The following is a 115,343-nucleotide window of genomic DNA, read 5'->3' as shown; positions in this document are numbered from 1 at the left end:
TCTGCATGCCGGTGCAGGACTCGACAACGAGTTCGGCGAGTTCGCGCGGCTCCACACCGGGCTGCAGCTCGCCCTTGTCCCGGGCCACCCGCAGGCAGTCCTCCATGATGCGCACCCACTCCCGGTAGGGGTTGGCGTCCCGCATGCCGAACGACTCCTGTTCACCGGTCAGCCGTACCCCGGCCCGCAGAAGCACGTCGACCTGCAACTGCTGCGCCCAGACCATGGTGATGTCGACCAGTCGCTGCATCCCCTCCGATGCGAGCAGCGGCAGGATCGTGTCCGGCTGCGCGTTCATCACGGCCCGCGCCAGTTCCTTCTTGGAGCTGAAGTGGAAGTAGAGCGCCCCCGCCGTCACCCCGGCCGCTCCGAGGATCTGGTTGATGCTCGAACCGGCGTAGCCGTGCTGGTCGAACGCCTCGGCCGCAGCCCGCAGGAGCGCTTCGCGCGTCCGCACGGCCCGCTCTTGTCGTGGCCGACCCATCGGCCACCCCTCTCCACTTCAAATGAAACGTCCCTTCTTATCCTAACCTCAATACCGGTAACTTAAGGACGATTTGGTCGCTGCTGTTGGCATGCCAAGAGCGGGTCAGCTGAAGTCATCTGGTGAGCGGCTGTCGGATCGGGTCGCGGTCGGGGTGTTGACGCAGACGTTTCCTCAGTCGCTTGTGGATGAGGTGTTGGCGGAGACGGGCCGGGTGCAGCAGCGGACCCGGCTGTTGCCGGCCCGGTTGGTGGTCTACTTCGTGTTGGCGATGTGCCTGTTCTCGGGGCAGGGCCATGAGGAGGTCGCCCGGCTGCCGACCGCGGGTTTGCGGGGTGCGCGGCGCTGGCGTGCGTCGTGGGTGGTGCCGAGTTCGGCGGCGGTCTGGAAGGCCAGGTCCCGGTTGGGTGTGGCGCCGCTGCGGCTGTTGTTCGCGCGGGTGTGCTGTCCGGTTGCCACACCGGCCACTCAGGGCGCCTTCTACCGCGGCTGGCGGCTGGCCGCGATCGACGGCACCACGTTCGACCTGCCTGACACGAAGGCGAACGTGGACGCCTTCGGCCGTCCGCCTCGCTCCGGCAGGGGTGAACAGAACGTCGGCTGCCCGCAGTTGCGCATGGCCGGTCTGGTGGAGTGCGGCATCCACGCCGTCTTCGGCGCTGCGATCGATGCTCTGCGCGCCGGAGAGCAGACCCTGGCCCGGACGGTCCTGGTGTCTCTGCGGCCGGGGCTGATGAAGGTGTTCTGCGGGATCGACTGGGCCAGCGACCACCACGACGTCGCCGTGGTCGACAGTGACGGCAAGCTCCTCGGGCGGGCCCGGATCGGCGACGACGCGGCCGGCCTGCAGCAGCCGCTCGACCTGCTGGCCGAGCACGGCGACAGCCCCGACGAGCAGATACCGCTGGCGATCGAGACCTCCCGCGGCCTGTTGGTCGCCTGCCTGCGGTCCACCGGCCGCCCCGTCTACGCTGTCAACCCGACGGCCGCCACCCGCTACCGCGAGCGCCACACAGTGGCACGGAAGAAGTCCCACCACCTCGACGCGATGGTGCCGGCGAACATCCTGCGCACCGATGCCGACGCCCACCGCGCGCTGCCGGCCGACAGCGAGCTCGCCCGGGCCGTCGCTGTCCTGGCCCGCGCCCAGCAGGACGCCGTCCGGGACCGCCCCCGGGCCGGCAACAAGCTCCGTTCCCACCTGCGCGAGTACTTCGCCGGCTACCTCGCCGCCGCCCAGCCGATCACCGGCAGCCTCACCGCGCCGCCGGCCCGCACCCTGCTGACCACCGCACCGTCCCCGGACCAGGCCGCCCGACTCACCCGCGCCCAGCTGAAGGCGGTGCTCAAGCGCGCCGGCCGCCAGCGCTGTATCGACGCCGAGGTAGAGCGCCCGCACGCGACCCTCCGCCTTGGGCAGATGCGTCAACTCCCGCTCGTCGAGCAGGCGATGGGTCGCCAGGACCTGGCCCTGGTGGGCATGCCCACGGCCGGACCAGGGACGGCAGAACCCTGCACGACAAGCGGCTGCCCAACACCGAACCAAGACTGATGGAGCTGTTCACCGGGCTGGTGGCGAAGTTCGGCACCGTCCTTGTGGTCGTGGACCAGGTCGCCAACATCGGCGCACTGCCGCCGACGGTGGCCCGCGCGGCGGGCTGCCGGGTCGCTTACCTGCCCGGACTGTCGATGCGACGGGCCGCCGACCTGCACCCGGGTGGGCCAAGACCGACGCCCGCGACGCGTTCGTGATCGCCGAAACCGCCCGGTCCATGCCGCACACCCTGCGCGCGGTGGACCGCGACGACGAGACGCTGGCCGAACTGGCCATGCTCACCGGCTACGACAACGACCTGGCCGGCGAGGTCAACCGCACCACCAACAGGCTGCGCGGCCTGCCCTCCCAGATTCATCCCTCCCTCGAGCGTGTGCTCGGCCCGCGCCTGGCCTGCCCCTACGTCCAGACCTCCTGTCCCGGCACGGTTCCCCGGCCGGACTGAGAGGACTCGGCCGGGCCCGCTGCGAGGCCCTGCTCAAGGCGCACGGCTCGCGCAAGGCGCACCACCTCACCGCCGAGATCTTCGACGCACTCGCCGAGCAGACCCTCGTCGTTCCCGGCACCGAGGCGTCCGCGCTGATCGTGCCCGGTCCCACCACGCCCGCGCACCGGCACGGCCACCCCGCCCTGCCGGCCACCGGGCTGCCCATCAGGCACCCGATCCGCCGGGAACATCCCGCTTCGCGGGACGTTCCCGAAAACCATGCCCAACCCCCATGAACCACCCCGCCGGGGTTGACGAAACATAGGGGCACCCCCCTTGCGTCCTGGCACGTCCTTTGAACGCACCCTGCCGACTTCGATCGCACCATGCCGACCCTTCGGCCCGGCCGTCGGAGCAATATGCTGGTTCCGTGTGGCGCGTCCGCCCGGCCCTCGGCCGACCTCACTCGGCGGAGACGACAACGGGCGAGCACAGGGTTCGCGCTGCCGGGTCCGGAGCGGAGAGGTGCTCGGCAACCGGACACTCTGCCGTGCCGCGGTCTCGTCGAGAGGGGATGAGCCTCGATGAATCGTCCCTCCGCCACCCCCGGCGATAAGCCCGATGACCTCGGCGGCGTCTTCACCGCTACGGCCACGATCGATGATCGCGGCATCGTGACGGGGTGGAGCGAAGGTGCTCTGCTCCTGCTCGGTTACCGGTCCGACGAGGTCGTGGGGCGACCTGCGGCGGGGCTGCTGGCGGAGGACGTCAGCGGTGCGGTTCAGCGGTGCGGAGCCGACGGGCCCGGCCGGAACGCAGACGGGTCCGGCTGGAACGGAAGGGTGGCGCTGCGGCACCGCGACGGTGACCGCGTCGAGGTGGGACTGCTCGCGCACCGCGGAATGACTGACGGCGGGGCTGTCGAGTGGTTCGTGGTCTGCGCCCCAGCGCGCGAGGCGTGCACCTTCGGGGAGCACGTGCTGTTGGAGCGGGTGTTCGTCCAGTCCCCGTACATTCTGGCGATCTACGACACCGACTTGCGGTCGGTGCGTGCGAACGCGGAAATGGAGCGCGCGGTCGCCATGACAGACGACGAGATGCGCGGGCTGCGCCTGTCGGAGATCGTTCCGCACCCGGACGCGGAGAAGAACGAGAGGGCCATGCGCCGTGTGCTGGAGACCGGCCGACGGGTCTATCTGGAAAACTACCTGCGCGTACCAGGAGAGAGCCGTGAGCACGCCTGGTCGATCTGCGTCGCCCCGGTGGTGGACAGTTCCCATCGGATGAACGGGGTGTGTTTCACCGCGCGTGACATGACCAAGCGGTACTGGGCCCGGCAGCGGCTGCTGTTGATCAATGAGGCCGGCACCCGCATCGGCAGGACCCTGGACGTGGCCCGCACCGCCCAGGAGCTGGTCGACGTGGCCGTTCCCCGGCTCGCGGACTGCGCGACGGTCGACCTGCTCCCGTTCCTCCACGGCGGCGGCGAGCCGCGCCCGGGCCCGCTGACCGGCCCTGTCAGCATGCGCCGCACCGCCGTGCAGTGCGCCGGGGCCGTCAAAGCCCTGGCACGGAGGGAGTACATGGTCACCTACCCGGATTTCTCGCCTCCGGCCCAGTGCCTCTCCACGGGCCGGCCCTCCGCGTACGACACGACCGACCCGCTCATGGCCCGGTGGGCCGCCTATGACCCCGCGTGGGCGGCGATGATGCGCGAACGGGGGGTGCACTCGGTGATGGTCGCGCCGATTCGTGCCCGCGGCATCACGCTCGGTGTGGCATTCTTCAGCCGCCACCGGCACCCGGAGCCCTTCGAGCAGGACGACATACTGCTGGCCGAGGAGATCACGGCGAGGGCGGCCGTCTGTATCGACAACGCGCGCCGCTTCACACGGGAGCGCACGACCTCCGTCACTCTGCAACGCAGCCTGCTGCCGCGCGAGCCCCCCGAGCACGCGGCTGTCGATGTCGCCTTCCGCTACCTGCCTGCCGGGGGCTCGGTCGGAGTGGGCGGAGATTGGTTCGACGTGATCCCGCTCTCCGGCGCCCGGGTGGCCCTGGTCGTCGGAGACGTCGTGGGCCACGGTCTCCATGCGTCCGTGACCATGGGCCGGCTGCGTACCGCGGTGCGGACCCTGGCCGACATCGACCTGCCGCCCGACGAACTGCTCACCCACCTCGACGACCTCGTCGTCCGGCTGAGCGCGGAGGACGACGCCGAAACCGTCGGGGACGTCGGCGCCACCTGCATGTACGCGGTCTACGATCCGGTCTCGCGCCGGTGCACCCTGTCCAGCGCGGGCCACCCCATGCCCGTCGTCGTACCGCCGGGCGGCACAGCGGAACTCCTTGAGATGCCCATCGGCCCGCCACTGGGCCTGGGCAGCCTGCCGTTCGAGACCGCCGAGGTCGAACTGCCCGAAGGCAGCCTCCTCGCCTTCTACACCGACGGCCTCGTCGAGTCCCGCAACCACGACATCGACGAGCGGATCGACACCCTGCGCGCGGCCGTCTCCCGGACGGCTCCTTCGCTGGACGAGGTCTGCGACACCGTTCTCGACGCGCTGCTGCCGCCCCAGTCCGACGACGACATCGCCCTGCTCCTCGCCCGTACCCGTGCCCTGGGACCGGGCCAGGTCGCCGGCTGGGACATCCCCGCCGAGCCCTCCGCCGTCGCCTCGGCCCGGCAGCACGCCGCGGACCAGCTGGCCGCCTGGGGACTGGACGAGGCCGTCTTCACCACCGAGCTGGTGGTCAGCGAACTCGTCACCAACGCCATCCGCTACGGGCACCCTCCCATCCAGCTGAGGCTGCTGTTCCACGACCACACCCTCATCTGCGAAGTCTCCGACGCCAGCAGCACCGCCCCCCACATGCGCCGCGCCCGGGCCCTCGACGAGAACGGCCGCGGCCTCCTCCTGGTCGCACAGCTCACCGGACACTGGGGTACTCGCCCCACCCCGCACGGCAAGACCATCTGGGCCGAACAGAACGTAGCAATGGCCTCAGGGCCGTCGGTCTGACCGCCGGTCTCTCACACGGTGGCGAACCGCCCGTGACCACGGCCGTCGATCCGCCCGCCGCGATGCACCACCCGAGCCCCCGCGCCACCACCGGCGCCGAAGCCGCCGAACGGATCACCGCTCTTGAGAACGTCCTCGACCTTCCGCAGCACAGGCCCGGCGCTCCGACCCGGCGTCCTCGGCATGCGCTGGCAGGGGGCGGGGCAGCGTCAACAGGCCATGCGGCTGCGCGCGGTCAGCCCGCGCCGGTTTCCGCCCGATTTCGGGACTGGTGCAACTGGTGCGAAGCACGCGCCGACCTCCCCGTCACCCCGGCCGAGGACGCCAAGAACGGCCAGGGCACGAGGACGCCGCCGCGCCGAGCCCCGGGAGTCGGCGCTGGCCTACCTGCGTGGGCTGGTGTCGTCGCTGGAGCGGAAGAACGCGTGGAAGGTTGCCGAGCGTGCGGGGCACGACCGGCCGGACCGCTTGCAGCGATTACTCAATACGTGCGACTGGGATGCGGACGAAGTCCGTGACGACGTGCGGGAGTTCGTTGTCGAGCGTCTCGGCGACCGGCAGGCCGTTCTGGTCGTGGACGACACAGGGTTTTTGAAGAAGGGCGTTCGCTCGGCCGGGGTCCAGCGCCAGTACACCGGTACGGCGGGCCGGGTCGAGAACAGTCAGGTCGGCACGTTTCTGGCCCATGCCTGCGATGCCGGACACACGCTGATCGACCGGGAGCTGTATCTGCCCGCGTCCTGGACCGACGACCGTGAACGCTGCCGCGCCGCCGCAATCCCCGACGAGGTCGCCTTCGCCACGAAGATCGAACATGCCAAGGCGATGATCGAGCGGGCGCGCGCTGCCCGGGTGCCGTTCGCGTGGCTGACCGCCGACGAGGCATATGGGCAGGTCAAGGGGCTGCGGTACTGGCTGGAGCAGCGTGGGGTGTTCCATGTGCTGGCGACCCGCCGCACCGACACCGTCGTCACCGCCTCACGCATGGACCAACCCGTGGACGAACTGATCGCCGGCCTGCCACGGCAGGCGTGGAAGCGGCGTTCGTGCGGGCGGGGAGCCCATGGCGAGCGCGTCTACGACTGGGCCCGGGCCCCGATCCGTCCATGGCGCGAGGAAGGTGTGGAGCACTGGGTCCTGACCCGCCGCAGCATCACCGACCCCACCGAGACCGCCTACTACGTGTGCTTCGCACCCGAAGACACGACCCTGAACACCCTCCTGGCCGTGGCCGGCCGCCGGTGGACGATCGAAGAAGGGCCGTGCCTCGGCGGGCGTGCGGCGCCAGTACACGGGCACCGCCGGGCGCATCGAAAACTCCCAGGTCGGCGCCTTCCTCGCCTACGCCTCCAGCCGGGGACGGGCCCTGATCGACCGCCGCCTCTACCTGCCGAGCAGTCCTGGTGCGGCTATCCCGAACGCCGCCGGGCGGCCGGGATACCCGCCATCTGCTCGCAGCCGTCTTCAACCCACCAGCCCTGCCGGCAGCCAGGCTGCTGCACTGGTCCAACTGGCGCCGACGCCACCGGGCAACAGCCCAACGCAGCCACTACCAAAGGCGGTTTGCCACCGAACCTGCTGGATGGCTCACGAAACCACACTGGAGCACCAAGAGCGGTGCACAAGGAGGAATCCGGGCTGCCGCAGGGCGTTCGCGGCACCGGGTTCTTGACCGAACTCACGGCGCGGCAGAGCGAGTTGTCTATAGGTTGCGCCCATGACATCGAGCCACTTCACGCCCGGCAAGGTCAGACCCGCGCCCGCCTCGGGGAGGTCCATGTGAGCAACGACGCTCCGGTGGTCGACGGCCCGGGCCGGGCACCCGGCCCCGTCGACCGCGTACCGGGTGTCTACGTGCACAAGACCGACGAGTCCGAAGTCCTGCTCGCCGCCTACCGGCGCTCGGGCCCCGACACCTTCCGTGTCGTCGCCCGCTGGCCGACGCGCCATCGCTTCTACCGCCCGGTGCACGGCGGCTACGATCCGCTGCTGGTCGCCGAGTCCGTACGGCAGGCGGTGCCGCTGCTCAGCCACGCCGCGTACGACGTGCCCTTCGGGCACAGGCAGTCCTGGGACTACTTCCGCTGCACTGCCGACATGGCCGCCCTGGCGGCGACCGCCGACCGTCCCGAGGTGGAACTCCGCATCAACTGCGGGGACATCGTCCGGCGCGCCGGACGACTGGTGTCGCTGTCCATGCGGGTACGAATGGTCCGCGGCGGGCGGACGATCGGCCGCGCCGAACTGGGCTTCCACAACCACCCTCCGGCCGTCTACGCCCGGCTGCGCGGCCGTTACGGGAACCTGGACGCCGCACTCGCCGGCGCCGTTCCCCCCGCCCCGCCCATGGCCCCCGCCGACGTCGCCCGCGACAGGCCCGCCGATGTCGTCCTGTCCCCGGCCGGCTCCCCGGCCCGCAGCCGGCTGCGCGTGGACCTGACCCATCCGGTGCTCTTCGACCACCCCGTCGACCACATCCCCGGGATGCTGCTGCTGGAGGGCGCCCGCCAGGCGGCGCACGCCGCCCTCGCCCCGACGCCGATGGTCGTGGTCGGCCTGGACGCCTCGTTCCACCGCTATGCCGAGCTGGACGCGCCTTGCTGGATCGAGTCCGAGTCCGGTGCCGGGACGGCGGACGGCGCGGCGGCCCGACGTGCGGTCCGGGTGACCGCCCGGCAGGGAGCCGTACGCCGGTTCACGTGCACCGTCCTGCTCGATCCTCCCTGACGGCCGCCCGGCTCCGAGGCGGACCCGACGCGTTCCGCGGCCCGGCGGGATCACCCCGGCCCGCGTCGGGAGCGGGACCCCGCCGCCGCATCGGCGCAGGGGCGCGGGACGGACCGCGGGAGCCGGCGGGCCGTACCCGGTGCCCACCGCGACCGGTCCACCGGTCGGCGGACGGGCGGCCCCCGCCCCTGTCACCCACTGCCTGATCGCGGTCGCGCTCCGCCCCCGGACGCCGCCGCACGGCTCCCGCCCCTGTCGGCGCCGGCACTGGTGGGCGTGCTCCCCTCGGCCGTCGCCGACGTCCGAGGGGACGGACACCCGCCGCGCCCCGTGCGCGAGGCGGCCCGCCCCCCGTCGACGAGCCCGGCTCATGGAAGCACCGAGCCCTCGGAAAGGCTCGCGCCCAGCCGGGCGCCGGCCTCGTACACGGCTCACGGGAATCACACACGTCGGCCGGTCGGGCCCGGCGGCACGGACGTGCCCCGACGGCTGGTCAGCGCCCGATGTCGCGGGCGAGGTCCAGGCCGAGGACGCGGTCGAGATGGGCGAAGGTCTCGAACTTGGCGCCGGACCGCACGTCGCCCCGGGCCGCCGCGTCGGCCAGCAGGTCAAGGACGGCGTGGACACCGAGGTCGTCGACGAGCGCCTCGTGCGAGCGGCGCAGCAGTTCGGCGGGGATCGGCGCGGACGGCTCGCGTGCCCAGCCGGCCACCTGTCGGCGCCACTCGCTCAGGGTATGCCGGGCGGTGGCCAGGGCCTCGCCGGTGACCGTCACCGGCGAGGCGTAGGGGAACCCGAGCAGGAGCAGGCGCAGGGCGAGCGGATCGGCCGCGTCCGGTGCGCCCGCGGTGGCCGTGCCCGGCACGGTGGGGTCATCGGGCGTGGTCGGCGCGGCGGCCTCGGCTCCGGCCGGGGCCGGGCCGTCCGGGGAACGGGGGCCGTCCGGCGGGGTGTCCTCGCCCGACGGGACCGTGGTGACCGGCCCCACCTCGATCCGGACCCCGCTCGTGGCATCGGCCGGACCCTCGCCCCGGGCGGTCACGTGGACATCGGCGGGTCCGCCGAGCGCGGCGTCCGGATGACGTGCTCCCACGACGACGGGCGGATGGATGCCCAGCACATCCATGACCCGGTCGAGCGCCCGGGACCGGTCGTCGGCCGGAGGCGCGGTGGTGGTGAGGGCCGTGACGACCTGCAGGCCCTGGAGCTCCGCCACGCGCGCGAGTACGTCGCCGATCAGCAGCACGCGCAGATGGACCGGCCGGATTCCGGTGCCGTCGTCCGTCGCCGCGTCGAGGGCGGGCAGGTGGACGCGGCTGCGCAGCAGCCGTCGCGGTGGGGCGGGTACCTCCACGAGGCGCCCGGTGCGGGTGTCGGTGACGCGCAGCATGATCAGTTCCCCTCGGTCAGTTGCTCGTCGAGTTCGTCGAAGAGCAGCTCGCTGTGGTCGATCTGGCCGGTACGGTAGGCCGCCCGCGCCACCAGGTGCGCCGCGACCGGTCCGGTCATCAGCTGGAAGAACGCGATCAGCGCCAGGGTGGCGAGATCCACGCCGCTGCGCAGTCGCAGGGCGACTCCGAGGAGGACCAGGATCATGCCGAGGGTCTGCGGTTTGGTGGCGGCGTGGCTGCGGGAGAGCACGTCGGGCAGCCGCAGCATGCCGATCACGCCGAGCAGGCAGATCGCCGCGCCGGTGAACACCAGTGCCGCACCGGCCGTGTCGAGGACCTGGACCCAGACGTTCACCGCCTCTCCCCCTCGACGCCGTCGCGTCCGCCGCCGTGCGAGGCCGTGCCGGTTCCGTTCCGCGGCACCGGGCGGTCGCGGGCGGCGATGAAGCGGGCGATGCCGACCGATCCCGTGAATCCCAGGAAGGCCAGGACCAGCATGATCGGGAAGTAGAACGGGTCGCGCGCGAAGGCCGATTTCGCACCGAGGCCCGCGATGATGAGCGCGGCGGCCACGTCCAGCGAGATGGCCCGGTCCAGCATGGAAGGACCTCGCCGGATGCGGGCGAGCAGCAGCGCGCCGGCGATGACGATCACGACCACGGCGGCGGTGAGCAGCACCCGGTCGGGGGTCTCCGGAACACTCATGCGCCGTGCCTCCTCCTCATACGCCGTACCTCCTCCTGCGCCGCCCCCTGTTCGTACCCCTGTTCGTACGAGGTGTTGCTCACGCCTCGTGTCTCCCCCGGTGGGCGACGGGTGGCGGTGGTCCGGCCACCCGGGCGATCTCGTCGGGGGTGCCGAAGGCCCGTACGACCAGCCGCTCCAGGCGCCACACGGATCGCCGGGCCGCGTCCAGCGCGGCGGGCCGGTCCGCGTCGAGGACGTGCAGGAAGACGGTGGCGGTGGCGCGGCGCACCTCGACGATCGATCCGCCGGGCACGTTCGACACGGCGACCGCGGTGGCCGCGAGCATCAGGTCGGAACGGCAGCGCAGCGGCACGGCGATGACCGCGGCCCGGTGCGGATGGCCGACGAAGATCTGCCGGGTGACCCGCACGCCCGAGGTGTACATGTCGTGGAGCAGAAAGCCGGTGAGCACCAGGATGCCCCAGGGGTGCAGGCGGAGCCCGAGGTCGACCCGGGGCAGCGGGAAGGCCAGGCACACGGCGATCGCGACGACCGCGCCGGTGACCACGTTGGCCCAGTTCGGCCCGGACCAGAGCAGCACCCAGATCAGGGTGAGCCAGGCGATCAGCGGGAGGTCCAGCACGCGTCGCCGCGCGTACCAACCCCGGTAGGGCGGCGGTCCCTTGTGCCGGAAGGACAGGGCGATGACGCGTTTCACCGGCCGAACACCGCCTCCGTGTAGGGGGAACGGTCGAGGAGTTCGACGGCCGAGCGGTCGGCGTACGAGGTCAGCGGCCCGGCGAACACGGTGAAGGCGAGTCCGAGGGCGACGGCCGCGGCGGTGGCCGCCGTCATCGGGCGCGGCAGCTGTGTGGTGGTGGTGACGGCGTGTCCGTGCAGGGTGGCGGCGACCGCGCGCCCGGCGGGCTCGTGGCGGTGCGGGACCGGTTCGTCGCCGCTGCCGGGGATGTGGTCGGGACCCGGACCGATGTCGATGTCGCCCTCGTCGGAGCCGGACTCCAGGATGGTTCCGTACGCCGCCTGTCCCGGGGGCGCCGCCCGCCAGAACGCCAGGTTCCAGACCTTGGCCACCACGTACAGCGTGAGCAGGCTGGTCACGGCCGACCCGATGACGAGGAGCCAGGCCCAGGCGCCGCCGTCCTCGACACCGGCCCGCATCAGTCCGAGCTTGCCGATGAACCCGGACAGCGGCGGAATACCGGCGAGGTTCATGGCGGGGACGAAGAAGAGCACGGCGAGCAGGGGCGCGGCCGCGGCCAGTCCCCCGATGCGGGTGAGTTCGGTGGTACCGCCCCGGCGTTCGATCAGCCCGGTCGCCAGGAACAGCGTGGTCTGGACGGTGATGTGGTGGGCGACGTAGACGATCGCGCCGCCGTACGCGTCACGGGTGGCGAGGCCGATGCCGAAGACCATGTACCCGATGTGGCTGATGAGCGTGAAGGAGAGGAGCCGCTTCAGGTCGGTCTGGGCGACGGCCCCGAGGATGCCCACGGTCATCGAGGCCAGGGCGACGGCCATCAGCAGGTCCCCGAGCCGGTTGCCGGGGAAGAGCAGCGTCTCCGTACGGAGCATGCAGTAGACGCCGACCTTGGTCAGCAGCCCGGCGAAGACCGCGGTGACGGGGGCGGGCGCGGTCGGATAGGAGTCGGGGAGCCATGCGGCGAGCGGGAAGGCGGCGGCCTTGAGGGCGAAGACGGTGAGCAGCATCGCCTGGATCAGGGTCTGGACGCCGGTCGGCAGTTCGGCGATCCTGCCCGCCAGCTGGGCGAAGTTGGCGGTGCCGGTCGCCGCGTAGGTCATCGCGATGGCGGTGAGGAACAGCATCGACGAGAGCAGCGAGACGATCACGTAGGTGGAGCCCGCGCGGACGCGGGGGCCGGTGCCGCCGAGGGTGAGCAGGACGAAGCTCGCGACGAGCATGATCTCGAAGCCGACGAAGAGATTGACGAGGTCACCGGCGAGGAACGTGTCGGAGACCCCGGCGACCAGGATCAGATAGGCGGGGTGGAAGACCGCCACGGGCGTCTGCTCGTCCCGGTCGGCCATGCCCTGGCCGATGGAGTAGACGAGCACGCAGAGCGTGATGGCGGAGGAGACGGTCAGCATCAGCCCGGACAGCCGGTCGGCCACCAGGGTGATGCCGATCGGCGGTGCGAAGTCGCCGAGATGGACGGCCAGCGGGCCGTGCAGATCGGTGACGATCATCAGGGCGACGGAGAGCGCCAGCACGACGGTGAGCACGGCGACGCTGACGAGGCGCTGGACCTGTTTGAGCCGGGTACCGAACGCGAGGCTCAGGCCGGTGGCGCAGAGCGGCAGCAGCACCGGCAGGGGGACGAGTGCGTTCATCAGCGGGACGAGGACGTTCATCCGGTGGCTCCCGGGTCGGTGTCGTCGGGGCGGGGCGGCTGCGGAGGGCCCTCGGGGCGCGACGGTGGTTCCGTACGGTCCGGCGGGCCGGACGCGCCCGGCGGACCGTGGCGCGGGCCGGGCGCGCTCGGTGCGTGGTTCTGGGGGCGGGCCCGGCCTTCCGCGTAGTCCTCGGGGTCCGCGCCCAGGACGTCGTGCCAGAGGTCCCCGGTGGCGTACCGGCCCCGGGCCTGGAGCGCGCGATCGGCGCGCAGCCGGGCGCGCAGCCGGCGGCGCTCCTCGCGGTACCGCTCGCGGTCCTCGGCCGTGACGTCGGCGGCGGCCCGGTAGCGTTCACGCAGTTCGTCCCGCTCCCCCAGCACCTCGGCGCGCAGGGCGATCCGCCGGTCCTCGTCGTCGTCATGGACCTCGTCCGTGCCGTTCAACTGGTGGCTGCGGTAGGCCATGGCCAGGAGGAACGCCGTGGTGGCGAGGGTGATGACGATGGCGGTGAGCGCGATGGCCTGCGGCAGCGGGTCGGTGACGAGTCCCAGGGGGACGCCGTAGAGGAGCGGTTCCCGGCCGGCCGGTCCGCCCGCGGCGAGGACGAGCAGGTTGATGCCGTTGCTCGCGATCACCGCGCCGAGCAGGATGCGGGTCAGGGGCCGGGTGAGCATGAGGATGCCGCCGACCGCGCACAGCACCGCGGCGGTGGCCAGGAGCGAGGCGCTCACCCTCATGCGGGGGCACCTCCCGTCCCGGGCTCCCGCCCGCCTCCCGGTCCGGGTCCGGCGCCGGATCCCGGCCCGGGGCGCGGCCCCTGCTCCGGTCCCCCCGTGACCGCTTCGGCGGCCGCCGCCCGCTCGATCTGCCGGTCGATCTTGGCGCCGAGCGCGCGCACGATGTCCAGCACCACGCCCAGGACCAGCAGATAGACCCCGAAGTCGAAGAGGACGGGGGTGGCGAGGTGGTACTCGCCGAACAGGGGCAGCCGCCCGTGGTGGGACCAGGAGTGCAGGACCGTTCCGTCGATGAGTCCGAGCAGGGCGACACCGGTGGAGACGAACAGCCCGAGGCCGGTGAAGAGTCCGGGTTGCAGCGGGGCGGCCTCGGCGAGTTCGAAGCGGCCGCCCGCCAGATAGCGGGTGATCAGGGCGAGTCCCGCGACGAGACCGGCGACGAAACCGCCCCCCGGCATGTTCTCGGCGCAGAACAGCAGGTACACCGAGAGCACCAGGACCGGATGGAACAGCAGCCGCGTCACGACCTCGAAGACGATCGAGCGGTGCTCGGGGGCGAGCGTCGAGCCGGCCGCGAGCCAGCCGCGTTCCGGTGCGCCCTCGTCGCCGCGCGGCAGACCCGTCATCGCGGGCGCGGACAACGACCAGGCGGTACGCCCCCGTACCTCCTCCCTCAGCCACGGCTCCTCCGTACGGCGGTGCAGATAGATCAGGCTCGTCACCCCGATCGCCGCCGCGGCGAGCACGGCGGACTCCCCCATCGTGTCCCAGGCGCGCAGGTCCACCAGGATGGTCGCCACCACGTCCTTGAGCCCGTGGTGGGCGGTCTCCTCGACCATGGCCGCACCCGCCGGGGCGGCGCTCCGGGCAGCCGCCGCGACCCACACCACCACGCTGAGCGTCGCCGCCGCGGCCAGCGCCACCGGGATGCGCACGGCCCGCCGTCGGCTGCTGACCGACTCCTGGAAGCGCACCGGCATCCGGCGGAGCACCAGCACGAACACGATCATCGCCACGGTCTCGACGCAGAACTGGGTGAGTGCCAGGTCCGGCCCGCCCTCGACGACGAACAGCAGCGCCGCGCCGTATCCCGTCAGCCCGGCCAGGACCACGGCCTTCATCCGGCGTCCGACGGTGAGGCAGAGGAGCGCCGCCGCGCAGGTCAGCACGGCGACGGCGCCCTGCAGCGGGGCGTCCCAGAGGCGCGGGGCCGCGGCCCCGCGCCAGGGCTGGTCGAACACCAGGACGGCGAGCTGGCCGGCCAGCATCACCAGCAGGGTGGTGGCGAGGTAGACGGAGAGCGAGCCGCGCTGGACGAAGCCGGTGAGCTGGAGGGAGAGCCGTTCCAGGCCGAGCAGCAGATGGCCGAAGACGCTGTCGGCGGTCGGCCAGGCGATCCGCCGGGAGAGCCGGGTGACGGTGGCACGTCCCGCGAAGAGCAGCACTCCGCCCGCCGTGGCGAGGGTCGAGAGCAGCACGGCGGTCCCCATCCCGTGCCAGAGCGCGAGGTGGTACGGGTGCGCGGGCGCGGGGAACGCGTCCGCGTACGCGCCGAGCAGCCGGTCGACCCGTCCGGCACCGGGCCCGAGCAGCAGCCCGCACACCGCGAGGAGCGCGGGCGCCGCGAGGAACGCCGGACCGACCCGGTGCACGGGCGTGTCCTCGACCCCGGGTTTGCGGGCGAAGGCACCCCGGACGAACCGCAGGGTGTACGCGACGGTCAGGGCGGAACCGACGACCAGGGCGGCCAGGACCCAGCGTTGCCCGGTGTCGCCGTGCGGCAGCGTGTCGAACGCGGCCTCCTTGGCGGCGAAGCCGAGCAGCGGGGGCAGGGCGGCCATGGAGGCGGCGGCCGCCACCGCGACCGCGCACACCTGTGGCAGCGCCCGGCCGACGCCGGACAGGGCGCGCAGGTCACGGGTGCCGGCCGCGTGGTCGACGATGCCGGTGATCAGGAACAGCGGGGCCTTGAACAGGGCGTGGGCCAGGATCATCGCGGCGGCGGCCAGAGCCGTGTCGCGGCTGCCGGATCCGGCGAGCACGGTGAGGAAGCCGAGCTGGCTGACGGTGCCGTAGGCGAGGACGAGCTTGAGATCGTTCAGGCGCAACGCCCGCCAGCCGCCGAGCAGCATGGTCGCGGTGCCGAGCACCAGCACCACCGGCCGCCAGACCGGGACGTCGGCGAAGGCGGGGGCCAGTCGCGCGATCAGGTAGACACCGGCCTTCACCATCGCGGCGGCGTGCAGATAGGCGCTGACGGGGGTGGGCGCGGCCATGGCGTTGGGCAGCCAGAGGCTGAACGGCCAGACCGCCGACTTCGACAGGGCCCCGCACAGGATCAGCACCACCGCGGTCGAGACGGCGGCGTCGGCCGGGGGCGGGTCGGCGAGGATGGCGGAGATCCGGTAGGTGCCGGTCACCTGACCGAGGATCAGGAAACCTACGAACATCGCGAGGCCGCCGAGCGTGGTCACCACCAGCGCCTGGAGCGCGGAGCGGCGGCTGTGCTTGCGCTCGCTGTCGTACCCGATCAGCAGGTACGAGAAGACCGTGGTCAGTTCCCAGAAGACGTAGAGCGTCATCAGGTCGTCGGCGAGGACCAGTCCGAGCATGGCGCCCGCGAACGCCAGCAGGTTTCCCGCGAAGCCCGCCAGGCCCGGGGTCGAGTCGGTGAAGTACGAGGCGCAGTAGAGCAGGACGAGCGTGCCGATTCCGGCCGCGAGCAGCACCATCAGCTCGGCGAGCGCGTCGAGCCGCAGATCGGCGCCGACGCCGTACGCGGGCATCCACGGCCATGTCCAGGTGAGCGCGTCGCCCGACGCGGTGGCGTTCCACCGCGTGGCCGCCCACACGGTGGCGGCGGCCGGTGCCGCCGCGAGCACGACGAAGGCACGCCTGCCCAGGAGTCGTACCAGCGGGCGTGCGCAGCCGGCGAGCACGAAGTGACAGACGATGAGCGCGGTCATACGGCCCCGGAAGGCGCCGCGCGCCCACCACGGCCGGAGGTCCGGAAACCGGACGATGCATCAAGGACAAAAGCCACTCAATACAGATATATCCCTGACTGCATCTCACCCCTACGGCGCGCCGCACCCGTCCCGGCCCACCGCGTCCGCCGCCGCCGGGCCCGGTCCGGGTACGCCGCCGGAGCGCTGCCGGCCCGACGCGCACGGATACCGCCGCACCCACTCCCGACCGACCGCCCTGCCGCCCGAACCGGTATGGAACGGGCACTTCCGGACCATGTGGTGACACTGTGCGTGATCAGTAATGCACCTGTGAGACCACTTTCTTTTCATTTTTTGCGATGTGACTACTATCTATCTGTCGAAGTTCTCAACGGATTTGACCAGTCCTGAGGCTGGCACCATCGTCAAGGAGCACGCCCTGCGCACGCGCGCCTCACGGCGGACCAAATCGACCACCATGTCGCTGCGGACGGCCCTTCTCGTACTGGCCATCGTTCCGGGAGTCGCACTGGCCGCCCTCTGGGCCGTCACCAGTGGCCAGACCCTGTGGGACTTCCAGCGGCAGGCGGCCCAGGGCCGGTTGGCCGAGAAGGCGGGTCAGCCGTCCAACATCGTGTATTACAACCTCCAGGAGGAGCGGCGGCTCAGCGCCGACGTGCTGGACGGCCGCAAGGGCGCCGAGGACGAGCTGCGACGGCAGCGCGAGCTGACCGACGCGGCCACCAAGAGCTTTCAGGCACTCTCCGACGTGGCGGCCGACGACGCCCCCGCGGAAGTCCGTGACGCCGTGCGCGCCGCACGCACCGCGATCGGTCAACTGCCCGCCCAGCGTGCCCTCGTCGACGACGGCGGCGCCGGGCAGCAGAAGGCCGTGTACGCCTACTACTCGGACCTGATCGCAGTGGACCTCAAGCTGTTCGCGGCGCTCAGTCACGTCGACAACGGCCGGATCACCACGATCTCCCAGCCGCTCGTCGACCTCTTCTGGACCAAGGAGATGATCTCCCGCTCGGACGCCCTGCTGGCGCGCGGCTGGTCGAAGGGGAAGCTCAGCGACGAGGACCTCGCCCAGGTGCGGGAGGTCGTCACGGGCCAGCCGCTGCTGTACTCCACCCACGTCGTGCCCTACCTGTCGAAGGACGAGCGGGCCGCGTGGGAGAAGCTCACCCACACCCCGGCATGGAAGACCAAGACGCGGGTGGAGAACCAGGTACTGAGCGCGGCCGGCACGGGTGACTCCGGCCTCGTCGCCGTCGACGCCGACGAGAAGACCTGGCGCGGCGCGATGGACGAGGTGAACGAGCAGCTCGTGGACCTGCTGGAGAAGCGCACCGCCTCCGTGATCGACGAGGGCAAGAACAGTGTGCTGTCCCTGCTGTTCAGGATGGTGCTGACCACGTCCGTCGGCCTGCTCGCCGTGATCGCGGTCATCTGGACCACCTGGCGCCTGACCCGTAACCTCCGCCGCCGGATCGGCGGCCTCCAGGAACGGGCCGAGGAACTGGAGAAGGCGCTGCCCGACGTGGTCGAGCGGCTGGCCGGCGGCGAGCGCATCGACGTCGAGGCCGAGGCCCGGGCCATCGAGCAGGACGCCGGGAGCGGCGAGGGCGACGAACTGGCCCGGCTCGGCCACGCCCTCAACCTGGCCCGCACCAGTGCGCTGACGGCGGCCGTCAAGCAGGCCGACCAGCACCGCGGGTTCGAGAAGCTGCTCCAGCGGATCGCCCGCCGTACCCAGCAGTTGATCGGCCAGCAGCTCAGGAAGCTGGACGACCTGGAACGCAAGCACGAGGACCCCGAGATCCTGGAGGGTCTCTTCGACCTCGACCACCTCACCGCACGTCTGCGCCGGTACGAGGAGAACCTCGTGATCCTCGCGGGCGGCACCCCGCACCGGCGCTGGCGCAAGCCGGTCCCGCTGCTGGACGTGATGCGTTCCGCCCAGGGCGAGGTGCAGGACTACCGGCGGGTGGTGCTGGACCTGGAAGACAGCCCCTGGCTGTCGGAGCGGGCCGTCGGCCCGGTCACGCACGTGCTGGCCGAACTCATCGAGAACGCGCTCACCTTCTCCCGGCCGCCGAGCCCGGTCGAGGTCCGCGCGGCCAAGGTGAGCCGCGGTCTCGCCATCGAGGTCGAGGACCGGGGCCTGGGCATGGACGACGGGCAGCTGGCCGCGGCCAACGAGCTGATGGTCCGGCCTCCCCGGATGGACGTGCTGGCCCACTCCGACGACATCCGGCTCGGTCTGTACGTGATCGCACGGCTCGCCGACCAGCACGGGCTGCGGGTGGAGTTCCGCTCGTCGGCGTACGGCGGCACCCGTGTGGTCCTGCTCGTCCCCGACGAGCTCACCGTCCCCGGACCGAACTCCGGTCCGGTGGGCGTGCCGTCCCCGGCCGCCGCGCCCACGCCGGCACCGGCCCCCGCGTCCGCACCGGCACCGGCGCCGGAGACGGCCGCCGGGGATCCGCTGCCCACCCGCGTCCAGGGCCGTGCGCTGGCCGACGTCACCGCGCTCAACGCGGCGGGCGCCCCCTACGCCCAGCAGCCGTACCGGGACGACGACCAGCCCGAGCAGCCGTACCGGACCGGCGAACAGCCCCGACAGCCGTCCGGGTCCGCGCACCCCGGCGGCGCCCAGGAGCACCCCTACGCGGCGGCGGACCAACCGCTGTACACGGCCCCGGAGAGCACCGGTACCGGATCGCCGAACCCGGCACCGGGCGTCCCCGCGCCTGAGGGGTACGGGGCGGCGCCCGCACCCACCGGGGGCGCGTACACCGCCGCGCCCGCCGGTCCGTTCGCCCCGCCCCCGTCCCCCTACGGCGCGGACGAGCAGCCCTACATGACGGCCGCCGGGCAGTACCCGGTGGACCTGCCGCCGCCCTACCCCGCACCCGCGGGGACCTACCGGGGACCGGAGCAGCCGTACGTCGCCCCGTACTCCGCCGGTACCGAGTCCGGTCACCCGGATCCCATGGGCCCCGCGGAGGCCGTCGGCCTGTCGACCCCCGGGCCCCGTCCGTCCGGGCCGGGTGACGACCGTCCGGCGCGACTGTCGGTGTCCGAGCCGGACCACCCGGCACCGCCGGACCCGGACGCCGCCCGCGCGGAGAACGGCTCCGGCCTGCCCGCGCTGCCCGCCGGGGGCGCCCTGCCCGCGCCCGGTACGGAACCGCCGCTGCCGCGCCGCGTGCGACAGGCCAGCCTGGTGGACGAGCTGCGGGTCACCCCGGCCGCCCGGAACACCGTGCCCCGGCCCCCGGGCCCGGACGAGAACCCGCAGGCGCGACCGGCCCCGCACCGGGCCGGAGCGGCGATCGGCGCCTTCCAGCGCCGCTCGCGCGCGGCCCGCGCGACCGCGGAGGCGACACCGCCGCCCGCGCCGCCCGCCACCCCGCATCCCACGAGAGAAGAACGGTCATGACACGCACAACCGCCACACATCAGGACCTCGACTGGCTGCTCGACGGCCTGGTGGACTCGGTGGCCGAGACCCGCAACGCCGTCCTGCTCTCCGACGACGGTCTCGTGGTGAGCCATTCGCGCACCATCGAACGCGCCGACGCCGAGCGGCTGGCCGCCATCTGCACCGGTCAGCAGAGCCTGGCCCGCGGTGTCGGCCAGCTCTTCGACGGCGGCGGCGTCCACCAGGTGATCGTCGAACTCGCGGACCTGTGGCTGTTCATCATCTCCGCCGCGCAGGGCACCCACCTGGCCGTGATCGCCTCCCAGGAGGTGGACGCCGAGATCATGTCCCTCGCCATGCACAACCTCGTCCAGCAGGTCGGCCAGAAGCTCTCCACCCCGGCCCGCAGCGAGTTCGACGCCTTCGGTACCGGGGACGGGCAGCGCGCGTGACCCCGTACTGGGATGAGGACGCCGGGGAGGACGGGGCGGGCACGATGGTGCGCCCGTACACCATCACCCGGGGCCGGACCGCTCCCGAGCGCGACGACTTCAGCCTCATCACCGTGCTGACGACCACGCAGGACCCGAGGGACGAGCACGGTGCGCCGGTCCTGCCGGGGCGGCTCCAGCCGGAGCACCGGCTGATCCTGGAGCGCTGCCGTCGGCCGTCCGCGGTCGCCGAGGTCTCGTCCGGCCTCGGCCTCCCGGTCTCGGTGACCAAGATCCTGCTGGCCGACCTCGTCGCCCAGGGCCTGCTGACGGCCCGCGCGCCGCTCTCGGTGGCGCGGGCGGCCGGCGGCGCCGACATGGGCCTGCTGGCCGCCGTTCGTGACGGACTCCGGAGACTCTGAACCAACATGACAAGCAGTCAGGCGGCCCCCGCCGCCGTCAAGATCCTCATCGCCGGAGGCTTCGGCGTCGGCAAGACCACCATGGTCGGTGCCGTCAGCGAGGTCACCCCGCTGAGCACGGAGGAGTATCTGACCCAGGCCAGCGTCGGCGTCGACGACCTGGCCGGCGTCGGCGAGAAGAACACCACCACCGTGGCCCTGGACTTCGGCCGGATCACGGTCAGTCCCGAGCTGGTGGTCTACCTCTTCGGCACCCCCGGCCAGGAACGCTTCTGGTTCATGTGGAACGACCTGGTCAACGGGGCGCTGGGCGGCGTGGTGATCGCCGACACCCGCAGGCTGGACACGAGTTTCGCCTCGATCGACTTCTACGAGAGCCGGAACATCCCGTTCGTCGTGGCGATCAACTGCTTCCACGGCCACAACACCCGTACCCCGGACGAGATCAGGGCCGCACTCGACCTCGATCCGCAGGTGCCGCTGCTGATCGGCGACGTCCGCCGGCGGCCGTTCTCCCGGGACGTGCTGCTGGCGCTGGTGGACCATCTGATGGGTCTGTCCGCGGCGACCGGCTGACGTTCCGCCCCTCCCTCCCCCTTCGTTCCGCCCTTCCCCGTTCTGGAGAGCTCTGAGATGGCATCACCCCTGCGTGTCCTGATTCACGGTGGCGGCATAGGCGGGCTCGCACTCGCCACGGCACTGGGCCGACGCGGCCACACCGTCGAGGTCGCCGAGATCCGCGACGAACTGGACGCGCTGGGCGTCGGCATCATCCAGCCGTCCAACGCCCTCCACGTGATGCGCGAGATCGGGGTCCTCGACGACTGCCTCGAAGTGGGCTTCGAGTGGGAGATCCTGACCATCGTCGACCCGACGGGCAAGCCGCTCGCCGAGATTCCGCAGCCGAGGATGGACGGCGCCCCCTCCAACAACGGCATCCCGCGCCCCGCCCTGGCACAGGTGCTGAACGCCGCCGCGGTCGCCGCCGGCGCCACGGTCCGCTTCGGCAGCACCATCACCGGGCTGACCGACGACGGCAGCGGCGTGGACGTCACCCTCTCCGACGGCTCCACCGGTCGCTGGGACCTGGTCGTCGGATTCGACGGCATCGGTTCGCCGTTGCGCACCCGGCTGTACGGGGACCGTTACGTGCCCGAGTACACCGGTTTCGCCAACTGGCGGGTGACGGTCCCCCGGCAGCCCGGGGTCCGGGGTGTGGTGATGGGCACCGCGGGCAAGGACACCAAGGCCCTGCTGACCCCGATCACCGACGAACTGATGTATCTGGCGGCGGTGTTCGCGGAGCCCGAGGACTTCCGTCCGGATCCGGAGCGCGCGCACGAGCAGTTCGCGGAGCGGCTGACGATGTTCTCCGGTCCGGTCGCCGAGGCGCTCGCCGCGGTCACCGACCCGGCCGCGGTGGTGTATTCGCGGATCTCCCAGGTCACGGTCGAGGAGCCGTGGCACGTCGGCCGGGTGGTGCTGGCCGGTGACGCCGCGCACGCCTCCACCCCGCACATCGCGCAGGGCGCGGCCATGGCCGTGGAGGACGCGCTGGTGCTCGCGCAGTCGCTGGACGCCGAGGACGATGTGGCCGTCGCCCTCGCCGCGTGGGAGGCCCGCCGCCGCCCCCGGGCCATGTGGGTACAGGCCATGTCGCGTGCCGTGCTCAAGCAGGAGACGGGCCTGGAGACCACTCCCGAGGAGGACGAACTGCTGAAGATCGGGATACCGGGCGCGGCCCACGCACTGGTGAAGCCCTACTGACCGACAGGCTTTCAGGGCAGGACCGCCACCCCGTCGAGTTCGACGAGCGCCTGCTCGTCCCAGAGTCTCGCCACCCCGATGACCGCCATCGCCGGGTAGTCGCGGCCCGCCAACCGGCGCCAGATCCGACCCAGTTCACCGGCCCGGGCCCGGTAGTCGGCCACATCGGTGGCGTACACCGTGACCCGGGCCAGGTCCGCCGGGGCACCGCCCGCCGCACGCAGGGCGGTGAGCAGGTTGGCGAGCGCCGTCGCGAACTGCTCGGGCAGCGTGGCGCCGACGATCGCGCCGTCCACGTCGAGCGCGGTCTGCCCGGCCAGGAAGACCAGTTGGCCGCCGACGGCCGTCGTGGCGTGCGAGAACCCCGCCGGGGGTGACAGTTCGGCGGGGTTGATCCGGTGCACCGGACTCATGCGGACGCCTCCCTGTTCGCGTACGACTCCCGGGCGATGATGGTGCGCTGCACCTCGCTGGCGCCCTCGTAGATCCGCGGGGCGCGGACCTCCCGGTAGAGGTGTTCGAGGAGGTGACCGCGGCGCAGGGCGCGGGCGCCGTGCAGTTGGACGGCGGTGTCGACGACGTACTGCGCGGTCTCGGTGGCGTACAGCTTCGCCATGGCCGCGCGGCGCGGCACGCCCGGTTCGCCCGCGTCGTGCGCGGCGGCCGCCGCGTACACCAGGAGCCGGGCGGCCTCGGTACGGGTGGCCATCTCGGCGACCTGGTGGGAGACGGCCTGGAGGTCCTTCAACGGGCCGCCGAAAGCGGTGCGTCCGGCGGTGTGGGCGAGCGTGGCGTCCAGGGCGGCGCGGGCCATGCCCACGGCGAACGCGCCCACGCTGGGGCGGAACAGGTTCAGGGTGTCCATGGCGACCCGGAAGCCGCGGTCCGGTTCGCCGAGCACGTCCTCGACGGTGACGGGGACACCGTCGAAGCGCAGGGTTCCGATGGGGTGCGGCGAGAGCATGTCCAGTGCGGAGCCGGTGAGTCCGGGACGGTCGGCGGGCACCAGGAACGCGGTGACGCCGCGTGATCCGGCGCCCCGGGTCGTACGGGCGAAGACGGTGTAGAAGTCGGCCTCCGGGGCGTTGGAGATCCAGCACTTCTCACCGGTGAGCCGCCAGCAGCGGCCCGCACCGGAACCGGATCCGGGACCGCGGCCCCCGTCGGGGGCCGCGTCCAGGGCCAGGGCCGCCGCGTCGGAGCCGGCACCCGGCTCGCTGAGCGCGAAGGCTGCCACCGCACGCCCCGCCCGCACCTCGGGCAGCCAGCGCGCCCGCTGGGCGGGCGTACCGGCCCGGTGCACCGGGTGGCTGCCGAGACCCTGGAGGGCCAGGGCGGTCTCCGCCCCGGTACAGCCACGGGCCAGGGACTCGCGGAGCAGACAGAGGTCGAGCGCTCCGGAGTCCAGCATCCGGTCGAGCAGACCCGACGCGCCGAGCGCGGCGATCAAGGGGCGGTTCACGTGGCCAGGTTCGCCCTTTTCGGCGAGGGGGCGCAGTCGCTGTTCGGCGAGGACTCTCAACTCCTCGCACCACGAGGTCTGTGCCGGATCGAGCGAGAATGCCGTCATCGCGGCGTCTCTCCTGTCGCGTCTCGTCTGAGTCGTCCTTCTCGTTCTGTCGTCTTCCCCGTTCCTGCGTCTCCTGTCCGCCGGACTTCCGTCCCCCGCCCATCGGACCTCTCGGTACGTCATGTTCCGTACCCGGTCCGCAGGCCGGTCCTCCGACGGTCTCGCGCCCGTTCGTCTGTCGCGGACCGTTGACTACCGTCACCCGAACGATACGCTCCAGAGGCGACAAGGGGGCGATCCTTCATGGACCCGAAGACCTCAGCGCACCTCGACACCTTCGCCCGGGAGCACCTCCCTCCCCCGGACCAGTGGCCGGACCTGCTCTTCGATCTCCCCGAACTGCGCTATCCGGCCCGGCTCAACTGCGCGGCGGAACTGCTGGACCGGACCGTCGACCGGCTGGGCCCGGACCGCCCCGCCTTCCGCACCCCCGACGGCGGGATGTGGAGCTACGGGGAGCTGCGGGAGCGGGTGGACCGGATCGCCCACGTCCTGACCTCCGATCTGGGGGTCGTCCCCGGCAACCGGGTGCTGCTGCGGGGTCCCACCACCCCCCGTCTGGCCGCCTGTTGGCTCGCGGTGCTGAAGGCGGGCGCCATAGCCGTCACGGTCCTGGACCGGCAGCGGGCGGCCGAACTCGCCACCATCTGCTCGATCGCCCGGGTGAGCCACGCCCTGTGCGACGTCCGGTCGGTCGACGACCTGGTGCGGGCGGAGGTGCCGGGGCTGCGGATCACGGTGTACGGAGGTGGCGCACCGGACGATCCGCTCCGCCCGACCGGGGCGGGGACCGGGGCCGGGGCCGGGGCCGTCGCCGAGAACGGAGCCGAGGACGGGAGAGGACCGTACGTCCCGGTGGACACGGCGGCGGACGACGTCGCGCTGATCGCGTTCACCTCGGGCACCACCGGGCGTCCCAAGGGCTGCATGCACTTCCACCGGGACGTGCTCGCCATCGCGGACACGTTCTCGCGCCATGTGCTGCGCCCCACGCCCGACGACGTGTTCGCGGGAAGTCCCCCGCTCGGCTTCACCTTCGGACTCGGCGGTCTGGTGGTCTTCCCGCTCCGGGCCGGTGCCAGTGCGCTGCTGCTCGAACAGTCCGGTCCGGAGCGGCTGCTGTCCGCGCTCGCCGCCCACCGGGTCTCGGTCCTGTTCACCGCTCCGACCGCCTACCGCCTGATGCTCGACCAGGTGGACGCACACGACCTGAGCGCGCTGCGGCGCTGCGTCTCCGCCGGGGAGAACCTTCCGGCCGCCACCTGGCGGTCCTGGTACGAGCGGACGGGGCTGCGCATCATCAACGGCATCGGCGCCACCGAGCTGCTGCACATCTTCGTCTCCGCCGCCGACGACGCGGTCCGCCCCGGCACCACCGGGGTTCCCGTGCCCGGCTGGCAGGCGCGGGTGCTGGACCGCGAGGGGCGACAGGTGCCGGACGGGGAACCCGGTCTCCTCGCGGTGCGCGGTCCGATCGGCTGCCGCTACCTCGCCGACGAACGCCAGCGGGAGTACGTGGCGCACGGCTGGAACATCACCGGCGACACCTATGTGCGCGACGCGGACGGCTACTTCCGTTACGTCGCCCGCGCGGACGACATGATCATTTCCTCCGGCTACAACATCGCGGGCCCCGAGGTCGAGGACGTCCTCCTGCACCATCCCTCGGTCGCGGAGGCGGCGGTGGTGGGCAGGGCGGACGAGCTGCGCGGCCGGATCGTGGTGGCGTACGTGGTGCTGCGCGCGGGCGCGGAGCTGTCGGCCGAGGCGTTGCGTACGTATGTGAAGGGCGAGCTGTCCCCGTACAAGTGTCCGCGCGTCATCGAGTTCCTGCCCGCTCTCCCCCGCACGGCGACCGGGAAGCTGCAGCGTTTCCGTCTCCGCGAGGAGCGTCCCGGAGGGGCCTGAGGGAAATGCGGGTGCCCCGTCCCCGGCGCTCCCGGCAGGATGAGGCATGACCTGGACCCTCACGCATGACGTCGAGGTGTTCCTCGACGCGGCCGGGGCCTCGCTGACCACCCGGCCCGCCGAGAACACCCTGGTTCTGACCGTCACCGCCGCCCTGCGGCTGGGCGGCCCCCATGCCTTCGGTGACGCCGATCCGCTGCTGGGGTGGTGGCGCGGCGCGGACGGGTCGCAGGGACGCTGGTGCAGACCCCGCCCCGAGCGGCTGGCGGACGAACGGACGGCGTCCGGCGGGCTGACGCTCTGGGAGGACGGCGGTGTCCCGGTGTCGATGGCGGGCGTCTCGCCGCGCATCGCCGGCATGGTGCGGATCGCCGCGGTCTGCACACCTCCCGAGCACGGCCGCCGCGGATACGCGTCCGCGGTGACGGCGCGGGCGAGCCGGGCGGCGCGGAAGGCCGGCGCGGCGGAGGTGCTCCTCTTCACCGATCTCGCCAATCCGACGAGCAACGGCGTGTACCGCCGCATCGGCTACCGCCCGGTCTCGGACCGCCTGCTGCTCGCCGCGGCGGACCGATGAGCGGGCCCCGGACGCCCGTCACGGGGCGCCGCGCCCCGATCCGTGCCTCTGCCACGGGTGCCGGCCCGTCACCCCAGGGTGAGCCGGGGTCTCGGGGCGTCGGTGCGGCCGGTCGGCGGGGTGCGACTGCCCGCGCGGTACGGGGGCGGCCAGGGCGCGCCGGGGCCGCCGTAGTCCTGTTCGGCCGCGGCGTGCAGCGTCCAGTGCGGGTCGTAGAGGTGTGGCCGGGCCAGGGCGCAGAGGTCGGCCCGGCCCGCGAGCAGCAGGGAGTTGACGTCGTCCCAGGAGGAGATCGCGCCGACCGCGACGACGGGCACGCACACCGTGTTGCGGATCCGGTCGGCGTACGGGGTCTGGTAGGAGCGGCCGAACTCGGGGCGTTCCTCGGCGACGACCTGCCCCGTCGACACGTCGATGGCGTCGGCCCCGCGGGCGACGAAGGCGCGGGCGATCTCGACGGCGTCCTCGGCCGTGGTGCCGCCCTCGGCCCAGTCCGTGGCGGAGATGCGGACGATCACCGGGCGGTCGTCGGGCCATGCGGCACGGACCGTGTCGAAGACCTCGAGGGGGTAGCGGAGCCGGTTCCTCAGCGGCCCGCCGTACGCGTCGGTGCGGTGGTTGGTGAGCGGCGAGAGGAAGCCGGACAGCAGATAGCCGTGCCCGCAGTGGAGTTCGAGCAGGTCGAATCCCGCGTGGTCGGCGCGCCGGGCCGCCGCCGCGAACTGTTCGCGCACGGCGGCGAGCCCGGCCCGGTCCAGGGCGTGCGGAATCTGGCTGACACCGGCCGTGTACGGGACCGGGGAGGCGGCGGCCACGGGCCAGTTGCCGTGGTCGAGGGGCTGGTCGATGCCCTCCCACATGAGCTTGGTGGAGCCCTTGCGCCCGGCGTGGCCGAGCTGGACGCCGATGGCCGTCCCGGGTGAGCTCGCGTGGACGAAGTCGGTGATCCGGGCCCAGGCGGCGGCCTGTTCGGCGGTGTAGAGCCCGGCGCAGCCAGGAGTGATGCGGCCTGCGGCGCTCACGCACACCATTTCCGTCATGACGAGTCCGGCCCCGCCGAGCGCCCTGGCGCCCAGGTGGACGAGGTGGAAGTCGCCGGGAACGCCGTCGACGGCCGAGTACATGTCCATCGGTGAGACGACGACGCGGTTGCGGAGCGCGAGACCGCGCAGCCGCAGCGGGGTGAACATGGGCGGAGTGCCGGGGACGGTGCCGAACTCCTCCTCGACGGCGGCGGTGAAGGAGGCGTCACGCATCCGCAGGTTGTCGTGGGTGACGCGGCGGCTGCGAGTGAGGAGGTTGAACGCGAACTGGCGGGGCGGCTGGTCGACGTAGGTGCCCAGTTCCTCGAACCAGCGCAGGCTGGCCGTCGCGGCCCGCTGGGTCGACTCGACGACCGGCCGGCGTTCGGCCTCGTACGCGGCCAGCGCGGCGGGCAGGCCGGGCTGTTCCTCGACGCAGGCGGCGAGCGCGAGGGCGTCCTCGACGGCGAGTTTGGTGCCGGAGCCGATGGAGAAGTGCGCGGTGTGGGCGGCGTCGCCGATGAGCACCGTGTTGCCGTGCGACCAGCGGGCGTTGACGACGGTACGGAACGTGAGCCAGGCGGAGTTGTTGGACCGCAGCGGCCGGCCGCCGAGCGTCTCGCGGAAGACGTCGGCACAGCGTGCGATCGAGTGCGTCACGTCGGCGGTGTCGAATCCGGCGTCCCGCCACACCTCCTCGCGCATCTCGACGATGACCGTGGAGGCGTCGGCGGAAAAGGGGTAGCCGTGGAGCTGCATCACCCCGTGTGCGGTCTCGGCGATCTCGAAGCGGAACGCGTCGAGGGCGAAGTCCGCGGCGAGCCAGATGTAACGGCAGCGGTGCGGGGTGAGACGGGGGACGAGGACATCGGCGTGGGCGGCGCGGGTGAGGCTGTGCACCCCGTCGGCGGCGATCACCAGATCGTGCGCGGCCGCCAGTTCGGCGGCGGGCGGGGCCTCGGTGCGGAAGCGGAGCCGTACGCCGAGGGAGTCGCAGCGCGCGTGCAGGATCTCCAGCAGCCTGCGTCTGCCCAGCGCCGCGAAGCCGTGACCGCCGGAGGTCTGGGTCACCCCACGGTGGACGATGTCGATGGCGTCCCAGCGGACGAACTCGTCCTGGAGGGCGGCGTGGACGACGGGGTCGGCGTGCTCGATGCCGCCGAGGGTCTCGTCGGAGAGGACGACACCGAAGCCGAAGGTGTCGTCGGGGGCGTTGCGTTCCCAGACCGTGATGTCGCGCTCCGGGCCGAGCCGCTTGAGCAGGGCGGCGGCGTAGAGGCCGCCGGGCCCGCCGCCGATGACCGCGATCCGCTGCACGCCGGTCCGTCGCCCGTCGGCCGGCTTCGCACCGGCCGTCGCCGAGCCGAGGGGCGTCGCCCCGCACACCGCCGCCCCGCGCACCGCCGCATCGGACGCCGCCGCATCGGGCACCCTCGCATCGGGAGGCACGGCGCTACCGCCCCTGCCACTTCGGCGGCCGTTTTTCGGTGAAGGCCGCATGGAATTCCGCGTAGTCCTCGCCGTTCATCAGGAGGGCCTGGGTCGCGGCGTCCATCTCCACCGCGGCGGCGAGGGGCATGTCGAGTTCCGCGGTCAGCAGCGCCTTGGTCTGGGCGAGGGCGAGCGCCGGTCCGTCGGCGAGGCGGCGGGCCAGCGCGGCCGCCCGCGCGTTCGCGCCGCCCTCCTCGGTCAGCTCGCTGATCAGCCCGATCCGCTCCGCCTCCGGAGCGCGAACCGGTTCGCCGAGCATCAGCAGCCGGGTGGCGTGTCCGAGGCCGACGACGCGCGGGAGCAGATAGGCGGCGCCCATGTCGCCGCCGGAGAGGCCGACCCTGGTGAAGAGGAAGGCGAAACGGGCGGAGGGGTCGGCGACCCGGAAGTCCGCCGCCAGTGCGAGAACCGCCCCGGCACCGGCGGCCACGCCGTGCACGGCGGCGACGACGGGGAACGGCGCTTCGCGCAGGGCCCGCACCACCTGACCGGTCATGCGGTTGAAGTCGAGCAGTTGGGCGGTGTCCATGGCGAGGGTGGCGCCGATGATGTCGTCGACGTCCCCGCCGGAGCAGAATCCACGTCCCTCCCCCGCGAGGACCAGAGCGCGTACGGCGCGCTCGCGGGACAGCTCGGCGAGCAGGTCGCGCAGATCGGCGTAGGCGCCGAAGGTGAGCGCGTTGAGTCTCTCGGGGCGGGCGAGGGTGACGGTGGCGACCCCGTCGTCCATCGTCAGCCGCAGATGACGCCAGTCATCCGTTCGGGGGGCGGAGCTGGGAAACGGACTCATGGAGGGGACTCCCCTTCAGCCGTCGGGCCGCTGCCTGCACACGAACGTATCACTCGCATGTGACTACCGTCACGGAAACGAGATAAGCGGGGGCGTGAGAACGTAGTGCCGAACGTCCCCCTTCGTACCGGTCGGCGGACCCTTGTCCGTGTTATTGCGCTTCGTAAGGTTGAAGTTCAGAAGTTATTGACCTCAAGAGAGTCCCCGACTCCGGAACGGAAACGCTGCCGTGCCCTCCGATGCCCCCTTTCCCGCCTCCTGGCGGATCGCCCTGCCGCACTCGACGGTGGCCGTACCGGTCGCCCGCGCGCTGATCCGTACGGCACTGGCGGACATCGGGGAGGCGGCCGGCTCCGAGACCGCCGAGCTCCTCACCGCGGAGCTGGTCGCGAACGCGGTGGAGCACACGCGCGGCGACGAACCCATCGAGCTGGTGGTGGAGCTCTGTCCGAGCGGCTGGCAGGTGGAGGTGCACGACCGCGACCCCACACCGCCCGGCGACCTGTCCCGTCCCGCGCCCGGCGGCGAACCGGACCCCTGGCAGGAGCACGGCCGGGGCCTGCTGCTCATCCGTACGCTCAGCGCCTCCTGCGGTCACCGCACGACGGAACAGGGCAAGGCCGTGTGGTTCACCCTGCCGTCCCAGGCGTCGCCCCGGGACTGACCCCGGCGCGACGGCCGCCGCCCGGCGAACCGGGGTCCGTCCGGGGAACGGGGAGCCGCCCGGGCCCTATCGGGGCTCCGCCGCGGCCAGCCGGGAGCGGCTGCGGCCGTAACAGGCGTACACCCCCGCGCCCACCAGCAGGAACACGGCGAACTGCACCCAGGTCGCCCAACCCGTCCCGTACATGAGGTACAAGCAGAAGACGACGCCCAGGAGCGGGCTCAGCGGATACAGCGGCACCCGGAACGAGCCCCGCACCTCGGGGTTGCGGCGGCGCAGCACGATCACCGCGAGGTTCACCACGACCATGGTGCCGAGGGTGCCGATGGTGGTCAGGTTCACCACCACGTCGAGCGACGAGAAGGCCGCCGGAACGGCGAAGACGACCGCCACGATCCAGGTGTTGGCGACCGGCGTCGACGTGCGCGGCGAGACCCGTTCGAAGACGCGCGGGATCAGGCCGTCGCGGGACATCGACATCAGGATGCGGGTCTGCCCGTACATCACCGCGAGCACGACGGAGGCGATCGCGACGACCGCCCCGAAGGCGATGACCGCGCCGCCGACGGCCGAGCCGGTCACCTGGTCGACGACGATCGAGAGCGCGGCGGGCTTGTCGGCGACGTCCCGCGGGCCGAGCGCTCCGATGGCGGCGAGCGCGACGGCGCAGTAGAGCAGGGTGACCAGGCCGATGCAGACCATGATCGCGATCGGGATGTTCCGGCGCGGGTTCCTGACCTCCTCGCCCGCGGTGGTGATGGCGTCGAAGCCGATGTAGGAGAAGAACGCCAGCGACGCGCCCGCGGTGATTCCGCCCGCCCCGTGCGCGACGAAGGGCGTGAGGTTCTCGTGCTGGTAGGCGGTGAAGGCGATGGCGCAGAACAGGGCCAGAATGCCGATCTTGAGCACGGCCATCGCGGCGGTGGCCCCGGCGCTGTCCCGGACGCCGCGCACCAGCAGGACGGCGGCCATCATGATCACCAGCACCGCGGGCAGATTGATCACCCCGCCGTCACCGGGCCCCGCCGAGAGGACGGCGGGCAGCTGCCCGCCGAACAGGCTGTCCAGGAGTTCGTTGACGTACTGGCTCCAGCCGACGGCGACCGCGGAGACCGAGACCCCGTACTCCAGCAGCAGGCACCAGCCGACGAGGAACGCGACGCGCTCGCCGAAGGTCGCGTAGGCGAAGGAGTACGAGCTGCCGGACACCGGGATCGCGCTGCCCAGCTCGGCGAAGGAGAAGGCGGTGAAGACACAGGTGATCGCGGCCAGCACGAAGGAGAGCACCACGGCGGGGCCCGCCTCGGCGACGCTGTCGGAGAGGCCGACGAAGATACCGGTGCCCACGACGGCGCCGACACCGAAGCACACGAGCTGGAAGAGGCCCATGGTGCGCTTGAGGCCGTGCCCCTCCAGGTCCGCGCCGGATTCGGCGATCAGCTGGTGGGGGTTCTTGACGCGCGGACCGGACGGGATCGAGCGGTTCGGCGGGCGCAGCGCACTCACGGGGGATCTCTTCTCTGGTGGAGCATGTGGGGGGGCGGCACGCGGGGCCTGTGGGGGACCTCGGTGCCGGTGGGGCTTCGCAGCCGCCGGGGGTTCGGAGCCGGACGGGAGTACGGCGGCCGGTTCGGGACGAGGCTGCCGGAGGGGGTCGCGATGCCGTGTGGGCGGCGCTCACGCAAGCGGGGTCCGAGCGTCCGGGCCCGAACCCCACCAAGAAGCACGATATTAATCGCTTCTGTGCATGTTCACCCAATCGGGTGCATGATCATGCAGTCAGTCGCCTTCGGCCGGGGCTGCGGCACCGGCTGCCGGGCCGGCGAGGGTGGCCACCAGGACGGCCTTGATCGTGTGCATCCGGTTCTCCGCCTCGTCGAAGACGATCGAGTGCGCGGACTCGAAGACCTCGTCGGTCACCTCCAGCTCCGTCAGACCGTGGGCCGCGGCGACGTCCCGTCCGACCGCGGTGCCGAGGTCGTGGAAGGCGGGGAGGCAGTGCAGAAACTTCACGTCCGCGTTGCCGGTGGCCCGCAGGACGTCCATCGTCACGGCGTACGGGGCGAGAGCCTCGATCCGCTCGGCCCAGACCTCCTTGGGCTCTCCCATGGAGACCCAGACGTCGGTGGCGACGAAGTCCGCACCCCTGACACCCTCGGCGATGTCCTCGGTGAGCGTGACGGTCGCGCCGCTCGCACCGGCCAGCCTGCGGGCCTCGGCGACGACCTCGTCGTTCGGCCAGTACGGCTTCGGCGCGACGATCCGCACGTCCATGCCCAGCAGCGCACCGGTGACCAGGTACGAGTTGCCCATGTTGAAGCGGGCGTCGCCGAGGTAGGCGAAGGCGATCCGGTCCAGCGGCTTCTCGCAGTGCTCGGTCATGGTGAGGACGTCCGCGAGCATCTGCGTCGGGTGCCAGTCGTCGGTGAGGCCGTTGAACACCGGAACGCCGCCGTGGGCGGCCAGCTCCTCGACGGCCGCCTGACTGTCGCCGCGGTACTCGATGCCGTCGAACATGCGGCCGAGGACGCGAGCCGTGTCCTTCACCGATTCCTTGTGCCCCATCTGGGAGCCCGAGGGATCGAGATACGTCGTGGAGGCCCCCTGGTCCGCGGCGGCCACCTCGAAGGCGCAACGGGTGCGGGTCGAGGTCTTCTCGAAGATCAGCGCGATGTTCCTGCCGCGCAGCCGCTGCACTTCGGTCCCCGACTTCTTCGCGGCCTTGAGCTCGGCCGCGAGGTCGATCAGACCGCGGAACTCCTCGGCCGTGAAGTCCAGCTCCTTGAGGAAGTGGCGGCCTGCGAGGTCTATGGCCATGGGACAGCTCCTGGGTGGGGCGGTGATCGAACGTACAGCGACTCTGGAAGTCTATACGACACCATGCATCGCTATACGGCCCCTCCCGGGAAGCCCACGGGGAGCGACTCCGCAGGCCGGCGCGGAGAGGCGTGAAGGCAGTCGTCGCTCACCGGGAGCGCTCACCGGGACGCACCAGGTCACCGTACGGCGTCGCGTTCCACGGGGCAGCTCATGCAACGGGGTCCGCCCCTGCCCCGGCCCAGTTCGCTGCCGCGGATCTCGATGACCTCGATGCCTTCCTTGCGCAAATAGGTGTTGGTGGTGGCGTTGCGCTCGTAGGCGACGACGACGCCCGGCTCGACGGCGAGCACGTTGCAGCCGTCGTCCCACTGCTCGCGCTGGGCGGCGTGCACGCCCTGAACGGCCGTCAGCACCCGGATCGAGTCCAGCCCCAGGGCGTGCGCGATCGCCTGGTGCATGTGCTCGGGCGGATGATCGGTGACCTTCAGGTCCCTCGGTCCGTCGCCCGGCTCGATGGTGTACGAGCGCAGCATGCCCAGACCCGCGTACTTCGTGAAGGTGTCGCCGTCGACCATCGTCATGACCGTGTCCAGATGCATGAACGCCCGGCGCTTGGGCATGTCGAGCGCCACGATCGTACGCGCCGACCCCGCGTCGAACAGCCCGCGGGCCAGCATCTCGACCGCCTGCGGGGTGGTGCGCTCGCTCATCCCGATGAGCACGGCGCCGTGCCCGATGACCAGGACGTCACCGCCCTCGATGGTGGAGGGGTAGTCGTCCTGCCCCTCGGACCAGTGGTGGAAGGCACCCGCGTCGGGGCCCGTGAAGAGGGGGTGGTGGCGGTAGATCGCCTCGAAGTGGACGGTCTCGCGCTGCCGGGCGGGCCAGCGCATCGCGTTGATGGACACCCCGTCGTATATCCAGGCGGAGGTGTCCCGGGTGAAGAGATGGTTCGGCAGCGGGTCGAGCAGGAAGTCGTCGAGGTCCATGACGTGGAAGCGGACGGAGGTCGGCTCGCTGTGCCGGTCCAGGAACTCCCGCTTGGTCATCCCGCCGACCAGTGCCTCGGTCAGCTCGGAGGCGGGCAACTCCTCGAAGGCGGCCCGCAGGTGCTCGGTGGCGAGCGGCCCGTACTCCTTCTCGTCGAAGACCCGGTCCAGGACGAGCCGTCTGGCCACCGGGATCTCCAGCGACTCGCGCAGCAGTTCACCAAAGAGGTGCACCTCCACCCCGCGGTCGCGCAGCACGTCCGCGAAGCCGTCGTGCTCCTGCCGGGCCCGGCGGACCCAGAGCACGTCGTCGAACAGGAGCGCGTCCTTGTTGTCGGGTGTGAGCCGCTTCAGTTCCAGATCCGGGCGGTGCAGAATGACGCGGCGCAGTCGCCCGGTCTCGGAGTCGACGTGGAATCCCATGTATCCATCCTCACCGTGCGGAGCGCCGTTCACCCGGCGAATCGCCAGCGGGTTTCCGCACTGCGCGGCGCGCACGCCATCCATGCCGGCCGCCGCGGGCGGGTACGGACGGCGTGCGCGCCGTGTCCCGGCGCGACGTGCCGGGCGGGGCCGGGTGGCCGTGACCGGCGGGTCGCCCCCTCATGGTCCCACCGCCGGACGGGGCCTCGGAGGCGGGCGTCAGAGACGGGGGTCGACCGGCTCCGACTCCAGGGCCAGCACCGCGAACACCGCTTCGTGCACCCGCCACAGCGGCTCCCCTCCCGCCAGCCGCTCCAGCGCTTCGAGCCCGAGCGCGTACTCCCGCAGCGCCAGCAAGCGCTTGTGGCCGAGGAACCGGCCGCGCAGCCGCTCCAGGTTCTCCGGGCGGGTGTACTCGGGTCCGTAGATGATCCGGAGGTACTCCCGGCCTCGCACCTTGAGACCGGGCTGGACGAGCCGTCCCCGGGCGTCCCGCACGAGCGCGGCGAGCGGTTTGACGACCATGCCCTCGCCGCCGCTCCGCGTCAGCTCCAGCCACCAGTCGATCCCCGAGCGCACGGATGCCTCGTCCCCCGTGTCGACGACGAGCCGACGGGTGACCTGGAGCAGTCCGGTCGGATCGTGCTCGACCAGCCGGTCGATCCAGGCGAGCTGCTCGTCGTGCGGTACCGGGGCCAGCGAGCGACCCGCCACGGCGAGGACCTGGAACGGCGCGAGCCGGACCCCGTCCAGGCCCCGGGTGCTCCAGCAGTAACGGCGGTACGCCTCGGTGAACGCGGCCGCGTCCTCGGCGCGCCCGCGCCGACGGTCCGCGAGAGCGGTCACGTCCACACCGCGCGCCGCCGCTGCCGCGAGGGCGTCGCCCGCAGCGGGAAGGGCCGCCCCCGCAGCGGCGCCGACGGCGGCGTACTGCGAGCGCAGCAGGCCGGACGCCTTGAGGGACCACGGCATCAGCTCGGCGTCGAGCAGCACCCAGTCGGTGCCCCACTCCTCCCAGAGCCCGGCTGCGGTGACGGCGGTGCGCAGCCGGTCGAGGACCGCCTCGGTGAGCGCGGCGTCGTCGAAGAACGGGCGTCCGGTACGGGTGTACAGCGCGCCGGTCGGGCCGTCCGCACCGCCGGGGACGCGGCGGGTGTCCCCCACGCCGAAGCGCTCGCGGGCGGTCTCCGCGTCCCGGCAGACCAGGACCACCGCACGGGAGCCCATGTGCTTCTCCTCGCACACGACCCGGGCGACGCCGTCCGCCCGGTACTGGTCGAACGCCTCGGCCGGGTGCTCCAGATACCCGTCCTCGCGCGAGGTGGCCGTGGGCGCCATGGTCGGGGGCAGATAGCCGAGCAGCCGGGGATCGGCGGCGAACCGGCTCATCACTTCGAGCGCCGCCGCCGCGTTCTCCTCGCGGACCGCGACACGGCCCATGTGCCGGGTCTCCACGATCCGGTGCCCCTGCACGTCGGCGAGGTCCAGCGGCCGTCCCTCCCGGCCCCCGGGCGCCTCGGTGGCCAACGGTCCGACCGGCTCGTACCAGACCCGCTCGGCCGGTACGTCGACGATCTCGCGCTCCGGCCACCGCAGCGCGGTCATCCTCCCGCCGAAGACCGCGCCCGTGTCCAGGCAGAGGGTGTTGTTGATCCAGGAGGTGCGGGGCACCGGGGTGTGGCCGTAGATCACGGCGGCACTGCCGCGGTACTCCTCCGCCCACGGGTAGCGCACGGGCAGGCCGAACTCGTCGGTCTCTCCGGTGGTCTCCCCGTACAGCGCGTGCGAGCGGACCCGGCCGGAGGTGCGGCCGTGGTACTTCTCGGGCAGCCCGGCGTGGCAGACGACGAGCGCTCCCCCGTCGAGCACGTAGTGACTGACGAGTCCGTCGATGAACTCCCGCACCCGTTCCCGGAAGGCCGGGTCCTTCTCGTCCTCCCGGTCCAACTGCTCGATGGTCTCGGCCAGTCCGTGGGTGTGCTGGACCTTGCGGCCCTTGAGGTACCGGCCGAGCTTGTTCTCGTGGTTGCCCGGCACGCACAGGGCGTTGCCCGCCGACACCATGGACATGACGCGGCGCAGCACGCCGGGGCTGTCCGGGCCCCGGTCCACCAGGTCACCGACGAAGACGGCCGTGCGCCCGTCGGGGTGCGCGCCGTCGACGTATCCGAGCTTGCCGAGCAGTGTCTCCAGTTCGGAACTGCAGCCGTGGACGTCGCCGATGATGTCGAAGGGGCCGGTGAGGTGGCGCAGGTCGTTGTAGCGGCGCTCCAGTACGACCTCGGCGTGCTCGACCTCCTCCTCGGTGCGCAGGACGTGCACCTTGCGGAAGCCCTCGCGCTCCAGACCGCGCAGCGAGCGCCGCAGTTCGCGGCGGTGGCGCTGGACGACATGACGCGGCATGCCGGCGCGGTCGGGGCGGGTCGCGTTGCGGGCGAGGCAGACCTCCTCGGGCAGGTCGAGGACGATCGCGACGGGCAGCACGTCGTGACTGCGGGCCAGCTGGACCAGCTGTCTGCGGCCCTCGGCCTGGACGTTGGTGGCGTCCACCACGGTCAGCCGGCCGGCGGCGAGCCGCTTGCCGACGATGGTGTGCAGGACGTCGAAGGCATCGCGGCTGGCGCTCTGGTCGTTCTCGTCGTCGGCGACGAGCCCTCGGCAGAAGTCCGAGGAGACCACCTGTGTCGGCTTGAAGTGCCGGTGGGCGAACGTGGACTTTCCGGAACCACTGGCCCCGATGAGCACCACGAGGGAGAGGTCGGTCACGGGCAGGGTGCGGGACGTACTGGTCATGCGGCTTCTCCCTCCTTCTCGGCCCGGCACTCGGCCGGGTACTCGGTCCCGTTGTCGGATCCGTCCCCGGATCCGTTCCGGGGCCCATTGCCACGGTTGTCCCGGGGCGCGTTCCCGGGGGTGTCCCCGGCCCGGTCTCCGGACCGGTGCGTGGTGCCGTCGTCGGCGGCGGTCATCGTGAACACGGCCATCTGCGTCGGCGGCCCGACCTCCGGGGCGTCGGGCCCCACGGGGCGGAACTCGACGCCGTATCCGTGCCGCTCCGCCACGTCCCCGGCCCAGTCGCGGAACTCCGCCCTGGTCCACTCGAACCGGTGGTCGCCGTGGCGCACCTGTCCGGCCGGGAGCGTCTCCCAGCGAACGTTGTACTCGACGTTCGGCGTCGTCACGAGCACGGTCCGGGGGCGGGCCGAACCGAACACCGCGTACTCCAGCGCGGGCAGCCTCGGCAGGTCGAGGTGTTCGACGACCTCGCTGAGAACGGCGGCGTCGTAGCCCTTCAACCGCTTGTCGGTGTAGGTGAGCGAACCCTGCTGGAGCGTGACCCGCGCGGCCTGCCGCTCGCCCATCCGGTCCAGCTTCAGCCGCCGCGCGGCGATGGTGAGGGCGCGCATGGAGACATCGACGCCCACGATCTCCGTGAACGCGGCGTCCTTGAGCAGTGCCTGCACCAACTGGCCCTGGCCGCAGCCGAGGTCGAGCACCCGGCACGCACCGGCCGTACGCAGCGCCTCCAGAATCGCGGTACGCCGCTGCTCGGCCAGCGGCACCGGCCTCTCCTCGGTGTCCTTGGTCTCGTCCACCGCGTTGTCGACGTTCTCGACGTCGAGGTCGTCCGACTCGGCGAGCCGCACCAGTTCGAGCCGCTGTGCCGCCTGCCGGGTCAGGCCCCACCGCCAGGACAGATAGCGGCTGGTGATCAGCTTCTGCTCGGGGTGCGTGGCCAGCCAGCCCTCCCCCGCCCGCAGCAGCTTGTCCACCTCGTCCGGCGCGACCCAGTAGTGCTTGGCGTCGTCGAGCACCGGCAGCAGCACGTACAACTGCCGCAACGCGTCGGCGAGTCTCGACTCGCCCTCCAGCACCAGCCGTACGTACCGCGAGTCCCCCCACTCCGGGAACCGCTCGTCCAGCGGTACGGCCACGGCGTCCACGCTCGTCCAGCCGAGCGGCCCGAACAGCCTGCGCACCAGCTCCGGCCCACCGCGCGCCGGCAGCGCCGGTACCTCGATCCGCAACGGGAGCGGCGTCCCGGCGCGCTCGGGAAGCGCCTGGCACACCCCTCTCAGCGCGGACTTGAAGACGGTGCTCATCGCCACGGAGAGCAGCGAGGACGCCGCGTACGGACGGTCGTTGACGTACTGCGCGAGCGCCGCGTCGGGGGCTTGGCCCTTCCGCTTGCCCCGACGTACCAGTGCCACCGGATCCACCTCCAGCAGAAGCGCCGCGGTGCACCGCTCGGCGGACGCCTCGGGGTAGAAGACGTGGGCCGTGCCGTGGGAGGTGGAGAACGCCTGCGCCTTGTCGGGGTGCTTGTGCAGCAGAAAGCCGAGGTCGGTCGCCGGACGTTCCGGATCGCCGGTGGTACTGATCGTCAGGAACACGCGTACGAGTATGGTCCGGTCCACTCGCCCACCACCAAGCATTTTCAGGTGCCTCGACGCTGCCGTCCTTCCTGGTCGTTCCTCCCTTCCGCACGCTCGGCGTCGGCGTCGGCGTCGAGCATTCCGGCCAGTTCCGCGACGGTCGCCGGTCCGACCCGGCAGCACCCGCCCACCAGCCGGGCCCCGTCGTCCCGCCAGCACCGCGCCCTCCCCGGGTCGAACGTGGCACCGCCCGTCCATCCCCGGCTCCGGACGTCCCACCGCTCGCCGCTGTTGGGATAGACGACGACCGGCTTCCCGGCCGTCTCCGCCGCCACCCGCACCGCCCGGTCCGCGTCCGCCGGCTCGCAGCAGTTCACCCCCACGGCAAGGACCTGGTCGCGCCCCTCGGCCAGGGCGAAGGCCGTCTCCAGCCGCTGCCCCGCCCTGGTGCGGCCCCCCGCCACGCTGTACGAGAGCCAGACGGGCAGGCCGCACCCCTCCACCGCGCGCAGCATCGCCTCGGCCTCGTCGACGTCCGGCACCGTCTCCAGCGCCAGCACATCGGGCCCGGACTCGACGAGTGCCTCGACCCGGGGCCGGTGGAACCGCTCCAGCTCCCGGACCGAAAGCCCGTAACGGCCCCGGTACTCACTGCCGTCCGCCAGCATCGCCCCGTACGGGCCGACCGAGGCGGCGACCCAGATCTGCCGATCGGCCCCGGCCGCGGCCCGCCGCGCGAGGCGAACACTGCGGGCGAAGAGCTCCTCCGCCCCGGCCCGTGCGATCCCTCGCCGCTCGAAACCCTCGAAGGTCGCCTGGTAGCTCGCCGTGATGAGCACCTGCGCACCCGCCCGCACATAGGCCGTGTGCGCGGCCACGATCTGCTCCGGCCCGTCCGACAGCAGCCGGGCCGACCACAGGGCGTCGGACAGGTCGCAGCCCTGGGCCTCCAGTTGGTTGGAGAGACCGCCGTCGAGCAGGACCGTCCCCCGGGAGAGCGCGTCTCCGAGTCCGCGGGCGGGCGCCCCCTCGACCGGTCGTCGGACGGATTGCACGGTGACCTCCTTCATCGACCGGGCCTCACCTCGGCCTCTTCCCACCACCGGCCTCGACGACCGGGCCTCGACGGTGCCCGCCGGCCTGCCGGGCCCGAACCGTCCGCTCCGCGTCAGCGCCGGGGCCGCTGTCCGGCCGGGCGGTACGAGCCGGAGGCCGTCTCAGCCGAGCTGTGGCTGGATCCGGGAGGAGATCAGCTCCAGGTGCTCCAGGTCCTCCAGGTCCAGGACCTGGAGGTAGATACGGGACGACCCGATCGCCGCGTACCGGCCGATCTTGTCGACCACCTCGGCGGGCGAGCCCGCGAGCCCGTTCGCCTTCAGCTCCGCCACCTCGCGGCCGATGGCGGAGGCACGGCGCGCCACTTCCGCGTCGCTCTTGCCGACGCAGACGACCAGGGCGTTGGGATGTTGAACTCGTCCGCGTACCGAGCAGCCAGCCTCGGCGTACGCCTCGCGCCGTGGCCGCCGACCAGGATGGGCACCTTGGCCTGCGCGGGCTTGGGCAGCGCGGGCGAGTCGGTCAGTTGGTAGTAGGTGCCGTCGAAGCTGAACGTCTGGCCGATCCCGGTCGCCCAGAGTCCGGTGACGATCTCCAGTTGCTCCTCCAGCCTGCCGAACTTCTCCTTGGGAAACGGAATGCCATAGGCCCTGTGCTCCTCCTCGAACCAGCCCGCGCCGAGTCCGAGCTCGACACGCCCGCCCGACATCTGGTCGACCTGCGCGACCTGGACGGCGAGCACGCCGGGAAGCCGGAAGGTCCCGGCCGTCATGAGCGTGCCGAGGCGGATCCGGCTGGTCTCGCGCGCCAGCCCGGCCAGGGTGATCCACGCGTCGGTCGGCCCGGGCAGCCCGTCACCCGGCCCCATGCGGAGGTAGTGGTCGGAGCGGTAGAAGGCGTCGAAGCCGAGGTCCTCGGCCGCCTTGGCCACGGCGAGCAGGGTGTCGTAGCTCGCCCCTTGCTGGGGCTCGGTGAAGATTCGAAGATCCATGCATCCATCCTGCACCTCGGGGTGCCGGTCGTGGACGTCGACGACCGCGTCGCTCACGGTCGGCCCTTCACCGATGCGGCCGGCCCGCCCACCGCCCCGTACGGGCCGTCCCGCTCCCGGCCGCGCTCCAGATCCTGTTGTCGTTCACGCTCGTGCTCGTCGAGGCGTCGCAGCATTCCGTGCACCCGGTCCATCGACTCGTCGGCCGCGTCGATCGCCTCCATGCACTGCCAGTAGAGCGCCTGCTCGTCGGTCTCGCACGCCACCCCGACCAGGGCCATCCCCACCTCCCCGAGCAGCGCGCCCAATCCCGTCAACGTCGCCCGGGGATCGGCCAGTTCGCACAACTGGGCCGCCCTGGCCACCTGCGCCCGAGCCGCCGGATGGTCCAGTGGTCCCCCGCTCCTGCCACCGATCTCGCTGAGCCCGCGCGCCTCGCCCCGTAACTCCTTCGGACCTTCCGCAGCCAGTCGGCTGCCGATCGCCTGGGCGAGCGCCTGGGCCTGCCACGCCTCGGCGATGATGTCCGGCGTGCCCCGGCTCTGCGCCAGCGCACGCCGGCTGACTCCCACAAGCCGCTCCGCTTCCATGTGTTACCCCCGTCCGTACGAAAAGCCGCTCAACTCATCCATTACCCACAGTGAGGGCACCAGCACCGAATGGCCAGAGGAATTCGGAAATCTGTGGACACGAATTCAACTGTGGATAAGTCGATCACTCCGAAGAGTGACGATCCTGGGATTCGGCGGCCTCGTGGCGCTCCGGAACCGGAAATCTGATCTCATTCCGGTCGATCTTCTCCGACAGTGCCGCCAGCACGTCGACCCCCAGCACCTCGCACAACTGCAGCAGATACGCGAGGACGTCCGCGATCTCGTCCCTCACCCGGTGCGCCGTGCCGGGGCTCTCCATCACCCGCGCCGACTCCTCCGGCGTCAGCCACTGGAAGATCTCCACCAGTTCGGACGCCTCGACGCTCAGGGCGATCGCCAGGTTCTTCGGGGTGTGGTACTGCTCCCAGTCCCGCGCGGCCGCGAACGCGGCAAGTCGTCGCTGCAGGGCACGTACATCAAGTTCTGTCACCGTTACAGGTCTACCACCGTCACCCCGGCCGTCCCCCTGGCCCCGGCCGCCCCCCGTTCCGTGACCGTGCCCACCAGCCCGATGTGCCCGGTCACGCCGACCGACACCGCGAGATCCAGCAGTCCGCGCAACTGCCGTCCGTCCAGGTCGCGGTCGAATCCGTCGGCCAGCACGGTGAGTGTCTGCATCGCCGACGGCACTTCCCCGACGGCGTCCACTGCCAGCGCCCCGGGGCCGATGAGCAGTACCAGCGCGTGCGCGAGGTACCTCAGCTCGCTGTCGCCGAGTCGGCCGAGCGGTGTGGTGCCCCCGCCGTCACGGCCGAGCGTGGCGCGCACCAGCCCGTCCGCCGACCGTTCGACATCCAGCGCGGTGACCGGCCGCGCGCAGCCGGCGCGAGCCGCCGCGACCAGGCGGGCGTGGCGGCGGACGCACCGCGTGTGCGTGCGCTCCAGCACCGCCGCGAGGTTGTCGCAGCCCCGGCGCAGCCGGTCGTCGCCCGCCGGGACCGGGGCGCGCATCCGCGACGGCCGCGGTTCGCAGGAGAAGACGGACCGGAGGGCCACGATCGTCTGTTCCGCGGCGGCCAGGACCTGTAACTGTCCCTCGGTCCTGCCCGCCACGCGCAAGGGCAGCAGGGCCGTTGCGAGCCGGTCGTCGGGCAGCGGTGCCCGGGTGACCGGGACCGTGCCCGCCGTGTGCCAGGCCGCCTGGACCATCGAACGGCCCGGATCGCGCAACGCGGTGGTGAGCAGCGTCTCACCGCCACCCGTGAGACGTTCGCCGACGATGCGGAGGGCGGGTTCCGCCTGGACGGCGACATCGAGCCGCACCGGCCCCGCCGGGCCGTCCGTCGTGCAGCCGATCCGGAACCCTCGCCGCCCCTGCGCATCAGCCGCGGCGCCCTCCGGCACACAGCCCGCCGGATCCGGGAACACCTCGCCGAGCGCATCCCCTCCGGCCAGCCGGGCCAGTGCCTCGTACGCCCGCAGAACGCTCGACTTGCCGCTGCCTCCGGGGCCGGTGAAGAGCGTGACCGGGCCGATGGGAAACGTGGCGCCCCGGTGCGCGGCGAACGCGGAAAGGCGCAGTTCGGTCACCACCGGCCCGGCGGCCCGGACGGAACCGTCGGAACGGCGGGTTCCGGCGTGGCGGAGGGACTCGGTGGTGGAATCCGGCTCGCCCGTGACGGCCCGCACGACGGTCCCGGCGTCCCCGGCGGGCCGCACGACCGGGCCGGTACGGACGCGGACGCCCTCGTCGCCGGGCACCCCCGCGCTGGCGACGGCACCGGGCCCCGACGTACCGGGAACGGGCGGCGGGGTGGTGACACCCGGGCGGAGTGCAGTCATGGGCGGACCGTATGCAGACCACACAGAGCAGAATCGTTCCGCCGGACGGACCTTCCTACGATCGGGCTACGTCTGCCGCGGCAATCCTGCACAGCCGCTATTCCCTCGATCGAGGGACCTGCCCCCACCGGAGCCACCCCGCCCCGAACCACCCCCGCACACCCGACGCCCCACCCCGAACCCGCCCCGCCCCGCCCCGGCACAACCACACTCCACCCGCCACGCGACCGTCGCACACCCGGTCGACCGGCGCCCGCGCACCGCTGCCGCCCACCCTCCACGAACCCGGGGGCCGGCCCTCCCTACGAACCCGGAAGGCCCGCCGCCGCGGCTCCCTCGACCTCCATACCCTCGGGCGACAGCAGGAAGACGTTCCGGTCGACCCGGTGCATCCCGCTGCCCAGTCCGAAGACGACCCCGCTGGTGAAGTCCAGGATGCGCTTGGCCACATCCGTCTCGGCGCTGGTCAGGTCGAGCAGCACCGGAACCTGCGCGACCAGGTATTCCGCGACCTCGCGCGCGTCCGCGAAGACCTGGACCCGGATCACGACGAGGCGCCGTTGTTCGGCTTCCGGGATCTCGTCCGGGACCGTGCGGTGATCGACCCTGGACGGCCACTCGTTGCGGCTGCGCAGAGGCACGACCTGGGCAAGCCCCTCCCACTGCTCGTCCGTGACGTCGTACCTGTCATACCTGCTCACCGGACCACCCCGTCTGTACTTCGATCGGCGTTGCGCCCGCTGCGCCCGCTGTTCATCGGGCAATTCTCTCGCCCCTCACCCGTTCGGCGTACTACCGACACGGTTCACGGACCGAGCGACGCCGCCGGCGGGCGTTCCCGCGTGAGGTCGTGCGCGGCACCTCGTGCGAGGTCGTGCGCGATGTCGGCTGCGTCGTCCGGCGCCGTGGCCGCGTCCGTCGGCTCCATGGCCGCGTTCATCTCGACAGGAGTGAAACGTACCGGAAGCCTCACAAGGGCACGGTGGAAGGGTCCCGGACGCCACTTCAGACCGTCGACCGGAATGTTCAATTCCACATCGCACAGCTGACTGGTGAGTTGCTCGATCGCGGTCATCGCGATGAGCAGCGCCGGCTGTTTCGCCGGGCACCGGTGCGGACCGGCCGACCAGGCCAGGTGGGCGCCGGATCCGGAGCGGGTGCCCGGGGCAGGGAAGCCGGGCCCGGACAGGGTGTTGGCCGCGGCGTAGGAGACCAGGACCAGTTGTCCGGCGCGCAGCCGGACACCGTGGAACTCCGTGTCGTGGCGCGGGTAGTGGGCCGAGAGATTGGCCAGCGGCGGGTCCTGCCAGAGGACCTCGTCGATCGCCTCGTGCGCCGTCATGGCACCGCCGTGCAGCGAACCCGCGTAGCGCGTGTCGGTGAGCATGTGCAGCAGCGCGTTGCCGATCAGATTCGTCGTCGGATCGTGACCGGCGCTCATGAGCAGGGTGATCTGACGTACCGTCTCGTCGTTGTCCAGGCCCGCCGGATGGGCGAGGAGGTACGAGGTCAGGTCGCGGCGCGGCCGCGCACGCCGGGCGGCGACCAGATCGGTGACGACGCGTACGAGATCGGCGTACGCGGTGGCGGCGTTCTCGGCGGAGTTGAACATCCCGGCGATGCCGTCGACGACGCGCTCGGCATCGCCGGGGGCCACGCCGAACCAGGTGACGAAGACGTGCAGCGGGAGCCGTCGGGCGTACTGGGCGATCAGGTCCCCGCTGCCGGTGGCGGAGAACTCGCCGATCAGGCGGCGGGCGACCCCGGCGACCTCGGCCCGCAGGACGTGCGGCTCGATCAGGGCGAGGCCGTCGTTGATGGCCTCGCGGTAGCGGGCGTGCACCTGGCCGTCGCTGAACAGCGCGGTGGGTCGGTATCCGAGCATCGGCAGGACCGGTGAGTCCTCGGGGACGGTGGCCTGCCAGGCGCGCGGGTCCTTGGTGAAGGTGTGGGTGTCGCGCAGCAGGTCGACGGCGGCCTGGTAGTCGATGACCAGGAGCGCGTCGATGCCGGGGGCGAGCCGGACGGGGGCGAGCGGGCCGTGCTCGCGCAGCCGCCGGTAGTGCCCCTGCGGATCGGCGGCGAAGTCCGGGCCGTACAGCGCGAGGGGCTGCGGAGGCTGTACGAACGGTGTCATGACGCGTCCTCGGGGCGGGGCAGTCGGGTCAGCACGTGCTCGGCCAGTGCGATCAGCGCGTCGATGCTGCCGCGGCGTTCGCGTGCGTCGCACTGCACCAGCGGGGTCTCGGGGGCGAGGTCGAGGTGCTTGCGGAGGACCTCGTCGCTGTGGGCGGGGGCGTCGGGGAAGCGATTGACGGCCACGGCGTACGGCAGCCCCTGCTCCTCGACCATGTCCATGACCGCGAAGGAGTCGGCGAGCCTGCGGGTGTCGACCAGGACGAGTGCGCCGAGCGCGCCACGCGCGATGTCCTCCCAGAGCGGGAAGAACCGTTGCTGGCCCGGGGTGCCGAACAGGTAGAGCACCAGGTCGTCGAGGACGGTGAGCCGGCCGAAGTCGACGGCCACGGTGGTCGTGGTCTTGTCCGGCAGACCCGCGGTGTCGTCGAACCGGGTGCTGGACTGGGTCATCGCCTCTTCGGTGTGGAGCGTGGCGATCTCCGAGAGCGTACGGATCAGCGTGGTCTTGCCCACGCCGAACGGACCCGTGACGACGATCTTCATCAGGTTTCGGGCGGCGGACGGCAGATAGCCGACGCCCGCGCGGTCAGTGGAGGGAGCGGAGTCCAACGAGCAGCCTCTCGACGAGCGACCGGTCGATCTCCCCTGCGCTGGGGATGGGCGGTCGGGTGTGCAGATGTCCGGCGGCCGCGAGGTCCGTGGCCAGGAAGACGGTTGCGCTGACCGGCAGATCCAGGTGGGCGGCGCACTCGACGACGGTGAGCGCGCCCGGTTCCAGCAGTTCGCACAGTCTGCGCTGCTCGGAACCGGTGTCCGGGGGCAGTGCCGTGTCGGTGCGTACGAGTACGGCGAGCCGGTCGAGCGAGGGCCCGGCGGGCCGGGACCGGCCGCCGGTGACCAGATAGGCGGGGATCAGGCGGCGTCCTCGGCCGACGGTCATGGCCGGTCGGCGGTGTCCGGTCGGCGGGCGGGCGCGTTCATCGCCCGGATCAGGGCGCTGACCTGAACCTGCATCTGGTACGCGATGTCGCCGAGCTTGGCCCCGGGCTCCGCGAACAGCGCGAGTGTGGTGTTGTTCCCGGCCGGTACGACGATGGCGAAGCCCTGGTCGGACTCGACGACCGTCTGCGCCAGGTGCGGCGACTGGACGTCGGTGAAGGCGGTGGTGAACGCGCGGGCCGCGGCGTGCAACGTGGCGGTCATGGCGGCGACCCGCTCGCCGGAGGCCTGGTCGAGGCCGGGCGACGCGCCCTCGACGAGGCCATCACCGGTGGCGACCACGGCGTGCTGGACCCCGGGGAGTTCCAGCAGGGGGGTCAGCACCCAGGCGAGGTCACCAGTGGTGGGGGTGGGGGCGCTCACGTCTCGTCTCCTTGGTCGTCCTGGCCGTCGTGGTGGTGCTCGTGGTCGTGGTGGCTGTGCTCGTCGTCGGGGCTGTGGCGCGCACGGCCGTCCGGTGCGGGCGCGGCGGCCGCCCGTCCGGTCGAACTCCTGCCGTTGAGGGTGCCTTGTTGGAGTGCCGCCCAGGAAGCCCCCGCCTGCTCCGGTGTACGGGGCACGCTTTCGCGGTCCCGGGTGGCCGCCGTGGCGGAACGGGCCGGGGCCGGTCTCGGGGAGCGTCGGCGGCGGGTGGGGAGCCCGGTGGGCTGCCCGGCGGAGGCGGACACCTGCCCGGAGGCGGAGTCGGGGGCGGAGGACTCGGTGGAGGCGGAGGTGGTGGGCGAAGCCGTGGCCGCGGCGACGGGCGTGTGCCCGGTCGCGGAACCGGAGGATCCGGAGGACACCGCGGACCCGGGGGGCGCCGTGGGGCCCTGCGCCGTCCCGGACGCCGGTGACGGGCCGGACGCCGGGCCGTGGGACCGGATCGGTGCCGGCGTGAGCGCGGACAGGCTGTGGTCGTCCTCCAGCACGGTCAGCAGGTGGGCGGGGACGCGCAACATCGTCCGCATGCCGCCGAACGGCGACGCCTCGATGTGGCAGTCGAAGCCGTACTGCGCCACGAGCCGTCCGACGACGGCGAAGCCGGTCCTGGGCGGGTCGCCCAGCTCGGTCAGGAGCACCTCGGACCGGCCGGCCAGCAGGCCGCGGGCCCGTTCCAGCTGGTCGTCGTCCATGCCGATGCCGCCGTCGTCGACGACCAGGAACGCCCCGCGTCCCCCGCTCTGCTGGACGGTCACCTGCACGTCGGTGTCGGGATGCGAGTACGCCGTGGCGTTGGCCAGCAGTTCGGCGAGCGCGATGGCGAGGGGTTCGGCGGCGCGGGCGACCAGCGCGAGCCGTTCGTCGCGCAGATGGTTGGCGACCTTGATCCGTTCGTAGCCCGCGACGCGGGACTGGGCGCCGAGCACGATCTCGACGAGCGGCGAGTTCTGGCGGGCGAGCCCTGGCCAGGCGTCGCACAGCACGGCGGTGGCCTGGGTGCGCCGCAACGCCAGTTCGTTGCGGAAGTCGAGCTGCAGGATCCGCGGGTCGTCGTATTCGTGCTGGAGCTCGTGGAGCAGTTGCTGCGACTGGTTGAGCAGGGACTGGATCTTCGCGGAGGTGCCGCGCATCGCCGCGCGGGCGGCGGCGTCGACCCGTCCGCGCTCCTCGACGATCGCCGCGCGGGCGGCCTGCACGGCCTCGGTGAGCAGCCGGGCGGCCTCGCCGTCGATCTCGGCCGGCTCCCTCAGCCCGGGGACCGGCGCGGTGGGGTGGGAGAGGGCGAGCGCGGCGGCGGGTATGCGACGGCGGGCCAGTTGCCGGATCTCGTCGGCGAGGGCGGCGGTACGGGCCTCGGCGGCCTTCGCCTGTCGTTCGGCCATCTCGGCGCGGGCCAGCGCCAGGTGCTCCGAACGCGTCACGTCCCGGACGCGGACGCCCGCCGCCGCGGCCACGAAGGCAGCGATCAGCGCCACGATCCATCCCATGCCGTCACCACATCCCTGTCGTCGGACCGGTCGTCGGCCACGTGGGTCTTCGGCCGGACCGGGCCTCCGGCTGCCCGGACCGGTGTCCGGCGGAAACGGCCGCGGAGACTCTGCTCACTGCTCGGCCGTACCCACCTGCTCGCGGGACTGCTCCAGTTCCCTGGCGACGACGGCGACATCGCTCATCACCTGGAGCACTCCGGGCAGTTCGGAGCCGTCCAGTTGCCGGTACTCGCTGCCGATGGTCACCACCAGCCGTTCGGGGAGCCCGAGTTCCGGATAGCGGCCCTCGCCGATGACCCGGCGGGCCGCCTCCAGGGCGGGGACGCCCGCGGTGTGGAAGGCGTGGGCGCGCTCGCGCACGTACTCCAGGTACACGATGTGCTCGCGCACCCCGGCGCGGTCGAGCACCGGTCCGTGCCCCGGAACGATGGTCCCGGCGCCCGTGGCGAGGACCTGTTCGCAGGCCGCGATCACGTTGTCGAGCGGGCCAGCCCAGTGCACCGCGTGGTCACCGGGCCGGGCCGCGGTGGAGGAGAAGATGATGTCCCCGCTGAACACGGCCTTCTGCTCGGGCAGATGGACCATCAGGTCGCCGGTGGTGTGGGCGGGGGGCAGGGCGGTGAGCCGGACCGGGTACTCGCCCAGGGTCAGTTCGAGCTCGCCGGTGAAGTACGTCGTCGGGTGCACGGGCTCGGTCCTCGACCAGTCGAACGGGCCGAAGTGGCGCGCGAGATAGTCCCCGAGCGGGGACTTCCGGTCGCCGCCGGTGACGAGCGCGTGCTGCTGCTGCGGCGTGGGTTCGTAATGGATGTGCTCGCGGGCCTCGCGGGTCGCGATGATCTCCGCGTCCGGGAGCACACCCGCGCCCCAGAAGTGGTCACCGTTCGCGTGGGTCACGATCACCCGGTCGATGGAGACGCCGTGGGGCAGGAGCGCGGTCGACTCGGCCAGGAACCGGCCGGCCAGCGTTCTGTCGTACGGGGTGTCGATCCAGAGCGCGCCGCGGGGTGAGACGAGCAGACCGCAGTTCGCCAGCCCCCAGCCCCGTTTCGGCGGGAGCCATGCGTACAGGCCCCGCCCCAGATCAACGACGTCTCCACCCGTGATCGACATGGACGCGATTATGCCGACCGTGATCCGGCCACGCGTTCGAAGTCGGCCACCAATGCGTCACATTGGCGTGAAATCGATCACATCGAACTCTCACGGTGGCGACCTGGTGACCCTGAGAAACCGACACCTCGAATCCCGGCATGGGACTTACCGGGTGAATAGCATCAACTCCCCCGGAGCCATCACGCATCACAGCGAAGCATCTCCGGGCGGTCGTCAAACCCGCCGACGCCGATTACCCACCGAGCATGACCAAAAACTGACGCTGCGACTCCTTCGGCAAAGGGCGCGGCGCGCAGGGAGCGCACGAGCACACCGGCGGCCACGCTCATCCGGGCGGCGACCGACGAGGTGTCGGTGACGCCGCCGTCGCGCACAAAGCGACAGAACCTCGCCTGATCCGGGTGTCGCCACCACCACGCGAGCCACCGGCCTCCGGCACCCGGTAGGCGATGTCGGCGTCACGGCGGTTTCCGGCAGGTCCGGAGTTCCACACCACCGCATCCCTTCGCGGCGACAGGCCCAGTGGTTCACGACGGTGCACCTGAATGGCAAGAGTTGCTCATTTCTCTGGTTACCGAGCATCTACCAACACGGCGGCCTCCATACAGGCTCACGGGCGCGACGCACGACGGAACTGCGGATGGATGCTGGGGACGTCAGACGGCCACGACGGTCACCCCGGCCTCCGCGAACCGGGCGGTGGCCTCGGCCGTGATCCCCTTGTCGGTGACGAGGAAGTCGATCTGCCCGAGGTCGCACACCCTGGCGAAGGCGCGCTTGCCGATCTTCGAGGAGTCGGCCGCCACGACGACCCGCTGCGCCTGCTGGGCGAGCAGCCGGTTGATGCTGGCCTCGCCCTCGTGGTGGACGTAGGCACCGCCCTCGGTGTCGATCGCGTTGACCCCCAGCACGGCGACGTCCAGGGTGATCTCGCCCAGCACGCCGCTGGCCAGCGGGCCCGTCAGCTCGTACGACTGCGGCCTGGCCACGCCACCGGTCACCACGATCTTGATCTGCGGACGGATCACCAGCTCATTGGCGATGTTGAGGGCGTTGGTGACGACGGTGAGGGCCGGCTGGCCGCCCGGCCCGGCCGCGGTGTCGCCGACGACGTCGGAACGCACCGCCAGCGAGCGGGCCACCTCGGTCAGCGTCGTGCCGCCGGTCAGCCCCACCACCTCGCCCACCGCCACCAGTCCGGAGACGGCCCGGCCGATGGCCTGCTTCTCGGGGGCGTGCCGGCCGGTCTTGTACCGCAGGGCCAGTTCGTAGCCCACGCCGTGCGCGACCGCGCCGCCACGGGTGCGCGTCAGCAGCTGCTGCTCGGCGAGCTGGTCCAGGTCGCGACGGATGGTCGCGGCCGAGACGTCCAGCGCGGCGGCGGCGTCCTCGACCTCCACCCGGCCGTTCTCGCCGACGAGTTCCAGCAGCGCGTTCCACCGGGCTTCTCTGGACAAGAGAGTTCTCCTCACGATCCCGGGCTTCGGGCCCCCATCCCCGTGGGTACGGTCACCGGACATGCGCAAGCGTCGCACAAGGGCCTGTCCGGTCAGGCATTCCACACAACGGATGCTTGATAATGCTCGCATCGCGCGTATAGCGTGCATGAACGAGCATCGTTCTACGACTTCGGAGTGCATGAAGTGTCTTTTGTCGAGATCGAGACGGCCAGCCAGCCGGAGTGCTGGCGCCGCGCCGCCGAACTGGCCGGGTCCCAGGCGGGCGTCCTGCCCGTGGCCGGTGAGCGCGTCGCGATCGTCGGCTGCGGCACCTCGTTCTACATGGCCCAGGCGTACGCCGCGCTCCGCGAGGGGGCCGGGCAGGGCGAGTCCGACGCCTTCGCCGCCTCGGAGTTCCCCTTCGGGCGCGCGTACGACCGCGTCGTCGCGCTCACGCGCTCGGGCACCACGACCGAGGTCATGGACCTGCTCGACCGCCTCCGCGGCGTCACCCGCACCGTGGCCGTCACCGCCGATCCCGACACCCCGGTCATGACCGCCACCGACGACGTCGTCGTCCTGGACTTCGCGGACGAGAAGTCGGTGGTGCAGACCCGGTTCGCCACCACCGCGCTCACCCTGTTCCGCGCCCACCTCGGCCTGCACACCGACGACGTGGTGCGCGACGCCGAGACCGCGCTGGCGGAGCCGCTGCCCGAGGGCCTGCTGGACTGCACCCAGTTCACGTTCCTCGGCCGGGGCTGGACGGTGGGGCTCGCCAACGAGGCCGCGCTCAAGATGAAGGAGGCGTCGCTCTCCTGGACCGAGTCCTACCCGGCGATGGAGTACCGTCACGGTCCCATCAGCATCGCCACCGACACCACCGCGACCTGGATGTTCGGCACCGCGCCCGAGGGCCTGTCGGAGCAGCTGCTCGCGACGGGTGCTCGCTGGGTGGAGAGCGACCTCGACCCGCTGGCGGATCTGGTGCGCGTACAGCGCCTGGCGGTCGCCCGCGCCACGGCCCGCGGCCTGGACCCGGACAGCCCGCGCCACCTGACCCGCTCGGTCGTGCTCACGGACGACTGACGGCCAGTGGACATCGTCGAGCGCGCCTTCGGCGTTCCGGACCCGGGCGCGCGAGAGGCCGTCGACGGAGCCCCTCACGTCCCGCCCCGTCCGGGCGTCCGCGAGGGGTTCCTCGCCATGCCCGCGAACCGGCCCCCGGACGGGGGAACGGACGGACGAACGGACGGTGCCGACGCCGGCGTCGGCGTGCTCGTGCTCTCCGGGTCCAGCGGGCGGATCGAGACCGAGCGGTGCCGCCTCCTGGCCCGGGAGGGCATGACCGCGCTGTCCTTCCGCTGGTTCGGCGGAGTGGGACAGCCGCCCGGCATCTGCGAGATCCCGCTGGAGACCTTCGCTGCCGCGATCGAGGTGCTCCGCGCGTACGGCGCCCGGCGGATCGGCGTCCTCGGTACGTCCAAGGGCGCCGAGGCCGCCCTGCACCTGTCCGTGCTGCTGCCCGGCATCGACGCCGTGGTGGCGGTCTCGCCCACCTCGCTGACCTGGGCCAACGTCGGGCCCGGCAGCGACGGCCGGGAGCGGCCGTACCGCTCCTCGTGGACCTGGCGGGGAGAGCCGCTGCCGTTCGTCCCCTACGACGGCTCCTGGGCCCCGGACCCCGCCCCGCCGGAGGGTGCCCCCGTCGCCGTACGCGGTTTGTACGAGCGCAGCCGCCGCACGTTCGCCGACCGGGCCGGGGCGGCGGCGATCACGGTGGAGGATTCCCCGGCCGACCTCGTGCTCGTCGCTGGCGGGGACGACGCGATGTGGCCTTCCCTCCCCCACGCGGAGGAACTGGCGGCCCGCCGCAGGGCAGCGGGGCGGCCCGCCGCAGGGCAGCGGGGCTGCCCGTGCGGTTGATCGGCGCCCCCGACGCCGGTCACCGCCCGCGCTTCCCCGGCGAGGGACCGGCACCCACGTCCGCGCATTTCCTGTACGGGGGCTCAGCGGCCGCGGATGCGGCGCTCGGGGCTCGCGCGTGGCCGCATCTGCTCGATGTGCTGCGCGGGACGCGCGGGCATCGGGACGGTCCACGACCTCGCCCGGTGCGTCGAGTGCCGCGGCGGTGACGGACGGGTTCCGTGGCCGTGGGGGGCCGGCGTGCGTTCCGGCCCCCCACGGGGCACCGTCCGGTCTCAGGACTCCTCGAAGTAGGCGTCGAGCGCCGCGTCGAGCTGCTCCGCCCACTGCTTGAGGTCGCTCCTGGCAGACGCCTCGACCTCGGCGTTGAACCACCGGCGGGTCGCCAGGTGGACCGTGACGGTGAACCGGCGCCCGAACCGAGGGATCTTCACCTCGACCGCCCCGATCTCGTCCCAGTCGAAGTCGGCCTGCTGGTCGTCCAGCCGGAACCGGACGCCCTCGTGGTTCACGGTGATCGCCCCGCGGCGGTCGCTCACCTCGAACACCGGCCCGTCCTCGGCCCGTCGGCCCTTCTTCTCCTTCCTGTCGGCTTCCGGCGCCGCGCCGTCGGCCTCGGACTCGTCCTCGGACTTGGCCTCGGACTCGGACTCGGCGGGGGCGTCGTCGACGGCGATCGCGGCGGGCGCCGGTTCCTCCGCCTGTTCCTGTTCCTGTTCCTGCCGTCCTCGGACCGGCGCCGGCTTTCCGGCGGTGACGGGGGCCGTGAGGCCGGGGATGTACGCCGGGTCTGTCCCCGCTGCGTACCCGGGCTGGGTGTTCGGATCTATGCGCTGCTCCACGGCGGGCAGTATGGCCGACGAACCTGTACGAGACCAGCGACCCCCGGACCGGGCGCCCGTACGCCCCGACAACTCCCCCGAACGCCGGGCCGGTACCGGCCCGGCGTGCCGCGTCAGCGCGTCCGGTCCGCCACCAGTCCGGTCACCTCGTCCAGCGGAAGCGCCGACACGTGGTGGCCGGCCCGTCCGGTCATCGAGTGCGCACCGGTGAGCGCGTTGAGCACCGCCTCCTCCACCGACTCGACCACCGCTCCGTAGAACGGGTCCATCCGCCCCCACGGCACGAAGCGCATCGACTCGTACGGTGCGCTGCCGTCGTCCTCGGGGAACGTACTGGTCAGCGCGGTCGGGTTGGCCGTGGAGAAGGCCAGGAAGAGATCCCCGGAGAAATGGCTGCCGGTGGTTCCGGTACGGCCCAGCCCCAGCGTCGCCCGTCGCGCCAGCGCCTTGCACTGCCCAGGCAGCAGCGGCGCGTCGGTCGCCACCACCACGATCACCGAGCCCGCCCCGGGCGGCACCGGGCGCTCCTCGCCGGTCCCCGGAACCGGCTCGGACGCCGTGACCGCGGCGGGCAGTTCGCGCCCCACCGGCACACCCGCCACCACCAGTTCGCGGCGAGCGCCGAAGTTCGCCTGCACGAACGCGCCCACGGTGTAGCGGTCGGCACCGTAGCGGACCACCCGCGACGCCGTCCCCGAGCCGCCCTTGAAGCCGTAGCAGCGCATGCCCGTGCCGCCGCCGACACACCCCTCCTCGACGGGACCGGAGGCCGCCGCCTCGATCGCGGCTCCCGCGTGGTGTTCCCGCACCGCCGTGCCGTGGATGTCGTTCAGATGGCCGTCCCACGTCTCCGTCACCACCGGCAGCAGCCACTCCGGTGCCATCCCCCGGCAGTTGGCTCGCACCCACTCGACGACGCCCCGGTGCACCGGGCCCACCGCGTACGTGTTGGTGATGAGCACCGGGACGGCGAGCGAGCCGCTCTCCTCGATCCAGGCCGTGCCGGTCATCTCGCCGTTGCCGTTGAACGAGTGCCAGCCCGCCGCGCAAGGGGTCCCCACGCCGTCCCGGCCGCGCGGCAGGAGCGCCGTCACTCCGGTGCGTACGTCGTCGCCCTCGACGAGCGTGACGTAGCCGACTTCGACGCCCGGAACGTCGGTGATCGCGTTCCACCGCCCCGGCTCACCCGTCAGTGGGATGCCCGCCTCACGCGCGCGCTTGCGTCCTTCGTTCGTGTGAACATCGCTCATGCGCGCAGAGACTACGGGTGGCCCCGGGCCCGGCACGAGGGGGCGACGACGACCGCGCACTCGCTGCAGACCACGTCCCGGCCGCCGGTCGCGTCCCCGGCCGCGGGTAGTGCGACGGGTCTCGGGCTCGCTACTGGCCATGCGGGGAGCTACGGGGTGTCCGGCACGTTCTCGACGACGATCGCGGTCGCCAGCAGGCCGTCCGCGACCAGCCACCGTCCCCGCAGCTCCCTGGGGACCGACGGCGGCGCGGCGGACGTCCGCAGCTGTGTGCCGGAGGCCGTTCCCGGTACGGCATCCGGCACGGCTCCTGTCATGGCATCGGCCGTCGCCACCAATTCCTCGGCGGGCACCAGCAGTTCCGCGGTGAAGGAGCCGTCCGGGCGGAGCACGATGTCGGCCTGCTCGAAGCCCAGCCAGCGATGGGTGAGCGGGAACCACGTCTTGTAGACGCTCTCCTTCGCGCTGAACAGCAGCCGGTCCCAGTGGATCCCGGGGTTCCGGCCGCGCAGTTCGCGCTCGCGCCGCTGCTCCGTCGCGAGCGCGATGCTGTCGTGCACGTCGTCGGGCAGGGGTGCGTGCGGTTCGGCGTCTATGCCGAGGGTGCGGACATCAGCCCGGTACGCCACCGCGGCGGCTCGGTAGCCGGTGCAGTGGGTCATGCTCCCGACGGTCCCACGCGGCCAGACCGGGGCACCGCGTTCGCCCTTGAGTATCGGCGCCGGAGCGACACCGAGCGCGCCGAGCGCGCGACGGGCGCAGTGGCGCACCGTCGTGAACTCCCTGCGCCGCACCTCCACACTGTTGCGGACCAGCTCCTCCTCGGCGGGGAAGAGGGTGGCGTGGGGCGGATCCGAGAACGCTTCCTCCACGACCACCCGCGACGGCAGGATTCTCTCGATCACGGTCTCCCCCTCATTCGTCCGCTGCGCCGCCTCGGCGGTGCGGCACCGTCCGTCCGGTGCCGTACCCAGCATTCCCCTCGCACGAACACTAGTGCCGCATCAGGCAACGTTTGCCCCGTCGCGACGTCGGGCACGCACTCTCGCTGCACCAGCCGAAAGCCCAAGTACGTCCAGTACAAGGACTTCCGGCCGGCACACCGAGAGCACGCACCCCACGCCGCTCCTTGACGGGCAAACGTAGCCTGCCGCGGCACTAGTTGCAGCGGGGCCGAAGGTTCATCGCATCGTGCCTGATACGTGATGCGTGCCACGCGCGCACCACGTGCCGCGTGACACGCGGTGCCCGGATGCGCGCAGGAGACCTCCCGACCACGCACCGGAACGGGAACGGGACGGGGTGGACGGAGCCTGGTCGGGCCGACCGGACCGCCCCGGACCGGTCAGGCCCGGCTCGGGTTCGGTTCGGTCTCCGCGAGCCCGGGCCGGCGGATCCGGGTCGCGCACACCGACCCACACGATCCGGCCGGCGTCCACAGATAAATCTACAGTGCTGTAGATTTCAGTTGCTGTCACAGAGCGCGCGGACGGTGACTGTCCGGCGCCGACTTCGGGAAGAACCGGGAAGAGGAGAATCGCTGTGGGTGTGAGCCTCGCCAAGGGCGGAAACGTCTCGCTGACCAAGGAGGCTCCGGGTCTCACCGCCGTACTGGTGGGCCTGGGCTGGGACGTCCGCACGACCACCGGCGCGGACTACGACCTGGACGCCAGCGCGCTGCTGTGCGACGGGGCGGGCAAGGTGCTCTCCAACGCGCACTTCGTCTTCTACAACAACCTCCGGAGCCCGGACGGTTCGGTCGAGCACACGGGTGACAACCTCACCGGCGAGGGTGCGGGGGACGACGAGATCGTCAAGGTCGACCTGGCCGCCGTGCCCGCCGACGTGGCGAAGATCGTGTTCCCCGTGTCGATCCATGAGGCGGAGGGCCGGGGCCAGAGTTTCGGCCAGGTCCGCAACGCGTACATCCGGGTGGTCAACCAGTCGGGCGGGGCCGAGATCGCCCGCTACGACCTCAGCGAGGACGCGTCCACCGAGACGGCGATGGTCTTCGGCGAGCTGTACCGCAACGGCGCCGAGTGGAAGTTCCGTGCCGTCGGTCAGGGGTACGCCTCCGGTCTGAGCGGCATCGTCGCCGACTACGGCGTCCTTCTCTGACCCCCGCTCCCCCACCCGACGACCGGCACGTCCGAGAGGAGAACGGACCATGAGCGTCGACCTGACCAAGGGCCAGCGCATCAGCCTCACCAAGTCCGGAGGCGGCGAACTCACCGTCGTACGCATGGGACTCGGCTGGAAGGCCGCGCCCCGCAAGGGGTTCCTCGCCCGCCTGACCGCACGAGAGATCGACCTGGACGCCTCGGCGATCCTGTTCGCCGGGGCACAGCCCCAGGACGTGGTCTTCTTCCAGCACCTGACGAGCGACGACGGATCGGTGCGGCACACCGGCGACAACCTCGTCGGCGGGGCCGGCCAAGGGGGCGACGACGAGTCGATCCTCGTCGATCTGCAGCGTGTACCCGCCCACATCGACCAGATCGTGTTCACCGTCAACTCGTTCACCGGCCAGACCTTCGAGGAGGTCGACAACGCCTTCTGCCGGCTGATCGACGAGACCACGGGGCAGGAGCTGGCGCGCTACACGCTGAGCGGCGGCGGACGTCACACCGCGCAGATCATGGCCAAGGTGGCGCGCTCCGGGGCTGGTTGGCAGATGACCGCCATCGGCGCCGCCACCCACGGTCGCACCTTCCAGGACCTGCTGCCGGTCGTCGCCGGACATCTGTAGGTCGCGCACGCCGTGCCCGCCACCGGGCCGGAACATCGGATCACACATCGGGGGAACGCAATGGACCGGTCGTTCCGGCTGCGGGACGAGGACACGGCGGACTACGCGGCGGTCCTGGACGAGGTCATCGAGTCGGCGGAGATACGGCGCCTGCTGGCCCGATCTCCGCTGGGCGCCGGGGAGCTGCGCGTCCAGGGCTTGGCGGCGGCTCCCCGTGTCGCCGCGGCCGCCGAGGCCGAGTACCGGTCGTACGCCGAGCTGCGGCAACGGTCGCACGGCAGCGACGACGTACGGACCGACCGGACCACGTCCCCGTCCGGGCCGGGGCGCCAGGAACGCACCGGAGCGGGCCTGGTGCCCGTGCTGGCGGTCCTCACCCCGGTTCTGGCCGCCGTCGCCGCGGCCACGTTCCTGCTGCTGGGATACGGACTGCGGCTCGCCGACAGCCTGCCCGCCACGGCGGACACCCTGGTCCACGCGGGCTGGATCAGCCTCGGTACGGCCGCGTCGACCGCCGTCATCGGCCTCATCGCCCTCTACCGGACCGCCGCGGAGCACAAGGAATCCACTGCGAGCGGCCGTGCGGCCCCCTCCGCCGACCTCGACCGGGCCAGGGAGGCATGGCTCGAAGCGCTGCGCGACGTCGGCATCAGGCCGTTCCTCGTCGCCCGGTTCCAGGAAGCACACGCGGATCCCGATCCCGGCCCCCGCGCAGGCTCCGGCCACCGGCCGCGATTCAGCAGCCCGGACTTCGGCCGGCCCGGCTTCGGCAGCCCGGACTTCGGCCGACCGGACTTCAGCAGCCCCGACTTCGCCGGACCGGGTGGCGGTGATCCGGATCGCGAAGGCCCGACGCCGGACGGCCGGGGGCCCGACAGTCAGGACTTCGTCCGACCGGAGTTCAGCCGACCGGAGTTCGGCCGGCCCGACTTCAGCGGGCCCGACTTCAGCGGGCCGGACTTCAGTGGTCCCGACTTCAGTGGGCCGGGCCTCCCCGACACGCGCCGCTGACAGCGACACGCTCGCCGATGACAACGACAGGTGCGCCGCCGTCGGGCAGGACGTCGTCAGACGATGTCCACGCCGTAGTCGACCGCGATACCGGCCAGGCCGGACGCGTACCCCTGCCCGATGGCCCGGAACTTCCATTCCCCGCCCCTGCGGTACAGGGCGCCGAAGACCATCGCCGTCTCACCGGCGGCGTCGTAGGAGAGTTCGTAGCGGCACATCTCGCGACCGGTGAGGTTGTCGACCACACGGATGTAGGCGTCCTCGACCTGTCCGAAGTTCTGCCCGCGGTTCTGCGCGTCGTGGATGGAGACGATGAAGACGATCTGTCCGGTGTTCTCGTCGAGCCGGTCGAGGTCCACGAGAATCTGCTCGTCGTCGCCCTCGCCCTCGCCGGTCGTGTTGTCGCCGGTGTGCCGCACCGCCCCGCCCGGGGCGACGAGATTGTTGTAGAAGACGAAATGCTGGTCGGAGACGGCCTTCTGGTCCGGTCCGCAGATGATCGCGGACGCGTCGAGATCGAAGTCCGCGCCGTCGGCCGGACGCGCGTCCCAGCCCAGGCCGACGGTGACATCGGCGAGCGGCGTGCCGTCCTGGTTCAGGACGACGTTCTGACCCTTGGCGAGACTGACGCCCAACACTTCTACTCTCCTTCGAGGCGCGCCGACAATGTGTCCGCCGGAGCGCCGGAGCTCCGCCGGGTGCGTGTCGAACTCACCATAGTTCAAAAGTTACGCAATTTTTGAAATGCCTGTACGACGGGGACGCGGCCACGATCACCACACGCCGGCTCCGCGCGGGAGCACCCCGGACGAAGCCCCCTCGGATCGCAGCCCCCTCGGGCGCAGACCCCGCACGGACTTCGGCACCCGCGCGCCGACGGAGCCGGACGCCGCGCACCTCAACGGGACTCGGCGCCGTTCTCCACGACCGGACGCGCCGAGGCGGCGTCGCCCGGAGCCGAGCGGATGGTCCGGGACGCGGGCCCCCCGGCAGCGCCCGCCCCGTCCGGAGCCGACGCACCTGCCGCATCCCCGGCCCCGGACGGGGCGGGCGAGGGCGCGCACTCCTCCTTCATGGCCCTGGTCTCGCTCTTCAGAATGCGCAGCGACTTGCCCAGCGCCCGCGCACTCTCGGGCAGCTTCTTCGACCCGAACACAACGATGATCACAAGCACCACGATCAGCAGATGCCAGGGCTCCAACGCGTTGCGGAACACTCCGCCACCCCACTCTCTTCCCGATGGCCCACGCGAGGAGCCATCCACCGGACACGCTTGCTACATTGCGCAACTGTACAACCATTGAGGTGGGGTCGGTCGCCCCCTTCCTGTGGCCGGAACCGATGGGGTGGACGCATGACAGACAGCCGCCAGGCTTCCCGGCGCCGTGCGCGCGCAGCGGCGGAACGCGGACGACGACGCAGGCGGAGCACGGGCCGCACGGCCCTCGCCGCCGCCGTCTCCCTGCTCGTCCTGGGAGCGGCCGGTGCCGGGTGGGTCTACACGCGGCTCAACGGCAACATCAGCACCTTCAGCGCGGACGGCGTGTCCGGCGACCGGCCGCCGGCCTCCACCAAGGGGTCGAACGTCCTGGTGATCGGCTCGGACGCCCGGACCGGCGGCAACATCGCACTGGGCGGCGGGGACGCGGACGACATCGGCCGGTCCGACACCGCGTTCCTGCTGCACACGTACGCGGATCAGAAGCACGCCGTCGCCGTCTCGATCCCCCGTGACACCCTGGTCGACATCCCGCCCTGCAAACTGCCGGACGGATCCTGGTCCGCCCCGCAGTCCGGCGCCATGTTCAACGCGGCCTATTCGGTGGGCGAGACGCCCGAGGGCAACCCCGCCTGCACCCAGAACACCGTGGAGAAACTCACCGGGCTGCGCGTCGATCACACCGTCGTCGTCGACTTCAAGGGCTTCGCTGCGATGACGGAGGCCGTGGGGGGCGTCCAGGTCTGCCTGCCGCAGGACGTCTACCAGCGCGACCTCGACCCCCATCGCCCCACCCGCGGCAAACGGATCTTCGCCAAGGGGCCGCAGACGGTCTCCGGTCAGCGGGCGCTCGACTACGTACGCATCCGGCACGGCATCGGGGACGGTTCCGACATAGGTCGCATAAAGCGCCAACAAGCCTTTGTCGCCAGCCTGTTGAAACAGATCAAGAGCGATGGACCGACCCCGTCCAAACTGCTGCCGATCGCGGACGCGGCCACCAAATCGATGACCGTCGACCCCGGGCTCGGCACCGCCGACAAACTCGTCGCCTTCGCGATGTCGATGAAGGACATCGATCTCCACAACACCAAGTTCGTGACCGTGCCCTGGAAGTACCAGGGGGCACGCGTGGCGATCGTCCATCCGGACGCCGACGCCCTGTGGGCGGCACTGCGGGCCGATCGCACCCTCGACGGCCAGGACGCCGGAGGGAGCGGGAGGAACGGATCGGCCGCCTCTCCCTCGCCGGGCGCCGACGCACCCGCCTCCGGCGCGGATACGCCCGTCTCCGGCGCCGGTGTCTCGGTGGCCGTGCACAACGGCACCACCGTGACCGGCCTCGCCGCCCGTGCCGCCGAGATGCTCGAAGGACACGGCTTCACCGTCACCGAGGCCACGACCGCCACCGTCCGCGACCAGGCGACGACTGTGATCGAGTACGGCCCCGGTCAGGAGCAACAGGCCGGAAAGGCGGCCCGGGTCTTCCCCGGCGCGCGACTCGCCCCGGTGACGGCGCCGGGCATCACCGTCCTGCTCGGCCGCACCTACGCGGACGAGCCGGAAGCCCCTGCCTCACCGCCGCCGGCGCACGTCCCCGCCCAGGTCTCCGAGGGCGCCCGCTCCGCCGACGACAACCCCTGTTCCGACCTCTCGTACGGCTGACCGATCGTCAGCGGCCGACTGGCCCGGTACCGGACAGCCGGACCCTGGTACGAGGGAATGGGGCCCCGGCACGAGGAAGCCGGACCCCGGTATCGGACAGCCGGTCCCCCGGCGCGGGAAAGGCCCACCCGGTCATGGCCGTGCGTGGCCGCCCGGCGAGTCGGCCGTGAGGATCACCCGGTGCGGCTCCCCGGTGGTGTTCATGCTGAACTCCTCCACGATCTCGTGCGCGGCCCGCTCCGCAGTCTCGCCCGGCAGTCGCCCGTACTCGTACACCCGTGAGATCGGAGCCCGGCGGCCGGCACGTCATCGCGGACGCCGCGGCTCCACATGCCGGCCGCCCTGGCGTAGGTGGCGGCGGTCGGTCCCAGGCCGTTCCGCCAGGGCCAGCAGGGACGTGTGCACCGTCCGGCGCGCCTCGCCGTACGTCAGCCCACCCGTTCCGATGGCCGCCGACCCGTAACCGGCCCGGTCCCGGGTCGGCGGGTGAGTGTGATCTGCATCCAGTTCCAGGGCATGGCCGAAAGCGTGGAAGCAACCGGCGCCCGGCACGGGCCCGATCACCCGCCCGAGTGATTGTTCCGTACCGGGCCGCGACCGGGGCGTCGGCATCCGGGACCACCCGGCCGACAACCGCGACCGTAGCCCTCGACCGCCGTCGACGCCGATGCGGGGCATGGGCCCGGAGACGACCGGAACCGAGAACGACCCGACGCGCTCCGGCGTCCCCGGGACCCGCTTCAAAGCCCTCCCCCACGCCCGGAAGGAACCCGGTATGACCACCCGGACCGATATCGAACGAACCGTCACGACCTTGGAGGAGCGCACCTTCGGGAGCCTCGTCGGTGCCGCCGTGGGCGACGCGCTCGGCGGCGCGGTCGAGGGCTGGGCCCCCGAGGCCATCGTCGAACGGCACGGCGGCCGGGTGCGCGGCATCGTGGAACCGTTCCACAAGGACGAGTGGCGGACCGCTCGCCCCCTCGCGCCGTTCCACAAGGGCGACGGCCATGTCACCGACGACACGTTGATGACGCACGCCCTGATCCGCGTCTACGAGAAGGTCCGCGACCACCTCGACGCCTACGCCGTCGCCGACCACCTGGTCCCCGACCTGATCAGCCGCACCCGCTGGATCCCGGAGCTGGAGGCGGAGGCGCTGCCGCTCCAGCGGATCTTCCTCGCGGAGAAGTGGATCGTCGCACGCATCCACTACGGGCACGTCGACCCGCGCGAGGCGGGCGTCGGCAACATCGTCAACTGCGGTGCGGCGATGTACATGGCGCCCGTCGGCGTGGTCAACGCGGGCGACCCGCTCGCCGCGTACCAGGAGGCGCTGGACGTGGCGGGGGCGCACCAGTCGTCCTACGGGCGCGAGGCGGCGGGGGTCCTCGCGGCCGCGGTGGCCGCCGCGTTCAAGCCGGACGCCACCCCCGTCTCCGTCGTCGAGGGCGCCCTCGGACTGGCGAAGGACGGCACGAGGGCGGCCATCGAGGCGGTGTGCGAAGTCGCCGTCCGGTACGACGACTTCGAGGATGCCCTGGTACCGCTGAGGCAGGCGGTGGCCCCCTTCGACACGGTCGGTCCGGACTACCGCAGGCCCTCGCTGGGGGCCCGTCGTCCGTCGCGGCTGCACTCCATCGAGGAACTCCCCGTCGCCCTGGGGATGGTGCTGGTGGGCGGCGGTGACTTCCGGCACACGGTGCTCGGATCGGTCAACTACGGCCGCGACTGCGATTCGATCGCCACGATGAGCGGTGCGATCGTCGGCGCCCTGTGCGGTGAACAGGCGGTGCCCCGCGAATGGAGCACCGAGGTCGCCCGGGCCAGCCGACTGGATCTGCGCGCCCCCGCGGCGTCCCTGGCCCGGGTCGCCCGCGAGGTGCACGCGCTCGACCTGGAACGGCGCCGCGCCCACGAGGCGGCCTTCTCGGCGATCACGGGCTCCTGATGCTGCGTCTGACCTGGGTCCAGCCCGAGGACCTGATCGGGCACGAGCTGCGCCAGGCCGCACAGGACGGCCGGGACGCGACCGGGATCGCACACCGCTGGGTCGCGGCGGGCGGCCGTCCGGCGCCCGACCGGGACGGCGCCTCCGCCCGGCCGGTCGCACCCGGACTGCGCGCGCTCGCCGAGGAGTTGCTCGATGAACTGGCACGGCTTCCGGCCCCTCTGGCAGCGGTGGAACCCACACCCGGCCCGCCGCCCACCGTCCCCCTGGGCCCGGACACGCCGCGGCGTACGGAACCGGCCCCGCGCGGGGCTACCGGCACACGCGGGGTTGTCGTCGCACGCGCGGAGCTCGACCGGCTGCACGCGGCCTGGCTGGGCAGGGCGATCGGCTGCCTGCTGGGCAAACCCGTGGAGAAGATCCCGCTTCCCGGCATCCGCGCCATCGGCAGGTCCACCGGCAACTGGCCCCTGCGCACGTGGTTCACCGAGCGGGGCCTGGATCCGCGGATCGCGGCGGCCCACCCGTGGAACCGCAGGTCCCGCCCCACCTCCCTGGCCGAGAACATCGACGGCATGCCGGAGGACGACGACCTCGACTACCCGCTTCTCAACCTCCTGCTGCTCCGGCGTCATGGCCACGGCTTCGGCACGGTCGACGTGGCACGCCTGTGGCTGGAGGAACTGCCCGCCGGCCGCACGTTCACCGCGGAGCGCGTCGCCTACCGCAACCTGCTGGCCGGGCTGGAGCCGCCGCTGACGGCCACGTACCGCAACCCGTTCCGCGAGTGGATCGGCGCGCAGATCAGGGCGGACGTCTTCGGCTGGACGAACCCGGGCGATCCCGCGCGGGCCGCCGAACTCGCCCGCAGGGACGCGACGCTGTCCCACACGGCGAACGGTGTCTACGGCGAGATGTTCGTGGCGGCGGCCATCGCGCACGCGGCCGGCCCCAATCCCACCACGGTCCACGACACGCTCACCGCCGCCCTTGCCCACATCCCGCCGGACTCCCGTTACGCACAGGCGATCCGCTTCGGCATCGAGACCGCGCGGGCCGAGCCCACCGGCACCCCGGCCGGCTTCGAGCGGGTCGTCGACGCACTGCACACCCGCTACGCCCCCGACCACCACTGGGTGCACGTACTGCCGAACGCGGCCCTGCTGGCAGCCGCTCTCACCCACGCGGACGGGAACTTCGCGGGTGCCGTCTGCCGCGTTGTGTCCGGCGGTTGGGACACGGACTCCAACGGCGCCACGGCCGGTTCGATCACCGGCCTGCTGGCGGGCGGCCCGGACGCACTCGGTGAACACTGGACCGCCCCGCTGAAGAACCGCCTCGCCACCGGCATCGGCGACTTCGACGGCATCGGCTTCGACGAACTCGCCCGACTCACCCTGGAGGCCCGCGAATCCGAGGAGAGGGCCTGAGAACGCCCACGAGATGATCTATGAGGGGGTCGGGCCGCTCCCCGCTCGGATGGGCGCGGGGCGGCCCGTACTCGGAGACGGTCGCCGTCCTGCTCGCCGCCGGGGCCACTCCTCACGAGGGCTCCCTCCCGTAGCCCGTGGACGGGCAGCCGAGAGGGAACCGTCCTCGCGCGTCACATCCCTCAGGAGGTTTCCAACGGCCTCACGGTGAGTATCTGCTGGGCCTGTCCGACGGGTCCGTGGACGTCGTGGAGGACGGTACTGGTGAGGCCGTGCCCCTCGGCGCCGAAGACGACGGAGGTGTCCAGACCGACCCAGCCGCCCCGTGGCCGACGATGCAGATGAATGGTCAGGTCGACGTTCGGGAACATCCACTTCCCGGGCGGCTGACGTACCGCGACACCATTGGCGGTGTCGACGAGGCCCACGTAGGACGCCAGCGGACTCGCCTCCTCACCGGTCACGAGGGGCCTGCCGGTCGACACCCAGGTCCTGGCACGGCCGGGCTGCGGCGGGTCGACGGCCCGCACGTCGAGCGACGCGATGAACCCGCCGGGCCAGACCGAGGCCATCGGCCACGGCTCCACCCCGTCGGGATGGGGCAGGGCCTCGGTCTCGCCCCCGGCGACGGAGGCGGTGTCGCCCGCCGCGAGCAGCCAGGCACGGGCGCGCACCGTGGACCGCCCCGCGATGACCACGGTGGCCTCGACCAGCTCGATGGTGCGGCCGGGGCGGATCGTCTCGACATGGATCTCGGTGTCGTCGACGGCGATGCGGCCGAGGATGTCGTAGCTGATGCGGCTCAGGTGCAGCTCCGGCCCCGTACGCCCGCGGGTGGCCAGAAACCGCTCGATGGCGTGGACGACCAGCCCGCCGAGCGGACTGAAGTGCTGCTCGTCCGACTGCCAGGCGCCACCGGCGTGCACGGTGGGCCGGTAGGTCCGTTCGTCGATGCGCTCGAAGTAGCCGGCCGGGGGAACGTCCGAGGGGTGCAACTGGCCTCCTGCGTCCGGTGACGGATGATCGCTTGCAGGGTACGACCACGTCGTCGGGCAGCGAAAAGGGAGGGTGCCGAAGGGGCGACGGCCCATAGGGTTTCCGCATGACGGATGAGAACGAGCGGTTCGTTCAAGCGGCCATCGCCGGGGAGATACTGCTTCTCGACCCTGCGGTACGCGCGGTCCCCGACCGGGTCCTGGAGCTGTTGGACCCGGAGTTCACCGAGATCGGCGCTTCCGGGCGACGATGGGACGTGGAGTCGATCCTCGCGGTCACCAGTGGCGACACCGTGTCCCCGAAGTCCCCTGTCGAGGTCAGCGAAATGTCGGGAGTCGTCCTTGCCCCGGGCATCGTCCACCTGACGTACTTCGCCGACGACCAGGGTCGGCGGGCCCGGCGAAGCTCCCTGTGGCGCCTGACGGAGACGGGCTGGCGGATGTACTTCCACCAGGGGACCCTCGTCGACTGAACAGGGAAGCCTCGTCGGTTGAACGCGGCCGACACCCGAAACGCCTGCGCCCGAAACGGCTGCGCCCGGAACGCCGGCGGGCGACTCGTCGGCGGACCGGCACATCGGACCGGAACGCCGACGAGTCGGCCCGTGTGCACATCTCGCCGGGCGGTCTTTTCGGCCTCCGACTTTCTCTTTCCCTTTCCGGCGCCCTTGAGCTGCTTCTTTCCGTGGTCGCCGCTTCCGATCCTCTCGACACCACAGACGGCTGCGGAGTACCACGTCTCGGGCTCGGCCATGGTGGCTTCGGCGGTTCCGGCGAGGGCGAGCAGGGCGCATACCGCCGCTGTGGTCCAGCAGGCGATGGACTTCCGTCACCGGATCTCATGACGGTGGCAGCGGTTTCACCATTCCCCGCAGGCCGCTGCGACGGCGCCTCACCCCACTGCCACGTTCGTCGTCACCCGCGGCGGCGAGTACTGCTTCCTGCCGAGCAACACCGCCCTGCGCCGGCTCGGCGAACTCCAGGACCGACGCGAGGGTCTCAGCGGCATCCCAGCTGCTCGACGACGATCTCCCGCTTGAGGATCTTGCCGGTTGCTCCCTTGGGGAGTTCGTCGGTGAAGGTGACGATCCGCGGATACTTGTACGCCGCCACGCGCTGTTTGACATGGTCGCGTATCTCATCGGCCGTGATCTGCGCACCGTCCCGGAGGGTCACGACGGCGGCTACCTCCTCGCCGTAGGACTCGTGCGGCACGCCGACCACCGCGGCCTCGGCGACGGCCGGGTGTTCGTAGAGCACCTCCTCGATCTCACGCGGGTAGACGTTGTATCCGCCACGGATGATGAGGTCCTTCTTCCGGTCGACGATGAAGTAGTAGCCGTCCTCGTCGACGCGGGCCAGATCGCCGCTGTGGAACCACCCGTCCCGGATGGCATCCGCGGTCGCGTCCGGACGATTCCAGTAGCCCTTCATCACGTTGTCGCCGCGGATCGCGATCTCACCCACCTCACCGGGTCTCACCGAGGTGCCGTCGTCCGCCACGACCTTGAGCTCGACCCCGCGGATCGGGAGACCGATCGAGCCGGCCTTGCGGGGCCTGTCCGGAGGGTTGAACGCCGCGACGGGCGACGTCTCCGACAGCCCATAGCCCTCCAGCACCGTGACGCCGAATGTCCGTTCGAAGTCGTGCAGTACCTCGACCGGCAAGGAAGCACCGCCGGAAACGGCCAGGCGCAGTCGTGAGAGGTCGGAGCCCTCGGGGATCCCGGTGTGAAGCAGGGCGGTGTACATCGTGGGCACGCCCAGGAAGACGGTGGCCCCGTCGTGTTGCATGATCTCCAACGCCTTGGCCGGTTCGAACCGCGGCAGCAGGGTCAGGGTGGCGCCCGCGGCGACGGCGGTGTTGAGGGCGCAGGTCTGCCCGAAGGCGTGGAACAGCGGAAGGCCCCCGAACAGCACGTCGCCCGGCCCGACGTGGAGCAGCGTCTCGGCCGCAGTAGCCGCGTTGGTCATCAGGTTGCGGTGGGTCAGCTCGGAGCCCTTCGGGGTTCCTGTCGTGCCCGACGTGTAGAGAATCACGGCAGTGTCGTCGTCCGCCCGGTCGACGATGTGCGGCATCGGTTCGGTCGCCGTCACCGCGATGTCGAACGCGGTCGAGCCGGTGACCAGGCATTCGGCCCCGGTCTCCGCCGCAGCCTTTGCGACCTCGTCCGCGCAGGGCGGGAACGTCACCACGGTCCGCGATCCGGAATCCCGGAGAGCGAAGCCTATTTCACGGGCCTTCAACAGTGGATTCATCGGTACCACCACGCCACCGCACCGGAGGATGCCGTAATACGCGACCGGGAAGCAGGTGACGTTGGGCATGACCAACGCGACGCGATCGCCCGGCCGTACGCCCCTGGTCTGCAACAGTGAGGCGAACCGGGCGCTCTTGTCGTCGAGTTGGGCATAGGTGAGAACGAGCTCATCCTGCCGCACGGCGACATGGTCGCCGTCGGCCCTCGCGGATTCGGCCAGGAGCGTGGCGAGGTTGTTCATTCGGTTTCCTCTTCCGTCCGGGTTGGTGGCGGTCACCGTTGGCGTCGGCAGCGGCCGAGGCCCGATGGTGCTCTCCGCTGGACTTCCGATCGGCCGGAAGACCGTATCCAGGGGAGAACCCAACCGCAGTGGTGCCACGCTAGGTCACGACGTGGCCGATGACTTGACGTGACGTGACGTCTCACTTATCACTTGGGGACAAAGCCCCTTGGAGCGCGCTCATGAAGCCTCTTGTCCGCAATGCAGCGCTGAACAACTATGTCGAGGTCAGTCAGTCACTGGGCATCGATGCGAGGGCCCTGATGAAGCGCGTGGGCCTGGACCCCGTCGGCCTCGCGGTCCAGGACAGATGGATCCCCGGCACGGCGGTCACCCAGCTGCTCGAACTCTCGGCGGAGGCCTCGCGGCGAGGCGACTTCGGCCTGCTCCTCGCCGAGCGGCGCAGCTTCTCCAACCTCGGCCCCATCAGTCTGGTCCTGCGCGACGAGCCCGATGTCCGCAGCGTCCTCGAACTGCTCGTCCGCCACGAGCACATGTACAACGAGATGCTCCGCAGCCGGCTCTCCGGGGCCAACGGCCTGGCCACCCTCAAGGTCAGCCTCGAACTGGGTGAGGCCATGGCCGCCCGCCAGGCCACGGAGCTTGCCGTGGGCGCCTTCCACGGGGTCCTCCGCAGCTTTCTCGGTGCCCGATGGCAGCCGCTGTCCGTGTGCTTCACGCACGAGGCGCCGCCGGATCCCGGTACCCACCGGCGTCTCTTCGGCCCCGTGGTGGAATTCAACCGGGAGTTCAACGGGATCGTCTTCTACGCCGGCGATCTCGAGGCTCCCAACCCCATGTCGGACCCGCTGCTGCGCACCTACGCGCGGCAGTACGTCGAGTCCATCGCGGTCGCGAAGGACACCACCGTGCTGGACCGCGTACGTGAGCTGATCGAAGTCCTGCTGCCCACCGGGCGCTGTTCGATCGAGCAGGTCGCAGACAGTCTCGGCATCGACCGCAGGACGATCCACCGGCACCTCGCGGCCTCGGGCGAGACGTTCTCCGCCGTTCTCAACGCCACCCGTGCCCAGCTCGCGGAGCAACTCGTGGCGAACCCGCGCCGCTCGTTCACGGAGATCTCCGGGCTCCTGGGATTCTCGGCACCGAGTGCCTTCTCGCGCTGGTTCCGCGAGCGGTTCGGCTGCAGCCCGAGGCAGTGGCGGGCCCGCGGGACCGGGCAGTAGCCGTCCGGCGAGGAGTGATCCCAAGGTTTCCGCACAGGGGGCATGGGAGGGCCGTTCACGCCATGTCCCGGCATTTCCCGTCCGGGTCCGGACATGACGCCCGCGAGGGCGAGGCATGTCCCCAAGCGGTAAGTCTTCTGTCACCTTCGGTCAAGCGCACGCCCTGGACCGCCTTTAACGTTGCTTCACCGCAAGGGACATGGCCGATCACACGAGGACGGGCAGAACCCCGCCCGCAGCCGAAGGCCCTCTCCCGGGTCCGCTGATCGTATCCGAGACCCCGGCGAGCCCCGGAACCCCGTCCGCATTCCCGCGTCCGCTCCTCGCAAGCCCTCCAGGCCTCGCATCGAAGGCAGTGATGCGTGCGGCGAGTGAAGACCATCCGACAAAGGAGATGGAGCATGCACTTCTTCGACGACTCCCTGTATCCGGAGAACCAGGAGAAGCTGGTCATCCAGGCCGCGCCCTACGGGCCGGAGTGGTTGCCCGGTGACGCCGACGACCTGCCGCTCACCATGGACGAGCACGTGCAGGCGGCCGTCGACTGCTACAACGCCGGCGCCACGGTGCTGCACATCCACGTGCGCGAGCTGGACGGCCACGGATCCAAGCGCATCTCCATGTTCAACGAGCTGATGGCCCGCCTGCGCGAGGCCGTGCCGGACATGGTCCTGCAGATCGGCGGGTCGATCTCCTTCGCCCCCGAGGACGAGGGCGGCGACGCCAAGTGGCTCAGCTACGACACTCGCCACATGCTGGCCGAGATCACTCCCAGGCCCGATCAGGTGACGATCGCGATCAATACCAACCAGATGAACATCGTCGAGCTCTTCGACGACGAGGACATCGAGGGCACTTCGATCGCCAAGCCGGCTTACTACAAGGCCTATCGGGACATGGTGGTCGAGGCCGGGCCGGACTTCTACCTCGAACATCTCGAACGGCTCCGTGCCAACGGCATCCAGCCGCACTTCCAACTCGCCGACATGGCCCAGCTGGAGACCGTGGAGCGGCTGATCCGCAGGGGCATCTACAGCGGGCCGCTGGTGCTCAACTACGTTGCCATCGGAGGCGGGTTCGCGGGCCGGCACCCGGCCGACCTGATCGAGTTCATCCGCCGTGTCCCGGACGGCGCCGTACTCACCATCGAGGCATCCATGCGCGCGGTGGCACCGATGAATGCCATCGGCATCGCCCTCGGCACGCACGTGCGGGTGGGTAACGAGGACAACCTGTGGCGGCACAAGGGCGAGCGGATGTCCTCCGTGGAGCAGGTCGAGCAGATGGTCACCATCGCCCGGGCGCTCGGGCGTGAGATCGCCACCGGGCAGGAGGCGAAGAAGGTCTACCGGATCGGCGAGTGGTACTCGGACGCCGACGAGACCCTGGACCGGCTCGGCATGGTGCCCAACCGCCGCCCCGGCCGGCGCGGTTCCATGCTGCGCGACCCCAAGAACTGACCCGACCCCATCGGCGGCGGACCGGGTCGTCGTCCCGCCGCCGCCCGCACAGCCCCCATCACCAGCGAACGGAGCACGCCTTGGTACACGCCATTCGATTCCACGAAACCGGTGGCCCTGATGTCATGCGGTGGGAACGGGTCACCGTCGGCGACCCGGGTCCGGGCGAGGTACGGATCCGGCACGTCGCCGTCGGACTCAACTTCGCGGACACCTATTTCCGCACGGGCCTGTACCCGGCCCCGCTGCCTGCGGGGCTCGGTGTGGAAGCCTCGGGTGTGATCGAGGCCGTGGGCGCGGGCGTGTCGCATGTCGCCGAGGGCGACCGTGTGACCTACACCGGCAGCCCGCTGGGTGCGTACAGCACGGAGCGGGTCATGCCCGCGGATTCACTGATCAAGCTGCCGGACGAGATCGACTGCGAGACCGCCGCGGCGATGACCATGCGAGGACTCACCTCGGCATACCTGCTGCGCCGGATCCACCCACTGAATCCCGGCGATACCGTGCTGCTCCACGCCGCGGCCGGCGGCGTCGGCCTGATCGTCTCCCAGTGGGCGAAGCTGCTCGGCATCACGGTGATCGGCACGGTCTCCAGCGAGGAGAAGGCCGAGGTCGCCCGTGCCCACGGCTGCGAGCACATCATCTTCTACCGGCGCGAGAACGTCGCCGAGCGGGTGCGTGAACTGACCGACGGCAAGGGAGTCCCGGTCGTCTTCGACAGCATCGGCAAGGACACCGTCGCCGGATCCATGGCCTCGCTGCAACGCCGCGGCCTGCTGGTGTGTTTCGGCACGGCGTCCGGGGTCCCGCCGCTCGACGCCATGCAACTGGCCATCCACGGCTCGCTGTTCGTGACCCGTCCCGCGCTGGCCGACTACATCGCCGAGCCGGCGGAGCGGGACGCGCTGGCCGGTGAGCTGTTCGGACACGTCGCGGCCGGTCGCATCAAGATCGAGATCAACCAGCGCTACGCACTTCAGGACGCCGTACAGGCCCATCGTGATCTGGAAGCGGGACGGACCACGGGATCCTCCGTCTTCGTCCTCTGAGTTCGCCGTGCCCCGCACGCCACCCCGAGGAGTGAGCACATGCCCCAGACCGTCCGTCCGAAGGAAGAGACGCCCGCCCTGGTGCGTCCGGGCGTCCTCCGTACCTCGATCGAGGTTGAGCCGCTGACCTGCACCATCGGCGCCGAACTGTCCGGTGTGAACCTCGGCGACGCCGCGCGCGACGGCGATCTGTTCGCCGAGATCAAGGCGCTGCTGCTGCGGTACAAGGTCCTGTTCCTGCGTGACCAGGACATCACGCGCGCCGAACACGTCGCCTTCGCCGCGCGCTTCGGCCCGCTGGAGGACCATCCGGTGGTCGGCAGCGATCCGGACCACCCCGGGCTGGTCCGCATCTACAAGGATCTGGACAGCAAACCGGAGCACTACGAGAACGCGCTGCACTGCGACGCGACCTGGCGCGCGTGTCCGCCCATGGGCGCCGTGCTGCGCTGCGTGGAAACACCAGAAGTGGGTGGTGACACGATCTGGGTCAACATGGCTGAGGCCTACCGCACACTGCCGGAGCACATCAAGACGCAGATCGCGGGCCTGCGCGCACGGCACAGCATCGAGGCGACCTTCGGAGCCGTGATGCCGACGGAGCAACGCCACCGGCTGAAGACCCGTTTCCCGGACCCCGAACACCCTGTGGTGCGTACCCACCCGGAGACGGGCGAACAGATTCTCTTCGTCAACGCCTTCACCACGCACTTCGTCAATTTCCACACGCCCGAGAACGTGCGCTTCGGCCAGGACTACGCGCCCGGAGCGGGCAGTCTCCTGAACTACCTGATCAGCCAGGCGGCCGTACCGGAGTACCAGGTGCGCTGGCGCTGGCAGAAGAACAGCGTCGCCATCTGGGACAACCGCTCCACCCAGCACTACGCCGTCCAGGACTACTGGCCCGCCGTCCGCAAGATGGAGCGTGCGGGGATCGTGGGTGACAGTCCCTTCTGAGCCTCGACCAGAGAAGAAAGGTGATGCCCATGGGACTGCACACTGCCGGCACGGCGGTGCCCGGGACGTCTCCCGCCGCGCCGGCTGTATCCCGCAGCTATGCCTGGCTGGTGTTCGCCCTCGGTTTCGGGCTTCTGCTGTCCGACTACATGTCGCGACAGGTCCTCAACGCGGTTTTTCCCCTGCTGAAGGCGGAATGGCTGCTCTCCGATGCCGAGTTGGGCTCTCTCAGCGGCATCGTGGCCCTGATGGTCGGTGTGCTCACCTTCCCGCTGTCGCTGCTGGCGGACCGCTGGGGCCGGGTCAGGATTCTCGTCATCGCCGCGACGGCGTGGAGCCTGGCGACCCTGGGCTGCGCCGTTTCCGCGAGCTACGGCGAGATGTTCCTGGGCCGGTTCATGGTGGGTGTCGGAGAGGCGGCTTACGGGAGCGTCGGCATCGCGGTGGTCCTCAGCGTGTTCCCCGTCGGTTTGCGGGCCACGCTCTCCGGAGCCTTCATGGCGGGAGGGTCGTTCGGATCCGTGCTGGGCGTGTCGGCCGGCGGTGTGATCGCCCAGGAGCATGGCTGGCGCTGGGCGTTCGGCGCGATGGGAATCCTCGGCCTGGTCCTGGCCGCGGCCTACGGCCTCGTGGTCACCGAGAAGAGGCTGGGACCGGCGTCCATCCGCGACCGCGTCGTGTCCGGCGAACGCGCCCCCATCCGGACCCTGCTGCCACGGCTGTTCTCCTCGGTCTCCGTGGTCTGCGCCTACATCGGCAGCGGGTTGCAGTTGTTCATCGCGATGGCCCTGCTCGCGTGGATACCCAGTTTTCTGGACCGGTACTACGACATGCCTCCGGCGAAGGCCGGCCTGGCCGCCGGGGTCTTCGCGCTGATCAGTGGCGTCGGCATGATCCTTTGTGGGGTCGTCGCGGACCGCCTCAGCCGGAAGGCCGCGGCCCGGAAGTGGATCGTTGCGATCGTCTGCTCTCTCGGGTCGTTCGTGCTGCTGATGACGGGATTCCATCTGCCGGTCGGCCCGCCGCAGCTCGTGCTGATCGCGGCCGGGACCCTGGTGGCCGGCGGCACCGCCGGTCCGGCGGCCGCCATGGTGGCCAATCTGACCCCCGCCGCCATCGCGGCGACGGCCTTCGCCACCCTCACTCTGGCCAACAGCCTGCTGGGGCTGGCTCCCGGGCCCGCCGTGACAGGCATGCTCGCGGACCGCTTGGGCCTGCTCGGCGCACTGCAACTGATCCCGCTCGTCGCGCTCGCGGGAAGCGTGGCCTTCACCATCGGCAAGTTCTGCTACGAAAACGACCTGCGCCGCCTGGCGCTGGTCCCCGACCTGGCGTTCAAGAAAGCGGAGTTGCAGCCATGAGTCTCAGCGCACGACCGACCGTCGTCATCGTCCCCGGACTGCGCGATCACGTGCCGGACCACTGGCAGACCGTCCTTGCCGACAAGATCGCCGGCGCCCGAACCGTTCCCCCGCTGGAGAAGGACAGGCTGAGCCGCGACGCCCAGGTCGCCGCACTGGACGAGGTGCTGTCGGGGATCTCCGGGCCCGTCGTACTGGTTGCCCACAGCGCCGGGGTGATGACCACCGTGCACTGGGCGCAACGGCACCGGCGTCCGGTCGAGGGCGCGCTTCTGGCGACGCCGCCCGACTTCGACGGCCCGCTGCCGGACGGCTACCCCACCCCGGACGTCCTGCGCGAGAACGGCTGGACGCCGACGCCGCGGACACCCCTGCCCTTCCCCAGCATCGTGGCGGCGAGCACGAACGACCCCTTGGCGGACGTCGGACGCGTCGCCGACCTCGCCCGGGCATGGGGGAGCCGCCTCGTGGATCTCGGCCCGGTCGGACACCTCAACCCCGCCTCCGGCCACGGCGCATGGCCCCGGGCGGAGGAGTTCGTCCGCGAGCTCTCTCAAGTCTCGTCCGGCACGTCCGCCTGACCTCCCACGGCCCTGACCGCGGTGGGACGGCACAGACCGGGCGGCGGCACGTCGAGGGTGTGGACGCCGCCGGTGAACAGCCGCGTGGTGTGCGGCCGGGGACGTCCGTCGGCGCCGCAGGAGTGGATGCGGACAAGGACGGCCTCGGCCGACCCGGGGGTTTCGACGACGAGCCGGGCCGCCGCGTGAGGGACGTGCCGGAGCCGCACATGTGGCTCCTGGCGAATGTGATCGCGCTCGGTTCGCCGTATCTCCCTTGTCCTCACCGGATACCCGCCGGCCCAGCAAGTCCGTCTGAACCGGCGTGTGCCTCACTGTGTCCGGTTGGCCACCGGCAAGGTGACCGTGACTGACGACCGGCCGTCCGGGCATGCGGACGGCCGGCTCGGTGTCACAAACTGTCACACGCGGAGCGCCGCGCAATGGCGCAACAGCGGATCCAGGCGCAGTTGGGTGTCCTCTCGGTCGAACACCTGGAGGGCGTCGAGACAGGTGACGATCCAATGGGCCTCGTCCTCGTCCTCGATCCGCACTGCCACGGCAGTCACCGCGTGCTCCAAGTCGAACGAACCGTCTTTGAACGCGTCGTCGAGCGCACGGTAGCCGGTCGTGAGCAGCGGGTCCGCGTACACTCCGGTCGCGTCGGCGAACGCGCGGGCCTCGGCCCGGTCCGTGCGCAGGTCGGCGAGGTGGCGCAATGCCTCATCGGGGTCGCCCAGTTCGTTGTGCAGTCGGTGGGCCCGGTCGACCAGGAGGGGCCAGCCGCCGGTCAGCTCGTGGAGACGGTCCAAGCGGTCCTCGGTGTGAAACATCTCGACGCGCTGGGCCCAGCCGTGCAGGCTGCGGCGATCATGACGGCGCAGCACCACAGGCGCCGCCGAGGTGGGTTCGTCGCCCATCAGCAGGGTGCGCCACAGGCCCAGTTGGGCGATGTCGGTGACGAGAACAACCGCGCGGGTCACCCCGGGGGTGGCGGGCAGTTGCGTCTCGGCCAGGTCGACGGACTCACGGCAGGCCTCCGGCCGCGCCGGATAGCGAGCGAAATCACTGATGACGACGCGTCGTTCACGCGGAACTCCGCCCACGAGCTCCTGCTTGTAGACGCTGAGCTTGCCGATCGGCGGCAGCGTCCAGTCGGCGATGCGTCCGGCAATCGTTCGCAGGGTGTCGCCAACGTCGCCGACACCGGTCGCGGAGGTGCCGAGGACGACCCTCGTCTGGTTGGACCGCTCGCCGAGCAGGTCGTCGAGCTGAGTGATGGTGAGCGGCGCCGGCCGGCCGTCGGGCAATTCGGGACGGCCCTCCTGCACGATGCTCTCCTGGAGCTCGCAGTCCTGTTCTGCCCTGAGAAGGCGGGCGTCCACCTCGTGGGAGGTACCGATCATGCGCAGGGCGTTCGGGCCACGCAGATGCCAGCCCTGACCGTCGTGGTTGGGGGCGAGCACGCCGAGGCCCACCATCTCGGAGAGATAGGCGCGGAAACCCTCGGTGTCGAGCTGCGCGAAGCCCTTGCGCCAGAACGTCTCGCATTCTTCGCGGAGTTCGGCGTCGCTCAGCCGCGCCTCCAGGCCACGTTGGCGGGCGTGGTACGCCAGCACGTTGGCAATCACGTCGTAGCGGTGATCGAGGCTCAGCGTGTCCTTGAAGGCCGCCGAGATGCTGTCCCTGAGCCCGGCGTCCGATTCCACGACCTCGATGTCGGCGATCTCCACCGCGTACGGCGGGGCTTCGGCTCCGCGCCGCGACCGCTTGCGGTGCATCACCTCGACCAGTCGGTGACCGAACATCTGGAGCAGGAAGGGCTGGTAGGAGCAGTAGCCGAGCACCCGGTTGACGAGATCCATGTCCTGGAACTCGAAGCCGAGCGCCCTCATCGGGTCGACCAGCAGTTCGGCGGCGGACTGAGGAGCGAGCGGGCCGATCACCTTCGGGGTCTGGGCGAGGTGACCGAACGGCCCGTTGCTCGCGAGCTTGGAGAATCGCTGTACCGAGTGCAGGCCGGCGAAGACGACCTTGGCACGGTCCTTGGTGTCGGAGCCGAGGCCCTTGAGCTTCTTGGTCTGGTCGAAACGGGGAGCGTCCGCCTCGAAGAACTGGTCGCATTCGTCGAGCAGGATCAACAGACGACAGCGGGAATCCCCGTCCAGCCAGGCCCGGATGCCCACCCGCACCCGGTCGGACATGTCCTGCCGCGACTTGCGGCTCGGCGGACCACCCAATACCTGAGCTGCCCTCAACTCACGGTCGAGGACGCTCCACAGCGTTTCCGGTCCCAGCGAGCTGCCCTTGCCGATGTTCTCCTGGTCGAGGTTCACGTACACCGCCAGGTGGTAACCGGGGCGTTGTCCCTCGAACCGCTCCCCGGCATCACTGAGCAGTGCCGACTTGCCGAGTCCGCGGCCACCGAAGATGACCTGGGTGCCACGCGGGTCAAGGATACTGACCCGTTCGGCATCACGCCCGTAGAACATCTCACCGCCGATCCGACCGCGCTTCTCCCGGATGTACGGGTTGACGCCGGAGAACGGCAGCAGTGTCTGCGTGGCCGTATTGGCCTGACGGTTGCCCCGTGCCGCGAGGTAGGCAAGGGCTGCGTCGTCCACGACCAGCATCGGTTGCAGTCGGCCGGAGCCGACGGCGAGTTCGACGCGGGCCTCACGGCTCAGCGTGCCGAAGTAGACGACGAGGAGACTCGCGCCGCTGGTGTCGCGCTCCGCCCAGCTCATGACGACCTTGGCAGGCGGGCGGCCCCAGACCATCAGCACGCGCAGGTTGCCGCCCTGTTCCCTGATCTGCGAGCCGAAAGCGGGCGCCTTCGCCCTGCCGTTGATCTCCACCTCGGTCGCCTCGAAGAGGCGGTACTCGCGCCGGTGTTGGGACCGCTCGTCGAGCGGCCTGGCGCTCTTGGCGTCGTACCCGAGAAGTTTGAGGAGCGGCGGCAGCTGGCGCCTCGGGGAGACGGTGAGCCGGTCCTTCGGCTCTGTGGCCCCCAACTCCCGCCATTCGTCAAGGGCGTCGGCCGCCAGGGCCGCCTCGTCGGTCGAGAGCGCGCTGTAGTCCAGAACAGGGATGGTCGGGTGTTTTCCGCCGGACCGGACGAGATCGACGAGGTCGCGGTCGATGCCCTTGGGCAGGCCGTCGGGCACGGCCGGGAAGAACTCGATCAGGTGGGACTCGCCACCGTCGATCTCCGGGACGTCCTCGCCGATCTCCAGGAAATAGACGAGGTCGGCGGCGGTGGCCAGGCCACCCGTGTCCAGGTGCCGCAGGATCTGCGCACGCTCCTCCTCCGTGGGGTCCAGGGCGTCGAGCCGGGCCCTGATCCGATCGGCCGCCTGCTGCCGGAAGGCGGGCAGGTCGCTCCTCACCTTGTCGAGCGCCCGCCGTACGTCCACCAGGTCGTGCGTGACGGTGCCATCGAGCCGGTCGCGAGCGTCGGCCAGAAGCTCCTGAAGACGCAGGTCCTGGTCGTCGGTCACGGCCCCGTCGGCCTGCGCCCGGTGCAGCTCGGCGACGAGTTCGCCATGTGCCGTGCACAGCTCCGTGCGCCGGGCGGTCTCCCGGGCCTCGATCTCGTCGACCGTCGGCGGGATGAACTCGCCGGCCTGTGCAGCGGGCAGCACTCCTCGTCCGGCAAGGTCGGCGATGGAGCGGGCCGCGGTGAAGGCGTCGCGTGAGAGCCGCTCGGTGAAAGCGTCTTGCCAGCTACGATCGACCGCAGTGAGGAGCTCGCCGATTGACGGTCGATCTTCACGGCTGTCGCAGACCTTGAGCAGCTCCGCGTCCAGCACGAGTTCGGGGTCGACCGGGCCGCTGGGACGCATGGTTGCGGTGTGACCGGCCAACAGAGCGAACAACTCCTGCATCGAAGCACGTGCTGCCCATGCCGTCGCAGCCGGGACTGCGTCCGAACGCCGCGCCATCCGCTCCAGTTCGCCCAGGACCGCTCCCTCGCCGTCCAGCAGGGACTGGCGCAGGGCCGAGATCTCCTTGGCCGCGCGGTTGCCGTCGGAACGGTCGCCACGGCGGATGCCGTCAACCGCCAGACACCACTCCTTGACCAGGCCAACCGCTCGTTCCACGAGATGCACCAGGTCCTTCCGCCCGGAACCCTGGAGCGGTTTGCCGCTGGACGAGCGGTGTTTGCGGTCCATGCGGTCGATCTCGTCGCTGATCTCGGCCAGTTTCGACAGACGTTCTGCCTGTTCACGCGTCTGCGTCGTCCCGTCACGGTGGTCGCGGACCACGGTCGTGAGCAGCGATCCGAGCATCCCGTCGTCGGCCAGCCAGCGCTTGGCGATCTCCGTCGCCCGTGCGAACCGCAGCCTCGGCGGCGCGAGCAGGGCACGACACTGCTCACGCAGCTCCCGGAGCCGGGCCTCCGTCTCGGCAATGTCGGCGATGACAAGCGGGGAGGCCGTCATCAGGGCTCCGCTGAGGGCACGGTCGGCGACAGCGGTCGCCGCCTCCCCCAGCTGTTCCGGGAGCCGGGGCACCAGGGCCTTGAGCTGGGCGCCCGCCAGATGATCGCCGGTGACCAGCGCCGTACGCAGCAGGGCAGGCAGCAGGAGGAGTTCGCTGCCCTCCGTGTCACGGCCCGTGTGGACGCCGTACTTCTGGAGCAGGTCCGCGGTCAGCCGGGCACCCTGGCTGTCGCCGGAGGTGAGCAGTCCGGCGGCACCGGCCAAGCGGAGCGCCGCCACCTGCGGCTCGGGGTGACCGACGACGCGCGCGACATGGTGGGCGAGTCCGAAACGGCGTTCCACGATGAGCTGCGTCAGAGCCCGCTCGGCCGCAACCTCGTCGGATTCCTCGACCGTGGCCGGGGCGGGTGCCGTCTCCGGAGGCTGCGCGTCCGCGTCGTGCGGTGCGGCGGGAATGGGCGCGGGTACGGATGCCGGGGCCGATGCCGCCGGGAACTCCGCGCCCGAGTCCATGGGCGGTGTCGTGGCGTTGTCGGCGGCGGGGGCCGCTGCCTGTGCGCCGTCGACGTCGAGCGGGCTGGAGGCCGTCGTCAGGACGGGCGCAGAATCCCGCGTCACGGGTTCGGAGCGGGGGGCGGTGTCCTCTGTGGAGTGGTCGACGGTCTCCTCCGCCGGGCCCTCGTCCCTCGGCTCGGCCGACTGCACGCCCCCGTGCACCCCTGTCGCCTCTCCCTCGGCGGGTTCGATGACGCCCGCCGTGTCGGCGTCGGCGCCGTCCGCCTCGACGGGTTCGCGGGAGACTTCCTCAGGATGCGACAGCGCCAGTTCGGGCGCCATGACCGCCGCCATGGCACACGCGGGCAGCACCCGCACGACCTGTTCCTGCAGGGCCAGGATCTCCGTCGCCGCGTCTGCCTGTCGCCCCAGCCGGATGAGCCGTGCCAAGGCGCCGAGCGCGGTGCTCTCCTGCAGTTGCGTCTCGTCCCAGACCGGTACGTCCAGCAGTCGGCGAGCCGCTCCTCGTACGGCCTCGGCGGCGAACGCGGCGGAGCTGTCCGGGCGGCATGCGACGTCCAGCAGTTCCCGCACCGTCTCCCGAGCCTGGCGGTCACGCTCGTGTGCTGCCCAGTGCGCGCGTGCGGCGTGCGTCATGTCCTCCAGACGGCGGGGCACCCTTTCCATCCCCGCTGTGCGGAACGCCGCATCGGCGCTGTCGAAGACGGCGACCAGAGCAGCCAACGAAGCCAGATCCTCTTCCTGAGGAGGACGGCCGTCCGTGATCGCACCGGTCACGTTCTCAGCGGCTTGCCGCGCTTGCGCGAGGGCCGTCTCGAGCTGTCGACGGACTGCCTCCGGATCGGTTCCCAGATCGGTGCGGGTCTCTTCGGGCGTCGTCGTGGTCACGTCGTCCGAGGTGCCGGGGCCCAATGCGTCGGCACCCGTGACGGGGACGTTCGAGCCCGGCCGGCCGGCGACGGCATGGCCCACGTCCTTCCCGTCCTCCGTGGGCAAGCACTCCGGTTCCTCCGCTGCGCCGCCGAAATCCGGGTGCGCTGCCACGACAGACCGAGCCTCATCGGCCACAGCGGCGAGACGCGCCGTCTCCTTCTCGTCGGCAGTCGCCGCGAACCAGTCCTGGTCAGCCGCCCAGGCAAGGAGGTGGGCGTCCCCGATCGAGGCATTGCACCATGCGAACAGCGTGGCCCGGACCAGCGTCGCACCCCACCGGGAAACGGGGTCGGAGACGGTCTCACCGTCCTGCGCGAAGACGAAGGCGACCACCTGGTCCATCACAGTGCGGGTGAGGTCCTTGATCCCGCACGTGCAGGTGTGCTGCCGAGCCTCGCGCCGAAGCCGGGCGAGAACGTCCCGGCACAAGGCGCTGCCCGCCCGTCGAGGGGCCGCCATGCGGATGCCCAGGGCACCGAGCAACCTCTGCCGGTTCTTGGGCGGCAGGGAGTTGAAGGCGAGTTCGACCATGCCGACCGAGAGGTCGTTGAGCGCGGCGGCGGCCGGGTGTTCCAAGGCGTTGAGTGCTGCGGCCAGCCCTTCGAGCTCTTCGGCCGAGACGCTCGACGGGGACAACGGTGGCCCCGTGACGACGTGGTAGCGGTCCTGCATGTACGCGTACTCCGTTTTCTGTGGCTGGTTCTGCGGGATTCAGCTCGCTCGACGCCGAGGAGCCTGGGAGATGGGAAAGAGGCGACAAGAAGGGGGATGGAAAACCGTGCATACGCGCAAACGTCGGAGATCAGCGGCCGCGCGTGTGCTCAGTGACGAACGTGTAGCCGTAAGGCAGTTCCCAGCCATCCGCTTTGCCGAGCCTGCGGCAGTGCTCCCGAAAGGCCGCTCGCTGCAGTTCGCTGGGCGAGCAACCGGGCCGCAGACGGCGCAGATGGCCGGGGACGAGCTGGACAGCACCCAGCTCCTGGCCGGCCGGTTCCGCGCCGCCCCACGGGCGTATCACCCGTCGTCGGACGGGGCGGTAGCCGATGAGGGGGATGGTCGGCTGCCCGTCGCGCGCCGGGTAGTGCGGCTGGCCCCAGACGTCTCGGCTGCCGAGAGCCGGCTCGAGGAGCCGTTCCGCGAGCAGTTCCGCGACCGCGGATTCCAGGGCGGCGGCCTGGGGTCGTCCCGGGCGTCGCCCGTAGACCGCACTCGGCAGGACCGAACGGTCCAGCAGGGCGTGGCCGTCCAGGGTGAGCAGCCCACACCGGCGTACGGTCCGCATCACCAGCTGTCGCGGACCGAGTCCGACCGCGCTGTCACCGTGGCGGTCACTGCCCGGAGCGTCCTCCCTGGTGAGCACACGAGGGTCGTAGCAATGCGCGATCAGGCGGTCGCCGACCTGCACCGGTTCCTTGAGTCGTGTGGTGACCAGACGGACCGTCGTGCCGCCGCGGAGCCAGCGCAGCTCGAGCATCAGGCCGGGGAGGAATGTGCGGGGCCAGGTGACTCCGGTCAACCGGACCGATTCGTCACCGAGTTCGGCGATGACTTTCTGAATCGCCTCGCTCCCCTGCAACGCCTCCCCGACGTGGTCGATTTCGAGGCGTGGCGTGGGGAACGGGCTGTGAGAGCGGCGAAGTTCACGTGCGACATACGGGTGCAGGGGGAACCAGCCGTCGATGAGATGGGCCAGCCGCAGGGGCGACCGCCAGACGATCTCGTTCGCGTCGTTCCTCAGGAGTTCGCTGGGACCGAGGGAGGCATCGTCGGCAAGGGGGAGATCAACCGGGTCCGCCTCCGCTTCCGGCTCTGGTGGCGCAGGCAAGGTGGAGTTCCAGCCGCATCCGGCCGGGGCCAGGGGGTCACCGGGTGCCTCCGCACTACCGGGATAATGGGACCGCCACACGCCTCCGCCCTCGAAGGCGTCGTCGAGTGCGATCCGGGAGCCGTTCCCGAACAGGCCCTGGTCGCTGTCTCTTTGGACGACGTCGGTGAGCGCCACATTCGCCCGGCATACCGCTGCCGCGTACCCCACCCCCCTGAGTAACTCCGTCGTCCCGGGGAACCTTCGAAGCCTCGGTCCGACCGCTGTGTACGCGGTGACCGCAGTGGCTAAGCCGTAGCGCCGCCTTGCCGGGGTGGCCGCGTGCTCCACCGCTGCCGCGAGCGACCTGAGGTCATCGCCGCCCAACGGTCCGGTGTCCCGCCAGCAGTCCGCGAGGGAAGCCCGGGTCATCGCGTAGTGACCCCATGTGCGCAACACTGCGCTGGAGTTGAGTACACCCCGCACCGTGTCGAGGAGGCCGAGCAGCCCCGCCCGCAGGTCGTCGTCGTGCGTGCCGCCCACCAGCCCGGCGAGGGATACGGGAACGAAGGGGCTGAGCAGCTGCTCCCGTGCCGTCGTCAGGAGATGGTCCGCGTAGGCCGTCAGGTCGTCGCGCCGTGCCGCCTCCGGGGACGGATAGCAGACGTCGACGACAACATGCCCGTCCTCGTTGATCCAGCGCCGGCGCGTGCGTAAGCGGTGGAGCTGGGCCGGCGACAGGCTCAGGGCCGGGCCGAAGGCGTGGAGATCCGGGACCAAGAGCTCCCTTCGCCGTGGCGCGGCGTCGTTCCCCGGCCTGCCCGGGCCCTCGGCGCCCACCGGTGCCCCCGACACCCAGGCCGGTACATCACCGAGGGCGCCCACTTCCGGGTGGGCACCCTCCCGGTGGACGATCTCGGCGTAGAGCGGGTCGGACCCGGTGGCGACACACACCATGGCACCGACCGGGAGCACGGGAGCACACTCGCCGAAGGTGATCACTGGAAAGTCGTCGAGGCACAGCGGGCTGCCGCCGTAGCCGTCGCCGCCGAGGTCGTACCCGAAGTACACGGCATTGAAGGCGACAGTGGTGTGCACCGGCGCCGGGCGGGCCGCGACAACCGCTTCGAGATAGCGCCGCAGCCGATCCCGTTCCTCGTCGGGTACGGCGTCGTAGCCCTTCGTCATGCCAGAGGTCAGCAGGGTTCTGTCACCGTACGGATCAGGTACCTGTGTACTGTCGTGATGCGCCGACGAGTCCTTCGGCATCCCATTGTTCGCCGACCTTTGCCGATCCATACGAGTCCCCACCCATGGCGCCTCCGCCGCACTTGAGGCCTTCACTGTCCGGCGTGCGGTAATTCCCGAAGACTATGCCGACCTGGAGCATCCTGGCAGCACTTTCGTCGCTTTGCGCCGGTGCCAGTGGCTCGCACCGAACACATCGATACATCCGCGAGCGCATGTCGGACCGAGGTCACACGGCACGGCCCGAGCCACACCGGCGTGGCCCCGCCGATCAACAGTAGTGCCATGCCAAGCAGCATCGGATCCCCCCTGCGCGCCCCGGGCCGACGGTTGCGGTTGACGCACGGCATGCTCGCCGTCGTCGGCCGCGGCTAGGATTCACCAGGTCCGCGACGTGGTGGAAACGGTACGTACCGCCACGAGCGGACGGCCACTGGAAACAGATTCAAGAGGCGGGGACGGCGCATGCGGGAAGGCCGGTGGACCACGGTCACCGAGTCCGGGTTCGACCACGAGCACCGTGGCCTGGAGGCCATCCGGAAGAAGCTGCCGGACGCCGACCCCTGGCGTGCCTGGTCGAACTTCACGTTCACCGCCCACACCGGTCACGTCCGCGAGGTCGACCTTCTCGTCGTCTCCCCCAGCGGCGTGTACATGATCGAGCTCAAGGACTGGCACGGCTCCGTGACCAGCGAGAACGGCACCTGGGTTCAGACCACCCCCGGCGGCCATCGCCGTCTTCACGGCAATCCCCTGCACCTCGTCAACAGGAAGGCGAAGGAGCTGGCCTCACTGATCGGCCGGCACGGAGGGCGGGTGTGGGTCGGCGAGGCCGTCTGCTTCACCGATGGTGGTCTGCGCGTCCGGCTGCCCGCCCATGACCAGAACGGCGTCCACACCGTCGACGAGCTGATCGCGATGCTGAAGCAGCCGCCGCGCGACGAGCGGCGCCGGATCACGGCCATCGGCTCCCGCGAGATCAAGACCGCCCTCGACCGGATCGGCATCCAGCGCAGCGAGGCGGAGTACAAGGTCGGTCCGTACCAGCTGGACCGGAAGTCCTTCGACTCGGGCCCGACCTGGGCCGACTACAAGGCGAGCCACAGCGAGCTGCCCGAGGTCGCCCGCGTCCGCGTCTATCTGAGCGAGCGCGGGTCGGACACGTCGATCCGGCGGTCGGTGGAGAACGCGGCCCGTCGCGAGGCGGCGGTCCTGCAGCGGTTCCGGCACCCCGGCGTCGTCCAGCTCAAGCAGTACTACCCTTCCGGCCACACGGCGGGCCCCACGCTGATCTTCGACTACGATCCGCGGACACTCAGGTTGGACGAGTATCTCCTCCAGTACGGCAAGGGACTCGACATCCTCGGCCGGATGTCGCTGGTCCGCCAACTCGCCGAGACGATGCGGTCCGCGCACTCCGCCCGTATCCACCACAGAGCGCTGGCTGCCCACGCCATCCATGTGATCCCCCGCGACCGGGGCCGCCGCGGGCAGACCATCAGTGAAGACGCCGCCTGGCTCACCCCCCGTCTGGAGATCTCGGACTGGCAGATCGCGACGCAGCGTGCCTCCGGAACGGAGGGCGGCAGCCGCCAGGGCGTGACCCGTTTCGCGCCGACGGCCCTCTCGGCGATGCACCTGTCGGAGGGCTCCGATCCCTACTTCGCCCCGGAGCTGACCGCTCTCAAGGCCGACCCGGAGTACCTGGATGTGTACGGTCTCGGCGTCCTCACCTATCTGCTGGTCACCGGAAGAGCCCCGGCCGCGAGCCAGGCCGAGCTGCTGGCCCGCCTGGAGGCCGGCGAGGGCCTGCGCCCCAGCTCGCTGGTCGACGGTCTCTCCGAGGACATCGACTTCCTGGTGCAGGCCGCGACCGCCTACCGGCCCGGACAGCGTCTGTCCTCCGTGGACGAGTTCCTGGAGATGCTGGAGATCGTCGAGGACGGGCTGACCGCGCCGACCACGCCCGCCGAACCCGAACCGGCCGAGGCCCCCGAGAAGGACCCGCTGGACGCGGTGGCCGGCGATGTGCTCGGCGGGCGCTGGGAGGTCCGCCGCCGCCTGGGCACCGGGTCCACGAGCCGGGCCTTCCTCGTCCGCGACCTCGAGGCCGAGACGCGCAGGACCCGCCCGCTGGCCGTCCTCAAGGTGGCCCTGTCGGACAGTCGGGGCGATGTGCTGGTCCACGAGGCCGAGGTCATGAACCGGCTGCGCCCCGACTCCCGGGTGATCCGGCTCGTCGAGCCGGAACCGCTGCGTATCGCGGGCCGCACGGTCCTCGCCCTGGAGTACGTGGGGGACGAGCGCGACACCCATGACCCGGACCCCGAAACCACCGATTCCGGCACCCGCACGCGCTCCCGCCGCCGCGAGGAAACCGTCGCCCGCCAGTTGCGCGAGCGCGGCCGTCTGCAGATGGACCAGCTGGAGGCATACGGCGACTACCTCTTCGGCGCCGTCGACTTCCTGGAGGGCGAGGGCGTCTGGCACCGCGACATCAAGCCGGACAACATCGCCATCCGTATCCGCCCCAACCGCACCCGTGAGCTGGTCCTCATCGACTTCTCGCTGGCGGGTTATCCGGCGAAGGACTACGAGGCCGGTACCGACGGATATCTCGACCCGTTCATCGGCACCCTGACCCGCACCGCGTACGACTCGCACGCCGAGCGGTACGCGGTCGCCGTCACCCTGCACCAGATGGCCTCGGGCGAGCTGCCCAGGTGGGGCGACGGTTCGGTCCCGCCCCGGATGACGGACGCGAAGGAGCTCCCGTACCCGACCGTCCAGGCCGACGCCTTCGAGCCGGCCGTCCGGGACGGCCTGGTGGCCTTCTTCCGCAAGGCCCTGCACCGGGACGCGGCGAAGCGCTTTCCCGATCTGAAGCCGATGCGGGACGCCTGGAAGAGGATCTTCCTGGACGCCTCGCAGGCGGTGCCGTCCGGCCACCGGTCCCGCCACCCGGAGCCCGGCCCGCAGCAGACCCCGTCCGGTGAGCGCCCGTCGGCGATCGCGGACGCCGAGCCGCTCACCGCCGACGAACAGCGCGAGCGTCTTGCGGAGGCGGTCAACCGGGACACCCACCTGTCCGCCGCCGGTCTCACCCCGGCCGCCGAGTCCTTCCTCTACGGTCTCGGCATCACCACCGTGGGCGGCCTCCTCGACTACAGCCGCAGCAAGCTCCTCAACGCCCCGGGCCTCGGCACCAAGACCCGCACCGAGGTGCAGCGCCGTCAGCGCCAGTGGGGAAAGCTGCTGCGCGAGGCACCACTGTCCCCGCTCACCCCGAAGGGCCGGGCGGAGGCCAAGGAGGAACTCGCCCAGCTCACCGCCACCGAATCGGCCGTGGCCGGGGTCCTCGCGGTCGGCGAGGGAGCGTCGGGGCTGACGGAGTCCGCCCTGCGCGCGGTGAGCCTGGACACCCTCGCCACCCTCTTCGTCCCGGAGCTGAACAACAACCGCGCCAACGCCAACAAGGTCGAGATGGTGCGGCTGCTGCTGCGCCTGCCGGACGAGCGCGGCGAGCTTCCCGGCATCGGCGTCTGGCCGAAGCAGAAGGACGTGGCACAGGCACTGGGACTGTCCGCCGGCCGGATCCCCCAGATGTTGAAGGAGGAGCGCAAGCGCTGGAAGAAGCATCCGGCGGTCCAGTCCCTGCGGGACGAGATCCTGCAACTGCTGGCAGGTCTCGGCCGGGTCGCCTCCGCCGTGGAGATCGCCGACGCCCTCGCCGTGCGGCGCGGCACGCAGCTGCCTGGGCGTGAACAGCGGCGCGCACTCGCTCTCGCGGCCGTCCGGGCCGTGGTCGAGGTAGAGCAACTCCAGCCGGAGGAAGCCGAGTTCCAGCACCAGGCCAACCGCAGGGCGACGGAGGACGTACTGACCGCCGGGCTGCTCGCACTGGACGTCCGCGAGGGCGACGCCCCGGACACGCCCACGGGTCCGGGTCTGCTCGACTACGCCACCCGCCTGGGCAAAACCGCCGACCGGCTGGCCCGCCTCGAAAGCCTCCCGACCGCCACGACGGTGCTGAGCGAGCTGGGCGCGCTGACCCCGCCGCCGGGCCTGGTGGAGTGGGACGAGCGACGACTGGTCGAACTGGCCGCTGCCGCGTCGGCCAACGCGGCAGCGACACCCCGTCTGGAGATCTACCCCCGCGACCTGCCGCTGGTACGGGCGCTGCGCCTCACCCAGGCCGGGCTGGTACGGCTGATCCCCGGAGTCCCCGAGGCCCGGCAGCCGGGCCTGACCGCGGAGGACGTCCACGAGCGCGTGCGGGCGCGCTTCCCGGAGTTGGTCGTCGCGGACGCACGGGGCGCGAGCACGCACGAGCTGCCGACCGGCGGCCCTCTCACCAAGGCCCTGCGCGAGGCCGGCTTCGACCTCACCCCGTCGACGCGCGAGGACACCCGGACGCTGCGCTATCTGCCGACACGGATGGAGGACGCGTCCAGCTATCTGACGGGCGGCTACTGGCGCCAGTCCACCGACGTCGGCGCGGTGACCCGCTACTCCGACGACCCGCTCCTCGCGGGCGCGGTGCGCGCGGACGAACGGCTCCTCGCCTCGGCCCGGCGGGACGGCTACCGGGTACTGACCGTGCACCACGGCCGTACGGTCGATGCGATACGGGAGCTGTCGGCGGAGCGCATCGGCGCGCAGCCGGTCTCGGTGACGGAACTGTTCCTGGAATCGCTGCACGCTCTGGTCCCAGCCGGAACGAAGCCGACGTGGGAAACGCTCCTCAAGGCGGACGTGGCCGAGCCGGGCTCACGCGGGGCGCTTAAGTTCACGGAGTACGCGCGTACGGCATGGGGGACGGTGGAGCCGCGGGTACGCGCACTGCTGACTCCGGGAGCCGGTTCGGGCCCGGTCCTGCTGACGGAGGTGGCCGTCTTCGCGCGGTACGACGCCATGGGGGTCCTGGACCGGCTGGCGCAGGCTGCCCGGCAGGGCGGGCGGGGCTTGTGGCTGCTCGTGCCGCAGCCGGACCCGGCGCGGGAACCGAAGCTGGGGCATGTTGCGGTGGCGCACCAGGCGGGCCTGGGCGAGTGGATCGCGCTGCCGGACTCATGGGTGCGCAACGCCCACCGGGCCGGCGCGTTGCACGCGCCTGTGAACGAGAACGTGAACGTGGACGAGATCGCAACCGAGGGAGACGACAAGTGATCGACCGCAAGGCCCTGTTGGACGACCTGAAGGGGCAGGTAAAGGCGGTCGAGGCCGACCTCGGGCGGCAGGTGAAGGCGGTCGCGGAGGTCGGGACGCGCCTGCGTGCCGAGTACGACCGGGCGCGGAAGCTGGGCCGTACGGCCGCGACATGGAACTCCTGGCTGGACGAGCGGGTCACCCAGGTCGCGGTCGCATGGGTGCTGGGCACGGTCTTCGTCCGGTTCTGCGAGGACAACCATCTGATCCCCGAGCCGTACCTGACGGCCCCCGAGGACGACCGCCGCGACCTGGCACTGGCCCGGTTCGAGGAGTACGTCGCGCAGTCCGAGGACCCGACGTACCGAGGCTGGGTGGAGCAGGCATTCGAGGAACTGGGCGCGGGCCAGGCCGGGCGGCTGCTGTTCGACCGTCGCCACAACCCGTTGTTCCAGATCCCGTTGTCCCACGAGGGCGCGCGGGACCTGGTGGACTTCTGGCGTACGCGGGACGAGGAGGGTGTGCTCGTCCACGACTTCAGGGACCCGCTGGAGGAGGACGGCGACGGGACGCGGGGCTGGGACACGCGCTTCCTGGGCGACCTGTACCAGGACCTGAGCGAGGCCGCCCGCAAGACGTACGCGCTGCTCCAGACCCCGGAGTTCGTCGAGGAGTTCATCCTCGACCGGACGATGGACCCAGCGGTGCGGGAGTTCGGCTACGAGGGCCTGAAGATGATCGACCCCACGTGCGGGTCGGGGCACTTCGTGCTGGGGGCGTTCCGGCGGTTGGTCCGGCTCTGGGCGGACGGACGGCCGGGGAAGGACGTGCACGAGCGGGTGCGGGAGGCGCTGGACTCGGTGCATGGGGTGGACTTGAACCCGTTCGCGGTGGCCATCGCTCGGTTCCGGTTGCTGGTCGCGGCGATGGCCGCGAGTGGGGTGCGGACGCTGGGGGATGCGGCCAAGTACGAGTGGCCGATTCATCTGGCGGTGGGCGACTCGCTCATCAAGCACCGGCACAAGCAGGGGAATCTGTTCGACGACTTGGAGGAGGAGGGGGCTGATGAGCTGGCCGACTTCAAGTACGAGACGGAGGATGTGCACGAGCACCCGGATATTTTGCGGCCGGGGCGGTATCACGTGGTGGTGGGGAATCCGCCGTACATCACGGTGAAGGACAAGAAGCTCAACGCGCTTTATCGGGAGCTGTACGACGCCTGTGCGGGGACGTATGCGCTGTCGGTTCCATTTGCTCAGCGGTTCTTCGAGTTGGCGAGGGCAGGGAACACCGAGAGCGGGCTCGGGTACGGCATGGTCGGGCAGATTACAGCAAACTCGTTCCTCAAGCGAGAGTTCGGGACGCGACTAATCGACGCGTTCTTCCGGCATGAGGTGGAGTTGACCGAGGTAATCGACGCCTCTGGTGCTTACATTCCAGGGCACGGGACACCGACGGTCATTTTGATGGGTCGGCGACGCGGAGGAAAGACCCGATCAACGACTATCCGAACGGTGCGCAGCATCCAGGGCGAGCCTGTTACTCCCGAGAAAGCCGAGTTCGGACACGTATGGCGTGCAATAGTGGCCCAGATCGATACACCTGGCTCAGCAAGCAACTGGGTTTCAGTAGATGATCTGGAGCGTGCACGCTATTTCGGAACGCAGCCATGGATCCTTACCGATGGCGGCCTTGAAATGGTCGAGCAGCTCGAGAAAGCCAGCACCAGAACCCTCAAACAAGTAATCACTCCCCCCATTGGACGTGCAATCCGCGCCGGCGCGGATGAAGCATACGTCAGGCCACTACGTAATGCATATCAAACGACTGCCGATCGCAGGGGATTGAGGCCCCTAATGATTGGCGAGGCTGTTCGAGATTGGCAGGGCCAACCAGAGGAAGCCATCTGGTTCCCGTACACGAAGGATTTCGATTCGGACTATCTGGCCATCGAGCTATGGCCGCTGCGGCGCGTCCTCGAAGATCGCCGCACGTTCCAAGGAGACATGGCAGATGCAGGTCTTCAGTGGTGGGACTACATGCAATACACGCCTTCCGCTTACGAAACTCCACTCTCTATCACATTTGCCGAAGTCGCCACGCACAATCACTTCACCCTAGACCGAGGCGGCAAAGTCTTCAAACAAACTGCACCCGTAATTAAGCTTGCGGCTTCAGAAGGCGAAGAAAGCCACCTCCAACTAACTGGACTACTTAACAGCTCCGCCGCATGTTTCTGGCTCAAGATGGCTTGCCAGGATAAGCCGAGCAACGGTGTCGGACGCGGCCTTGAGTCCGAAAAATGGACAATCCGATACCAGTTCAACGGGAGTAACATCGAACGATTTCCACTCCCAACGGCCTATCCTACGGACCTCGCTATCGCTCTCGACGACCTGGCCACCCAGCTCACCCAATCCAGTCCAGCGAGCATTGCGAGTCGATGCACTCCCACTGCCGCAATGCTTCACAATGCACGCATCGCTTGGCATTCAATTCGTTCCCGGATGGTAGCGCTTCAAGAGGAGCTAGACTGGCGAGTCTACTCTCTCTATAATCTTCACTCTGAAGCATTGAATCTACCCGGAGAATTCGATTCCCCCGACCTCCCTAACGTGAACCTCGGTGAGCGCGCCTTCGAAATCGCACTAGCGCGTCAAATGTCGGACGAGGGTACCGCAACTGAGTGGTTTCGCCGCCACGGCTCGACGCCGGTTACCGATATCCCAGCCCACTGGCCGGACGCCTATCGTGATGTCGTGAATAGACGAATCCAGGCGATCCAGTCGTCTCGCGCCGTCGCCATGATTGAACGCCCTGAGTACAAACGGCGTTGGCTGTCAGATGGATGGGACGCACTAGAAGAAAAGGCGCTGAGGGCCTGGCTGCTCGACCGCATCGAGGGCCGCGCCCACTGGTTCGATGAGAACGGCATGCCCGCCCTCGTCACCCTCTCGCGCCTCACCGACAACCTCTCCCGTGACGAGGACTTCGTCTCCGTCGCCAAGATCTACTCGCCCCACAAGGAACTGTCAGCAATCGTCGCCGAGTTGATGACCGACGAGCACGTGCCATTCCTCGCCGCATTGCGCTACAAGCCCACCGCCCTGAAGAAGCGAGCGGACTGGGAGCACATCTGGGATCTTCAGCGGCAGGAAGACGCCGCTCCGGACGAGCCGGCCAAGCGGAAGATCCGAGACGCCATCCCCGTGCCGCCGAAGTACACCTCGGCCGACTTCCTGCGTCCCTCCTACTGGCGGGCGCGCGGCAAGCTGGACGTGCCCAAGGAGCGGTTCATCTCATACGGACAAACCAACGTGGCCACCCCCACCCTCTACGGCTGGGCCGGCTGGGATCACCGGGAGCAGGCGGTCGCGCTCGACACGCACATCGCCACCCACGAGGGCCTGACCACCGAAGAGGTCACACCGCTCCTGGCCGGGCTGCTGGAACTCCAGCCATGGCTGGACCAGTGGCACAACGAGCCTGATCCGCTCTTCGCCCCGACCCCCGCCAAGTTCTTCGAGGGCGACCGCCAGATCGAGCAAGGCAAGCACGGCCTCACCGACGACGACCTGCGAGCCTGGCGCCCGGCCACCACCCGTGAGCGCCGCAGCACCAAGAAGTAGCCCATCCGCAACGGCGACGGCCCCGCGAACGAAGCGAGACGCGGGGCCGTCGACAAGCGGGGTCAGGCGCTCAGTTGCCCGCTCTTAACTGCCGAAACGAACGAAGACCAGCCGCTTGTCGTAAACACAAGCACCAGCTCGTCTGGCACCTTGCTGTCCCGCACCGGGACAACTGCGGCGAAGTCGTCAGAGACCTCGACGCACGCGCCACCGTCCTGGTTGCTGTAGCTGCTCTTGCGCCAGGAGGCGGCAGTCAGGTCGATGGTTCGCACGTTGCTTCCTCCAACATCCGCAGGATGAACTTGCGCGACTCAGCCGGCGTGAGCGCCAGGTCGCGCACCGCATCGTACGTCTTTTGCAAACGCACAACCGGGCCGGATTCCTCGATGAGTTCGCCCCGGTATCCGTTCTCGGTATACGCCACAGTCCTGCCCTCAGGAAGGAGCAGGTACCACATATCGGCGCTCATGAGGCCGTGCAGTCCCGCGCCCTGCAGAAGCACATGCACCGTCACGTTGGGGCGCTCCGCAGCATCCCTCAGATACTCAAGCTGGCCGCACCACTCCCCCACATCCCGCAGCGGGGTCCGCAGCACCGCCTCCGACAGGATCGTCCGGAACGGTGGCGCATCCTCCCCCTCCAGCAACTCCCGCCGCCCCACCCTCGCCTCGACCTGCTGCTCCAACTCCTTCCCCCGCAGCCCGCCCGCCGCCAGCACCTCGCGCGCGTACCCCGGCGTCTGCAACAGCCCCGGCAGCACGCTCACCGCGAAGTGCCACAAACTCACCGCCTTCGACTCCAGCGCCATGTACCGCCGGTACCGCTCGCGGAACTGCGTGTGGTCCCCGGCCGCCAACTCCCACAGCGCCAGGAGCAGCCCCGGCGTCCCGTAGTGCGTGTCGAGGGCCTGCACGACCTCCGGGCTCCCCAGCGTCTCGCCCTTCTCCATCTTCCCGAACAGGGACCAGTCCCAGCCCAGGCGCTCACCCAGTTGCCGCAGGCTCGCCCCGCTGCCCGTCCGGAGTATCCGCAGCTCCTCCGCGAACCGCTGACGTGGCTCCTGACTGCGGCCGGTGACCGGTCGTCGCTGCGACATCCCGCTCCCCTTCGAACGCTTCACGATTGAATCGATGTGACACGTGTGGAACGCGTGGAACGACCTCCGCGCGACCGGGAAGCACAGCCCCGTCCACGCCACGGTCGACCACAGAGAGGCGCACTCTCGTAACACCCGCGCTACGCAGCGTAATTCACCGAACGTGGCCGGGTATCGGAAAACAGACACACACCACACCCTTGAGGACACCCGTGACCCCCACAGCTGACCACCGCTCGCACGGCATCGCGACCACGGCTCTCGCTCCGGGAGAGTCCGTAAACGAACCGTCACCGGCGGCCCACCCCGTCCCCAAGATGCAGGAAGCCCTCGATGCCCGTGATGCCCTCGCCACCGCCCTCCGCCGGGCCGGCATCCAGCTCCCCGCGATGGACATCCGCACGCCGTGGGCTGACGACCGCGAGGGCGAGGCCCGGTACGCGCTGGTCCATCTCGGGGTGTGCTCCGCGCCCGTGGCGCTCATGCTCGCCGAGGTGATCAGGAGGGGGGTCCACGCATGACGGAGGAGAAGGCGCCGGGCGTCGGAGAGGCCGTCCACGACACCGTCCGTGACCGCTTCGGGCGGGTCGTGGGACACGAAGGCCGGTGTCTCCGGATCAGCCCGCTCGGCAGTGGCCCCGTCTGGGATGCCGAACCGGGCCAACTCCGTGTCCTGACGCAGAACGAGTTGCTGAGCGCTCTGGTCGCCGAGGCGAACGGACGCAGCAGACAGGGGAGGTGAACGTCCCCGCCCGCCCCCGGATCGCGTTCGCGGTCCCGCCCGTCGCCGAGCGGGGCTCGGCTCATAGAGGTCCCTCCTCACTGCCGACACGCCGACCAAGCCCTACTAGGATGGCGAGAACCATCTCAGCGGCCCGACGGGCTTCCTGATCCGCCTCGCCCACGCGGCGGACACCGGAGGACATGCCCCCACCCGCACGAGTCTTCTTCGTGCTGCCTGGGGGCATTTCCTTGCTGTTCCGTGAGTCCGCGGCGTCCGTGGCCGCCCGCATCCTCGAAGGGTCGCTGGCGCTGCACCTGACCGAGAACTTCGCCCACCTGCACGGCCGGAGGCCCGCACAGGCGGAGATACGTTCCTGGGAACGCAGCCTCCCCGCTCTCGTCAACGCCCTCATCGAGGCCGGGCTCGACGAGGTCGAGGTCATCATCGAGTACAGCCTGCCCCTCACCAGCAAGCGCGCGGACGCCGTCCTCGCGGGCGTCCACCCGACCACGGGCGAACCGTCGTACGTCGTCGTGGAGCTGAAGCAGTGGAGCGCGGCCTATCCGGTGGAGGACGAGCCGCTGCTGTGCCGGATCGACGCGTACGCGGAGCCCGTACTCAACCCGGTCGAGCAGGTACGCGGCTACTGCGAGTACCTGCTGTCGTTCAACGCGGCTCTGGAACGGATGCCCGAGTCACTGGCCGGTGTCGCCTTCCTTCACAACGCGACCGAATCCCGGACAGCGGGACTTCGGGACGTCAAGGAGGACCTGCACGGCCTGATGTACACGGGCGACCAGCGCGGCGCCTTCCTGGACTTCCTGCGCTCACGGCTGGCGCCCAAGTCCGGCGCGGAGGCGGCCGACGTGCTGCGCGACGCACGCATCCGCCCGTCCAAGCAGCTGATGGCCGTCGCGGCGGCCGAGATCCGCGACCGCGAACAGTTCGTACTCATCGCCGAACAGCGGGTCGCCTACGAGAAGGTGATGTCCGCCGTCCGCAAGGCCAGGCGCGGCAACCACAAGAAGGTCATCGTGGTGACCGGCGGTCCCGGTTCCGGCAAGAGCGTGATCGCGATGTCGCTGCTGGGCGAGCTGTACCGGCGCGGGGTCTCCGCTCTGCACGCCACCGGATCGGCTTCGTTCACCAAGACGATGCGCAGGATCGCCGGAGCCAGGAAGCGCGAAGTGCAGAAGCTGTTCATGTACTTCAACAGCTTCATGGACGCGGAGCCGAACGACGTCGACGTGCTCATCTGCGACGAGGCGCACCGGCTGCGGAAGACCTCCGCCAACCGCTACACCAAGGCGGAGCTGCGTACGGGCCGACCGCAGGTGGCGGAGCTGATCGACGCGGCCCGGGTGCCGGTGTTCCTGCTCGACCAGCACCAGGTGGTGCGGCCCGGCGAGATGGGGACGAAGGAGGAGATTCAGCGGGCCGCCGCCGCGGAGGGCCTCGGCTGCGAGGTGGTGGAGCTCGACGGGCAGTTCCGGTGTGGCGGCAGTGACACGTACGAGAAGTGGGTCGTCGACCTGCTCGGCCTGGAGGGCGGCACGCCCAGCCGGTGGGAGCCCGACGGAAAACTGGAGCTGCGGATCGCCGAGAGCCCCCGGGAGATGGAGGACTTCCTCGTCGCGCGCCGCGCGGAGAAGTACGGCGCGCGGATGTCGGCCGGCTACTGCTGGAAGTGGACCACCAAGATCACCCCGGAGATGACGGCACTGCCCAACGATGTCGTCATCGGCGACTGGGCCCGGCCGTGGAACGTCTACGGCGACCGGTCCGTGCTCGGGGCACCGCCCGCACCTCTGTGGGCCACCGAAGAGGCCGGATTCGGGCAGATCGGCTGCGTCTACACCGCGCAGGGCTTCGAGTACGACTGGTCGGGGGTGATCATCGGACCCGACCTGGTGTGGCGTACCGACCACTGGGTCGTGGACCGCTCGGCGTCGAAGGACCCGGTCTTCACGAAGTCGACGCCGGACGACGAGATCGACCAGCTCATCCGCAACACCTACAAGGTGCTCCTGACGCGGGGCATGGTCGGCACGATCATCTATGCGACGGACCCGGAGACCCGCGAGAAGCTGCGCTCGCTCGTCCACTCCGCGTCCGGGGTGCAGATGCCCGCGCTCGTGTAGTCACGCGTGAGCTAAAAGTGGTCATCCGTTGTCAGTGGGACGCCATACCATCGGATGAGCCCGCAGAGCCGCCCGCCGGAGAGTGATCGTTCATGGTCCAGCAGCCGCCCCTCCTCCGCGATGTCATCGACATCAAGGAGTCCATCTCCACGTCGGACTTCGTCCTCCAGCTCTCGGAGGCGACGACCCCCGAGGGCGCGGAGCGCGCGCTGAGGGACTACGTGGTCACGGATCGGCTGCTGGAGAACTTCGACGAGGCGCTCGGCCTGATCAGGTCCGCGCTCGACGGACACACGTCGAAGGCGGCCTACCTGCACGGTTCGTTCGGTTCCGGTAAGTCGCACTTCATGGCCGTGCTGCACGCCCTGCTCAGCGGCAGCGCGGCGGCCCGGGCGCGCAGGGACCTCGACCCCGTGCTCACCAAGCACGAGTGGCTCGGCACGGAGGGCAAGCGGTTCCTGCTCGTGCCCTACCACATGCTCGGGGCGAAGGCGCTGGAGCAGCGGGTCCTCGGCGGGTACGTCAGCCACGTCAAGAAGCTGCACCCCGAGGCGCCGACTCCGCAGGTGTACCGGACGGACGCCCTGTTCGAGGACATCCGGGCGATGCGGTCCCGCATGGGCGACACCGCCGTGCTCGCGGGTCTCACCTCGCCGGACGGCGGGGCGGAGGAGGACGAGTGGGGCGAGGCGTTCGGCTGGACGCCACAACTGCTCGACACCGCCCTGGCCGCCGAGGAGGTCCACGAGGGCGGGCAGGCTCTCAACCTGGTCAGCCCTTCCACGCCCGCCGAGTTGCGGGCACGCCTCGTCCAGGACGCGAGCACGTACCTGCTGCCCGGCTTCGCGAAGAACGCGGCCGAGGACGAGCACGGATTCGTGTCGCTCGACGCCGGGCTCTCCGTGATCGCCGAGCACGCCAAGGGGCTCGGTTACGACGGTCTGATCCTCTTCATGGACGAGCTGATCCTGTGGCTGGCCACGCTCATCCACGACCAGAAGTTCGTGGCCCGGGAAGCCGGAAAGATCACCAACTTCGTGGAGGGCGGCGACGCCCGCCGCGCCGTCCCGGTGATCTCGTTCATCGCCCGTCAGCGCGACCTGCGCGAACTGGTCGGCGAGGAGGTCTCGGGGGCGGCCGAGGCGTCCATCCAGGACACGCTCAACCTGGCGTCGGGCCGCTTCGACAAGATCACACTGGAGGACCGCAACCTCCCGCAGGTCGCCCACGCCCGACTGCTCCAGCCCAAGGACGAGGCGGCCGCCGCCCTGGTCGAGGCGGAGTTCGAGAAGACCCGCAGGATCCGCCAGGAAGTGTGGGACACGCTGTTGGGGTCCGACCGGGGAGCGGACGGCGTCGGCGCGGACGAGGAGAGTTTCCGGCTGACGTACCCGTTCTCGCCGGCGTTCATGGACACCCTCGTGCACGTGTCCTCCGCGCTCCAGCGCAACCGGACCGGCATGAAGCTGATGGGCCAGTTGCTCGCCGACCACCGCGCCGAGCTGCGGCTGGGCGACCTGATCCCGGTCGGCGACCTGTACCCCCTGATCACGGCGGGCGGCGACAAGCCGTTCACCGACAGCCTGAAGGTGGTCTTCGAGGCCGCCGACAAGCTGTACCGGACCAAGCTGCGGCCGTACCTCCTCCTCACGCACAACGTGTCGGAGGAGGAGATCGAGCAGTGCGCGAACCGCCCCGACAGCATCACCGACCCCGCGCTGCGAACCCGGATCAAGCAGTTCACCGGCGACAACCGAATCATCGGCACACTGTTGCTGTCGGCGCTCGCCCCGAGTGTCCCCGCCCTGTCCGACCTGACCATCCGCCGCCTGTCCGCGCTCAACTACGGCTCGGTGGTCGCCCCGATCCCGGGCCGCGAGTACGGCATCCTGAAGAACAAGGTCGCCGAGTGGGCGGGGCGTTTCCCCGAGATCAAGGAGACCGGCACCGAGGCCAACCCCGGTGTCCGGCTCGAACTGTCCGGCGTCGATGTCGACTCGGTGATCGCCAACGCCGACGTGAACGACAATCCGGGCAACCGACAGGCTCTCGCCCGGCGGATTCTCGTCGATGAACTCGGCATCAGCCAAGGTCAGTTGATCGACCGGTTGCAGTTCGTGTGGCAGGGCACGGAGCGCAACGTCGAGGTGGTCTTCGGCAACGTGGCGGACGAGGACGAGCTGCCGGACCACGACCTCATGCCCCAACAGGACGACCTCTGGCGCATCGTGATCGACCTCCCCTTCGACGACAGCGAGTACGGAGCCGTCGAGGACGCGAACCGGATGCGGCGACTGCGGGAGCGGCAAGGCGAGCCGTCGCGTACCGTCGCCTGGCTGCCCACCCACCTCTCCGGTCAGCGCTATGCCGACTTCCGCCGCCTCGTCGTCATCGACAAGGCGCTCTCCGACAGTCAGCGGTTCGACAGCCAGTACGCGGGCCACCTGAGCCCCGACAACCGGACCCGTGCCAAGGGCCTCCTGGAGACCCAGCGCGATGCGCTGCTCAAGAACGTCAAGGCCGCCTTCAAGCAGGCGTACGGCCTCGCCGACAAGAAGGCCACCGACGTGGAGCTCGGCTTCACCGATCACCTGGAGTCGCTGCGCGAGGTCGAGGGGCTGACCCTGTCCTTCGGGCAGTCGCTCCGGGACGGCGTCCGCCACATCGCGAGCCGGCTGCTCACGAGCCAGTTCCCCGACCACCCGGACCTGGACCCCGACGGAACCGGAACGGTGGTCAGGCCCGCCGACGCCAGAAAGGTGTTCGCGCACCTCCAGGCCGCTGCCGAGGCCCGCGACGGGCGCGCCGAAGTCCCCGCCGCCGACCGGAACCTGATGCGGCGCGTGGCCACTCCCCTGCGGCTCGGGCAGCAGAAGGAGGCGTACTTCGAGCTGTCGCACTACTGGGCGGACCACTTCCGGCAGCTCGCCCGCGAGCAGGGAGCAACGGGCGACCTCAGCCTGATCACCCTCACGGACTGGACGGACCGGCCCACGCCGCGCGGCCTGCCCGGCTTCCTCACGCGGCTGGTCGTAGCCTCGTTCGCCGAGATGGACGACCGGGTATGGGTACGCGCCGGAACGCCCCTCGACCCCGCGCCCGCGCTGAACGAGATCAAGGACCACGACGCGCTGCGCAGCCAGCCGCTGCCCTCGGAGGAGAACTGGTCGGCTGCCCGGCAGCGGTTCACGGCGGTGTTCGGCGAACCCGCCCCCACTCTGCGGCGTGGCCGCATGGTGAACCAGCTCGCCCGGCAGATCGTCCAACAGGCAGCGGTGTACCGGGAGGCGGCCCGCGAGCTGGTGGCCCAACTGGAGCGGCACGCCGGATTCCTCCAGCTCGACGAGACCGTGGAGACCGGTCGCCTCGCCATCGCGCGGCGCGCCGTCGACCTGCTGCGAGACCTCACGCACTCAGCCGGTCAGGGTGCCGCCGGGGCCAGGAAGACCGTCGAAGCCCTGGCCGCCTTCGACTTCGGCGAGGTGGGCGCGGACCGGCTCGGGACCTCGGTCAAGCAGGCCGAAGCGGTGGCGCAGGCGCTGAACTCGACATCGTGGACCACCCTCGACCTGGCCTCCTCGGAAGGGCCCGAGGGGGAGGCCCTGCTGGAGTCCCTGCGCAACGCCGCCCGGAGCGACCAACGCACCGCCGACCTGAAGGACGCGCTGGCCCGAACGCAGCGCGAGGTACTGGCCCTGGTGAAGCGGAACCGTGCGACATCCATCCCGCCGCCCGCCCCTGCGGCTCCGCGCCCCGGGGACGTGTCCCTCGACACTCCGACCAGTCACCCGCCCGTACCCGAGCAGCCCTCCGACGCACGCCCGTCCGCGCCTGGACGGGCGAAGCGCTCCGGCGGCGGCCGGACCACGGCAGCCAGGGCCGTGGCCGAACTCCAAGCGGAGATCGCGGAGCTGGCCGCTCGTGAACCCGGCACCACGGTCGAGATCAGCTGGCGGGTCGTCGAAGGATGAGCGCGGCGACGACCAGCGCGGTGACGATGCGCCTGAACCTCGCGACGATCACCCAGTACCTGTCCGCCCAGAGTTCCCTCGCCGATGCCCTCGCGGGCCGGGACCGGCGACGGGCCGTGCTGCTGCGCTCCGCACCGCAGTGGGACGGCCCGGCCGAACACTTTTGGGGCGACGGTCAGTCCACCCGTGTCGCAGCGGCGCCCTCACCCCTCGCCGTGCATGAGCTGGTGCTCGATCACCTGTCGGACACGGAGGCCGGGCCGGCCGTGCTCGTCGTCCTGACCGACCGCGAGCAGAACGAGCTCGACCCCGCGATCCTTGCCCGCGCCCACAAACAGCGCGTCGATACGGTGGACAGCTGGGACGTGGTGCGGGACGCGTTCGGGGCGCATCAGATCGACCAGCGGCTCAAGGACGACGGCTGGGCCGCGGAGGCTCTGCTGGACGCGGCGCCTCCCGGGGGCGGCTGGCCCAGGCTGAGGGGCGGCATGCTGTCACGCGGGACCGCGCTGTCCGCACTCGCGCTGCGGCGCCTGCGGCTGGGCAGCTACGAGGACGAGGCGACGCGTCAGGACCACACCACCTCCGCCGACCGGCTCGACACCCACGCCCTGCTTGCTTGGTCGCTGGTTCCGGGACGCCCGGAACAGTTGCTGTCACTGCGCGTCCCCGAACGCACCGGACTGGCGGACTTCCTCGGCGAGGAGGACCAGGCCGGCCTCGCCGGGCGTGCCCTCCTGGCCTTGGTCGAGGCCGAGCACGGGCCGGACGCGGTGGCTTTCGGGCTGGTGTGTGCGGCGCTGTGGTGCCATGCCGAACCCGACGCGGCCGCCTACACGGCGCGAGGCCGTGCGGAGCGCTGGTTCGGAGAACACCCCCCGGCACGGGGCGAACAGCTCGATGCCATGGCTGCCGCCTTCGGCCGGGCCTGCGAGGAGTACGTCGGCACGTTGCTCGCCGCGGCCGCCCGAGACAGCGGTACGGGTTCGCAAGAGGCCCGCGAGGCTCGCCGGACCAGCGACACGGTCCTGGAGCGCGCCTCTGCGCTGGTCCGTCAGTTCAGGGCGGAGGCCGCCGCCCGGACCAGCCCGCTCCTGCCGTCCGGCCTGGACGCCAGGTTCACCGCCGTCGGCGTGGCCCTTGCGGCCGGCGAGGCGGGTCCTCTCGACCTGGCCGTCCGTTCTCTGGGCGAGCACCGGCGTGCCCACGGACCGGAAGTGCGGGCACGGATCGAGCGGACTCGCATGGGCCAGCGGCTCGTGCGGTGGCTGGCCACCGAACCGGCGGTCGAAGCGGCCAACGTCGGGGCGGCCATACGGCGGCAGCTCGAAGAAACCGGATGGGTCGACCGTGCCTTGGAACACATCGAAGCCGGTGGTGACTCCGACGACCGGCTGAGAGCGGCCTATGACGCACTGGCCGTACGCGTGCGGGAACGACGGCACGAGATCGACCGCTGCTTCGCCCGCGTGCTGGCCACGTGGACCGCGTCCGGCACCGATCCGGGCAAGATGCTGACCGTGGAAACGTTCCTGGAACGGGTGGTGAAGCCGGTCGTCCGCGGCGCCGCCGACCGGCGCGTGCTGCTGATCGTGCTGGACGGGATGAGCGCGGCCATCGCCACTGAACTGGGTGAAGAACTGCGCGCTTCCTGGGCCGAGTTCGACCCGGTGGCCGAGGGTGCTCCGCGACGGCGCGCCATGGCTGCGGCGCTCCCCACCCTCACTTCCGTGTCCCGTACCTCACTGTTCGCGGGCAAGCTGACGAGAGGATCGCAGAAGGACGAGGCGCAACTGTTCCCCGCTCTTTCGCTCTGGGGCGGAGCGCCGGCGGCCGTGTTCCACAAGGACGACCTGCGAGCCGAGAGCGCTGGGGACACGTTCGGTCCCGCGCTCACCGAAGCGCTCATGGACGGTCGTACACATGTGGCGGTCGTCCTCAATGCCATCGACGACCGGCTCGCCAAGGAACAGAAACTGGGGGACGGCGCCTGGCGGGCCGGGGACATCCCGGGTCTGCCGGATCTGCTGCGGATCGCCGCCTCGCAGGGCATGGCCGTGGTGATCACCAGCGACCACGGGCATGTCGTCGACCGACACGGCGTGAAGCTGGAGTCCGGCTCACCGCTGTCCGCCCGTCACCGGGCCCCGGGCGGCGAGACGAGCCCGGCCGAGGTCGCACTGCACGGCACCCGCGTGGTCGAGCCGGAGCCGGGGGGCTCGATCGTCGCCCTGTGGGACGCCGACTCCCGGTACACGACTCGCAAGGCCGGGTACCACGGCGGGGCGTCCCTCGCCGAGTTCACCATCCCGGTCCTGGCCTTCCTGCCGTTCGGAGCGCCTCCTCCCCCGGCCTGGCGCGAGTTGGGGGATCAGCAGCCGGACTGGTGGGTGCTCGACGAGCCATCGCCCCGCCCTGCCGCCGTTTCCCCGGTGGCCGAGCGGGCACCCGCTCCGAAGCGGCCGGCACGGCAGAAGCCGACGAAGGCCCACGCACAACTGGCCCGCACCCACGATTCCTTGTTCGATGTCGCCGTGGTGCCTAGCCTCGATGGTGAAGAAACGCTGGTGACCGCCGCCGTCGTGGATCCCGCCGACGCCCTCGTCGCGTCCCTCTTCGCCTCGGAGACGTTCCAGGGTCAGATCGGCCTGCTCGCGCGCAAGCCGCCCATGGAGAAGGTGGAGGGAGCGATCCGGGCCCTGCTCGATGCCGGCGGCACCCTGCCGGTGACGGCGCTCGCCCAACGTGTGTCCTATCCCGCGACCCGCGCTGACGGGTTCGCCGCGATCCTTCGCCAGTTGCTCAACTATGACGGGGTGCAAGTCCTGGAAACACTGCCGGACGGCCGCACCGTTCGTTTGGATCTCCCTTTGCTCCGCATGCAGTTCGACCTAGGCTGACGTTTCATTCGTCTTTTCCACACGATGAGCCAGGAGCCATGAGCGCCAACGACCGAGTGCTGATCAACCAGATGATCGAGGAAAAACGGAACGCTCGTGCCGTCCCCCTGTCGTTCGACGCGGCCTTCGAGCGGTTCGCGAGCGAACACGCGTTGCACGGTTTCGGTCTCTCGGAGGAGGAGATCGAAGCCGGTGTGATCGGTGGTGCCGACGACGGCGGCATCGACGGGGCGTACGTCTTCCTCGGTGGCCGGCTCCTGCACGAGGACAGCGAAATCCTCCAGCAGCATTCCGCCGTCTCGAACGTCGAGGCCGGAACCCAGCTGACGCTCTGGCTCGTCCAGGCCAAGACCAGCCCCGGATTCTCCGAAGTGGCCCTGGACAAGGTGGCGTCCACGTGCTCGAACCTCCTGGACATGGAGGTCGACGAGGCCACGGTCGGGCTGCTGTACAGCGACGACCTGCTCGCCCGTTTCAAGCTGTTCAGGACGGCGTTGACGCGGCTCCTCACCCGTCATCCGACCGTTCTGATCAAGTTTTCGTACGTGACGCGCGGCGAGGCGAGCGAGGTACATCCCAAGGTCCAGGCGAAGGCCAAGATCCTTGAGGCACAGTTCTCCAAGGTCTTCGCCATCTCCACCGGCGAAGTCGAGTTCCTGGGCCCCGCGGAACTCTGGAAGCGATCCAGCACCCTCCCCTCGTACACCCTGGAGCTTCCCTACCGGGAGAGCATCACCCACGGCACCAGCCATATCGCCCTCGTCTCGCTGGGTGACTACATCGACTTCCTCAGCGACGAGACCGGGGCGATCAAGTCCCACATCTTCGACTGGAACGTCCGCGACTACGCGGGCAACGTCGAGGTGAACCGCGAGATCACCGCGTCCCTCCAGAACCCCGGAGCACCGGAATTCTGGTGGCTCAACAACGGCATCACCATCGTGTGCTCGCAGGCCACCTCGGTCGGCAAACGCCTGAGCCTTTCCGACGTGCAGATCGTCAACGGTCTCCAGACCTCGTACACGATCTACGAGACGCTCAGGCAGCTCTACGAGAACGCCCCTGCCACCCCCGTGTTCGAGAGACTGGTACAGGTACGCATCCTCGTCACCGCGGACCAGGCCGCCCGCGACTCCGTCATTCGCGCAACGAACCGGCAGACGAGCGTGCCGGCCGCCTCGCTCCGGGCCACGGACGACATCCAGCGGCAGATCGAGTCGTACTTCCTCGAACACGACTGGTTCTACGACCGGCGCAAGAACTTCTACCGGAATCAGGGCAAGCCGACCGACCGTATTGTCAGCATCCCCCTGCTGGCACAGTCCGTGATGGCCATGGCGTTGGGACAGCCCGACTATGCCCGTGCTCGTCCTTCGAGCCTGCTGAAGTCGGACTCGGACTACCGCCGTGTGTTCTCCGAGAAGACGGAGCTCCCCGTCTATCTGTGGCTGGCCAAGGCGCAACGCCAGGTGGACGAGTTCCTTCAGTCCACCTCGGATCCCATCTCCCGGTCACAGCACACGAACCTCCGCTTCCACCTCGCCATGCTCGGCGCCGTCGACCTCATGGGCCGCGTGTTCAACAAGCCGGAAACGCTCAACAACGCCGCCCGGGAGAACGTCTTCCCGAGCTCCGCACGCCTCGAGTTGCTGTGGAAGTCGCTCCAGGAGCAGTTCGAGGCATTCCAGCGGGAGAACCGCTCGGGCCCCGACAAGACGTCGAAGAGCAGCGACTTCGTCAGCTACCTCACGACCAACCTCGACTACGGCAGTCTCCGACGCAGATGACCTCGCAGCACGATGCCCGGTTCATAGGGGATGGGACAATGGGCGTGTGATCGATCCTCGCCCTTCTCCCGTATCCGCCGCCCGGCGGCGCACCGCTCTCGACGCGCTCCGGCGTGGTGCGGTGCCCGAGAGCGGCCTGGATCTCCTCGCCACCGGACTGGACCGTTTCGAGTGCGCGCTCAACGCGGAACTCGAAGCGGTCGCCTCCGGCGCCTCCGTGTTCAAAGCCGTGCGAGGTGAGTACGGCTCGGGCAAAACCTTCTTCACCCGCTGGCTCGGGGAACGCGCCAAGCAGCGCAACTTCGCTGTGTCCGAGATCCAGATCTCGGAAACGGAGACGCCCCTGCACAAGCTGGAGACGGTCTACCGCCGTCTCACTGAACGGCTGTCCACCACGAGCTTCCCTCCGAGCGCGCTCCGTCCCGTGGTGGATGCCTGGTTCTATGCCCTGGAGGAGGACGCGCTCGCCGCGGGGGTGGACGAGAACGATCTGAGCACCGCAGTGGAGGAGTTGCTGGCTGCCCGGCTGGCCGAGGTTTCTCGACACGCCCCGTCCTTCGCGGCCGCGCTGCGCGGATACCGGACCGCACTCCTGCAAGGCGACGAGTCGACGGCGGCCGCCGTCCTCGCCTGGCTCGGCGGCCAGCCCCATGTCGCGGCGGCGGCCCGCCGTTCCGCAGGAGTACGCGGCGACCTGGACCACTTCGGGGCCCTCGGGTTCCTCCAAGGGCTGCTCACCGTTTTGCGGGACTCCGGTCACCGGGGACTGTTCATCGTGCTGGACGAGGTGGAGACCCTGCAGAGGGTGCGGTCGGATGCCCGCGACAAGGCCCTCAACGCGCTGCGGCAACTGATCGACGAAGTCCACTCGGGACGGTTCCCCGGCCTCTATCTGGTCATCACCGGAACACCCGCGTTCTACGACGGTCAGCAGGGCATCCAGCGCCTCCCTCCGCTCGCCCAGCGGCTCGCCACCGACTTCACCACTGATCCACGTTTCGACAACCCACGTGCGGTCCAGCTCCGCCTGTCAGGATTCACTCTCGAATCGCTGACCGGTCTTGGCATGACCATCCGCGATCTCTACATGTCCGGAGCCGACTCTCCCGACCGGATCAAGGAGCTGGCCGACGACGCGTACATCGCCGACCTCGCCCGTGCGGTGGGCGGAGCTCTCGGCGGCAAGGTCGGCGTGGCGCCCCGGCTCTTTCTGAAGAAGCTGGTCGGCGACGTTCTGGACCGCATCGACCAGTTCCCGGACTTCGCCCCGCGGCAGCACTACCGGCTCACGGTGGGCGCCGGTGAACTCACCGACATCGAACGAAACGTGGCTGGATCGTCGTCGCCCGACGACATCGACCTGGAGCTGTGATGACATCGGCTGCGGACCCCGTCGACCGGTTGGATCCCGTCATCCTGCACCACGTGGTCAACACGCTCGGCTGGCCGGATCTGCGACCACTGCAACGGGCAGCGATCGCACCGGTGATGGACGGGGAGGACGCCGTGCTGCTCGCGCCCACCGCCGGCGGCAAGACCGAGGCAGCCTGTCTACCGGTCCTCTCGGCCATGTCGGCCCAGGGCTGGACCGGCACCTCGGTCCTCTACCTCTGCCCGCTCAAGGCGCTCCTCAACAATCTGGTGACCCGCATCGACAGGTACGCCCAATGGCTCGGCCGCAGTGCGGCTCTGTGGCACGGAGATACGAAGGAGTCACAGCGTCGGCGCATCCGTACTGAGAGGCCCGACATCCTGCTGACGACGCCCGAGTCGCTGGAGGCGATGCTGATCGGCGTGAAGACGGATCACGCGCATCTGCTGGGAGGGGTCCGAGCAGTTGTCGTCGACGAGGTGCACGCGTTCGCCGGCGACGACCGAGGCTGGCATCTCGTGGCAATACTCGAGCGTCTGCAACGGGTCGCATCTCGTCCGATTCAGCGGATCGGGCTTTCCGCGACCGTCGGAAATCCACGGGAGCTGCTCACCTGGCTCCAGGGGGCGGGCGCCGGCCGGCGCCCGGGACAGGTCGTCTCACCGGGACTCACAGGTGCCTCGTCCGGCCCGGTGCCGGCCGCGGGCGTCACCGCCCGCCCACCCGGAGAGATCGAACTCGACTACGTGGGCTCACTCTCCAACGCCGCCAAGGTCATCGCGGCCCTGCACAAGGGCGAGAAGCGCTTGGTGTTCTGCGATTCCCGACGGCAGGTCGAGGAACTGGGTGCCGCGCTGCGGGCGCGCGAAGTCACGGTCTTCCTGTCGCACGCATCGCTCTCCGCCGACGAGCGGGCACGATCCGAGCAGGCGTTTGCCGAAGCACGCGACTGCGTCATCGTGGCCACCTCGACCTTGGAACTGGGCATCGACGTCGGCGACCTGGACCGCGTCATCCAAATCGATTCGCCCGACACCGTCGCCTCGTTCCTCCAACGCGTCGGCCGCACCGGACGCCGGGCGGGAAGTACTCGCAACTGCCTTTTCCTGGCCACGCACAAGGACGCCCTGCTGCAGGCAGCCGGGCTGTTGCTCCTCTGGGGCCGCGGCTGGGTCGAACCGGTCCTCCCACCGCCCGAGCCGCGCCACCTGGTGGCCCAGCAATTGCTCGCCGCCACACTCCAGGAACACAAGCTGGGAGACCAGCTCTGGACGGAACAGTGGAACGGCTTGGCGCCCTTCGACCGTTCGGCCACTCCCATCCTGCGTCACCTGACGGGGCAGGGCTTCCTGGACTCCGACGGCGGCATGCTGTTCATCGGCCCCGAGGCCGAGCACCGCTTCGGACGACGGCACTTCATCGAGTTGACGGCCTCCTTCACCGCACCGCCCCAGTTCACCGTCCTGTCCGGGCGCACCGAGATCGGAGGTATGGATCCCTCCGTACTCACCGAGAAACGTCCGGGACCACGGCGCCTGTTGCTGGCCGGCCGTAGCTGGCAGGTGACATTCATCGACTGGGGCCGTAAACGAGTGTTCGTCGAGCCCGTCGAAGGTGGTGGGGTCGCCAAATGGTCGGGGGGCACGCTCGTCGGCCTGTCGTACGCGCTGACTCGTGCCATGCGGGAGATCCTCCTACGTGCCGAACCTCCCGTCTACCTCACGCGGCGAGCTCGTGTCTGCCTCCAGCAATGGCGTGACGAGGAGGCGCCCCAACTCGTCCACCCCGGCGGGACGCTGGTCGCTCGACAGGGCGACGATGTCCGCTGGTGGACCTGGGCGGGTTACCGTGCCAATGCGACGCTGGCCGCAACGCTCTCGTCGATCGCCGATCCGGTACAGCGCCCGACCGACTGCTACCTGCGCCTGCGCGAGGATCTCACCCCCGACGTCTGGCGTAGCGCCCTTGAAGCCGCCCAGGCCGGGCCGGCGCTTGTCCTGCCCGATGTCGATCAGCGAGCAGTGCGCGGCCTCAAGTTCTCGGCAGCCCTCCCCCAACGCCTGGCCGTAGCAACGCTCGCGGCGAGACTCGCCGACTTCGACGGCGCACGCGCTGTCCTGTCGGAACCGAAGCGCCTCTCCACCGGGCGGACAGCCTGAGCGGCTATCGCCCTGCGCCTGTTGCACAGTGAGGCTGGCGATGCAGGCCGCCGTACTGTGCAGTGGGCGCGGGCCCAGATCTGCGCGGGAGGCAGCTCGGCGTACTCGTCGCTGTTCATCAGCTCCAGGACTGCCGCCCGCTCCTCGGGTGTGAGAGCCGAAGGCGGGTTGGTGCTGGTCATGAGGGGGTGGTTCTCCTGTCGTGCCCTCTCAGGCCAACCCGACGAAGCGGGACGTCTCACCCAAGGCTGACAGAGAGTGGCGGGGACGGCTCAAACGGTGAGGTTGCGCAGCCGCGCCAGGACGGTTTGCCGCTCCTCGGTGTCGTCGCTCCAGCCCTGTGCCCAGTCAAGCGCCGAGCCGCCCCCCGACTCCCGCAGGTGCGGGTCGGCTCCATGACACAGCAGCAGCTCGACGAGGGGCAGGTTCGCCTTGGCAGCGGCTGCGGCAAGTGGTAGTCCGCTGCGCCACCCCCGGGATTCGGCGTTGGGCGAGGCCCCGGCCGCCAGGAGCAGCTCAGCGCAACGGTTTTCGCCTTGGACGGCGGCGAGATAGAGCGGTGTGGCTCCGTCAGGGTCGCGGGTGTCGGGATCGGCCCCTTGGGCGAGGAGCCGCTGGAGAAGTCCGACTCGTCCGTCACCGGCAGCCGCGGCAAGCCGCTTCGGCAGCTTCTTACGCTTTCTATTGTTCACGTGTTTCCACGGGCGCGGGGCCTACCGCCTGGAGCTGCGGAAGGTGCAGTGGTGCGCCCGGTACCCCTTTCCGTACTTCTTGCCGATCTGGGCCTGTACATCTCGCTGGGCGGCCTTTTCGGCCTCCGACTTGCTCTTCCCCTTACCGGTGCCCTTGAGCTGCTTGTCTCCGTGGTCTCCACTTCCGATCTTCTCGACACCACAGACGGCGGTGGAGTACCACGTCTTGGGCTTGGCCATGGTGGCGTCGGAGGCTTCGGCGGTTCCGGTGAGGACGAGCAGGGCGCATGCCACTGCTGCGGTCCAGCAGGCGATGGGCTTCTTCACGGTGCCTCGCTTTCGGCTGGTGAGGTGGGCGTGGTGGCGCCCGGCGGACACGATGGCATGCGCAGAGGATGGGATTGTGCGGCCGTTCAAGGCTGGAGTTGACGCGCGGAACGGTTCTTCGCCCGTCGTCACGGGGGGCGACTCTTGCGGGGCGTGGTGGTTTCACACCTTCGCGTGAGGTGGACCGAGGGGCCGTTCGCAAGGGCCGCAAGCGGGGACTGGCCGTGGACGTGCTGGGTCCGGTCATCGCCGTCATCGTCCTCGCCGCGAGCGCGCACGACAACGCCGCGGGCATTGCCCTGCGGGACCAGGCCACCGAGCAAAACGGTGACACCGTCGAGAAGTCGCTGGTCGACCAGGGCTTCAAGAGCCAGGTCGTCATGCACGGCACCCGCCTGGGCATCGACATCGAGACCGTCGAACGCAATCCGCAGCACAAGGGGTTCGTTCCGCAGCCGAAGAGGTGGAGCGTCGAGCAGACCTGCGGGATCCGGATACTGCACCGGCGCCCGGTCCGCGACTACGAGCACCGCCTGGCCTCGTCCGCCTCCCGCGTCTACTGGGCCATGACCCACGTCATGGCCCGCCGCCTCACCGGCGCGAATACCCCTACTTGGCGCGAGGCGCAGACGGTGACCGCGTGAACCTCCAGCCCCTCCTCGACGCGCTCGGGATCCAGGAGAACGCCGCCCGGGCCCTGGCCGACGACCTCCGCGGACGGATCACCGAACTGCACAACCGCCGGCGAGAGACCGAGACTCACCTCGAACACCTCGCGATCACCCGGGAGACCGTCCTACGACCGAGCCTGTCGTACTGGTAGTGCCACTTCAGGCCCTGGGGATTGATGACACCCGTCATACGCAAGTTGGCATGCTACGGGTGTGCCACGTGACGTCGCCTCTTTCGTCGACGAGTTGGCGACCGGGAGCGGTTCGGGGACACGCCCGACGCACTGCCCGCGCCGCCGGACCCGGGGCTCCGATTGACGGCACGGCCGGGGCAGTGTGACGATGCGCCGATGTCGGACCTGCACGCCCGGATGGCCGCCCGGGTCGGTGACCTCACGGCCGTCGTGGTCGCGCGCTGCGCGGCGGAGGCGCCGTTCTACGGGGCGCTGCCCCGCGCCACCCTCCAGGGCGAGGTGGCGCGGTCCATCGCGGCGGTGCACGCGCTGTTGCTCAGGGCACTGCGCGACGGCGTCGGGGGGGCGATGGGGCCGGGCGATCTGACCCGGCTCATCGAGTGGTCGGCGCGCCGGGCCGAGGAGCGGGTCCCCCTGGAGGCGGTGATCGCCGCGTACCTGATCGGCGCCGAGGTGTGGTGGCAGACGCTGACCGAGGTCGCGGAGCCCGGTGAGCTGGCCGGGGCGGGCGGCAAGCTGCTCGCCTGCCTGCACGCCGCGCTGCCCGCGGTCGTCCTCGCCCACCAGAACGCCCAGGAGGACCTCCACAGCGAGGACAAGCGCGTACGGCGGGCCCTGCTCGGCGCCCTGCTGGAAGGACGGCCGTACGAGGAGCTGGCGGGCGTGGCGCGGGTGGCCGTGGTGGGTGAGTACGAGGTGGTTGCCTTCGCGTTCGAGTCCGACCCGCCGAGCAGATTGGTGCAGTCCTCGCTCGACGCCTTCACCGGGATCCCTGTGCTGATGGACCACGTCGCTCGGATCGCCTTGTTGCCGGCCAGGTCCGACGTACCGGGCCTGGTGGCCCGGCTGGAGAAGGATGTGGGGCAGCCCGTGCGCGCCGCCGCCGCCCGCTCCTCCGTACCGGCGGCCATCTCCTCGGCAGCGCAGGAGGCCGGCCGCGTGCTGGATCTCGTCCGGCGCCTGGGACGCCCGCCCGGGTGTTACCGCCTCGACGACGTGCTGCTGGAGCACCAGCTCGCGCGCCCCGGGGACGGCCTGGTGCGGCTGGCGGCCAAACTCGACCCCTTGGAGGAGCATCCGTACCTGCTTGAGACGCTGCGCGTGTTCGTGGAGCGGGGGCTCAACCGCCGCCAGACGGCGTTGGAGCTGTGCGTCCACCGCAACACCCTGGACTACCGGTTGCAGCGAGTGAGCGCGCTGACGGGCCTCGACCTCGCGGTTCCCGCGCAGGCGCGGCTGATCCAGGCGGCGCTCGTCGCCAGGGACCTGGCCGGGCCCGCGGGTCACCGCGGGGTCACCGGATGGCAGGGATCCGCAGAAGCAGCGGAAAGCGGATGAACCACGGCCGGCGTCGGCGAGCGCTCGGCCTGTCATCTGTCAGAGCCAGGCGCCGAGTTCCTCGTGCCGGGGTGCGAGGACCGGGCCGACGCCGGGGTGGTCGAAGACCATGACGGGCCGGTCCGCGTTCCAGCCGGACCAGCCCGGCTGTCCGGTAGTGGCGAAGGCGACCCAGGCCCGGTGCATGGCGTCGGCCAGTGGTTGAGGCGCGCCGGGCCCGGTCAGGTCCTCGGCGGCGCGCAGGTTGTCGAAGACGAAGCCGAGTTCCAGCGCATGGCACGCGCCGAGTCCCATCACGGGCGAGCGCCAGCAGAATTCGTAGACGAAGGTGCGGGCGGGCCGGGAGTCGGCGAGGCGGTTGAGCGGCCCCCGCAGCAGCAGGTCGGTGGCCATCTCTCCCAGGATCTCACCGGGTTTGGCGTGCGGCCGGGTGGCTCGGTACAGGCGTGCCACGCGTTGCGGGACACGGATCTTCAGCAGTGCCAGCCGCAGGGTGAGCCGGCTGATCCGGTCCACGGTTCCGCCGGGTACGAACCACAGCCGGTACTCCTCCCGGTTGCAGCCCAGCAGCAGGTCGGCCTCGGGAAGGGGCGGGGCGGCGGGCACCACGTCGCCGTCGACCACGATGTGGAAGCCAGGACCGCCGCCGATGGGGTCGGACCGGTCGACGACGGCGGCCTGCGCGTCCAGCAGCAGATCTCGGTCCACCGCCGCGAACGCCTCGGCGGTGGCCGGGATCCGCAGTCTCTTCGCCATCGACCGTACGGTCTTCGCGCCCTCGCGGCGCGATATCGTGTAGGGCGGGCCGCTCTGCAGGATCGCCCGGTGGAACAACCCGGCCGCGCCGGGGCTGGTCATGAGGGCCGCGACGCTGATCGCGCCGGCGGACTCCCCGCACACGGTGACGTTCGCCGGATCTCCGCCGAAGGCGGAGATGTTGTCGCGGACCCAGATCAGGGCTGCGATCTGGTCGAGGAGGCCCCGGTTGACGGGGGCGTCGGGGAAGACCCCGAACCCCTCGACGCCGAGCCGGTAGTTGACGGAGACGAGGACCACCCCGTCGCGCGCGAAGGCGCCCCCGTCGTAGAGCGGCAGGTTCGCCGAGCCGTTGCGCAGGGAACCCCCGTGGATCCAGACCATGACGGGCAGCCGGCCCTCGCCGACGGATGGGGTCCAGACGTTGAGGTTGAGACAGTCGTCCCCGGCGATGCTCGGATCGGGTATCAGCCGGTCGAGGGGCGGGCGGTAGGGGCGTTTGGGGGCGGTCGGCCCGTACTCCAGAGCGTCTCGTACCCCTTCCCAGGACTCGACCGGGGCGGGGGCGCGGAAGCGGTGGGCGCCGAAGGGCGGGGCGGCGTAGGGGATGCCGAGGAAGGTGGCGATCCCGTTGCGGAAACGGCCTCGGACCTTGCCCTGCCTGGTGGTCGCGATGAGGTCCATGGCGGTCCTTCCATGTGCGAACGGGGCCGGCCGCCCCTGGTCGCGGGAGCGTCAGGGGCGGGCGGCGTGGATCGGGACGGCCGCCGGTCACGGCGGAAGGGATATCCGGGAGCGGGTCACCGGCTTGCGAGGCCGTTGCGGCGGACGTCGGACCAGGTGCCGCTGTCGGTGCAGATCCCGCAGCCGGCCCCGAAGAACTGTGCACTCGCCGTCTGGTCCCCCATCAGGTGCGCCTTGAACCAGGCGGTGGTGGGCGCGGCGAACGGGCCGGGGTCGCCCACGACCGTGAGGTGATCGGCGCCGCGCAGTTCCCCGTAGATGGCCGGTATGTGGTCGGCGTCGTTGTAGAAGGTCTTGACCAGAAAGGGGAAGACGATGCTGTCCTTCTGCCCGGCCAGGAGGAGCGCGGGTACGTGTACGTCGTCGATGTCGGCGAGCGGCCCGGGCTGGATGGGCAGGATGGTGTCGATGCGCGGGTCCGCGCCGACGACGATGGCGGCGGCGCCGCCCTGCGAGTGACCGGACGCGCCGATGTGCTCCAGGTCGACACGGTCGTGGAAGGGACTGCCGTGGTCGGCGTTGCGACGGGTGAGCAGGTCGATCCCGGCGCGCATGGAGATGCCGAGGTTGGACTGCGGGGTGTTGGCGGCGGCGACGATGAAGCCCTGACTGGCCCAGTGGAGCAACAGGTCGCGGTAGACGACCGGGAAGGCGAAGGTGCCGTTTCCCCACACGATCACGGGGTGGCGGCGGTCGCTGGTCGCGATGTCACGCGGGTAGTACAGGGTGGTCACCGCCCCGACCTCCACCGCGGTGGCGTAGGGGCCGGGAGCGCCGTAGTCGGCCGCGACCGCCTCGGCACTGGCACCGGCGGGGGAACCGGTGGACGCCGCTGCCGCTCCCGCGCCGGCAGAAGCCGTCAGCAGGAGCAGGAGCGAGGTCAGGGTGACGAGCAGTTTTCTCCAGAGCACAGCGGACTCCCGATGTCGTCACGGCGAACTGGATGTTTCATCCGGCTCACGCCTTGTCTGATCGCACATCCTGAAGCACGGCTCGAGACCCGTCTCTGCGCAATCGCGGCAAGCAGCGACGTCGGATTTTGTGCAACATGCCGAGAGCCTGAGCGCGGCGAGGGTGCCATGCTCGGCGACCAGCCCGCCCCCACCCTCCAGGCCGAGCGGGAGCACCGTCACCACGCGGTCGTCGAGCAGGTCATCGCCGACAGCAAAGCCTCCGCCCTGGCCCACCTGCCGTCGGGACACTTCCACGCCAATGCCGCCTGGCTGATCCAGTGGGCGATGGCCTACAACCTGCTGCGGGCCACCGGCGCCCTGGCCTCCGCCTTCCACGCCAAGGCCACCACCGCCACCTGAGGTTCCCCCGCTGCGCGGGGGTGGCTGACTAGCTGGTCAGCCACCCCCGCGCAGCGGGGGAACCTCACCCCCGGAACGGACTCTCGCAAGGACGGACACGACCAGCATGACGCACAACACCCCTCAGATCACCGGCGGAGTCGACACGCACGGCCAGACCCA

Annotated in this window: 83 protein-coding genes and 8 pseudogenes (1 of these 91 running past the window's edge); 44 read left to right on the top strand and 47 right to left on the bottom strand. The window is 70.7% G+C overall.

The window, feature by feature from the left end; genetic code table 11:
- Positions 1-484, bottom strand: the 5' portion of a protein-coding gene (locus tag ACFYXM_RS17480; RefSeq protein WP_389290158.1) for a ScbR family autoregulator-binding transcription factor. 221 nt of this gene lie to the left of the window's left edge; the window shows 484 of its 705 coding nt (coding positions 1-484); the start codon lies at positions 482-484; the stop codon falls past the left edge of the window.
- Between the two features lie 91 nt (positions 485-575).
- Between ACFYXM_RS17480 and ACFYXM_RS17475 the strand changes: the two are divergent.
- From ACFYXM_RS17475 to ACFYXM_RS17445, 7 genes and pseudogenes are all read left to right on the top strand, one after another.
- Positions 576-908 (top strand): annotated as a pseudogene (locus ACFYXM_RS17475) (transposase domain-containing protein); the annotation flags it as partial.
- Between the two features lie 309 nt (positions 909-1,217).
- Positions 1,218-1,961 (top strand): annotated as a pseudogene (locus tag ACFYXM_RS17470) (transposase); the annotation flags it as partial.
- A gap of 2 nt (positions 1,962-1,963) precedes the next feature.
- Positions 1,964-2,630 (top strand): annotated as a pseudogene (locus tag ACFYXM_RS17465) (IS110 family transposase); the annotation flags it as partial.
- A gap of 420 nt (positions 2,631-3,050) precedes the next feature.
- Positions 3,051-5,489 (top strand): SpoIIE family protein phosphatase, encoded by a 2,439-nt coding sequence (locus ACFYXM_RS17460; protein WP_389290156.1) that lies wholly within the window; start codon positions 3,051-3,053, stop codon positions 5,487-5,489.
- Between the two features lie 354 nt (positions 5,490-5,843).
- Positions 5,844-6,746, top strand: a pseudogene (locus ACFYXM_RS17455) (IS701 family transposase); the annotation flags it as partial.
- 19 nt (positions 6,747-6,765) lie between these two features.
- Entirely contained in the window at positions 6,766-7,161 is a 396-nt protein-coding gene (locus ACFYXM_RS17450) for a transposase (protein WP_389290279.1), read from the top strand.
- Positions 7,107-8,216: a ScbA/BarX family gamma-butyrolactone biosynthesis protein gene (locus ACFYXM_RS17445; RefSeq protein WP_389290277.1), complete on the top strand. Its 1,110-nt coding sequence runs from the start codon at positions 7,107-7,109 to the stop codon at positions 8,214-8,216. The genes ACFYXM_RS17450 and ACFYXM_RS17445 overlap by 55 nt, the downstream gene beginning before the upstream one ends.
- A gap of 493 nt (positions 8,217-8,709) precedes the next feature.
- On the opposite strand, the gene ACFYXM_RS17440 is transcribed toward ACFYXM_RS17445, so the two are convergent.
- The 7 genes and pseudogenes from ACFYXM_RS17440 to ACFYXM_RS17410 form a co-directional block, all read right to left on the bottom strand.
- Positions 8,710-9,606, bottom strand: coding sequence for a hypothetical protein (locus ACFYXM_RS17440; RefSeq protein ID WP_389290154.1), 897 nt, complete (start codon positions 9,604-9,606; stop codon positions 8,710-8,712).
- Positions 9,607-9,608: 2 nt separating this feature from the next.
- A complete protein-coding gene (gene mnhG / locus ACFYXM_RS17435) occupies positions 9,609-9,962 on the bottom strand; it encodes a monovalent cation/H(+) antiporter subunit G (protein WP_389290152.1) in 354 nt (117 codons plus the stop codon).
- Positions 9,959-10,312, bottom strand: a complete 354-nt coding sequence (locus tag ACFYXM_RS17430; protein WP_389290150.1) for a monovalent cation/H+ antiporter complex subunit F — start codon at positions 10,310-10,312, stop codon at positions 9,959-9,961. Before ACFYXM_RS17430 ends, mnhG begins: the two co-directional genes overlap by 4 nt.
- 79 nt (positions 10,313-10,391) lie before the next feature.
- Positions 10,392-11,012: a Na+/H+ antiporter subunit E gene (locus ACFYXM_RS17425; RefSeq protein WP_389290148.1), complete on the bottom strand. Its 621-nt coding sequence runs from the start codon at positions 11,010-11,012 to the stop codon at positions 10,392-10,394.
- Positions 11,009-12,664 (bottom strand): Na+/H+ antiporter subunit D, encoded by a 1,656-nt coding sequence (locus ACFYXM_RS17420; RefSeq protein ID WP_389290275.1) that lies wholly within the window; start codon positions 12,662-12,664, stop codon positions 11,009-11,011. Before ACFYXM_RS17420 ends, ACFYXM_RS17425 begins: the two co-directional genes overlap by 4 nt.
- Before the next feature lie 149 nt (positions 12,665-12,813).
- Positions 12,814-13,404, bottom strand: a pseudogene (locus ACFYXM_RS17415) (Na(+)/H(+) antiporter subunit C); the annotation flags it as partial.
- A complete protein-coding gene (locus ACFYXM_RS17410; RefSeq protein ID WP_389290146.1) occupies positions 13,401-16,370 on the bottom strand; it encodes a Na+/H+ antiporter subunit A in 2,970 nt (989 codons plus the stop codon). The pseudogene ACFYXM_RS17415 and the gene ACFYXM_RS17410, both read right to left, overlap by 4 nt.
- A gap of 343 nt (positions 16,371-16,713) precedes the next feature.
- On the opposite strand from ACFYXM_RS17410, the gene ACFYXM_RS17405 reads away from it, so the two are divergent.
- From ACFYXM_RS17405 to ACFYXM_RS17385, 5 genes are read left to right on the top strand one after another with little or no spacing between them, the layout of a single operon-like run.
- Entirely contained in the window at positions 16,714-19,800 is a 3,087-nt protein-coding gene (locus ACFYXM_RS17405; protein WP_389290144.1) for a nitrate- and nitrite sensing domain-containing protein, read from the top strand.
- Positions 19,797-20,234, top strand: a complete 438-nt coding sequence (locus ACFYXM_RS17400) for a roadblock/LC7 domain-containing protein (protein ID WP_362617618.1) — start codon at positions 19,797-19,799, stop codon at positions 20,232-20,234. Before ACFYXM_RS17405 ends, ACFYXM_RS17400 begins: the two co-directional genes overlap by 4 nt.
- Positions 20,231-20,635: a DUF742 domain-containing protein gene (locus ACFYXM_RS17395; RefSeq protein ID WP_389290142.1), complete on the top strand. Its 405-nt coding sequence runs from the start codon at positions 20,231-20,233 to the stop codon at positions 20,633-20,635. The genes ACFYXM_RS17400 and ACFYXM_RS17395 overlap by 4 nt, the downstream gene beginning before the upstream one ends.
- Before the next feature lie 6 nt (positions 20,636-20,641).
- Positions 20,642-21,211: an ATP/GTP-binding protein gene (locus tag ACFYXM_RS17390; RefSeq protein WP_389290140.1), complete on the top strand. Its 570-nt coding sequence runs from the start codon at positions 20,642-20,644 to the stop codon at positions 21,209-21,211.
- Positions 21,212-21,268: 57 nt separating this feature from the next.
- Positions 21,269-22,402, top strand: coding sequence for an FAD-dependent monooxygenase (locus ACFYXM_RS17385; protein WP_389290138.1), 1,134 nt, complete (start codon positions 21,269-21,271; stop codon positions 22,400-22,402).
- Between the two features lie 11 nt (positions 22,403-22,413).
- Here the strand turns inward: ACFYXM_RS17385 and ACFYXM_RS17380 are convergent, their stop codons facing one another.
- Both ACFYXM_RS17380 and ACFYXM_RS17375 read right to left on the bottom strand, forming a co-directional pair.
- A complete protein-coding gene (locus tag ACFYXM_RS17380) occupies positions 22,414-22,815 on the bottom strand; it encodes a RidA family protein (RefSeq protein WP_389290136.1) in 402 nt (133 codons plus the stop codon).
- A complete protein-coding gene (locus tag ACFYXM_RS17375) occupies positions 22,812-23,972 on the bottom strand; it encodes an acyl-CoA dehydrogenase family protein (RefSeq protein ID WP_389290134.1) in 1,161 nt (386 codons plus the stop codon). The genes ACFYXM_RS17380 and ACFYXM_RS17375 overlap by 4 nt, the downstream gene beginning before the upstream one ends.
- 243 nt (positions 23,973-24,215) lie before the next feature.
- Between ACFYXM_RS17375 and ACFYXM_RS17370 the strand changes: the two genes are divergently transcribed.
- Both ACFYXM_RS17370 and ACFYXM_RS17365 read left to right on the top strand, forming a co-directional pair.
- Complete coding sequence (locus tag ACFYXM_RS17370) at positions 24,216-25,880, top strand: AMP-binding protein (protein ID WP_389290132.1); 1,665 nt, start codon at positions 24,216-24,218, stop codon at positions 25,878-25,880.
- A gap of 46 nt (positions 25,881-25,926) precedes the next feature.
- Complete coding sequence (locus ACFYXM_RS17365) at positions 25,927-26,457, top strand: GNAT family N-acetyltransferase (RefSeq protein WP_389290130.1); 531 nt, start codon at positions 25,927-25,929, stop codon at positions 26,455-26,457.
- 68 nt (positions 26,458-26,525) lie between these two features.
- Here ACFYXM_RS17365 and ACFYXM_RS17360 read toward each other — a convergent pair whose 3' ends face one another.
- Positions 26,526-28,796 carry a bifunctional salicylyl-CoA 5-hydroxylase/oxidoreductase gene (locus tag ACFYXM_RS17360; RefSeq protein WP_389290273.1) on the bottom strand — a complete coding sequence of 757 codons (2,271 nt, stop codon included), beginning with the start codon at positions 28,794-28,796 and terminating at the stop codon, positions 26,526-26,528.
- A gap of 136 nt (positions 28,797-28,932) precedes the next feature.
- A complete protein-coding gene (locus tag ACFYXM_RS17355) occupies positions 28,933-29,760 on the bottom strand; it encodes an enoyl-CoA hydratase family protein (RefSeq protein WP_389290128.1) in 828 nt (275 codons plus the stop codon).
- Between the two features lie 229 nt (positions 29,761-29,989).
- Here ACFYXM_RS17355 and ACFYXM_RS17350 point away from each other — a divergent pair, with 229 nt between their 5' ends.
- Entirely contained in the window at positions 29,990-30,424 is a 435-nt protein-coding gene (locus tag ACFYXM_RS17350; protein WP_389290126.1) for an ATP-binding protein, read from the top strand.
- Between the two features lie 66 nt (positions 30,425-30,490).
- Here the strand turns inward: ACFYXM_RS17350 and ACFYXM_RS17345 are convergent, their stop codons facing one another.
- The 18 genes and pseudogenes from ACFYXM_RS17345 to ACFYXM_RS17260 all read right to left on the bottom strand — a co-directional run bounded on the left by ACFYXM_RS17345 (position 30,491) and on the right by ACFYXM_RS17260 (position 51,138).
- Positions 30,491-31,930, bottom strand: coding sequence for an amino acid permease (locus ACFYXM_RS17345; protein WP_389290124.1), 1,440 nt, complete (start codon positions 31,928-31,930; stop codon positions 30,491-30,493).
- Positions 31,931-32,203: 273 nt separating this feature from the next.
- Complete coding sequence (gene argF / locus ACFYXM_RS17340) at positions 32,204-33,241, bottom strand: ornithine carbamoyltransferase (RefSeq protein ID WP_389290123.1); 1,038 nt, start codon at positions 33,239-33,241, stop codon at positions 32,204-32,206.
- A gap of 179 nt (positions 33,242-33,420) precedes the next feature.
- Positions 33,421-34,656 carry an arginine deiminase gene (locus ACFYXM_RS17335; protein ID WP_389290121.1) on the bottom strand — a complete coding sequence of 412 codons (1,236 nt, stop codon included), beginning with the start codon at positions 34,654-34,656 and terminating at the stop codon, positions 33,421-33,423.
- Between the two features lie 219 nt (positions 34,657-34,875).
- Positions 34,876-37,449 (bottom strand): polynucleotide kinase-phosphatase, encoded by a 2,574-nt coding sequence (locus ACFYXM_RS17330; RefSeq protein ID WP_389290119.1) that lies wholly within the window; start codon positions 37,447-37,449, stop codon positions 34,876-34,878.
- Entirely contained in the window at positions 37,446-39,050 is a 1,605-nt protein-coding gene (locus ACFYXM_RS17325) for a 3' terminal RNA ribose 2'-O-methyltransferase Hen1 (RefSeq protein WP_389290117.1), read from the bottom strand. The genes ACFYXM_RS17330 and ACFYXM_RS17325 overlap by 4 nt, the downstream gene beginning before the upstream one ends.
- A 44-nt stretch (positions 39,051-39,094) precedes the next feature.
- Positions 39,095-40,087, bottom strand: a complete 993-nt coding sequence (mmuM, locus tag ACFYXM_RS17320) for a homocysteine S-methyltransferase (protein ID WP_389290115.1) — start codon at positions 40,085-40,087, stop codon at positions 39,095-39,097.
- Positions 40,088-40,249: 162 nt separating this feature from the next.
- A pseudogene (locus ACFYXM_RS17315) lies at positions 40,250-41,079 on the bottom strand (LLM class F420-dependent oxidoreductase).
- A 53-nt stretch (positions 41,080-41,132) separates the two neighbouring features.
- The gene (locus ACFYXM_RS17310) at positions 41,133-41,669 is read right to left on the bottom strand and encodes a DUF6099 family protein (RefSeq protein ID WP_389290113.1); all 537 of its coding nucleotides are present in this window, start codon (positions 41,667-41,669) and stop codon (positions 41,133-41,135) included.
- Between the two features lie 124 nt (positions 41,670-41,793).
- On the bottom strand, positions 41,794-42,162 hold the full coding sequence (locus ACFYXM_RS17305) for a nucleotide pyrophosphohydrolase (RefSeq protein ID WP_389290111.1): 369 nt from the start codon (positions 42,160-42,162) through the stop codon (positions 41,794-41,796).
- A gap of 2 nt (positions 42,163-42,164) precedes the next feature.
- Positions 42,165-43,514: an ATP-binding protein gene (locus ACFYXM_RS17300; protein WP_389290109.1), complete on the bottom strand. Its 1,350-nt coding sequence runs from the start codon at positions 43,512-43,514 to the stop codon at positions 42,165-42,167.
- A 302-nt stretch (positions 43,515-43,816) separates the two neighbouring features.
- Positions 43,817-44,215 (bottom strand): cell division protein SepF, encoded by a 399-nt coding sequence (locus ACFYXM_RS17295; RefSeq protein WP_389290108.1) that lies wholly within the window; start codon positions 44,213-44,215, stop codon positions 43,817-43,819.
- A 104-nt stretch (positions 44,216-44,319) separates the two neighbouring features.
- Complete coding sequence (locus tag ACFYXM_RS17290) at positions 44,320-45,651, bottom strand: cytochrome P450 (RefSeq protein WP_389290107.1); 1,332 nt, start codon at positions 45,649-45,651, stop codon at positions 44,320-44,322.
- Positions 45,648-46,262 carry an ATP/GTP-binding protein gene (locus ACFYXM_RS17285; RefSeq protein ID WP_389290105.1) on the bottom strand — a complete coding sequence of 205 codons (615 nt, stop codon included), beginning with the start codon at positions 46,260-46,262 and terminating at the stop codon, positions 45,648-45,650. Before ACFYXM_RS17285 ends, ACFYXM_RS17290 begins: the two co-directional genes overlap by 4 nt.
- Complete coding sequence (locus tag ACFYXM_RS17280) at positions 46,240-46,593, bottom strand: DUF742 domain-containing protein (RefSeq protein WP_389290103.1); 354 nt, start codon at positions 46,591-46,593, stop codon at positions 46,240-46,242. Before ACFYXM_RS17280 ends, ACFYXM_RS17285 begins: the two co-directional genes overlap by 23 nt.
- Positions 46,590-47,015 (bottom strand): roadblock/LC7 domain-containing protein, encoded by a 426-nt coding sequence (locus ACFYXM_RS17275; protein ID WP_351518691.1) that lies wholly within the window; start codon positions 47,013-47,015, stop codon positions 46,590-46,592. The genes ACFYXM_RS17280 and ACFYXM_RS17275 overlap by 4 nt, the downstream gene beginning before the upstream one ends.
- Positions 47,012-48,562 carry an ATP-binding protein gene (locus ACFYXM_RS17270; RefSeq protein WP_389290101.1) on the bottom strand — a complete coding sequence of 517 codons (1,551 nt, stop codon included), beginning with the start codon at positions 48,560-48,562 and terminating at the stop codon, positions 47,012-47,014. The genes ACFYXM_RS17275 and ACFYXM_RS17270 overlap by 4 nt, the downstream gene beginning before the upstream one ends.
- 114 nt (positions 48,563-48,676) lie before the next feature.
- Positions 48,677-49,678, bottom strand: coding sequence for an MBL fold metallo-hydrolase (locus ACFYXM_RS17265; RefSeq protein ID WP_389290099.1), 1,002 nt, complete (start codon positions 49,676-49,678; stop codon positions 48,677-48,679).
- A 659-nt stretch (positions 49,679-50,337) separates the two neighbouring features.
- Positions 50,338-51,138, bottom strand: a complete 801-nt coding sequence (locus ACFYXM_RS17260) for a DeoR/GlpR family DNA-binding transcription regulator (protein ID WP_389290097.1) — start codon at positions 51,136-51,138, stop codon at positions 50,338-50,340.
- Between the two features lie 186 nt (positions 51,139-51,324).
- Here ACFYXM_RS17260 and ACFYXM_RS17255 point away from each other — a divergent pair, with 186 nt between their 5' ends.
- The gene (locus tag ACFYXM_RS17255) at positions 51,325-52,209 is read left to right on the top strand and encodes an SIS domain-containing protein (RefSeq protein ID WP_389290096.1); all 885 of its coding nucleotides are present in this window, start codon (positions 51,325-51,327) and stop codon (positions 52,207-52,209) included.
- 6 nt (positions 52,210-52,215) lie between these two features.
- Complete coding sequence (locus ACFYXM_RS17250; protein WP_389290095.1) at positions 52,216-53,046, top strand: acyl-CoA thioesterase; 831 nt, start codon at positions 52,216-52,218, stop codon at positions 53,044-53,046.
- 275 nt (positions 53,047-53,321) lie between these two features.
- Here the strand turns inward: ACFYXM_RS17250 and ACFYXM_RS17245 are convergent, their stop codons facing one another.
- From ACFYXM_RS17245 to ACFYXM_RS17235, 3 genes are all read right to left on the bottom strand, one after another.
- Entirely contained in the window at positions 53,322-53,888 is a 567-nt protein-coding gene (locus tag ACFYXM_RS17245) for a hypothetical protein (RefSeq protein ID WP_389290094.1), read from the bottom strand.
- Between the two features lie 113 nt (positions 53,889-54,001).
- Positions 54,002-55,138 (bottom strand): P1 family peptidase, encoded by a 1,137-nt coding sequence (locus ACFYXM_RS17240; protein WP_389290092.1) that lies wholly within the window; start codon positions 55,136-55,138, stop codon positions 54,002-54,004.
- Positions 55,139-55,287: 149 nt separating this feature from the next.
- A complete protein-coding gene (locus ACFYXM_RS17235) occupies positions 55,288-56,043 on the bottom strand; it encodes a 4'-phosphopantetheinyl transferase (protein WP_389290090.1) in 756 nt (251 codons plus the stop codon).
- A gap of 637 nt (positions 56,044-56,680) precedes the next feature.
- Here ACFYXM_RS17235 and ACFYXM_RS17230 point away from each other — a divergent pair.
- From ACFYXM_RS17230 to ACFYXM_RS17220, 3 genes are read left to right on the top strand one after another with little or no spacing between them, the layout of a single operon-like run.
- The gene (locus ACFYXM_RS17230) at positions 56,681-57,256 is read left to right on the top strand and encodes a TerD family protein (RefSeq protein WP_389290088.1); all 576 of its coding nucleotides are present in this window, start codon (positions 56,681-56,683) and stop codon (positions 57,254-57,256) included.
- Positions 57,257-57,305: 49 nt separating this feature from the next.
- Entirely contained in the window at positions 57,306-57,887 is a 582-nt protein-coding gene (locus ACFYXM_RS17225; RefSeq protein ID WP_389290087.1) for a TerD family protein, read from the top strand.
- Between the two features lie 60 nt (positions 57,888-57,947).
- The gene (locus ACFYXM_RS17220; RefSeq protein WP_389290085.1) at positions 57,948-58,898 is read left to right on the top strand and encodes a hypothetical protein; all 951 of its coding nucleotides are present in this window, start codon (positions 57,948-57,950) and stop codon (positions 58,896-58,898) included.
- A gap of 56 nt (positions 58,899-58,954) precedes the next feature.
- Here the strand turns inward: ACFYXM_RS17220 and ACFYXM_RS17215 are convergent, their stop codons facing one another.
- Together ACFYXM_RS17215 and tatA are read right to left on the bottom strand one after the other, a co-directional pair.
- Entirely contained in the window at positions 58,955-59,533 is a 579-nt protein-coding gene (locus ACFYXM_RS17215; protein WP_389290272.1) for a TerD family protein, read from the bottom strand.
- A 263-nt stretch (positions 59,534-59,796) separates the two neighbouring features.
- Positions 59,797-60,114, bottom strand: coding sequence for a Sec-independent protein translocase subunit TatA (gene tatA / locus ACFYXM_RS17210; RefSeq protein WP_389290083.1), 318 nt, complete (start codon positions 60,112-60,114; stop codon positions 59,797-59,799).
- Between the two features lie 138 nt (positions 60,115-60,252).
- Here tatA and ACFYXM_RS17205 point away from each other — a divergent pair, with 138 nt between their 5' ends.
- Positions 60,253-61,782, top strand: a complete 1,530-nt coding sequence (locus ACFYXM_RS17205; protein ID WP_389290082.1) for an LCP family protein — start codon at positions 60,253-60,255, stop codon at positions 61,780-61,782.
- A gap of 132 nt (positions 61,783-61,914) precedes the next feature.
- On the opposite strand, the gene ACFYXM_RS17200 is transcribed toward ACFYXM_RS17205, so the two are convergent.
- A complete protein-coding gene (locus ACFYXM_RS17200) occupies positions 61,915-62,058 on the bottom strand; it encodes a hypothetical protein (RefSeq protein ID WP_389290080.1) in 144 nt (47 codons plus the stop codon).
- Between the two features lie 499 nt (positions 62,059-62,557).
- Here ACFYXM_RS17200 and ACFYXM_RS17195 point away from each other — a divergent pair, with 499 nt between their 5' ends.
- Both ACFYXM_RS17195 and ACFYXM_RS17190 read left to right on the top strand, forming a co-directional pair.
- Positions 62,558-63,730 (top strand): ADP-ribosylglycohydrolase family protein, encoded by a 1,173-nt coding sequence (locus ACFYXM_RS17195; RefSeq protein WP_389290079.1) that lies wholly within the window; start codon positions 62,558-62,560, stop codon positions 63,728-63,730.
- Positions 63,730-65,160, top strand: a complete 1,431-nt coding sequence (locus ACFYXM_RS17190) for an ADP-ribosylglycohydrolase family protein (protein WP_389290077.1) — start codon at positions 63,730-63,732, stop codon at positions 65,158-65,160. The genes ACFYXM_RS17195 and ACFYXM_RS17190 overlap by 1 nt, the downstream gene beginning before the upstream one ends.
- 182 nt (positions 65,161-65,342) lie before the next feature.
- Here the strand turns inward: ACFYXM_RS17190 and ACFYXM_RS17185 are convergent, their stop codons facing one another.
- On the bottom strand, positions 65,343-66,155 hold the full coding sequence (locus ACFYXM_RS17185; RefSeq protein WP_389290076.1) for a thioesterase family protein: 813 nt from the start codon (positions 66,153-66,155) through the stop codon (positions 65,343-65,345).
- Positions 66,156-66,262: 107 nt separating this feature from the next.
- On the opposite strand from ACFYXM_RS17185, the gene ACFYXM_RS17180 reads away from it, so the two are divergent.
- On the top strand, positions 66,263-66,628 hold the full coding sequence (locus ACFYXM_RS17180) for a DUF4440 domain-containing protein (protein ID WP_389290075.1): 366 nt from the start codon (positions 66,263-66,265) through the stop codon (positions 66,626-66,628).
- Between the two features lie 526 nt (positions 66,629-67,154).
- Here the strand turns inward: ACFYXM_RS17180 and ACFYXM_RS17175 are convergent.
- Positions 67,155-68,657, bottom strand: a complete 1,503-nt coding sequence (locus ACFYXM_RS17175; protein WP_389290074.1) for a long-chain fatty acid--CoA ligase — start codon at positions 68,655-68,657, stop codon at positions 67,155-67,157.
- A 221-nt stretch (positions 68,658-68,878) separates the two neighbouring features.
- On the opposite strand from ACFYXM_RS17175, the gene ACFYXM_RS17170 reads away from it, so the two are divergent.
- The 6 genes from ACFYXM_RS17170 (at position 68,879) to ACFYXM_RS17145 (ending at position 75,294) form a co-directional block, all read left to right on the top strand.
- Entirely contained in the window at positions 68,879-69,883 is a 1,005-nt protein-coding gene (locus ACFYXM_RS17170) for an AraC family transcriptional regulator (RefSeq protein WP_389290072.1), read from the top strand.
- A gap of 401 nt (positions 69,884-70,284) precedes the next feature.
- Positions 70,285-71,343: a 3-keto-5-aminohexanoate cleavage protein gene (locus ACFYXM_RS17165; RefSeq protein WP_389290071.1), complete on the top strand. Its 1,059-nt coding sequence runs from the start codon at positions 70,285-70,287 to the stop codon at positions 71,341-71,343.
- Positions 71,344-71,423: 80 nt separating this feature from the next.
- Entirely contained in the window at positions 71,424-72,395 is a 972-nt protein-coding gene (locus ACFYXM_RS17160; RefSeq protein ID WP_389290069.1) for a quinone oxidoreductase family protein, read from the top strand.
- Positions 72,396-72,434: 39 nt separating this feature from the next.
- Complete coding sequence (locus ACFYXM_RS17155) at positions 72,435-73,352, top strand: TauD/TfdA dioxygenase family protein (RefSeq protein WP_389290067.1); 918 nt, start codon at positions 72,435-72,437, stop codon at positions 73,350-73,352.
- A 29-nt stretch (positions 73,353-73,381) separates the two neighbouring features.
- Positions 73,382-74,713, top strand: coding sequence for an MFS transporter (locus ACFYXM_RS17150; protein ID WP_389290065.1), 1,332 nt, complete (start codon positions 73,382-73,384; stop codon positions 74,711-74,713).
- Positions 74,710-75,294, top strand: a complete 585-nt coding sequence (locus tag ACFYXM_RS17145; RefSeq protein ID WP_389290064.1) for an RBBP9/YdeN family alpha/beta hydrolase — start codon at positions 74,710-74,712, stop codon at positions 75,292-75,294. The genes ACFYXM_RS17150 and ACFYXM_RS17145 overlap by 4 nt, the downstream gene beginning before the upstream one ends.
- Here ACFYXM_RS17145 and ACFYXM_RS17140 read toward each other — a convergent pair.
- The 3 genes from ACFYXM_RS17140 to ACFYXM_RS17130 form a co-directional block, all read right to left on the bottom strand.
- On the bottom strand, positions 75,267-75,503 hold the full coding sequence (locus tag ACFYXM_RS17140; protein ID WP_389290062.1) for a hypothetical protein: 237 nt from the start codon (positions 75,501-75,503) through the stop codon (positions 75,267-75,269). The genes ACFYXM_RS17145 and ACFYXM_RS17140 overlap by 28 nt on opposite strands.
- A gap of 192 nt (positions 75,504-75,695) precedes the next feature.
- Positions 75,696-81,839: a hypothetical protein gene (locus tag ACFYXM_RS17135; protein WP_389290060.1), complete on the bottom strand. Its 6,144-nt coding sequence runs from the start codon at positions 81,837-81,839 to the stop codon at positions 75,696-75,698.
- A 130-nt stretch (positions 81,840-81,969) separates the two neighbouring features.
- Positions 81,970-84,159 carry a hypothetical protein gene (locus tag ACFYXM_RS17130; protein ID WP_389290058.1) on the bottom strand — a complete coding sequence of 730 codons (2,190 nt, stop codon included), beginning with the start codon at positions 84,157-84,159 and terminating at the stop codon, positions 81,970-81,972.
- A gap of 525 nt (positions 84,160-84,684) precedes the next feature.
- Between ACFYXM_RS17130 and pglW the strand changes: the two genes are divergently transcribed.
- Complete coding sequence (pglW, locus tag ACFYXM_RS17125) at positions 84,685-89,388, top strand: BREX system serine/threonine kinase PglW (protein ID WP_389290056.1); 4,704 nt, start codon at positions 84,685-84,687, stop codon at positions 89,386-89,388.
- Complete coding sequence (pglX, locus tag ACFYXM_RS17120; protein WP_389290054.1) at positions 89,385-92,996, top strand: BREX-2 system adenine-specific DNA-methyltransferase PglX; 3,612 nt, start codon at positions 89,385-89,387, stop codon at positions 92,994-92,996. Before pglW ends, pglX begins: the two co-directional genes overlap by 4 nt.
- A 62-nt stretch (positions 92,997-93,058) precedes the next feature.
- Here pglX and ACFYXM_RS17115 read toward each other — a convergent pair whose 3' ends face one another.
- A complete protein-coding gene (locus ACFYXM_RS17115; RefSeq protein WP_389290052.1) occupies positions 93,059-93,268 on the bottom strand; it encodes a DUF397 domain-containing protein in 210 nt (69 codons plus the stop codon).
- Complete coding sequence (locus ACFYXM_RS17110) at positions 93,250-94,092, bottom strand: helix-turn-helix domain-containing protein (RefSeq protein WP_389290050.1); 843 nt, start codon at positions 94,090-94,092, stop codon at positions 93,250-93,252. Before ACFYXM_RS17110 ends, ACFYXM_RS17115 begins: the two co-directional genes overlap by 19 nt.
- 212 nt (positions 94,093-94,304) lie before the next feature.
- On the opposite strand from ACFYXM_RS17110, the gene ACFYXM_RS17105 reads away from it, so the two are divergent.
- The 8 genes from ACFYXM_RS17105 (at position 94,305) to ACFYXM_RS17070 (ending at position 109,146) form a co-directional block, all read left to right on the top strand.
- Entirely contained in the window at positions 94,305-94,613 is a 309-nt protein-coding gene (locus ACFYXM_RS17105; RefSeq protein WP_389290048.1) for a hypothetical protein, read from the top strand.
- Positions 94,610-94,834, top strand: coding sequence for a hypothetical protein (locus ACFYXM_RS17100; protein WP_351516386.1), 225 nt, complete (start codon positions 94,610-94,612; stop codon positions 94,832-94,834). Before ACFYXM_RS17105 ends, ACFYXM_RS17100 begins: the two co-directional genes overlap by 4 nt.
- A gap of 182 nt (positions 94,835-95,016) precedes the next feature.
- Positions 95,017-96,957, top strand: a complete 1,941-nt coding sequence (locus ACFYXM_RS17095; protein ID WP_389290047.1) for a DNA/RNA helicase domain-containing protein — start codon at positions 95,017-95,019, stop codon at positions 96,955-96,957.
- Between the two features lie 92 nt (positions 96,958-97,049).
- Positions 97,050-100,928: a DUF6079 family protein gene (locus ACFYXM_RS17090; protein WP_389290045.1), complete on the top strand. Its 3,879-nt coding sequence runs from the start codon at positions 97,050-97,052 to the stop codon at positions 100,926-100,928.
- A complete protein-coding gene (gene pglZ / locus ACFYXM_RS17085) occupies positions 100,925-103,828 on the top strand; it encodes a BREX-2 system phosphatase PglZ (protein WP_389290043.1) in 2,904 nt (967 codons plus the stop codon). Before ACFYXM_RS17090 ends, pglZ begins: the two co-directional genes overlap by 4 nt.
- Before the next feature lie 38 nt (positions 103,829-103,866).
- Positions 103,867-105,615, top strand: a complete 1,749-nt coding sequence (locus ACFYXM_RS17080) for an AIPR family protein (RefSeq protein WP_351516381.1) — start codon at positions 103,867-103,869, stop codon at positions 105,613-105,615.
- A gap of 46 nt (positions 105,616-105,661) precedes the next feature.
- Entirely contained in the window at positions 105,662-106,987 is a 1,326-nt protein-coding gene (gene brxD, locus ACFYXM_RS17075) for a BREX system ATP-binding protein BrxD (protein ID WP_389290041.1), read from the top strand.
- Positions 106,987-109,146, top strand: a complete 2,160-nt coding sequence (locus ACFYXM_RS17070) for a DEAD/DEAH box helicase (protein WP_389290039.1) — start codon at positions 106,987-106,989, stop codon at positions 109,144-109,146. Before brxD ends, ACFYXM_RS17070 begins: the two co-directional genes overlap by 1 nt.
- A gap of 272 nt (positions 109,147-109,418) precedes the next feature.
- On the opposite strand, the gene ACFYXM_RS17065 is transcribed toward ACFYXM_RS17070, so the two are convergent.
- Positions 109,419-109,838, bottom strand: coding sequence for an ankyrin repeat domain-containing protein (locus ACFYXM_RS17065; RefSeq protein WP_389290037.1), 420 nt, complete (start codon positions 109,836-109,838; stop codon positions 109,419-109,421).
- Between the two features lie 21 nt (positions 109,839-109,859).
- A complete protein-coding gene (locus ACFYXM_RS17060; protein ID WP_389290035.1) occupies positions 109,860-110,165 on the bottom strand; it encodes a hypothetical protein in 306 nt (101 codons plus the stop codon).
- Between the two features lie 200 nt (positions 110,166-110,365).
- Between ACFYXM_RS17060 and ACFYXM_RS17055 the strand changes: the two are divergent.
- The 3 genes and pseudogenes from ACFYXM_RS17055 to ACFYXM_RS17045 form a co-directional block, all read left to right on the top strand.
- A pseudogene (locus tag ACFYXM_RS17055) lies at positions 110,366-110,809 on the top strand (IS5/IS1182 family transposase); the annotation flags it as partial.
- Positions 110,806-110,988 carry a hypothetical protein gene (locus ACFYXM_RS17050; RefSeq protein WP_389290291.1) on the top strand — a complete coding sequence of 61 codons (183 nt, stop codon included), beginning with the start codon at positions 110,806-110,808 and terminating at the stop codon, positions 110,986-110,988. The pseudogene ACFYXM_RS17055 and the gene ACFYXM_RS17050, both read left to right, overlap by 4 nt.
- Positions 110,989-111,186: 198 nt before the next feature.
- The gene (locus tag ACFYXM_RS17045; RefSeq protein ID WP_389290033.1) at positions 111,187-112,368 is read left to right on the top strand and encodes a PucR family transcriptional regulator; all 1,182 of its coding nucleotides are present in this window, start codon (positions 111,187-111,189) and stop codon (positions 112,366-112,368) included.
- 39 nt (positions 112,369-112,407) lie between these two features.
- Here ACFYXM_RS17045 and ACFYXM_RS17040 read toward each other — a convergent pair whose 3' ends face one another.
- Both ACFYXM_RS17040 and ACFYXM_RS17035 read right to left on the bottom strand, forming a co-directional pair.
- Positions 112,408-113,808 carry a carboxylesterase/lipase family protein gene (locus tag ACFYXM_RS17040; RefSeq protein ID WP_389290032.1) on the bottom strand — a complete coding sequence of 467 codons (1,401 nt, stop codon included), beginning with the start codon at positions 113,806-113,808 and terminating at the stop codon, positions 112,408-112,410.
- Between the two features lie 116 nt (positions 113,809-113,924).
- Complete coding sequence (locus ACFYXM_RS17035; RefSeq protein WP_389290030.1) at positions 113,925-114,779, bottom strand: alpha/beta hydrolase family protein; 855 nt, start codon at positions 114,777-114,779, stop codon at positions 113,925-113,927.
- Between the two features lie 207 nt (positions 114,780-114,986).
- Here ACFYXM_RS17035 and ACFYXM_RS17030 point away from each other — a divergent pair.
- Positions 114,987-115,178, top strand: a pseudogene (locus ACFYXM_RS17030) (IS1380 family transposase); the annotation flags it as partial.
- Between the last annotated feature and the right edge of the window lie 165 nt (positions 115,179-115,343).

Source organism: Streptomyces sp. NPDC002476 (assembly GCF_042889785.1).
GTDB lineage: Bacteria > Actinomycetota > Actinomycetes > Streptomycetales > Streptomycetaceae > Streptomyces.
The sequence above is the reverse complement of the archived record's forward strand: the minus strand, read 5'-3'. Positions and strand labels throughout refer to the sequence as shown.

Coding starts and splice junctions, on each gene's coding strand:
- ACFYXM_RS17385 (WP_389290138.1), top strand. CDS start 21,269: ATGGCATCACCCCTGCGTGTCCTGATTCACGGTGGCGGCATAGGCGGG.
- ACFYXM_RS17080 (WP_351516381.1), top strand. CDS start 103,867: ATGAGCGCCAACGACCGAGTGCTGATCAACCAGATGATCGAGGAAAAA.
- ACFYXM_RS17440 (WP_389290154.1), bottom strand. CDS start 9,606: ATGCTGCGCGTCACCGACACCCGCACCGGGCGCCTCGTGGAGGTACCC.
- ACFYXM_RS17355 (WP_389290128.1), bottom strand. CDS start 29,760: ATGAGTCCGTTTCCCAGCTCCGCCCCCCGAACGGATGACTGGCGTCAT.
- ACFYXM_RS17270 (WP_389290101.1), bottom strand. CDS start 48,562: ATGGGATGGATCGTGGCGCTGATCGCTGCCTTCGTGGCCGCGGCGGCG.
- ACFYXM_RS17180 (WP_389290075.1), top strand. CDS start 66,263: ATGACGGATGAGAACGAGCGGTTCGTTCAAGCGGCCATCGCCGGGGAG.
- ACFYXM_RS17310 (WP_389290113.1), bottom strand. CDS start 41,669: ATGGAAGCGGAGCGGCTTGTGGGAGTCAGCCGGCGTGCGCTGGCGCAG.
- argF (WP_389290123.1), bottom strand. CDS start 33,241: ATGGCCATAGACCTCGCAGGCCGCCACTTCCTCAAGGAGCTGGACTTC.
- ACFYXM_RS17170 (WP_389290072.1), top strand. CDS start 68,879: ATGAAGCCTCTTGTCCGCAATGCAGCGCTGAACAACTATGTCGAGGTC.
- ACFYXM_RS17095 (WP_389290047.1), top strand. CDS start 95,017: ATGCCCCCACCCGCACGAGTCTTCTTCGTGCTGCCTGGGGGCATTTCC.
- pglZ (WP_389290043.1), top strand. CDS start 100,925: ATGAGCGCGGCGACGACCAGCGCGGTGACGATGCGCCTGAACCTCGCG.
- ACFYXM_RS17430 (WP_389290150.1), bottom strand. CDS start 10,312: ATGAGTGTTCCGGAGACCCCCGACCGGGTGCTGCTCACCGCCGCCGTG.
- ACFYXM_RS17110 (WP_389290050.1), bottom strand. CDS start 94,092: ATGTCGCAGCGACGACCGGTCACCGGCCGCAGTCAGGAGCCACGTCAG.
- ACFYXM_RS17100 (WP_351516386.1), top strand. CDS start 94,610: ATGACGGAGGAGAAGGCGCCGGGCGTCGGAGAGGCCGTCCACGACACC.
- ACFYXM_RS17190 (WP_389290077.1), top strand. CDS start 63,730: ATGCTGCGTCTGACCTGGGTCCAGCCCGAGGACCTGATCGGGCACGAG.
- ACFYXM_RS17410 (WP_389290146.1), bottom strand. CDS start 16,370: ATGACCGCGCTCATCGTCTGTCACTTCGTGCTCGCCGGCTGCGCACGC.
- ACFYXM_RS17205 (WP_389290082.1), top strand. CDS start 60,253: ATGACAGACAGCCGCCAGGCTTCCCGGCGCCGTGCGCGCGCAGCGGCG.
- ACFYXM_RS17300 (WP_389290109.1), bottom strand. CDS start 43,514: ATGACTGCACTCCGCCCGGGTGTCACCACCCCGCCGCCCGTTCCCGGT.
- ACFYXM_RS17375 (WP_389290134.1), bottom strand. CDS start 23,972: ATGACGGCATTCTCGCTCGATCCGGCACAGACCTCGTGGTGCGAGGAG.
- ACFYXM_RS17390 (WP_389290140.1), top strand. CDS start 20,642: ATGACAAGCAGTCAGGCGGCCCCCGCCGCCGTCAAGATCCTCATCGCC.
- ACFYXM_RS17155 (WP_389290067.1), top strand. CDS start 72,435: ATGCCCCAGACCGTCCGTCCGAAGGAAGAGACGCCCGCCCTGGTGCGT.
- ACFYXM_RS17090 (WP_389290045.1), top strand. CDS start 97,050: ATGGTCCAGCAGCCGCCCCTCCTCCGCGATGTCATCGACATCAAGGAG.
- ACFYXM_RS17130 (WP_389290058.1), bottom strand. CDS start 84,159: ATGACGAAGGGCTACGACGCCGTACCCGACGAGGAACGGGATCGGCTG.
- ACFYXM_RS17460 (WP_389290156.1), top strand. CDS start 3,051: ATGAATCGTCCCTCCGCCACCCCCGGCGATAAGCCCGATGACCTCGGC.
- ACFYXM_RS17400 (WP_362617618.1), top strand. CDS start 19,797: ATGACACGCACAACCGCCACACATCAGGACCTCGACTGGCTGCTCGAC.
- ACFYXM_RS17070 (WP_389290039.1), top strand. CDS start 106,987: ATGACATCGGCTGCGGACCCCGTCGACCGGTTGGATCCCGTCATCCTG.
- ACFYXM_RS17150 (WP_389290065.1), top strand. CDS start 73,382: ATGGGACTGCACACTGCCGGCACGGCGGTGCCCGGGACGTCTCCCGCC.
- ACFYXM_RS17240 (WP_389290092.1), bottom strand. CDS start 55,138: ATGAGCGATGTTCACACGAACGAAGGACGCAAGCGCGCGCGTGAGGCG.
- ACFYXM_RS17145 (WP_389290064.1), top strand. CDS start 74,710: ATGAGTCTCAGCGCACGACCGACCGTCGTCATCGTCCCCGGACTGCGC.
- ACFYXM_RS17135 (WP_389290060.1), bottom strand. CDS start 81,839: ATGCAGGACCGCTACCACGTCGTCACGGGGCCACCGTTGTCCCCGTCG.
- ACFYXM_RS17380 (WP_389290136.1), bottom strand. CDS start 22,815: ATGAGTCCGGTGCACCGGATCAACCCCGCCGAACTGTCACCCCCGGCG.
- ACFYXM_RS17365 (WP_389290130.1), top strand. CDS start 25,927: ATGACCTGGACCCTCACGCATGACGTCGAGGTGTTCCTCGACGCGGCC.
- ACFYXM_RS17195 (WP_389290079.1), top strand. CDS start 62,558: ATGACCACCCGGACCGATATCGAACGAACCGTCACGACCTTGGAGGAG.
- ACFYXM_RS17330 (WP_389290119.1), bottom strand. CDS start 37,449: ATGACCAGTACGTCCCGCACCCTGCCCGTGACCGACCTCTCCCTCGTG.
- ACFYXM_RS17175 (WP_389290074.1), bottom strand. CDS start 68,657: ATGAACAACCTCGCCACGCTCCTGGCCGAATCCGCGAGGGCCGACGGC.
- ACFYXM_RS17045 (WP_389290033.1), top strand. CDS start 111,187: ATGTCGGACCTGCACGCCCGGATGGCCGCCCGGGTCGGTGACCTCACG.
- ACFYXM_RS17335 (WP_389290121.1), bottom strand. CDS start 34,656: ATGGGATTCCACGTCGACTCCGAGACCGGGCGACTGCGCCGCGTCATT.
- ACFYXM_RS17370 (WP_389290132.1), top strand. CDS start 24,216: ATGGACCCGAAGACCTCAGCGCACCTCGACACCTTCGCCCGGGAGCAC.
- ACFYXM_RS17225 (WP_389290087.1), top strand. CDS start 57,306: ATGAGCGTCGACCTGACCAAGGGCCAGCGCATCAGCCTCACCAAGTCC.
- ACFYXM_RS17040 (WP_389290032.1), bottom strand. CDS start 113,808: ATGGACCTCATCGCGACCACCAGGCAGGGCAAGGTCCGAGGCCGTTTC.
- ACFYXM_RS17280 (WP_389290103.1), bottom strand. CDS start 46,593: ATGACCGTCGGCCGAGGACGCCGCCTGATCCCCGCCTATCTGGTCACC.
- ACFYXM_RS17265 (WP_389290099.1), bottom strand. CDS start 49,678: ATGTCGATCACGGGTGGAGACGTCGTTGATCTGGGGCGGGGCCTGTAC.
- ACFYXM_RS17420 (WP_389290275.1), bottom strand. CDS start 12,664: ATGAACGCACTCGTCCCCCTGCCGGTGCTGCTGCCGCTCTGCGCCACC.
- ACFYXM_RS17290 (WP_389290107.1), bottom strand. CDS start 45,651: ATGACACCGTTCGTACAGCCTCCGCAGCCCCTCGCGCTGTACGGCCCG.
- ACFYXM_RS17165 (WP_389290071.1), top strand. CDS start 70,285: ATGCACTTCTTCGACGACTCCCTGTATCCGGAGAACCAGGAGAAGCTG.
- pglW (WP_389290056.1), top strand. CDS start 84,685: ATGCGGGAAGGCCGGTGGACCACGGTCACCGAGTCCGGGTTCGACCAC.
- ACFYXM_RS17220 (WP_389290085.1), top strand. CDS start 57,948: ATGGACCGGTCGTTCCGGCTGCGGGACGAGGACACGGCGGACTACGCG.